This is a genomic window from Bradyrhizobium prioriisuperbiae (assembly GCF_032397745.1).
GTDB lineage: Bacteria > Pseudomonadota > Alphaproteobacteria > Rhizobiales > Xanthobacteraceae > Bradyrhizobium_A > Bradyrhizobium_A prioriisuperbiae.
On record NZ_CP135921.1, the window covers coordinates 6928015 to 7043357 of the forward strand.

General features: G+C 62.9%; 89 protein-coding genes and 1 tRNA gene (2 of these 90 only partly in view). 38 read left to right on the forward strand and 52 right to left on the reverse strand.

The window, feature by feature from the left end; genetic code table 11:
* Nucleotides 1-259, forward strand: partial view of a GGDEF domain-containing protein gene (locus RS897_RS32610; RefSeq protein ID WP_315832791.1) — the final stretch only. It extends 983 nt beyond the left edge of the window; only the last 259 of its 1242 coding nucleotides appear in the window; the start codon falls outside the window, past its left edge; its stop codon occupies nt 257-259.
* A 10-nt stretch (nt 260-269) separates the two neighbouring features.
* Here RS897_RS32610 and mfd read toward each other — a convergent pair whose 3' ends face one another.
* Nucleotides 270-3797, reverse strand: a complete 3528-nt coding sequence (gene mfd, locus RS897_RS32615; RefSeq protein WP_315832792.1) for a transcription-repair coupling factor — start codon at nt 3795-3797, stop codon at nt 270-272.
* Nucleotides 3794-4084, reverse strand: a complete 291-nt coding sequence (locus RS897_RS32620) for an FAD assembly factor SdhE (protein ID WP_315832793.1) — start codon at nt 4082-4084, stop codon at nt 3794-3796. The genes mfd and RS897_RS32620 overlap by 4 nt, the downstream gene beginning before the upstream one ends.
* Nucleotides 4085-4241: 157 nt before the next feature.
* Here RS897_RS32620 and recG point away from each other — a divergent pair, with 157 nt between their 5' ends.
* Nucleotides 4242-6344, forward strand: coding sequence for an ATP-dependent DNA helicase RecG (gene recG / locus RS897_RS32625; protein ID WP_315832794.1), 2103 nt, complete (start codon nt 4242-4244; stop codon nt 6342-6344).
* Between the two features lie 21 nt (nt 6345-6365).
* On the opposite strand, the gene RS897_RS32630 is transcribed toward recG, so the two are convergent.
* The 3 genes from RS897_RS32630 to glmU all read right to left on the reverse strand — a co-directional run bounded on the left by RS897_RS32630 (nt 6366) and on the right by glmU (nt 10695).
* On the reverse strand, nt 6366-7166 hold the full coding sequence (locus RS897_RS32630; RefSeq protein ID WP_315832795.1) for a DUF502 domain-containing protein: 801 nt from the start codon (nt 7164-7166) through the stop codon (nt 6366-6368).
* A gap of 189 nt (nt 7167-7355) precedes the next feature.
* Nucleotides 7356-9182, reverse strand: a complete 1827-nt coding sequence (gene glmS / locus RS897_RS32635) for a glutamine--fructose-6-phosphate transaminase (isomerizing) (RefSeq protein ID WP_315832796.1) — start codon at nt 9180-9182, stop codon at nt 7356-7358.
* Between the two features lie 154 nt (nt 9183-9336).
* Nucleotides 9337-10695 carry a bifunctional UDP-N-acetylglucosamine diphosphorylase/glucosamine-1-phosphate N-acetyltransferase GlmU gene (gene glmU / locus RS897_RS32640; RefSeq protein ID WP_315832797.1) on the reverse strand — a complete coding sequence of 453 codons (1359 nt, stop codon included), beginning with the start codon at nt 10693-10695 and terminating at the stop codon, nt 9337-9339.
* A 259-nt stretch (nt 10696-10954) separates the two neighbouring features.
* On the opposite strand from glmU, the gene RS897_RS32645 reads away from it, so the two are divergent.
* Nucleotides 10955-12160 carry a hypothetical protein gene (locus RS897_RS32645; RefSeq protein ID WP_315832798.1) on the forward strand — a complete coding sequence of 402 codons (1206 nt, stop codon included), beginning with the start codon at nt 10955-10957 and terminating at the stop codon, nt 12158-12160.
* A gap of 69 nt (nt 12161-12229) precedes the next feature.
* On the forward strand, nt 12230-12610 hold the full coding sequence (locus RS897_RS32650; RefSeq protein WP_315832799.1) for a hypothetical protein: 381 nt from the start codon (nt 12230-12232) through the stop codon (nt 12608-12610).
* Here the strand turns inward: RS897_RS32650 and RS897_RS32655 are convergent.
* Nucleotides 12570-14147 carry a glycoside hydrolase family 17 protein gene (locus RS897_RS32655; RefSeq protein WP_315832800.1) on the reverse strand — a complete coding sequence of 526 codons (1578 nt, stop codon included), beginning with the start codon at nt 14145-14147 and terminating at the stop codon, nt 12570-12572. The genes RS897_RS32650 and RS897_RS32655 overlap by 41 nt on opposite strands.
* Before the next feature lie 441 nt (nt 14148-14588).
* Here RS897_RS32655 and RS897_RS32660 point away from each other — a divergent pair, with 441 nt between their 5' ends.
* The 5 genes from RS897_RS32660 (at nt 14589) to RS897_RS32680 (ending at nt 19229) form a co-directional block, all read left to right on the forward strand.
* Entirely contained in the window at nt 14589-15158 is a 570-nt protein-coding gene (locus tag RS897_RS32660; protein WP_315832801.1) for a beta-1-3, beta-1-6-glucan biosynthesis protein, read from the forward strand.
* Between the two features lie 258 nt (nt 15159-15416).
* Entirely contained in the window at nt 15417-18086 is a 2670-nt protein-coding gene (locus tag RS897_RS32665; RefSeq protein ID WP_315832802.1) for a glycosyltransferase, read from the forward strand.
* An 84-nt stretch (nt 18087-18170) separates the two neighbouring features.
* Nucleotides 18171-18246 (forward strand) — tRNA-Lys (locus RS897_RS32670).
* A gap of 150 nt (nt 18247-18396) precedes the next feature.
* A complete protein-coding gene (locus RS897_RS32675) occupies nt 18397-18744 on the forward strand; it encodes a DUF6481 family protein (RefSeq protein ID WP_315832803.1) in 348 nt (115 codons plus the stop codon).
* 284 nt (nt 18745-19028) lie between these two features.
* Nucleotides 19029-19229 (forward strand): hypothetical protein, encoded by a 201-nt coding sequence (locus RS897_RS32680; RefSeq protein WP_315832804.1) that lies wholly within the window; start codon nt 19029-19031, stop codon nt 19227-19229.
* Between the two features lie 524 nt (nt 19230-19753).
* On the opposite strand, the gene RS897_RS32685 is transcribed toward RS897_RS32680, so the two are convergent.
* The 3 genes from RS897_RS32685 to RS897_RS32695 form a co-directional block, all read right to left on the reverse strand.
* Nucleotides 19754-27082 (reverse strand): SpvB/TcaC N-terminal domain-containing protein, encoded by a 7329-nt coding sequence (locus RS897_RS32685; RefSeq protein WP_315832805.1) that lies wholly within the window; start codon nt 27080-27082, stop codon nt 19754-19756.
* 182 nt (nt 27083-27264) lie between these two features.
* A complete protein-coding gene (locus tag RS897_RS32690) occupies nt 27265-32163 on the reverse strand; it encodes a Tc toxin subunit A-related protein (RefSeq protein WP_315832806.1) in 4899 nt (1632 codons plus the stop codon).
* 69 nt (nt 32164-32232) lie between these two features.
* The gene (locus tag RS897_RS32695) at nt 32233-35724 is read right to left on the reverse strand and encodes a Tc toxin subunit A (RefSeq protein WP_315832807.1); all 3492 of its coding nucleotides are present in this window, start codon (nt 35722-35724) and stop codon (nt 32233-32235) included.
* A gap of 282 nt (nt 35725-36006) precedes the next feature.
* Between RS897_RS32695 and RS897_RS32700 the strand changes: the two genes are divergently transcribed.
* Nucleotides 36007-36219 (forward strand): hypothetical protein, encoded by a 213-nt coding sequence (locus tag RS897_RS32700; RefSeq protein WP_315832808.1) that lies wholly within the window; start codon nt 36007-36009, stop codon nt 36217-36219.
* Here RS897_RS32700 and RS897_RS32705 read toward each other — a convergent pair.
* Nucleotides 36216-36422: a hypothetical protein gene (locus RS897_RS32705; RefSeq protein WP_315838819.1), complete on the reverse strand. Its 207-nt coding sequence runs from the start codon at nt 36420-36422 to the stop codon at nt 36216-36218. The two genes, RS897_RS32700 and RS897_RS32705, sit on opposite strands and share 4 nt — an antisense overlap.
* 358 nt (nt 36423-36780) lie before the next feature.
* On the opposite strand from RS897_RS32705, the gene RS897_RS32710 reads away from it, so the two are divergent.
* From RS897_RS32710 to RS897_RS32755, 10 genes are all read left to right on the forward strand, one after another.
* The gene (locus tag RS897_RS32710; protein ID WP_315832809.1) at nt 36781-37569 is read left to right on the forward strand and encodes an IclR family transcriptional regulator; all 789 of its coding nucleotides are present in this window, start codon (nt 36781-36783) and stop codon (nt 37567-37569) included.
* A complete protein-coding gene (locus RS897_RS32715) occupies nt 37566-38438 on the forward strand; it encodes an ABC transporter permease (protein WP_315832810.1) in 873 nt (290 codons plus the stop codon). Before RS897_RS32710 ends, RS897_RS32715 begins: the two co-directional genes overlap by 4 nt.
* 10 nt (nt 38439-38448) lie before the next feature.
* The gene (locus tag RS897_RS32720) at nt 38449-39255 is read left to right on the forward strand and encodes an ABC transporter permease (RefSeq protein WP_315832811.1); all 807 of its coding nucleotides are present in this window, start codon (nt 38449-38451) and stop codon (nt 39253-39255) included.
* An 88-nt stretch (nt 39256-39343) separates the two neighbouring features.
* Nucleotides 39344-40384: an extracellular solute-binding protein gene (locus tag RS897_RS32725; protein WP_315838820.1), complete on the forward strand. Its 1041-nt coding sequence runs from the start codon at nt 39344-39346 to the stop codon at nt 40382-40384.
* Nucleotides 40381-41457: an ABC transporter ATP-binding protein gene (locus RS897_RS32730; protein WP_315832812.1), complete on the forward strand. Its 1077-nt coding sequence runs from the start codon at nt 40381-40383 to the stop codon at nt 41455-41457. The genes RS897_RS32725 and RS897_RS32730 overlap by 4 nt, the downstream gene beginning before the upstream one ends.
* A 5-nt stretch (nt 41458-41462) precedes the next feature.
* Nucleotides 41463-42161, forward strand: coding sequence for an AroM family protein (locus RS897_RS32735; protein WP_315832813.1), 699 nt, complete (start codon nt 41463-41465; stop codon nt 42159-42161).
* Nucleotides 42158-43264, forward strand: a complete 1107-nt coding sequence (locus tag RS897_RS32740; RefSeq protein ID WP_315832814.1) for an S-methyl thiohydantoin desulfurase family protein — start codon at nt 42158-42160, stop codon at nt 43262-43264. Before RS897_RS32735 ends, RS897_RS32740 begins: the two co-directional genes overlap by 4 nt.
* A 3-nt stretch (nt 43265-43267) precedes the next feature.
* The gene (locus tag RS897_RS32745) at nt 43268-44812 is read left to right on the forward strand and encodes a hydantoinase/oxoprolinase family protein (protein ID WP_315832815.1); all 1545 of its coding nucleotides are present in this window, start codon (nt 43268-43270) and stop codon (nt 44810-44812) included.
* A gap of 424 nt (nt 44813-45236) precedes the next feature.
* On the forward strand, nt 45237-45935 hold the full coding sequence (locus tag RS897_RS32750) for a GNAT family N-acetyltransferase (RefSeq protein WP_315832816.1): 699 nt from the start codon (nt 45237-45239) through the stop codon (nt 45933-45935).
* A gap of 174 nt (nt 45936-46109) precedes the next feature.
* The gene (locus tag RS897_RS32755; protein WP_315832817.1) at nt 46110-47519 is read left to right on the forward strand and encodes a cytochrome P450; all 1410 of its coding nucleotides are present in this window, start codon (nt 46110-46112) and stop codon (nt 47517-47519) included.
* A gap of 33 nt (nt 47520-47552) precedes the next feature.
* On the opposite strand, the gene rsgA is transcribed toward RS897_RS32755, so the two are convergent.
* The 3 genes from rsgA to cysK form a co-directional block, all read right to left on the reverse strand.
* Nucleotides 47553-48623: a ribosome small subunit-dependent GTPase A gene (gene rsgA / locus RS897_RS32760; protein WP_315832818.1), complete on the reverse strand. Its 1071-nt coding sequence runs from the start codon at nt 48621-48623 to the stop codon at nt 47553-47555.
* Nucleotides 48624-48888: 265 nt separating this feature from the next.
* Nucleotides 48889-50178 (reverse strand): ArgE/DapE family deacylase, encoded by a 1290-nt coding sequence (locus tag RS897_RS32765; RefSeq protein ID WP_315832819.1) that lies wholly within the window; start codon nt 50176-50178, stop codon nt 48889-48891.
* Nucleotides 50179-50185: 7 nt separating this feature from the next.
* A complete protein-coding gene (gene cysK / locus RS897_RS32770; protein ID WP_315832820.1) occupies nt 50186-51157 on the reverse strand; it encodes a cysteine synthase A in 972 nt (323 codons plus the stop codon).
* 271 nt (nt 51158-51428) lie between these two features.
* Between cysK and RS897_RS32775 the strand changes: the two genes are divergently transcribed.
* Complete coding sequence (locus tag RS897_RS32775; RefSeq protein ID WP_315832821.1) at nt 51429-51659, forward strand: hypothetical protein; 231 nt, start codon at nt 51429-51431, stop codon at nt 51657-51659.
* A gap of 112 nt (nt 51660-51771) precedes the next feature.
* On the opposite strand, the gene tgt is transcribed toward RS897_RS32775, so the two are convergent.
* The 6 genes from tgt to coaD form a co-directional block, all read right to left on the reverse strand.
* Nucleotides 51772-52905: a tRNA guanosine(34) transglycosylase Tgt gene (tgt, locus tag RS897_RS32780; protein WP_315832822.1), complete on the reverse strand. Its 1134-nt coding sequence runs from the start codon at nt 52903-52905 to the stop codon at nt 51772-51774.
* Nucleotides 52902-53996, reverse strand: coding sequence for a tRNA preQ1(34) S-adenosylmethionine ribosyltransferase-isomerase QueA (gene queA / locus RS897_RS32785; RefSeq protein WP_315832823.1), 1095 nt, complete (start codon nt 53994-53996; stop codon nt 52902-52904). The genes tgt and queA overlap by 4 nt, the downstream gene beginning before the upstream one ends.
* Nucleotides 53997-54066: 70 nt before the next feature.
* The gene (locus RS897_RS32790; RefSeq protein WP_315832824.1) at nt 54067-54531 is read right to left on the reverse strand and encodes a peptidylprolyl isomerase; all 465 of its coding nucleotides are present in this window, start codon (nt 54529-54531) and stop codon (nt 54067-54069) included.
* Entirely contained in the window at nt 54507-54947 is a 441-nt protein-coding gene (locus tag RS897_RS32795; RefSeq protein ID WP_315832825.1) for a hypothetical protein, read from the reverse strand. The genes RS897_RS32790 and RS897_RS32795 overlap by 25 nt, the downstream gene beginning before the upstream one ends.
* Before the next feature lie 5 nt (nt 54948-54952).
* The gene (locus RS897_RS32800; RefSeq protein WP_315832826.1) at nt 54953-55495 is read right to left on the reverse strand and encodes a peptidylprolyl isomerase; all 543 of its coding nucleotides are present in this window, start codon (nt 55493-55495) and stop codon (nt 54953-54955) included.
* A 66-nt stretch (nt 55496-55561) separates the two neighbouring features.
* Nucleotides 55562-56059 carry a pantetheine-phosphate adenylyltransferase gene (gene coaD, locus RS897_RS32805; RefSeq protein WP_315832827.1) on the reverse strand — a complete coding sequence of 166 codons (498 nt, stop codon included), beginning with the start codon at nt 56057-56059 and terminating at the stop codon, nt 55562-55564.
* A 320-nt stretch (nt 56060-56379) separates the two neighbouring features.
* Here coaD and RS897_RS32810 point away from each other — a divergent pair, with 320 nt between their 5' ends.
* Complete coding sequence (locus RS897_RS32810) at nt 56380-56646, forward strand: hypothetical protein (protein WP_315832828.1); 267 nt, start codon at nt 56380-56382, stop codon at nt 56644-56646.
* A gap of 152 nt (nt 56647-56798) precedes the next feature.
* Here RS897_RS32810 and gyrA read toward each other — a convergent pair whose 3' ends face one another.
* The 3 genes from gyrA to RS897_RS32825 all read right to left on the reverse strand — a co-directional run bounded on the left by gyrA (nt 56799) and on the right by RS897_RS32825 (nt 60871).
* Nucleotides 56799-59519: a DNA gyrase subunit A gene (gene gyrA / locus RS897_RS32815; protein WP_315832829.1), complete on the reverse strand. Its 2721-nt coding sequence runs from the start codon at nt 59517-59519 to the stop codon at nt 56799-56801.
* Nucleotides 59520-59675: 156 nt separating this feature from the next.
* Nucleotides 59676-60077 (reverse strand): DUF2306 domain-containing protein, encoded by a 402-nt coding sequence (locus RS897_RS32820; protein WP_315832830.1) that lies wholly within the window; start codon nt 60075-60077, stop codon nt 59676-59678.
* A 284-nt stretch (nt 60078-60361) separates the two neighbouring features.
* Nucleotides 60362-60871 (reverse strand): single-stranded DNA-binding protein, encoded by a 510-nt coding sequence (locus RS897_RS32825; protein WP_315832831.1) that lies wholly within the window; start codon nt 60869-60871, stop codon nt 60362-60364.
* Nucleotides 60872-61381: 510 nt separating this feature from the next.
* Between RS897_RS32825 and RS897_RS32830 the strand changes: the two genes are divergently transcribed.
* Complete coding sequence (locus tag RS897_RS32830; protein ID WP_315832832.1) at nt 61382-62095, forward strand: outer membrane protein; 714 nt, start codon at nt 61382-61384, stop codon at nt 62093-62095.
* A gap of 129 nt (nt 62096-62224) precedes the next feature.
* On the opposite strand, the gene RS897_RS32835 is transcribed toward RS897_RS32830, so the two are convergent.
* Nucleotides 62225-63226, reverse strand: coding sequence for an AraC family transcriptional regulator (locus RS897_RS32835; RefSeq protein ID WP_315832833.1), 1002 nt, complete (start codon nt 63224-63226; stop codon nt 62225-62227).
* Between the two features lie 669 nt (nt 63227-63895).
* On the opposite strand from RS897_RS32835, the gene uvrA reads away from it, so the two are divergent.
* Nucleotides 63896-66898, forward strand: a complete 3003-nt coding sequence (gene uvrA, locus RS897_RS32840; RefSeq protein ID WP_315832834.1) for an excinuclease ABC subunit UvrA — start codon at nt 63896-63898, stop codon at nt 66896-66898.
* Nucleotides 66899-66940: 42 nt separating this feature from the next.
* On the opposite strand, the gene RS897_RS32845 is transcribed toward uvrA, so the two are convergent.
* The 3 genes from RS897_RS32845 to RS897_RS32855 form a co-directional block, all read right to left on the reverse strand.
* A complete protein-coding gene (locus RS897_RS32845) occupies nt 66941-67318 on the reverse strand; it encodes a VOC family protein (protein ID WP_315832835.1) in 378 nt (125 codons plus the stop codon).
* Nucleotides 67319-67449: 131 nt separating this feature from the next.
* Nucleotides 67450-67782 carry a DUF6881 domain-containing protein gene (locus RS897_RS32850; RefSeq protein ID WP_315832836.1) on the reverse strand — a complete coding sequence of 111 codons (333 nt, stop codon included), beginning with the start codon at nt 67780-67782 and terminating at the stop codon, nt 67450-67452.
* A gap of 121 nt (nt 67783-67903) precedes the next feature.
* Nucleotides 67904-68788 carry an alpha/beta hydrolase gene (locus RS897_RS32855; RefSeq protein WP_315832837.1) on the reverse strand — a complete coding sequence of 295 codons (885 nt, stop codon included), beginning with the start codon at nt 68786-68788 and terminating at the stop codon, nt 67904-67906.
* Between the two features lie 133 nt (nt 68789-68921).
* Here RS897_RS32855 and RS897_RS32860 point away from each other — a divergent pair, with 133 nt between their 5' ends.
* Nucleotides 68922-70253, forward strand: coding sequence for a hypothetical protein (locus RS897_RS32860; RefSeq protein WP_315832838.1), 1332 nt, complete (start codon nt 68922-68924; stop codon nt 70251-70253).
* Nucleotides 70254-70265: 12 nt separating this feature from the next.
* Here RS897_RS32860 and RS897_RS32865 read toward each other — a convergent pair whose 3' ends face one another.
* Complete coding sequence (locus RS897_RS32865; RefSeq protein WP_315832839.1) at nt 70266-71132, reverse strand: MurR/RpiR family transcriptional regulator; 867 nt, start codon at nt 71130-71132, stop codon at nt 70266-70268.
* A gap of 324 nt (nt 71133-71456) precedes the next feature.
* On the opposite strand from RS897_RS32865, the gene RS897_RS32870 reads away from it, so the two are divergent.
* Nucleotides 71457-73805 carry a phosphocholine-specific phospholipase C gene (locus RS897_RS32870; RefSeq protein ID WP_315832840.1) on the forward strand — a complete coding sequence of 783 codons (2349 nt, stop codon included), beginning with the start codon at nt 71457-71459 and terminating at the stop codon, nt 73803-73805.
* Nucleotides 73806-73887: 82 nt separating this feature from the next.
* On the opposite strand, the gene RS897_RS32875 is transcribed toward RS897_RS32870, so the two are convergent.
* Complete coding sequence (locus RS897_RS32875) at nt 73888-83901, reverse strand: autotransporter-associated beta strand repeat-containing protein (protein WP_315832841.1); 10014 nt, start codon at nt 83899-83901, stop codon at nt 73888-73890.
* A gap of 604 nt (nt 83902-84505) precedes the next feature.
* On the opposite strand from RS897_RS32875, the gene RS897_RS32880 reads away from it, so the two are divergent.
* Nucleotides 84506-85045: a DUF3828 domain-containing protein gene (locus RS897_RS32880; protein ID WP_315832842.1), complete on the forward strand. Its 540-nt coding sequence runs from the start codon at nt 84506-84508 to the stop codon at nt 85043-85045.
* Nucleotides 85046-85062: 17 nt separating this feature from the next.
* On the opposite strand, the gene RS897_RS32885 is transcribed toward RS897_RS32880, so the two are convergent.
* A complete protein-coding gene (locus RS897_RS32885) occupies nt 85063-85446 on the reverse strand; it encodes an SPW repeat protein (protein ID WP_315832843.1) in 384 nt (127 codons plus the stop codon).
* 170 nt (nt 85447-85616) lie between these two features.
* On the opposite strand from RS897_RS32885, the gene RS897_RS32890 reads away from it, so the two are divergent.
* The 3 genes from RS897_RS32890 (at nt 85617) to RS897_RS32900 (ending at nt 86614) form a co-directional block, all read left to right on the forward strand.
* Nucleotides 85617-85898, forward strand: coding sequence for a GNAT family N-acetyltransferase (locus RS897_RS32890; protein ID WP_315832844.1), 282 nt, complete (start codon nt 85617-85619; stop codon nt 85896-85898).
* Nucleotides 85895-86191, forward strand: a complete 297-nt coding sequence (locus tag RS897_RS32895; RefSeq protein WP_315832845.1) for a GNAT family N-acetyltransferase — start codon at nt 85895-85897, stop codon at nt 86189-86191. Before RS897_RS32890 ends, RS897_RS32895 begins: the two co-directional genes overlap by 4 nt.
* 129 nt (nt 86192-86320) lie before the next feature.
* On the forward strand, nt 86321-86614 hold the full coding sequence (locus RS897_RS32900) for a DUF2218 domain-containing protein (RefSeq protein WP_315832846.1): 294 nt from the start codon (nt 86321-86323) through the stop codon (nt 86612-86614).
* A gap of 32 nt (nt 86615-86646) precedes the next feature.
* Here the strand turns inward: RS897_RS32900 and RS897_RS32905 are convergent, their stop codons facing one another.
* The 4 genes from RS897_RS32905 to RS897_RS32920 form a co-directional block, all read right to left on the reverse strand.
* Nucleotides 86647-86775, reverse strand: a complete 129-nt coding sequence (locus RS897_RS32905) for a hypothetical protein (RefSeq protein WP_275944976.1) — start codon at nt 86773-86775, stop codon at nt 86647-86649.
* 85 nt (nt 86776-86860) lie between these two features.
* Entirely contained in the window at nt 86861-87667 is an 807-nt protein-coding gene (locus RS897_RS32910) for a fumarylacetoacetate hydrolase family protein (protein ID WP_315832847.1), read from the reverse strand.
* A gap of 97 nt (nt 87668-87764) precedes the next feature.
* Nucleotides 87765-88532, reverse strand: coding sequence for a molybdate ABC transporter substrate-binding protein (locus tag RS897_RS32915; protein ID WP_315832848.1), 768 nt, complete (start codon nt 88530-88532; stop codon nt 87765-87767).
* Nucleotides 88533-88669: 137 nt separating this feature from the next.
* Nucleotides 88670-89062 (reverse strand): DUF3597 domain-containing protein, encoded by a 393-nt coding sequence (locus RS897_RS32920; protein ID WP_315832849.1) that lies wholly within the window; start codon nt 89060-89062, stop codon nt 88670-88672.
* Between the two features lie 499 nt (nt 89063-89561).
* Here RS897_RS32920 and RS897_RS32925 point away from each other — a divergent pair, with 499 nt between their 5' ends.
* The 3 genes from RS897_RS32925 to RS897_RS32935 all read left to right on the forward strand — a co-directional run bounded on the left by RS897_RS32925 (nt 89562) and on the right by RS897_RS32935 (nt 92346).
* Nucleotides 89562-90479, forward strand: coding sequence for a DUF2189 domain-containing protein (locus RS897_RS32925; protein WP_315832850.1), 918 nt, complete (start codon nt 89562-89564; stop codon nt 90477-90479).
* Between the two features lie 69 nt (nt 90480-90548).
* Complete coding sequence (locus tag RS897_RS32930; RefSeq protein WP_315832851.1) at nt 90549-91385, forward strand: patatin-like phospholipase family protein; 837 nt, start codon at nt 90549-90551, stop codon at nt 91383-91385.
* A gap of 199 nt (nt 91386-91584) precedes the next feature.
* Nucleotides 91585-92346, forward strand: coding sequence for a lytic murein transglycosylase (locus RS897_RS32935; protein WP_315838821.1), 762 nt, complete (start codon nt 91585-91587; stop codon nt 92344-92346).
* Nucleotides 92347-92414: 68 nt separating this feature from the next.
* Here RS897_RS32935 and RS897_RS32940 read toward each other — a convergent pair whose 3' ends face one another.
* Together RS897_RS32940 and RS897_RS32945 are read right to left on the reverse strand one after the other, a co-directional pair.
* Nucleotides 92415-93464 carry a DUF1775 domain-containing protein gene (locus RS897_RS32940; RefSeq protein WP_315832852.1) on the reverse strand — a complete coding sequence of 350 codons (1050 nt, stop codon included), beginning with the start codon at nt 93462-93464 and terminating at the stop codon, nt 92415-92417.
* Nucleotides 93465-93526: 62 nt separating this feature from the next.
* Nucleotides 93527-93925, reverse strand: coding sequence for a hypothetical protein (locus RS897_RS32945; RefSeq protein ID WP_315832853.1), 399 nt, complete (start codon nt 93923-93925; stop codon nt 93527-93529).
* Nucleotides 93926-94402: 477 nt separating this feature from the next.
* Between RS897_RS32945 and RS897_RS32950 the strand changes: the two genes are divergently transcribed.
* From RS897_RS32950 to RS897_RS32960, 3 genes are all read left to right on the forward strand, one after another.
* Nucleotides 94403-94555, forward strand: a complete 153-nt coding sequence (locus tag RS897_RS32950) for a DUF1127 domain-containing protein (protein WP_315832854.1) — start codon at nt 94403-94405, stop codon at nt 94553-94555.
* A 171-nt stretch (nt 94556-94726) separates the two neighbouring features.
* A complete protein-coding gene (gene trmFO, locus RS897_RS32955) occupies nt 94727-96163 on the forward strand; it encodes a methylenetetrahydrofolate--tRNA-(uracil(54)-C(5))-methyltransferase (FADH(2)-oxidizing) TrmFO (RefSeq protein ID WP_315832855.1) in 1437 nt (478 codons plus the stop codon).
* Between the two features lie 41 nt (nt 96164-96204).
* Nucleotides 96205-97281 carry a serine/threonine protein kinase gene (locus RS897_RS32960; RefSeq protein ID WP_315832856.1) on the forward strand — a complete coding sequence of 359 codons (1077 nt, stop codon included), beginning with the start codon at nt 96205-96207 and terminating at the stop codon, nt 97279-97281.
* A 1-nt stretch (nt 97282) separates the two neighbouring features.
* Here RS897_RS32960 and RS897_RS32965 read toward each other — a convergent pair whose 3' ends face one another.
* The 5 genes from RS897_RS32965 to yajC are packed head-to-tail and all read right to left on the reverse strand — an operon-like array spanning nt 97283 to nt 101558.
* Complete coding sequence (locus RS897_RS32965) at nt 97283-98137, reverse strand: phytoene/squalene synthase family protein (RefSeq protein ID WP_315832857.1); 855 nt, start codon at nt 98135-98137, stop codon at nt 97283-97285.
* Nucleotides 98134-98517 carry an Mth938-like domain-containing protein gene (locus RS897_RS32970; RefSeq protein WP_315832858.1) on the reverse strand — a complete coding sequence of 128 codons (384 nt, stop codon included), beginning with the start codon at nt 98515-98517 and terminating at the stop codon, nt 98134-98136. Before RS897_RS32970 ends, RS897_RS32965 begins: the two co-directional genes overlap by 4 nt.
* A 4-nt stretch (nt 98518-98521) precedes the next feature.
* Nucleotides 98522-99538 carry a protein translocase subunit SecF gene (gene secF, locus RS897_RS32975; protein WP_315832859.1) on the reverse strand — a complete coding sequence of 339 codons (1017 nt, stop codon included), beginning with the start codon at nt 99536-99538 and terminating at the stop codon, nt 98522-98524.
* A gap of 16 nt (nt 99539-99554) precedes the next feature.
* Complete coding sequence (gene secD, locus RS897_RS32980; RefSeq protein WP_315832860.1) at nt 99555-101156, reverse strand: protein translocase subunit SecD; 1602 nt, start codon at nt 101154-101156, stop codon at nt 99555-99557.
* 51 nt (nt 101157-101207) lie between these two features.
* On the reverse strand, nt 101208-101558 hold the full coding sequence (yajC, locus tag RS897_RS32985) for a preprotein translocase subunit YajC (RefSeq protein ID WP_315832861.1): 351 nt from the start codon (nt 101556-101558) through the stop codon (nt 101208-101210).
* Nucleotides 101559-101789: 231 nt separating this feature from the next.
* Between yajC and RS897_RS32990 the strand changes: the two genes are divergently transcribed.
* Complete coding sequence (locus RS897_RS32990; RefSeq protein ID WP_315832862.1) at nt 101790-102764, forward strand: ATP-binding protein; 975 nt, start codon at nt 101790-101792, stop codon at nt 102762-102764.
* A 146-nt stretch (nt 102765-102910) separates the two neighbouring features.
* On the opposite strand, the gene RS897_RS32995 is transcribed toward RS897_RS32990, so the two are convergent.
* Nucleotides 102911-104281 carry a peptidoglycan DD-metalloendopeptidase family protein gene (locus RS897_RS32995; RefSeq protein WP_315832863.1) on the reverse strand — a complete coding sequence of 457 codons (1371 nt, stop codon included), beginning with the start codon at nt 104279-104281 and terminating at the stop codon, nt 102911-102913.
* A 269-nt stretch (nt 104282-104550) separates the two neighbouring features.
* The gene (locus RS897_RS33000) at nt 104551-105204 is read right to left on the reverse strand and encodes a protein-L-isoaspartate(D-aspartate) O-methyltransferase (protein ID WP_315832864.1); all 654 of its coding nucleotides are present in this window, start codon (nt 105202-105204) and stop codon (nt 104551-104553) included.
* Between the two features lie 182 nt (nt 105205-105386).
* Between RS897_RS33000 and RS897_RS33005 the strand changes: the two genes are divergently transcribed.
* Nucleotides 105387-105764 carry a response regulator gene (locus tag RS897_RS33005; protein ID WP_315832865.1) on the forward strand — a complete coding sequence of 126 codons (378 nt, stop codon included), beginning with the start codon at nt 105387-105389 and terminating at the stop codon, nt 105762-105764.
* A 23-nt stretch (nt 105765-105787) separates the two neighbouring features.
* Here the strand turns inward: RS897_RS33005 and surE are convergent, their stop codons facing one another.
* The 10 genes from surE to argS all read right to left on the reverse strand — a co-directional run.
* Nucleotides 105788-106555 carry a 5'/3'-nucleotidase SurE gene (gene surE / locus RS897_RS33010; RefSeq protein WP_315832866.1) on the reverse strand — a complete coding sequence of 256 codons (768 nt, stop codon included), beginning with the start codon at nt 106553-106555 and terminating at the stop codon, nt 105788-105790.
* A gap of 4 nt (nt 106556-106559) precedes the next feature.
* Nucleotides 106560-107999, reverse strand: coding sequence for a serine--tRNA ligase (gene serS, locus RS897_RS33015; RefSeq protein ID WP_315832867.1), 1440 nt, complete (start codon nt 107997-107999; stop codon nt 106560-106562).
* 172 nt (nt 108000-108171) lie between these two features.
* Nucleotides 108172-108993 carry a twin-arginine translocase subunit TatC gene (tatC, locus tag RS897_RS33020; protein ID WP_315832868.1) on the reverse strand — a complete coding sequence of 274 codons (822 nt, stop codon included), beginning with the start codon at nt 108991-108993 and terminating at the stop codon, nt 108172-108174.
* On the reverse strand, nt 108990-109460 hold the full coding sequence (tatB, locus tag RS897_RS33025) for a Sec-independent protein translocase protein TatB (RefSeq protein WP_315832869.1): 471 nt from the start codon (nt 109458-109460) through the stop codon (nt 108990-108992). Before tatB ends, tatC begins: the two co-directional genes overlap by 4 nt.
* Nucleotides 109461-109519: 59 nt before the next feature.
* The gene (locus tag RS897_RS33030; protein ID WP_315832870.1) at nt 109520-109753 is read right to left on the reverse strand and encodes a twin-arginine translocase TatA/TatE family subunit; all 234 of its coding nucleotides are present in this window, start codon (nt 109751-109753) and stop codon (nt 109520-109522) included.
* Nucleotides 109754-110034: 281 nt separating this feature from the next.
* Nucleotides 110035-110697: an SMC-Scp complex subunit ScpB gene (scpB, locus tag RS897_RS33035; protein WP_315838822.1), complete on the reverse strand. Its 663-nt coding sequence runs from the start codon at nt 110695-110697 to the stop codon at nt 110035-110037.
* Between the two features lie 543 nt (nt 110698-111240).
* Nucleotides 111241-112077, reverse strand: a complete 837-nt coding sequence (locus RS897_RS33040; protein ID WP_315832871.1) for a segregation and condensation protein A — start codon at nt 112075-112077, stop codon at nt 111241-111243.
* Nucleotides 112074-113102 (reverse strand): beta-N-acetylhexosaminidase, encoded by a 1029-nt coding sequence (nagZ, locus tag RS897_RS33045; RefSeq protein WP_315832872.1) that lies wholly within the window; start codon nt 113100-113102, stop codon nt 112074-112076. Before nagZ ends, RS897_RS33040 begins: the two co-directional genes overlap by 4 nt.
* Nucleotides 113103-113150: 48 nt before the next feature.
* On the reverse strand, nt 113151-114857 hold the full coding sequence (locus RS897_RS33050) for an SPOR domain-containing protein (RefSeq protein WP_315832873.1): 1707 nt from the start codon (nt 114855-114857) through the stop codon (nt 113151-113153).
* A gap of 166 nt (nt 114858-115023) precedes the next feature.
* On the reverse strand, nt 115024-115343 hold the final stretch of the coding sequence (gene argS / locus RS897_RS33055) for an arginine--tRNA ligase (RefSeq protein ID WP_315832874.1). It continues 1477 nt past the right edge of the window; 320 of the gene's 1797 nt are visible here — the last part of the coding sequence; the start codon falls outside the window, past its right edge — the gene reads right to left on this strand; the stop codon is at nt 115024-115026.

A 115343-nucleotide genomic window follows, 5' to 3' on the forward strand; every position in this document is an offset into this window, starting at 1 on the left:
CAGCCGGCTGATGCGCCGCATGGATTTCGCTGCGCTGCAGGACGATGGTTCAATCGTCGTGGCATTTGCGGAAACCGACCTGCGCACCGCGCACATGATCGCACGCCGACTGGCCAGTGTCCTGCGCCACACCATGCACAGCCTCGCGCGCGAGAAACGTATCGATCCGCATGTCACGCTGGTGACGCTGCTTCCAAAGGATTCGGCGGTGACACTGTTCGATCGCCTGTATGGCGAAAGCCAGCGCGCGGCGTCCTGACGGCGCTCTTTCAGGCCGCTTTCTTCGCCTCCGCCAGCGCCGCAAGCTGCTGCAGGATGATGGTGGTTCCTTCGACCCGCTCGTCCGGTGTCTCCCAATCCTGCAAGAACACCACTTTCATGTCGGGGCGCACCTTGGCGGCCGCGCCATGAGTGCGGATGAAGGCGACCAGCCGATCCGGCTGGGCAAACGAATTGTCGCGGAACGCGATCACGGCGCCCTTCGGACCGGCATCGACCTTCTCGATATTGGCGCGGCGGCAATAGGCCTTGATGGCGACCACCTTGAACAGATGGCGCACTTCGTCGGGCAACGGTCCGAAGCGATCGCGCAGCTCGGCGCCGAAATCGGCGATCTCGTCCTCGGTATCGAGATCCGCCAGCCGGCGGTACAGCGACAGCCGCACCGACAGGTCCTTCACATAATCGTCCGGGATCAGCACCGGCATGCCGAGGGTGATCTGCGGCGACCAGCGGTCGGCGACCGGCTCGGTGATGCCGGCCTTCAGGCTGGTGATCGCCTCCTCCAGCAGCGACTGGTAAAGCTCGAAACCGACCTCCTTGATGTGGCCGGATTGCTCTTCGCCGAGCAGATTGCCGGAGCCTCGGATGTCGAGGTCGTGCGACGCCAGCTGGAAGCCGGCGCCGAGGTTTTCCAGCGATTGCAGCACCTTCAGCCGGCGCTCGGCCTGCGGCGTGATCTTCTGCTGCGCCGGCAGCGTGAACAACGCGTAGGCGCGCAGCTTCGAGCGCCCGACACGTCCGCGCAGCTGATAGAGCTGCGCCAGCCCAAACATGTCGGCGCGATGTACGATCAGGGTATTGGCTGACGGGATGTCGAGACCGGATTCCACGATCGTCGTCGACAGCAGCACATCGTATTTGCCGTCATAGAACGCCGACATGATGTCTTCGATCACGGTCGGCGGCATTTGCCCGTGGGCGACCGCGACTTTCATTTCCGGGACATGCTTGTCGAGGAAATCCTTGGCTTCGGCGAGATCGTCGATGCGCGGGCAGACATAGAACGCCTGGCCGCCGCGATAACGTTCGCGCAGCAACGCTTCGCGGACCATCAGCGGATCGAACGGCGCCACGAAGGTGCGCACAGCCAGCCGATCGACCGGTGGCGAGGCGATGATGGAAAGGTCACGGACCCCGGTCAGCGCCAGTTGCAGCGTGCGCGGGATCGGCGTGGCGCTCAACGTGAGCACATGCACCTCGGAGCGCAGCTGCTTGAGCTTTTCCTTGTGACTGACGCCGAAGTGCTGTTCCTCGTCGACGATCACAAGGCCAAGGTCCTTGAACTTGATGGTCTTGCCGAGCAGCGCGTGGGTGCCGACCACGATATCGACCGAGCCGTCGGTGAGGCCCTTCTTGACCAGATTGAGGTCTTTGGTGCTGACCAGGCGCGAGGCTTGCGCCACATTGACCGGGAAGCCGCGAAACCGTTCGGTGAAGTTCCTGGCGTGCTGGCGCGCCAGCAGCGTGGTCGGCACCACGACCGCTACCTGCCTGCCCTCGAGAGCAACCGCAAACGCGGCGCGCAGCGCCACTTCAGTCTTGCCGAAGCCGACGTCACCGCAGACCAGCCGGTCCATCGGACGGCCGATCTCGAGATCGTGCAGCGTCGACTGGATCGCGGTGAGCTGGTCCTCGGTTTCCTCATAGGGAAAGCGCGCGCAGAACTCGTCGTAGGTGCCCTGCTGGATCGGATATTTTGGCGCTTCGTGCAGGAAACGCTCGGCGGCGATCTTGATCAAATCGCCGGCGATCTCACGGATACGGTTCTTGAGCTTGGCCTTGCGGTTCTGCCAGCCGCTGCCGCCGAGACGGTCGAGCTCAACATCGGTCTGCTCCGAGCCGTAGCGCGACAGCAGCTCGATGTTTTCCACCGGCAGAAACAGCTTGGTCTCGTTGGCGTAACGCAGTTCGAGGCAGTCGTGCGGCGCGCCGGCGACATCCAGAGTCTGCAAGCCGATGAAACGGCCGATGCCGTGTTCGACATGGACCACAAGATCGCCGGTCGACAGGCTGGTAACCTCAGAGATGAAGTTTTCCAGCTTGCGGCCGGCGCGGCGCGGCCGCACCAGCCGGTCGCCCAAAATATCCTGCTCGGTAATGACGGCGATGGTGTCGGTTTCGAAACCGGCCTCGAGGCCGACCACGGCCAGCGTGGTCTCGTTGCGCGGGGTCGCTTGCACCGTGCGCCAACTGTTGACACTGGTCAGATTGAGCAGCTTGTGGTCGCGCAGCATGTTGGTCATGCGCTCGCGCGAGCCCTCGGTCCACAGCGCGACGACCACCTTCTTGCGCGCGGCCTGCAGGCTGTTGATGTGGGCCACCACGGCTTCGAACACGTTGACCGCCGTGTCAGCCCGTTCCGGCGCGAAATTGCGCCCCTGGCGCAATCCGGCATCGATGACGCTGTCGCCGTCGTCGGGCACCGCGAACGGCGTGAAGCGCGCCAGCGCCACCTCGCCGAGATACTTGCTCCATTCGCGCTCGGTCAGATACAGCCGGTCCGGCGGCAGCGGCTTGTAGACGGCGCCTCCGCCGCCGGGATGTTCGAGCACCTCGCGGCGGGCGTCGTAATAGTCGTTGATCTGCTTGATGCGCTCCTGCGCGGAATCTTCGGCTTGCGGCTCGATGACGACGGGCGAATTGCCGAGATAATCGAACAGCGTGTCCATCCGCTCCTGGAACAGCGGCAGCCAGTGCTCCATGCCGGGATGCCGACGGCCTTCACTGACCGCTTCGTAAAGCAGATCGTCGCGGGTCGGCGCGCCAAAGGCCGCGACATAACCCATGCGAAAGCGGCGGATGGTTTCAGTGACCAACTGGAATTCCGACACCGGCACCAGGTCGAGTGCGCGCATGTCCAGCAGCGTGCGCTGGGTTTCCGCATCGAAGGTGCGGATCGATTCCAGTGTGTCGCCGAAGAAGTCGAACCGCACCGGCTGGTCGAGGCCGGCGGGAAACAGATCCAGGATGCCGCCGCGCACGGCGTATTCGCCGGATTCGCGCACGGTGGACGAGCGGTTGTAGCCGTTGTGTTCAAGCCAGGCGACGATCGATTCCATCGGCACCGCGTGTCCCGGCGCGACCGACAGCGCCTGCGCCGCGATCACCTCGCGCGGTGGCACCCGCTGCAGGATGGCATTGACCGTGGTCAGCACGATCAGCGGCTTGTCGCTGCCCTTCAGGCGTGACAGCCGCGCCAGTGTGGTGACACGTTGCGCGACCACCCCGCCATGGGGCGATACCCGGTCATAGGGCTGGCAGTCCCAGGCCGGGAACTGCATCACGGCCAGATCCGGCGCAAAAAACTCCAGTGCGCGGGCAAGCTGCGCCATGCGCGGGCCGTCGCGGCAGACCACGGCGAGACTGACGGCCGGCGGCTTCGGCCGCGCGGCGACGGCGCGCGCCAGATCGGACGTGATCAGGCCCTCGGCACCCTCAGCCACATTGGCGAGAGTAAGCTGCTTGCCCGCAGCAAGCCGCTCAGCGGGAGAGCGCGACGCAGACGGCTTGTTCATGCGTCGGAGTCCGTGGCACGGAACCCTTTGATGCGCAGGAAAATGCCCCCGGCGAATTCGGCGGGCAGTTCGCCCGCGCCGCTCAACGCCGCATAGAGGTCAGGATCCGGCAATTCCCCAAGCCGCTCCAGCTCGTCGAGTTCGGCTTCGGACAGGTCGTTGATATGGGCGTCGGCAAAACGACCCAGGATCAGGTCCATCTCGCGCGTGCCGCGATGCCAGCAGCGGTACAAGAGCCGCTTGCGGCGGTCCTCAAGGCCGTCGCTTGATCGTGTCGTTCCCGTCATGTCCCAAGCCCGTCTAACGCCAAAAGCCCGGACGTGCCGGGCGGGTTGATATAGCCTCCGTTCCCGGGGATGTCAGTAACTCTCTTTGCGTTGCATTCAGGCCATGCAAAAGCGAGCATCCAGGCCCACAACGAAGTTCATCCCGAGTCGATTGTCGATGCGCCCAGAACGTCTCAATCCGCTGTTCGCGCTGGCCACGAGCCTTGCGGGGGTCGGTCCGAAACAGGACAAGCTGCTGCGCTACCTGCTCGACCGCAACGAGACGCCTCGCCTGGTCGACCTGCTGCTGCATCTGCCGGCCAGCGTGATCGACCGCCGCGCCCGGCCCAAAATCAGGGATGTCGCCGTGGGAACCGTGGTGACGCTGGAGGTGACCGTCGACCGCCACCGCCCCTCGCCTCCTGGCCGCTCGCGGGCGCCCTATCTGGTCTATGCCAGCGACGACACCGGCGACGTGGTGCTGACGTTCTTCCGCGCGCAGCCGGGTTATGTGGAGAAGCTGCTGCCGGTCGGCGAAACGCGATATGTGTCCGGCACTGCGCAGATGTTCGATGGCACGCTGCAGATCGTGCATCCAGACCGCGTGGTTGACGAAGCCGGTTTCGCCAAGTTGTCGCTGATCGAGCCGGTGTATCCGCTAACCGAAGGTCTTGCTCTGGGGTCGCTACGCCGCGCGATCGCGCAGGCTTTGCAGAAATTGCCGCAACTGCCGGAGTGGATCGCGGCCGACGTGCTGCGCCGTTGCAGCTTTCCGTCTTTTGCCGAGGCCCTGAACCGGGTTCATATTCCGAAGGACCTGACCGACATTCTGCCGGACGCGCCGTTCTGGTCGCGCCTCGCCTATGACGAATTGCTGGCGGGGCAGCTTGCGCTGGCGCTGGTCCGGGCGCAGCTGCGCCGGCCGGCGGGTGCGCGCCATGCTGGCGGCGGCCATTTGCGCCACAAGATCATCGATGCGCTGCCCTACGCATTGACGACCTCGCAGCAGCAGGCCGCCGCCGCCATTGCTGATGACCTCACCCAACCGCTGCGGATGCTTCGGCTGCTGCAAGGCGACGTCGGCTCCGGCAAGACCGTGGTCGCCCTGCTCGCGGCTGCGGCCGTCGCGGAGGTCGGCAAGCAGTCGGCGCTGATGGCGCCGACCGAAATCCTGGCCCGCCAGCATCTGAAAACCATCGCGCCGCTGGCCGAACAGGCCGGCGTTCGCGTGGCGATCCTCACCGGACGGGAGAAAGGTCGGGAGCGCCGCGACATTCTCGCCCGTCTCGCCGACGGTGAGATCGATCTGCTGGTCGGCACCCACGCGTTGATTCAGGATGACGTTGTCTACAAGGCGCTGGCGCTGGCGATCGTCGACGAGCAGCACAGGTTCGGCGTGCGCGAACGGCTGGCGCTGACCGACAAGGGAGACGCCGTCGATGTCCTGGTGCTGAGCGCCACCCCAATCCCGCGCACCCTGGTCCTGACCTATTTCGGCGACATGGACATCTCGGAACTGCGCGAAAAACCTGCAGGCCGCCAGCCGATCGATACCCGTGCGATGCCGGCCAACCGGCTCAGCGAGGTGATGGATGGCATCGGCCGCGCGTTGAAGGACGGCAAGCGCGCCTACTGGATCTGCCCGCTGGTCGAGGAGTCCGAAAATATCGATTTCCTGACCGATGCCGAACAGCGGTTCGCCAGCCTGCAGGAGCGCTTCCGCGACCGCGTTGGCCTTGTGCACGGCAAGATGAAAGGCGCGGACAAGGACCGCGTCATGGGCCAGTTTGCATCAGGCGAGATCAGCCTGTTGGTCGCAACCACCGTGGTCGAAGTCGGCGTCGATGTGCCGCAAGCTACCATCATGGTGATCGAGAACGCGGAACGCTTCGGCCTCGCCCAACTTCATCAGTTGCGCGGCCGCATCGGCCGCGGCTCGGAAGCCTCCACCTGCCTGCTGCTCTACCGTGAACCCTTGGGCGAAATGTCGAAGGCACGACTAAAGGTCATTCGCGAGACCACCGACGGCTTCCAGATCGCGGAAGAAGACCTCAAACTGCGTGGCGAAGGCGACGTGCTCGGCACCCGGCAAAGCGGCCTGCCCGGCTACCGGATCGCGCGCCCGGAGGTGCACGGCCAACTGATCGCCCAAGCCCGCAACGAGGCGCTGCGCATCCTCAAGGACAACCCGAAGCTGAAAGGCGCAGAAGGCGAAGCCCTGCGCTGTCTGCTCTATCTGTTCGAACGCGATGAAGCGATCCCGCTGCTCGGCGCGGGGTAAGCCGATTGAAGCTGAGCCGGCTTAATTCGTCGGCGCCGCCACTTTCGGGGCCGGCTTCGCGGCGGCCTCATCACGGGCTGCGCGCGCGGCGCTGGCCATATCGGCAAGCGCAACCACCTTCTTGTCGGGATCACCGCCGGGCTGCACCACGCCGGCCGACATGATCAAGGTCGCGGCATCCTCGGCGCTCATGTCGATCTCGATCACGCTGGCCTTCAGCACGTAGAAAAAGAAACCGGTGGTCGGGTTCGGCGCGCACGGCAGGAAGACGGAAATATATTCCTGCTGTCCGGGAAGCTTTTTCGCCACGTCGCCGCCAGGCGTCTGCGAGATCAGCACGATCGACCACATGCCCGGCGACGGAAACTCCACCAGGCCCACTTTACGGAAGCTTGATCCGTTGCCGGAAAACAGCGTCTCGAACACCTGCTTGAGGCCGCGATAAATCGCGCGCACCACCGGCATGCGGCCGAGCAGCCGTTCGCCGAGATCGACCAGCGTGCGGCCGATCAAATTGTGCGTGAAGAAACCGAGGATGGTCAGCGCCAGGAAAGCAACGACCAAGCCTGAGCCGGGAATGCCCCACGGCAGATAGGTTTCCGGCCGGTAGTCCGTCGGAATGAACGGACGGACGATGCCGTCGACCCATGTGACGAACCACCAGGTCAGATAGGCTGTGATCGCGACCGGGCCGGCAACGATCAATCCGGTCAGGAAATAGTTCCTGACCCGCGCCATAAAGCCACGCGGAACCTCGGGGGGCGGAGCAAGAGGAGGCAGATCACCCGACGGCAGAACCGGCGGCTTGTCTTGTGAGGTCATTCGTGGCCCAGATCATCCAGAAAACGGCGTCATCCAAAAACGGCTGTCGCAGGATCGACACAATTCGCGACGCCGCATCATAGCAGGTTTTGGCACATTTACCGCAACGAACGTGCGACGCTTTGTCTAGCGCCGCCGATCAGAAGTTCCTGCACCACCCGCCACAGGCTGCCTGTCAATTTGACGCCGTTACTCGACCGTGACGGATTTCGCGAGATTGCGCGGCTGGTCGACATCGGTGCCCATGATGACGGCGGTGTGATAGGCGAGCAATTGCACCGGAATGGCGTAAACCAGAGGCGTCACGGTCGCCGGCATGTCGGGAAGCGTAATGGTGACCAGGGAGTCGACAGTTGCCTCAGCGGCTCCCTTCGCATCGGTCATCAGAATGATCCGCCCGCCACGAGCCGCAACCTCCTGCATGTTCGATACGGTCTTCTCGAACACCCGGTCGTACGGCGCGATCACCACCACCGGCATCTGCTCGTCGATCAGCGCGATCGGGCCGTGCTTCAGCTCCCCGGCGGCATAACCTTCGGCGTGGATATATGAAATTTCTTTCAGCTTCAGCGCACCCTCAAGTGCGAGAGGATAGCTGGTGCCGCGCCCCAGATAGAGCACGTCCTTGCTCTTGGCGATGTCGCGCGCGAGCTTCTCGACCTGCGGTTCAGTGGCCAACGCCGCCGCCATCAGGCGCGGCACTTCGATGAGGCCATGAACGAGCTTGGCTTCGTCGGTGTCGGAGAGAATGCCGCGAGCCTTGCCCGCAGCAATCGCTAGCGCAGCCAGCACTGTGAGCTGGCAGGTAAACGCCTTGGTGGAGGCGACGCCGATTTCGGGGCCAGCCAGGGTCGGCAACACGGTCTCGCTTTCGCGCGCGATGGTCGAGGTCGTCACATTGACCACGGACAGCGTATGAAGCCCCTGCTCCTTCGCGTAGCGCAGCGCGGCCAGCGTATCGGCGGTCTCGCCGGACTGCGAAATGAAGATCGCAAGATCCCCCTTGCGCAAAGGAGCTTCGCGATAGCGGAACTCGGACGCGACATCGACTTCCACCGGCAGCCGCGACAGTCGCTCGAACCAATAGCGCGCGATCGATCCGGCATAACTCGCCGTACCGCACGCGGTGATCGAGATGTGCTGGATGTCGCGGAAATCAAACGGCAACTGCAGCGGCAGTGCGATGCGTTCGGCAGCCATATCGATATAGCGCGCCAGCGTATGCCCGACGACTTCGGGTTGCTCGTGGATTTCCTTCGCCATGAAGTGGCGGTAGTTGGCCTTGTCGACCAGGAAACTCGAGGCCCCCGATTTCAGCACCTCGCGGCGCACGATGCCGTTCTGCTCGTTGCGGATCACCGACGAGTCGCGCGTCAGCACCACCCAGTCGCCATCCTCCAGATAGCTGATCGTGTCGGTCAGCGGCGCCAGCGCGATGGCGTCGGATCCCAGATACATCTCGCCGTCGCCGAAACCGATCGCCAGCGGCGCGCCCTTGCGCGCCCCGATCATCAGGTTGTCATGGCCCTTGAAGACAAAGCCGAGCGCGAATGCGCCGCGCAGCTGCGGCAGCGAGGCTTTCACGGCGTCCTCGGGCGTCAGTCCTTTGGTGAGATACGAATTGACCAGATGCACCGCCACTTCAGTGTCGGTGTCGGTCGCGAATATGGCGCCCTGCTTTTCCAGCATCTGGCGCAGTTCGCGAAAATTCTCGATGATGCCGTTGTGAACGACAGCAACATTCTCGGTTGCGTGTGGATGCGCGTTGTTCTCGGTCGGCTTGCCGTGGGTCGCCCATCGGGTATGGCCGATGCCGATATGCCCTTGCAGCGGCGAGGTCTTCAGCCTGGCTTCGAGATTTTTGAGCTTGCCTTCGGCGCGGCGCCGCTCGAGCTGCGTGCCTTCCAGCGTCGCGACACCAGCGGAATCGTAGCCGCGGTACTCCAGCCGTTTCAACGAATCGACCAGCAGCTCCGCAACCGGACCACGCCCCAGAATTCCGACAATGCCGCACATGCGGTTCAGCTTCCCCAAATCGGCTTAATTTGCACTAAATCTCTACCGAGATTTATGCGGCCCACGGACTCAATAATTGTTGCGGATTACGACAGATTGAATTGTTAACCTAAACAAAGCCTGTCTTGCTGAAGTCCCGCCTTTAGTCCTGCCCTCAAGATTTGGGCTTCTTCTTTCGCGCCAGCTTCGTGTCGCGATACCGCTTGGCCCAACCTTCCCGCAGGCTTTGCTCGTTGCGCTCGACCGCCAGCGCATCATCCGGCACATCGCGCGTGATCACCGATCCCGATCCGATGTAGGCCCCGGCGCCGATCTTGACCGGCGCGACCAGTGACGAGTTCGAGCCGACGAAGGCTCCGGTACCGATCTCGGTGCGATGCTTGTCGAAACCATCATAATTGCAGGTGATGGTGCCGGCGCCGATATTGGCGCCCGCGCCGACATGGGAGTCGCCGATGTAGCTCAGATGATTGGCCTTGGCGCCCGCCTCGATCGTCGCAGCCTTGGTCTCGACGAAATTGCCGATCCGCGCCCCCTCGCCGAGCGAGGTGCCGGGCCGCAAACGGGCATAAGGCCCGACCGACGCGTTGGCCCCAATCGAGGCACCAACCACATGCGAGAAGGCATGGATCACCGCTCCGTCTGCGATACTGACGCCGGGGCCGAACACCACGAACGGCTCCACCGTCACGTCCTTGCCGAACACGGTATCGGCTGCGAGATAGACCGTCTCCGGCGCAACCATGGTGACGCCGGCCTCGAGCGCCGCCTTGCGCAGCCGCGCCTGCATTACCTGTTCGGCTTCGGCTAGTTGGGCCTTGGTGTTGATGCCGCGCACTTCGTCCTCGCCGGTTTCGATCACGGCGGCCTTCAATCCGAGTTCCCGAGCGATGGCCACCGCATCGGTCAGATAATACTCGTTCTTGCTGTTTGCATGGCCGATCTTATCAAGAATGGTCAGCGCCACCCGTCCGTCGAATGCCATGATGCCGGCATTGCACAGCGTGATCTTTTTCTCTTCCGCGCTGGCATCGGCCTGCTCGCGGATGGCGACGAGTTCGCCGCCCTCCCCGACAAGGCGGCCGTAACCGGTCGGATCGGCAGCACGGAACCCGAGCACGACCAGCGCGACGCCGTCCTTCAGCGGCGCGCGCAACCGGGCAAAAGTGTCGGCAGACAATAGCGGCGTATCACCGAACACCACCAGAAGATCGTCCGCCCCCTGTGCAATGGCAGAGCGTGCGGCCAGCACCGCATGGGCCGTGCCGCGGCGATCAGTCTGCACGAACGTCTGAGCATCGGGCCTGGCGCGAGTGACCTCGTCAGCCACCGCCTGGTGGTCGGGGCCGACCACGACAGCCAGCGACGAACCTTCACCGCCTGGCGCGGCAGCAAGCACGTGGCGAAGCAACGGCTGCCCGGCGACCGGATGCAGCACCTTCGGCAACGACGAGCGCATCCGCGTGCCCTCGCCGGCCGCAAGCACGATGGTCAGATTGGTCCTGCCGCTCATAGAATGTCCCGTTATGGCCTGTCCGGCAGGGTCATAGCCGAGCCGGCCAACCGACAAAAGGCTTTTGGACGAAAGAGTCCTCCGCGTGCGTTTGCGGCAAGGCACGGTGCCCGTGTTCCTGTTAACATTTCCCTGTGATTCGCAGGGCTGGCGCGAATCGCGGCTGGAATGACGGCACCACTACTGGTGGCGCCGCGGCAGGCAAGTGGGGGCCGGCGGCACTGATTTGACGCAAAAGTCCCATGATGCAAAAGTCCCAATGACAAAAGAGCGACACCAGCTTGCCGACATGACGGCCGACGACAGTGACGGCCTGCTGAGCAACCTTCTTGCTGAAGAACGCGACTGGAGCTGGCACTCGCTGTGGCAGCTCGGATCATGGGCCGTGGGCGCGATCGGCGCCATCGTCATCGCGTTTTTCGCCGTACACACATCCAACGGGTTGCGTCGCGACCAGATCGCATCTGCCGATCTCACGCGGCAGTCGCAGCAGATCCAGTGGGTCGCCAAGGAAAGCCAGACCGAGACGCGGCGACTGTCATCAGCGATCGACACACTGAATGGTGATCGCGATCGACTCTTCACCCGCGTGACGGTGCTGGAACAGGGGCTGGACTCGGTCACCGGATCGGTCACACGACAGACCACGCCAGCATCGCTGGTGATGTCGTCAGTTGCGCAGCCGATCCGAGGGGTACCGCCGCCCATGATCGCGGGGGCGACAGCCACGCTGCCTCTGCCCTCCGAAGCCGCCCATGCTGCACCAAGCGCGCCGTCCGCTGCACAAGCGACTGCGGCACCGGATCTCAGGGAATCGGATCGCGAAGCGGTCAAGGACAGCGCGAAGGACTCGCTGCCGGCCTCGACGGTTTACGCGCCCCCTGATCCGGCCGCCCCCAAGCTGATCGAAGCCCATCCGATTACGCTGGTGCAGCCAGAAAAAGCGGCAGGCCCCCCTTTGGTGATTGCCGCGCTACCCGATAGCAGAGACACCGATACGGCGGGTGGTGCGGCGGAAATCGCCGTCCAGCGCACCGAGTTCGGTATCGATCTCGGCGGCGCCAATTCGATCGACGGACTGCGCGCACTCTGGCAGGGCATCGTCAAGTCGAAGGGGGAGCAGGTCGCGTCACTACGCCCGATTATCGTCGTCAAGGAGCGGCGTAACGGACTGGGCTTGCAATTGCGGCTGGTGGCAGGCCCGCTCAATAATGCCGCTGCGGCCGCCAGGATCTGCGCCGCCATGGCCGAGGGGAATCGCGCCTGCGAGGCGACCGTATTCGATGGTCAGCGGCTGGCGATCAGGGCGGCGGACGAAACGCCTGTTCCGACGCCACGTCCTGTCCGCAAGCGAAAAGTGCAGCATCTCCCGCGCGAGGAGGCTACCGTTGCGGCTCAGCCCGCGACACCAGCCGCCGATCCCCCGACGTCGACAACGGTTTCCGGCTTGTTCCGCAACCGCTGATCCAGTCCGGGCCTCCTCCACTCCCGGACCGGGTTGCCCGGTGGGTCGTTCCAAACCTATAGTCGGCGCATGAAAAAAGATCCGTTCCGCCTTTCCGCCCTGCAAGTGCAATGGCTCCTGGTCGTTGGCTTTCTCACTGTCGGCTACGCGCTGTACCTGCGCTATCTGGCGATCGAATATTCCCCGGTGGCGCTCGCCTGTGATGGCGGCCTGCAAACCATGCTGTGCAAGACCCGCCTGCTGATGACGGCCCTGTTTCGCAATTCGGTGTTCGGTATCACGGCGCTGGTGATCGCCGCGCTGCATCTGATCCGGCCGTCGATCGTAACGCTGACGGCGGGACTGGTGGTCGCGGGATTCGGGATCGTGCTCTACAATATCGTCCTGTCAGGGATCGCGATCGGCCTGCTTATTCTGGGGTTTGCACGGCCCGCGCCTGCCACAGCGTGAGGCCGAGCAGCAGGTAGGCGCCGCAGGTCCATAACGACTGCCAGTTGTCGATCCCCTCGTTGAAGACGATGTACAGCGTCGAGAGGCCGAGTGTCGCGGCGAAGATCGCCTCCGGCATCGGTCGCCGTCCCTCGCGCGGCCGGTTCAGCAGCATCAGGGCCAGGAACGGCACAACAACCATGGTCAGCGACGCGAACGGGAAATCGCGGTAGCGCGGGTCGAAGACAAAGCCGAGCGCGGTTTCGGCAGCGATCAGAACCGTCACGATCAGGATCACGCCGAGTGTCGCGCAGAGCACGGAATCAGTCCGGCCGCCACGCGGCCCGATGATCTCGAGGAACGTCGGCAGCGAGCGGCCCGACATCAGCGCGGTCGCCGTCAGCGTCGGCGCCAGGATGCCCGCGGCAAGCAGCAGTCCCCACTGGGTCCAGCCGCCGATCCCGAGGCTTTCATAGATCATCTTGTCCACCGCAAGCCCGAGCAGCGCTCCGGCCGTGGTCGCCGAGATCGCGACCGCGATCCAGGACGACAACCGTGGCTGCCAGGGACGCCGCCGGGATTTGAAGAAGGCCGCGCCAAAGACGACGACACACAGCACCAGCCCGCCGGCCATCTGCAGCTTCCAGAGCGGATAGTTGCTGATCGGCTGCCCCGCCGGATACTTCAGCGCGCGCTGATCCTCGTCGATTAATCCCCAGTAGCCGCCGACGGTGCCTTCGAGCCGCCGCTTCCAGGGCTGGTCGTAGGCCTCGATCAGATTGACCCGAAACCCTTCCCGCTTCGACAGATCGAGGATTTCCGACACCACGCGGGCCTGATTGGTGCGCGACGGCAACGCGCCTTCGCGCATCCGCCCCGTGCTCGGCCAGCCGGTTTCCCCGATCAGGATTTCCTTGTCGGGAAACGCTGCCGCCATCCGCTTGCGAATCTGGTCGACATGGGCCGCAGCGTATTTGGCGCGGATCGGGAAATCCTCCCAGTACGGCAGGATGTGAATGGTGACAAAGTCGACCGCGTCATAGACCTCGCGATGGCGCAGCCAGAATTCCCAGACGTCGGCATAGGTCACCGGGACCGACACCCCCACCTGCGCCTTGACCGAACGGATCAGCCCGGCAAGGTCGGAGGCGGTCATTTCGCCGCGGAGCAGAACTTCGTTCCCGACCACCACCGATGAGATCACCCCCGGGTTGGCCTTGACCAGGCTGACCGCGCTCTCGATCTGCAGCCGGTTCTTGACTTTGTTGGAGCCCAGCCAGATCCCCTGGATGACCTTCAGGCCGACCTTGGCCGCCAGTGCCGGGACCTGATCGACGCCGTTGTCGACCGAGTAGGTACGCACGCAGTCGGTGATCTTGGCCAGCTGGGCAAGGTCCTCGGCAATCTGGGCTGCGTCGATATGCAGCGCCAGGTTAAGCGGGTTCTGGGCACCGCGGAACGGCGCATAGGAGACGCATTGGAGCTTCGCGGCCGGGTCGATCGGCGCGCGCGCCAACGTCACCGGTGTGGCCAGCCACCACCAGACAGCAACGATCATGCCGAGGGAAATCAGGAGAAGCGCCAGCGGCGTACGAAATGAAATTGGTCCCCTCCTGCCGAGTTCTAGGGTCGATTAGCCCGTCATCGCACATCTGCCAAGCCCCGAACTGGTCGCGAGCCGGCGGGTCCCCAGCCAACTGGTCTACCGCATTCGCAGCAGAGTGACGACCAAAGCACCCGTCAAAGTTCGTCGGTGGGCGTCGTCTCGTGGGATCCGCCGCCGGCCTGAACGAACATTCATCTTCGCCGCCGTAAACTTCCGAGTTTGCTGGACAAAATCAAAAATGTCGGCCATGGGAATCCGAGGGCGCGGCGGAACAGCGATCCGCCGCATTGGGGGCCAATTTTCGCGGCATCACACGGGCGAACCATCATGGTGCAAACCAGGACATGGCGAACCCAGCGCGGGCCGTGCTGCATTCAAATTGTCGGGGACTTCATGCGTCTGCTGTCTGAGTTTCGTAACGCAGTGTTTCGTGCGATTGCCGTGCCAAGCGCGGCCTTGCTGATCGGCATCGGCGGCGCTATCGCCCAAAGCGGCGATCTGCGCGCCCAGGACCAGGCCCAGAAGCCCGCTGCCGCCAACCCCGCCGACGCGGCCAAGGACAGCCAGCGCAAGACCGACGAATTCGCCGAAGCCGCCCAGGCCATCAACGGCCCCGCCGGCAACCCGGAATGCGTATGGCTCGGCCGCCGCGTGGTCAGCCTGATGTGGCGCGACGACCTCGATACCGCGTTCCGACACCTCGATCTGTACGACCGCTTCGGCTGCCCGGGAGGTCACGTCCAGGCGACGTTCCGCTGTCTGACCCGCTTCGGCGGCTCCATCGATCCGAAGGTCTCCGAAACCCTGACCAGCCGCGTCCATGCCTGCTGGGTCAATCCGAACGCCCAGCCGCAGACGGCTGCAGCGGCGGCTCCGGCGCCCACGACGCCTCCGGCCGCGGCGGTTGCTCCGGCTGCAGCACCGCCGGCCGCGGCAGCAGCACCGGCGGCCCCCGCGAAATAATTCCCGCCGCCGCGGGAACGATCGGGACGTTGTCCGGTTGCGCAACAGCCGTCCAACAATCCCGTTCGCCGCGTGTCGCCCTGAAAATGACATGCCGTCATACGAGTTGTTAAACTGCGTGGCATAGTTAAGCTGCCGTTCATCGTCGCGTCGTTATTGAACGTCACTGGTTGAACGCCTGAGCGGGCCCTTCGAGCTGAAACTGGGGGACGGGTTCGCATCCTGAAAACCACAGTCCCGGTATTGGTTCAGTCGCGAATGCGCGCCGTCGTCGCCGTCCTGTTGTGTGTTACCGCCATCCACGCCGCACTCTGGGGCATCCTTCGCGATAAGAAGGACGCTCCCGACTTCAAGGGCATCCTGCCGAGCGTGTCCTATGCGCCGTTCGAGGGCGCCGGCCATCCCGACGTCGACAATGTTCCGACCGCCGAGAAGATTCGGGCGGATCTGAAGACTCTCTCGACGATGACCAAAGCGATCCGCCTCTATTCGTCCACCGGCGGCGTCGAACTGGTGCCGCCGATCGCCAACGAGTTCGGCCTCAAGGTCACGGTCGGCGCCTGGATCGACAAGAACGCCGACCGCAACGAGCGTGAGATCCGCGCCGCGGTCGATCTCGCCAAGCACAACAGCAACGTTAATGGCATCGTTGTCGGCAATGAAACCATCTATCGCGGCGAGCAGAAGGTCGAGGACCTGATCGAGCTGATCCAGCGGGTCAAGAAGCAGGTGACCGTTCCCGTCACCACCGGCGAGATCTGGAACATCTGGCGTGACAATCCGAGCCTCGCCTCGTCGGTCGACTTCATTGCCGCCCACGTGCTGCCCTATTGGGAGAACTTCACCGACAAGCAGGCGGTGGATCAGGCGATGTACATCTACGGCCTGCTGCGGGAGAACTTCCCCGGCAAGCGGGTGGTGATCGCCGAATTCGGCTGGCCCAGCGCCGGCTACAACCTGCGCAATTCCGTTCCCGGCCCGTTCGAGCAGGCTGTGACCCTGCGGAACTTCGTGACCCGCGCCGAAGCCATCGGCATGGACTACAATATCGTCGAAGCGATCGACCAGCCTTGGAAGTTTTTTGAAGGTGGCGTAGGCCCTTACTGGGGCATTCTGAATGCATCACGTGAACCGAAGTTCGCGTGGACCGGGCCCGTGGTCGACCCCGATTACTGGAAACTCGCGACCATCGCCCTGCTGGTCGGCATCTTGCTGTCGCTGCCGATCCTGCGGCTGTTCCGTCCCACCGCCATGCAGACCGCCGTACTCGCCGCCACCGCCAACGGCGTCGGCGCATGGGTCGCGACAGTGTTCGCCTACTGGAACGGCCATTACTTCGTGTTCGGATCGGCCTTCGCCCTCACCCTCGGCCTGATCCTGCTGGTGCCGCTGATCATCATCGCCATGGCGCGAATTGAAGAAATCGCCACCATCGCGTTCGGTCGCGCGCCCCGCCGCCTGATCACCAACGGCCTGCCCGCGCCCGCGGACGGCGTGTTCCCGAAAGTCTCGATCCACATCCCGGCCTATTTCGAGCCGCCGGAGATGTTGAAGCAGACCCTCGACGCGGTGGCCCGGCTGGACTACCCGAATTTCGAGTGCGTGGTGATCATCAACAACACACCGGATACGGCCTTCACCCAGCCGATCCAGGACCATTGCCGGATGCTGGGCGAGCGGTTCGTGTTCATCAATGCCGAGAAGGTGCAGGGCTTCAAGGCCGGCGCGCTGAAGATCGCGATGGCACGCACCGCGCCCGACGCCGAGATCATCGGCGTGATCGACGCCGACTATGTGGTGACGCCCGACTGGCTGAAGGACCTGGTGCCCGCCTTCGCCGACCCCCGCGTCGGCTTGGTGCAGGCGCCCCAGGATCATCGCGACGGCGGCCAGTCGCTGATGCATTACATCATGAATGGCGAGTACGCCGGCTTCTTCGACATCGGCATGGTCCAGCGCAACGAGCACGACGCCATCATCGTCCATGGCACCATGTGCCTGATCCGCCGCGCCGCCATGGATATGGCCGGCGGCTGGGCCGGCGACACCATTTGCGAGGACACTGATCTGGGTCTCGCCATTGTCGAGAACGGCTGGATCACCCATTACACCAACAAGCGCTACGGCTTCGGCCTGCTGCCGGACACCTATGAGGCGTTCCGCAAGCAGCGCCATCGCTGGGCCTATGGCGGCTTCCAGATCGTCAAGAAGCACTGGCGGCGCTTCCTGCCCGGCGCCAGCCGGCTGACGCGGGACCAGAGGCGCGAGTTCTCGCTGGGATGGCTGAACTGGCTTGGCGCCGAAAGCCTCGGCGTCGTGGTGGCGATCCTGAACCTGATCTGGGTGCCGATCGTCGCCTTCGCCGCGATCGCCATTCCCGACAAGATCCTGACCCTGCCGATCATCGTTTCCTTCGTGGTGTCGGCGCTGCATTTCCTCACGCTGTATCGGCTGCGGGTGAAAGTGAGGATCGGTCAGATGCTGGGCGCCATGATCGCGGCGATGTCGGTGCAATGGACGGTGTCGCGCGCGGTCGCCAACGGCCTGATCACCGAACATTTGCCGTTCGCCCGCACCTCAAAGGGTGGCCTGTCGCGGATGTCGGTGGAATTCCAGGCATTCTGGGAGGCCGTGATCGGCGTGCTGCTCTGGGTCGGCGCTGCGGTGCTCATCATCACCAATGCCTCAAAGCAGATCACGGAGATCTACATCTTCGCTGGCGTGCTGCTCCTGCAGAGCCTTCCGTTCCTCGCCGCGGTGGCCATCGCGACCCTGGAGAATTCGCGGATCAACAATTTCACATTCTGGCGCGAGACCGGCATCAGAACCGCGGAGCTGATCGGCCTGCGCCCGGTGTCGCTGCCGATCCCCGGCTCACTAAATCCGCCGCCTGCGATGGGATCGGAAATCCAAAGCGAGGTGCCGTGATAAAGCATTGATCCACAGGGCCCATTTCTGTTCGCCCTGTGCTATTGACCCGCATCGACCTGCCCCCTACACAGCGCGGCGAGTGAGCGCGTAGCTCAGGTGGTAGAGCACGTGACTTTTAATCATGGGGTCGAGGGTTCGAGTCCCTCCGCGCTCACCAAGTAAAAACAATAGCTTAGAGCGATCCGGCGTTACTCGGATTCCCGGAAAATCGTTCTCGAAGCCTGTAGATGCAGAAGGCGCCCTGGCCGCTGTCGGAATCAGATCCGGGTCCGCCGCGACAAACGAAGAAAGTAACGAGCCGTAACCGATGAGCGGATTCAAGGAAGCCAGTTTTGCCGATCGCCAGAAAGCGGCCCAGGCCGCCAGAAAGGCCATGCTGGAGAAATTTCAAGCCAAGCCAGCAGCCGACGATCCGGCAGTGCTGAAGCGGCAGGCTGAACGCGAGGCGCAGGCCGCCGAGCGCGCCAAGGCGAAAGCGGCCCGTGAGGCCGCGAAGGCTGAGCAGAAGGCCCGCGAAGCAGAAGCCGCTGCCGAGCTGGCAGCCCAGGCCGCTCGTGAAAAGGCCGAGGCGGAAGCCCGCCAAGCCGCGCTCGAGGCCGAGCAAAAGGCTGCGCGTGACGCGCGCTATGCCGCACGCAAGAAGAAGCGAAAATAACCTGATGGTCGGGAGGCCACGCCTCCCGGTGACGGATGCGATTTTATCGCTGCGGAGTCCCCCCGCAGAGGCCCAAAGCGGATTAGGCAGATCCGACGTCAGACGCGCCATCAACTAGGCAAGCCACTGATATTTATTGAATATTTACTGCCATGCGCGTTTGTCGAGAGCGACGCTGGCTCTTCCACGAAACCATTTCACAGGCGCGACGAAGTCGTCCTGAAACGAACCCCGCTTACTCCTGTTGTCAACAGAACGCCGGTACTGACGGCAGGAGACATCCGATGAACCACTCGATCCACTCCGCAGATCGCACGACCCACCTCAAGATCGTGATGGTCGCTCTGGTTGCTGGTATCGCGCTGGCGGGTTTTGGTTTGTCCAAGCGCTCGGACCTGAACACCGGCAACACGCAGACCGCTGGTATCGTCAAGGCTGGAAAGCTGGTGACGGTATCGAGTTCAGGTGCGTCGGTTATTCGGTAAGTGACGGCCAGAAGTTAAGCAGAGACAGGACCGCCCTTTGGCGGTCTTTTTATTTGGCGAGAGGGCGGGACTGAGTTCGAACCCGCCCTCCTACGCTAAAGCTTCGGAGGACATCCCGCTTCGCCCGAAGCAAGGACTGATCCTACGAAGCTCGAAGAGCGGGATGGCGGGGGAGCTACGATTCGAACGCAGGATCGCGGCTTTGGAATCCGCGGCTTTGGACCGGGCTCATTCTTGTTTTGACGCGTTTTCTTAACGCGAACCGGTACCCACGTCGCTCGAAAACGCTATGGGGCTACACCCCAATTGGTCCCGACTGCAGGTGCCGCCCCTGCTTTTCCCAAAGCGACTCGGCTTCGCCGAGTCGCAGAGGTCCACAACCGAGCGCCTTAGCTGATAGACGAAGTCGGAGAACTGCTTGCTGGCACGGACGTTCGGTTCGAACCGAAGTTTCCAGGGTGGAAGCCTGGTCGTACTCGGCCACGTTCAAAACAGCGCCATGTCGGGCGAATGCACAAACGCTTTCATGGCTTCCAGCTCTCGATGTCGTTTTTAGAGTGGTGATGTTTGAAATAGAGCTGAGACACATGTCCTTGGATCTCGCCGAGCATCTGCATGGCATCCTGGTGTTTGCCAAGTAATTTCTCAAAGCGGATGAGATTATGGTGGCCCTGCCGAGTGAGTTTGTTCGTCGTGGTATTCATCCCTCCAATCACTCCTTCAGCGTGTCGAGGTATTTCAATGACGTCCAGCTCATTAAATGCGATTGCGGTCAGATCAAATTCAGATTCCAGCATGCTCTCCAGTGAATCAATCGCCGCATGGAATTTATCCAGCTTTTCCAGCCCCAGACCCGCCATCGCACGCTTGGTCTCTTGGGCGGTGTCGCCAACCTGAAACAATGTTTTGGCCGCAGTTGATGCCCCTGGGAGAGGCACGACCTTGGCCGCGTATCCCAAAGATGTTTCAACGGTATCTTTTTTACTCACATCGATTGGCCGCTTGCCACTCATCAGCAACTTTGCTTGCCTGGTTTTACTGGATGCATCAAAAATAAACTGTTCGGGATTCATTTCAGAGGACTTCGGAATGACGTCCGATGCCCAACCAACTTTTTTCCCGCCTTTTTTCATAGCTTTGTCGATTCCCCAGGATGCGGCCGCGCTTGCACCCGAAACCACCACCTCTGATAAGGCATAGCCCGCCACTGTTCCTAACCCCGGGAGCAGCACGGAGCCCGCCACGGTCAACCCCACCTTGGTACCAACCTTGAGAGCCCCCGTAGTGACCTGATACGCCATATGCCCCGCCGCCTTTTTGCCGATATCACCGGATTCCTGCAGGTTGCCAAACTGCTCTTTCTTCGTCTTCAGCGCCGAAGTGACTTCTCTGATAAGCTCGTCGTAGCGTCGGATCTGATTCTCCAGCGCATCCCTAGCCTCCCGATTTCCACCCAGTCGATCCACATAACGGATGGGATTGCTGCCCACCATCTGATAAAGATTGAGCCCGTCCACCGCTCCGCCTGGATCTGGATTCAGCCAGCGTTGCAGCCAGGGCGCGTAGTAGCGGTAACCGTAGTAATACAAGCCCGTCGCATCGCGCTCCCTGCCGGAATACCGGATCGTTTTATAACTGGCCTCCAGCGTATTTCTTCCTGCCCATAAAGCCGTGCCGCCGTAGGGGTAGTATTCCTCCTGACTCAGCAGCGCCGCGTTTTCATCCAGCTCCAATGTTCCGGACCCCACACGATTACTGAACGTGAAACGGATCTGATCATTTTCGATATCTTCCGGTTTGCCGGTTTCCCAATGCAGCACACGCACGTTACCGGCACCAGCGTGCACATTAATGACATGCAGCAATCTCTCTCCGCTGGCGGTATCGCTGCGAATTTCCAGTCCCGGCAAGTAACGGACTTCCGCCGTGTGCGTTCGATTGGCCGCCCGTGTCGTGCTCACCTTGCGCAGCCGCATGCCGCGTGCGTCATAGACATAAGACTCGCTATCGTCTTCGCCGTCTTCACGCACCACCGGCCTGACTCTCATCAGTTGATTGCGGCTGTTCCAGAACAGACTCTGCCCCGGTTGCAATTGTTTGAGATTGCCATTGGCATCGAAACCGGCGGCGATATCCGGCTCACCTGGCAGTTGCCCGTCCCGCTCCGGCAACGCGCGGTTACTGTGCCGCGCGATGCCAAAACGCCGCGTGAAATTCTGCGCGCCGGCGTGACGCAACTCGATCAGATTGCCGCTGCCATCGTAGCGGTAGGTTTGCACGTAGTTGGAGAGTTGATCCGGATTGAGCGGTTGCAGCTCCGGCAGCGCCGGGCCGTGGCTGGCGTTATTGACTTCGCGCCCCGTCGCCTCGATCAGCTGGTACAGCGTGTCGTAGCGATACGTGCTGACCGGCTCGACACGCTGATTTTTAAAATATTGCACCGACTGCGCTTGATCCTCGCAGCGCAGCATATTGCCCACACGGTCGTACTCGTACAAACAATCCTGCAAGGCGTCGCCATTCGCGCGGCGCACGCTGCCACGGATCAACACGCCATCTTCGGGACGATATTCAGCGACGCTGATCACACCATTACCCGCCGTTTCACTTTCCACCTGACCGAAAGCGTTATAGCGAATATCGTCAAGCAACCGTTTCGGTGCCGCCTGCCCCCGTAATTGTAGAGAAACAGCCTTGAGCTGCCCCGCCACCGTGTGCGCGAATAGCTGCTGGTTGTCCTTGGCATCGATCTGCGCCAGCGTTTCGCCCAACGCGTTGTAGCGGTATTGCGTAGTGGCAGCGCTGTCCTCTTCCCACAATGCATCCCGTTCCGGGATCGCGTCCGGCCAGTCGGGTGTATCCATCGATGCAAGGAAGTAGAGGGATTCCCGCAACAGGCCGCCAGTCAGGCTGATGCGTTCGACAAATCGCGTACCCGCCGCATGATCGTGCCGTATCAGCTGTCCGCAAATATTGCGCGCCTGCGCTTCCGTGTCAGTGCCGGCGTAGGTAAAATACTCGACCGCACGCGCGGGAAATCCATCTCCCGTCTGTTCAAACACGGCGACCGGGCGCAATGCAGCATCGTATTGCTTATGCCGATGCATGCCTCGGCTATCCCAGCTTTCCAGGCCCAGCCCCGATGCACCGACCAGTGTCACGCTCCATCCCGAATCCACATTGCGCGTCAGCAGTGGCAAGCCGCTCAGGCTGAACACCACGGACTGGTTTACGGGTGTTGTATCATCCTCTTCTGCCAGCGCGAACAGACGCGCATCACGACTCGCGACCGGCAGCCCGGCGACATCGTGGATTTGCTGCGCCACGCGTTGTTCCACGGCGTCTCTCTGCTTCCGCCGATGAAACGCCACACCGCGCGCACTCAAACCGCGAGGATCGCTCACATTCAGCGTCGGCGTCCGGTAGTGCAGCGGATCGTCGGCGGCCATATCGTTCGCATCCTCGCTGACAACATGCCACGGCAAATACGTGGTGCGCCAGAGGGCTCCGCGCGCGCTCAGCACCGAAACACACCGGCCCAGCGCATCGTAAAACTGCTTGTCGCAATGGCCGAATTCGCGGAAAGCCTGATCGCGAATATAACGATGGCTGTTGGAAAAATAAGGTGGGTAGCTGCGCACCGGCAGACCCTTATGGTTGTATTCGACACGGCCGCTTATGCACCAGCGCGGATCGGCTTCGACGGAAACCGGCGCGCCTTCCTCCAGCTCCAGCGTATCGTCCACGCTCACACGATAAGCCAGCCCCGGCTCGACTTTCTGTTTGCTTTGCAGAATCCGGCCGAATCCATCCGACGACGACAATGCCATGCGAATCTGCCGTTCGGGATCGTCCGGATAACGATCCGCCCGCAACACCAAGTTATGCACGGGGTGGCGTGGTGTCGCCAGTAATTGTCTGGCGACGGCGGCGGATACCAGCGTTTGATCAGCCTGAGATAAGCGAGCCCGCGCCACACCACGCAAATGACCATCCGGCAAAACGAGCCGTTTAGCGATCCAATCGTTATCTCGCGCCGTTTTCTGCAAACGGCTGTCGATTTTTCCCATCCAGCTGAACGGATCGGTGAAACACGCCGTGGCCGCGCCTTGCAAAGCCGTCTCCGGATCGTTCAAAGCCGCCTCCGGCTCGGTAATTTCCCGTCGGTAGTCATCGATGGGGGCAAACCCCACGGTCTCCTCACCCTCGGTGCCGTAGAAGCTGGCGGCGAGCAAACATCCGAAGCCATCGCACAAGACTTCCGCGCGGTTGTTGTTCGGATCGGTGATGCGCAATGGTTGCAGAGTCCGATAGTCATACAGCGCTTCAGTAACGCAGCCCACGGCGTCCGTCACCTGACTCACCGCGCACCAGTGCGCATCGAATTGAATCCGTGTTTCGCCCGCGGCGGCGTTTTCCTTGTACTGGACCACACGATAAAAACCGTCGAGATCGCTGTAGGTCGCGAAGCCCCGGCGAACGGACCACAACACCTTGTTGGCCGGATCAGAGCCGGAAGACAAAATCTCCTCCATGAGGTGAAAACCCGCTTCGCTCAAGCGTGCTTCCAGTTCCGCCTCGCTCAAGACATCGTCGTAAGCGGCCAGCGCCTTGTCGTCGAGTTCGGCCAGCTCCGTATAGTGGGTCAAGGCTTCAAAGGTCGCTTCGCCATCGCCGCACAACTGATAACGCACCACACTCTGTCCCGTGAGTACGCGCGGATGGGCATCGAGCGGCGATGACGAGCCGGCAAACGATTCATAGGAAATTTCGTCGGGTGCCAGCGCGTCGGCGGGAATGACCAGCGCGTTGCTGCGAGCCTGCCAGGGTAAATGCAGACGCCAGCCCTGCGGATCCTCCAGATGAATGGCCCGCTGTAAACTCTCCGCAATGTAGTAATGCGCCTGCGACGCATCGTGCGAAGCTGCCCAGCAAGACGTGGCGTAATCATCGTCGGGAAACGGCGTGGCGCCGTCACGACGCGCGTAACTCACCTGCGCGCTTTGGGTGGGTACCCCATAACGGTCCCAACGCAGATTAACGCTGTGCTGACACTTCGGATCGGTGAGTGTACTTTCGTAGGTGTAATGAACCGCCTCGACGGGCAGCATCTGCATCACCGAATACCGATCGTGCGTACGACGCGCCCGCAGACGGCGCACCAGAAAACGCGCCTCGATCGTCGCGTAGGGCGTGGTCTGATCGGCGCCGAACAGTTCTGACCTCAATACCGAACCGCACAACGCGTAAGCCGCGTCATGCAGAGTGTCCGTATCCCATTGTGTTTCCTGACCGAATTCATCGGTTTCGCTGGTACTGTCGAAATTCGAATACAGCACGTCGCCCAGCGCATTCGCCTCGGGATCGCTGGTATCGAAGCCTTCGCGCCAGCGGTAGTCGGTGGCTCCCGTATGGAACCAGGTTTTGGTCAGCAGCGGCGTTACGAAATCCTCATCCGCTGACGCGGCCGCTGTCGCCGCGTCGGTATCGCGCTGCAGCAGCAGACCGAAACCGCGAAACTCGCGTGCACGACCATCGTAATAACCGTTGCGATAACTGAACGTCTGCGTGAAAGTTCTTTCCGCGATCTGATCATGCTGGCTTTGCTCCGCGACCACGTGCACCGGAAACGGCAGTTGGGATACAACGGCAGGCTGTCCGCCCTCGATGCGCTCCCGCTTTTCATCCAGCCACTCCTGCGCCGAACTGCGATAACGAACACGCCCCTCCGCGCCCATGTTGTTGTCGGATTTATGCAGCAAATACGGTTTGCCGCCCGTGGAAAAATCACAGTGCCAATGTTGCGGCGTCATATGCGGCGCGGTGAAAACGAGACTGGAACATCCCAGCCCCTGCAAATCCGCCGTGCTGACCCGGCAGAGCCGGTCATAACGCACACCCTCGGGCCAGGGCAGCTCGAACGGATCCGCAAAGCCGTGCCCGCTCTGATTCATGAAAATAAGCGCGTGTTCGCTGTTCAGATAAATGAGATCGACCGCGCCGGAGCCATCCAGATCGGCAAGCAATACGCGTGACGCATCGAACTTTTCATAGCTGAAAGGCAAGGTCGCCAGCGTAAACCTCGCGCCGAACGCTCCGTTGCCCAGATTCGGCCAGCAACTCACTTCGTTATGGCGGATGCGGATCAAATGCTGCTGGCCGCTGCCGAGCGGATCGCTGAAGGCCACCAGTTCGGTCCGGCTGTTGTTCGGTACCGGCAGATTGTCGTCGGTGGAATTGCGCGGCACATCGATCGGCGCGGCGAAACCCGATTCGCGCCGATTCGCATAAAGCCGCACGCTGCGGGTGCCGATCAACGCCAGATCGGCCAGACCATCGCCCACCAGATCGGCCAATTGCCCGTATGGTGAAAAAAACTCGGTTGGAAAGGCGGCGAAGGGCGCGAACTCCGACCAGGAGCGATCGGGATGCAAGGTGAAAAATCCCGCCAAACCCGGCTGCGCCACGATCCAGTCGAGGCGTCCATCGCCGGTCAAATCCATCAGCGCTTGCGCAGCGGGGGCGCCGGCATTGGCCACTGGAATCTGCGGCAAAAGCCGCCACTCGCCATAAGCAATGTCGTCAGCGCCGGTTTGCGCGCGTATCGGCTCGCGGTACATCCAGCCGCGCTCGGACTGATACAACACCCCGGGCACACCTTCGCCGAATAGATCGACCAGCTGATAGCGGCCATCGTTCAGCCCCGGCATTGCATCGAAGGGCTTAAACTGCGCCTGTGCCGACACGGGCAAGGCCGTGTAGTCAAACTCCAGCGGCGGCAAATACGCTATCTCGCCATCGGAGCCATAGGCCATCCGATGCGCCGCCACCAGATGCGACACCACGGGACTTTGCTCATACTCCAACAGCAGGCGCTGCACCAGTACAGGTTCACTGCCCAGCTCGGGAAAACGGTGAAACATCAAAACTTGATGGCACAGACGCAGCGTGCGAATTTCAAAACCCGTATCGAAGCGCGAAAAAGGATCTTGCCGCACTGGCCAATCCCGCGAGGCGGCATACGTGGGCGTTGCCGTCAAATCGATATCGCGCTCGCCATAATCGAAGATCAGCTCGAAATGCCACTGCTGAGAATCGACCTGCTCGGATTGCAGTAAAAACGGCACCTGATCCGCCTTGCGATTGCCGTAACGCACACAGCGCAGATAGGCATAGTGCGAAACATCGCGCGCACGCCAGGGAACCGGCACGTTGCGATCATCTTCGCCAACATACTCATACAGAATGTGTTCGCCGTGCGCGGTCACCGACTCGTCGATGGACCATTCCGCGGTACGCGTGCCCTCCGGCACCACCTGCTCCGTGCGCGAACGCCGGCCATACACCTGCACATCGCCATCCACCGCATGAATCAACCAGAACCAGCGCGCACCGTCGCGCCAGCATTCGATCAGATCACCCCTGCCTTCCAGCCGGGGAAAATAACGCACCACCTGATAGGTTTTATCGAGCTGCACGCCGCGATAGGTGCTAACCGCGCGCGCGATCGTCTCGCCATGCTCATCCAGCTCCGGCAACAGCGCTTCACCACCCGGACCGACGATTTCATCGTTATCCCGATACACGGGAACGCCTTTGCTGGTGCGGCGCGCAATCATCGGCACCGGTACTGACCAGCCCTGCCCATATTCACTTTTACCGGCGCCACTTTGATAAACGAGACCCAGGGCCGGCGCAAAACCCCGGCCGGCACTGATCGGCAGATCGATATCGAGTGACGCTGTGCCGCGTGGCCCCACCGCGCCCCAACCCTTGCCGATACTTTTGATGGCACCTCCGCCGCTGGGTAGAGAAGGAGGAGCCATCGACAGGCCTTGCGCTTCGTTGTCCATAACGCACCCTTTTCAAATTGGGGTGTTCTTTGAAATCCGGAAAACTGTGATTTGTGGCTGACACGATGCCCGTTGCGAACGCATTTTGTGAGAGCGCGTCGAAAAACGACTGGCTCGCTGTGTTTGTCGAAGCCGCGCTTGGAGAGCCATAAAGGGAAAAGTCCGCATAAAAAACAGCCGCGTTACGAAGGATCACCCAGCAGCCCACTCACACCTTTCTTGAACTCATCGCCACCATAACGCGCGGTGTAACGCACATGCACGATCACATCGTTGAGGCTGGCGAGCATGGCCTGCTGCGCCTCGTCGAAAACGCGCGGGAATTCCAGCTCCCAGGAGGACACCGCGCCGGTGTATTCGAACGGCAGAAAACGCTCGTCGGAGAAATTCAGCACGAACATGCCGTTGTCGTCGATACCGGTGGACAGCGCGATTTGCTGCCCCGGCCTGAGACTGAGCTTGACCTGCTCGGTGGGTGTCGCGTCCGGGGTCATCATTGATTCCACCGCTTCGAGACTGGGACCGATGATCAGGTAACTGGAAGTTTGCGTCAGCATCGCACGCACATCCTGATACGGCCCGACCAGCGCCGGCAGAGAAATGCTCATCGATTTGATCCGGCGCAGGTAGTGGCCGGGATAATCCTCGTTGAACAGACGTTCATTCAGCGAAAAAATAATCTTGCCGTCCTTGCCGTTATCCGCGGATTTACCGCGCCGGCGCATGGCGCTGGTTTTCTGGAGATTGTCCAGCACCGTCTGCCACTCGGTTTCGCCCAGCAGGCGTTTCAGCGAAACCGTTTTGGTGATCTCCAGTTCGCGTTCCGAGTTGGCGATATAAGCCGCTTCCATTTTCATCAGATTCAGCTTGAGGTTTTCGCCCACCAGCATGCCGCGCCAGGTGTCGTTCCAACCGCCGGGCTGCACGAAGCGGCTGGCGTAATCGCCCGTTTCATACTGCCAGGCCGCATCCGCAGAGAGACACAGGCTGAGCACACAGTCATAGGCCTGGAAATACAGCGCGGACATCTGACTCAACATCCACTGATACAGGGACACGCCGGCAAAACGTGAGGTGAGAAACGTCAGCATCGCCTTTTGTCGAATTTGCTCCTGTTCCACCTGCACGCGATTTTGCTTCGCGCTTTGCTCCGCCAATTGCAAATCGATCATTTGCTCATCCAGCTGCGCCAGTTCCAGCGTGGCCAGATTGCGCTGCAACTCCCACTCCTGCCGGCGCCGCCGGTAATCCTCAGTGACCAGCGACGAGCTCGCGGAAATTTCCGCGACTTGGCCCAGGGTGGTCAAGGTGATGCCGATACCAGCGGGAATGCCGCCCCAATCGCTGCCGCCGGCTCCACCGGACGCCTCCGCACCACACGCCATGCCGCCGATGGCGCCCGCGCCAAAGGCATAAGCGTTGGGCACCATACGCAGCGCGGGCGCGAGCGCGCTGCTGACCGAGCCCGCGGTTTGCAGCACTTTCGCCTCCGTCAGCAGGCTTTGCGCCGCGTTTTCCGTGGCCGAGATATTCTCGTTGTACAACCTCGTGTAATGCTGCTGACGCTCGACAATCAACTCGCGACTTTTTTTCAGCACCTCGATGCTGTGCCTGGCCGCTTCGATATTGAGATCGTGCGCTTTCAGAATAAAGTCGGACATTTCCCACAGCTGGGTCTGCTGCAGCTCCGTTTGTTCGGCCTGCTCCTTGCGCTCGATATAACTCAGCACGCTGCTGCCGAATTGAATCAAGGTATCCACGCCACGATTGGCCAGACTCAACACCACGGCGAAACGCACCGGGGGCACCGCCGTGACACCGCCGCCCCCGGCCGCCCTGCCGCCGGCGCCGGATTGGTTGCGACTCGCCAACAAAGCCTTCGGGTCCATGGGCGGCGCGAACAATGGCAGCACCATCGGTTTGCCGTCGATGGTCAGGCTATGACGCAGGTTGTACAGGCGTGTGGCGACTCGGCCCCAGGATTCGGTCAGCGCCTCGTTCAAGGCCGGGCGGAAATGCGGATTCGGTTCGCGCGGAATGACGGTGCGCTGCCCCGCCACGCCATGACGCTGATTGAAAACCCGACTGTTGGACCGGCCCCGGTAATGGGAGTGAACTTCACTGCTTCTGGCGCGCATGCGCGCGGAGGTTTCATGGGGAATCCGCGCCGGTGTGGACAGCGGCACGCTGACGATAGACTGCCCGAGTTGCTCAGACCAACTGCGTAACTCGCTGTTCGTTGCCGAAGCCAGATCGGACAGTGCAATCGGCGTCCAGTCGCTGACTTGCGTGGTTTCCGGCGTTGGACCCAGCGCATCGGAGGCGCGGATATACCACTGGCGGGCTTCGTTGACACTGTCCGGCGTCAGCTGCCGATAGGCCAGGTCGCCGCGATCGATCATATTGCGCACGAACAGCAGAAAAATCGCCTTGCGATAATGAATTGGATACGCCGCCGCGACAGTATCCGGATCATCCGCCGCCAGAACCAGATCGACCAGACGGCCTTCGCTGGCGGCAACCCCCTCAGCCGCGCCTTCTTCGGTGTCCGCCAACAGTGGACGCACATTCCAAAATGGCGGCTTGGTGCCTTTTCTGTCTTTTTGAGCGGGGTCGAAAACAAACTTCAGCCAACGTTCCGAAGCGGCGTGGTTCTGTTCCAGATTCAGGCGATAGCTGGCCAGAAACGGGAGATGGAAAAACAATTCCCAGAAATACAGGCCGTTGGCACCGTTGAAATCCATTTTTCCGATGGCGGTTTCCGAACCCATCGGCGGCTCGGGCAATTCCTGCACGCTCCATTGCAGCAAATGCTCCAGGCCTTGATTGCCTTTGTTGATCAGTGCCGGCACGAACAGCGTGTTCATGCGAATAGGTTTGCGGTCAGCGGTGTCGAATTTTTCGATCTGCGACCCGATGAACTCCAGGTATTCCGCGGTTCCGATGTTGGAATCGGGTTTACTGGCGACATGGGGAGGAATGCCGTAGTTTCCGCCGAGATTCTTGATTTTTACTCCACCAGGTTTCACCGTGATGCGTTTTGCAGCGCTGCCCTCCTGCACGTCATCATTACGGTAAACTCTCAACTCTACGACGTAATACGATTCGAGCAGCTCATCAGAAAGATTTTTCCTCATGGGAAGGGAGTTTTCAAAGGTAACAATGTCGGCAGGTAGTTTTACTTCATCGCTATACAGCGTTTGGCCATTGGCTTCGTTCCTTATGGAAACTTGCGCATATTTAGAAATCTCGGGGAAGCTCGTCGGTGGATTTCCAAGCCACCCCGTTGTCGTCACTCTTGGTGACGAGGAAAAGAACCCAAAATCATTCATCTCTCCTTGCGAAGACTTTAAATAACCGTCGATATCGCCACGCACAGTTTTTCCCGGTTCGATGCTCTTGATGAACTGAGAGCCGTCCCTGTTCACCAACATCGCACTTTCCCAGGTCGCCTCAACGTAAAAGCTTATTTCCCCACGCATTACCGAGGTGTATTTATTCTGAAACATATAACTACCAGCCACTGACAATTTGTTGCCCGCCACTTGCAAAATCACCAGTTCCACCTCCACGGAGCACATGGAACTTTCTAGTTTCAATGAAGCCGTGCGCAACCTAAGCACTTCCAACCCGCCCAAGGCTACACGTGTGCGCATTTTGACTTTGCCGTCGACGCCGATATCACTGACCTCGGTAATAATCTGATCGCGAACATTCTGATAATTTTCGCTCCCGTGGGCCTTCTCGCTAGATTCCCCTTCCGTATGCTCATACAAACTGGTCTGCGCCACCAACTGTTTGCGCTCAGGATGTTCGAATTTTCCACTGCCCACCAAAGTAAAGTGATAAACCGCGCGAATATATTTTTCCCTCAACCCCATATTGGCGTCGGTGGTTTCGGCCTTCATGCTGTCGGCTTCCGTGGGAAAAAGACGCTCAACCGCGAAGTTCTGATCGATCTCGACATTACGCATGAAGGCACAGCTGTTTTTGGTGCCTGGGCTTAACTGTCCCTCTCCCGAACCCGCTCTGAACCCGCTATACATGCCGATAATCAATCGCTCAGGAACAGTGCTCACATCATAAAACGCAATCGTATGCAGCGGCCCCGGCAACGCATTCCGATCCACCGGCAGCCAATGTTCCGCATAGGTAAACGGCGTACTCCACGTACCGTCATAACGACGGTAAATCATCTTCAGCGATAACAGTGTCTCGCCGAGCCGCCCATACTCAACCTCGGAAGGAAAGTCTGTCTGTGGCGGCACCTTCAGTGAATCCTGCGTGTCTTCAGTCACCTCCAACTGCTCCGCCCACACCACATACAGACGGTTGTTGAAGAACACCGGGCGAATACTGTCCTCCTCCACCCGCGCGCCGTCGACCACCGGCAGCTCCACTTCCTCCCAATCGCTCCAGGCGCCGGGTGCCAGCGTTTGCGAACCATCGGCATGGCGCCGCATATCCACCGAACGCCAGTAATACTGGCTCATTTCCGTGCGCGGCTTGCCGATGAAATACCACACGCACTCGCCCATATCGTGGCTGGTGATATAGCCGTTGATGATCTTGAGATTGGCCACGCTTTCGAAACGCGACAGATAATTGAGCACCGCGTCGCCCACGGTGTCCGCGTTGATCTTGGTTTGATTAATGGTCTGCTCCAGCTCGCGGAAGTAGCCGGACTTGCCCCAGCGCAGGGTCGGGTCGATATAGGCCTCAGGGTAGGATTCCAGCATCTTGTTCGCCGCCCACAGCGGATACCGGTAATTCATTTCATCCCAGTCCTGCAGCTGTTGCGGCTGAATGGGAATGTTGTAACCGGGCTCGACGCCCATGATGATGCCGTTGATGTACTGCTGCAGGCTGCTGACCGCCTGCGCGCCCCGACTGGTTTCCACCGCCGGCTCCACCAGCGGGTCGATCAGGAAAAACGCGTACAAATCCTCGGGTGTTTTCAGCTGCCCGGTGAGCCCAAGCTCGGCGAGGGTCGGGTCATTGGTCACGACCTCGTCGAGATACATCGCCAGACAGGCATCGCGAAGCGTCGTGTTCAGAGTGTCCTGGATGGATGCGGTCATCGCCTCTGCTCCTTGCGAAAACGATCACGGAGAACGACCCGAGAGTCGTTCGCGAAAAATTGAAGCCGGTTAGTGCGCCAGCGACGCCATCACGGATTCGCCGGCCCGCTGCCAATCGGCAAAGTCACTTTCCGGCGACAAGTGCATCAGCAGATTCAGATCGCCGGCGGGCAACCCGGTTTGTATCGATAGCGCCTGCATGCGCATCACCCGGTCGATCTGCGCCATCGTGCGCGGCACACTGTCTTCGATGTCCAGTGCCGCGCCGGCCGCTTTCACCGCTTCCGTCGTCCAGCCGAGCAGACGCGCCAGGGTTTTCCACGCAGATTCGGCATCTTCGTTCTTTGTGGGATTGAATGTTTCGAGGTAGGACAGCAATTCCTCTTCCGGCACGTTGGCCGCATCGCGCCAGGCGACATAACGAGTCAGCAGATAGAGGCTGTGCATGTTGAGCCGGGGGGATTCGAGGCCGAAGCAGCCGCTGCGGCTCAGGAACAGACGCAGCATCGGCGCGCTGAATTTGTAGGTGATCGCCAGGCTGGTGTGACGAGCGACACTGTAAAGGCCGGCGTTATACTCATCGGGAATGTCGTCCGGCGTAGCGTCGGCAATGTTCAGCGTTTGATGCAACCACTCACTGATGGGCCTGCCCGCCCATGGCACCACCAGCCTCGCCAGATCGAGCGGCAAGCGGAACGCCTGATTCAAACTGGCGGCAAACTGATTTTCCTGGGCCAGCAGCGCGGTGTGCAGCAGCGAAACCAGAATCGATACGGCGCGCTCCCGGTCCTGCTCCGGCAGGGATAATTCCTCCACCTTCTCTTTCAGTTGCTCCGTGATGGTTTCTTCCGAGGACAACGGCAGGGAAATCACCAGACCATAATGATCGAGGATCGGCTCCCCGCCGGTGCTCAATAATTCCATCCAATCAATGTCTGTAGGAAGACCGGAATGCTGGAAAGTTTGCTTGGTCACGAGTGTCGGCTTGATGTTCTGTGCCAACGTCTGAATGAACTGTGCCGTGCCGGCAGGGTCAATCAGTCCACCGCCATCGAGGCCCAGCACTTCGCGCAATGCGGCCACCGACAACTTGCTCTCTTTCAACCAGCGCACCGCGGTGTCAATTTCCAGCAGGATGTAGAGCGTGTCCTGCACGTCTTCCGATGCGACGAGCCGAGGTTTGACGATCCCGTCGACATAATCAGGGCCGCCCAGCAGATTCAGCAAATCGAGCAGCTCTCCAACTTTCAATCCAAACAGCTTGGCCAGACGCGCCTGTCGATACAGGGAAGAAACCACATCCAGATTCAACTCCAGCTTTTTATAGAGTCTCTGGGTTTCCGCGGCGACCCGGCCGTAGGATTCCGCCGTCGCCTGCAAGCCCAGGCCGTGACACAACTGCTTGACGATCCTCTGTGCGGCGGCGGCGCGCTGCTCGGGGCTTTTGCCGATACCGTCGGCTTTGCTTTTCGATTTTTTGGCCGTCCCTGCTTCGCTTGCGGCCCAGGTCTGCATGTCGACCAGAACCGCCGGCGGCTCGACACTGCCACTGAAGGGCGAGTTATCCAGAATGAGGGGCTGGTCGAACAGTTGAGGTGTATTGAAAATTCGGTCAAACAGCGGCGTTTTATTGCCGACCCCATGGATGGCGATGTGGTTCAGCAACGCGCAAAAGTCGCCGATTTCGATACCATACTTTTGCTGGAATTCGCGGAACACACCGAAACTGCGTAGTGTGTTGCGTGTGATCTTATACGCGCCCTGGGGAATTTCCTCGGCGTGAAAACTGGCGGCGATCAAACTGTCGATGTCAGAAAATGGCAGGTCCAGCCAACGCTGCAAACGAACCATACGCTGGAGGCAATCGAAGCGATCAGGGGAATGGTGAACAAGCTGCCACGCCGGCCGGTCGCTATCGAAGGATACGTTTTCAATATCCATGGCCTCGGGAAACCCGCCATTGAGATAGACCGCCCCGTACTGATAGGGAGCGGACAAGGCATCCGGAAAATCCGTAAGCAGTGCGTCTCCAGGAAGGAAATTGGGGGAAATCACCGGCGCAAACTTGCCACGAGCGAGCAATTGGTCCAACTGCTCGCTGTTCAACCCGGTTCGTTTCAGCAGCTCGGGGATAGGCGCCAAGGCCGCATCGCGCCCGCTCTGAAGCGCAACACCATAGTGCTGCCGCATGAATTCCGACTGCTCCTCGGTCAGCGCGAAATTATCGCGATTGTTCTCATCAATATGCACCGTCACGTCCAAAGCCCACGCTGGCATTGGGATAGCGGGCTCCGCTTGGACGGGCCAGCGCCAAGGCAATATCGTAAAACGAGCGGAACAAGGCTCGGCCGGAATGTCCTCGTCAGCTTTGCAGGTCAAGAAAAACTGTTGACCACCCTGCGACCGTCTCATGACTCTTTTAAGCCCTCCGGTCAGGACGCTTTGGCCGCGCAGCGTAAGTTCGTTTGATCGTAGCTTGAAGAGGGTCGGACCATGGGCTGTATCGCTATAGTGCGGCTGGGTAGGGCCTTCCGCCTGCTCGGCCAGTACCGTGAAGCCAATATTGGCCGCGCTGTGATGAGGAATAAATAATGTTTGTTTTGATGTCACCGGCGCATACCAGCCGCCGGTATCATTGATTTCTCCCAGTGTGACATTGAACATCGCAAAGGCATGTGGCTGTGTCAGCGACGCCTGTTGCTCCGCACTCAACGCAGTCATCATCAGCATGAGGTTGAATACTTCCGTACTGGGACGTTGTGGCTTGGGCAGGAGATCGATCGCCGGCAGCGTATTGAGCATCAGACTGCCCAACAGCACCTGTTTCCGCCCCAGCCCCAGGACCACCTGATGATGGTAAAAGTTATACGGAAAATTCAGGGGATAGGCTTTTTCGGCAAATACCTGATACAGGGATTTGGAGGTGCCCTGCTCCGTCCGCTCGCGGTAATCCTGAATGGCGTTGATCAGAATTTCATTGACCAGTGTCAGCATCGACAGACGCTGGTTCATGCTGGCTTCGTCGACGATCAGTTTGGCCAGATCCGCCCGACGCTTCTCCAGCAGAATACGGGGTCGCTCCGAAGCCCCCTGCGATTCCAGCTTCTCGAAAACCTCCGTGGCTTCCCGATACAGATCGGCCAGATACGCGGCAGGACCGGAGCGCGATTCGAAAGCGCCAGCCTTGCAAAAGCGATCCCAGTTTTCATTGAACAGGCTCGGGTAATCCGGCGCGTTGTCCACCAGCCCCCGCAAACCGCTGCGCGGCCGGGCCCGCACCGGCGTCGGGCTGCGCAGTTCTTTTTCCAGAAACTCGCGATGCAGCTGAAGCGCGTAACAGACGGCGTTGTCGTACACCACATCCCACGCCACACCATCGGTTTTGGCGTGCGCGCGCGCCTGCGACACGAACCGATTCTTGGGGCCGCGAATGATATCGAACACGGAGTGGTAATCGAGGGCTGAGAAAGTTGCGGCGATATTCTTGGACGCTGCAGAGGATTTAGCAGCGCCTGTGCTGGCAGTGATCAGTCGGTTCATGAAATCAGAGTTTTTTTTCATTTTGTGAATCTCACGGCTTGAAGAAACGCGCGAACAATCCACGTGGGCCTGTTTGCGCCGCGGCTGCTCTAACTCCAAACTTTTTGGGCGTTCACAAACAAAGAAAGAAAGGAAGAGTTTTTATTCCTTCGCCAGATGGGGACAGGAGCAATTGCCGCGCTTGGCCGGACACCAACCGGCGAGTGGTATCCAGCGGCCGATTGAGATTTCACCGCAGGAGTTATCGTTTACAAAACCTCAAACAGGCACTCAACTATTAGTTGTTTTTTGGAGGATTTGAAAATGAATTTTTTTGCTATCGCCGCTGGCGCCTCTCCCGCCTTTGCACAAGGTTGCCCCCTTAATCCGTCAAACGTCATCGCCAGATTATGCGCGACCGACCTCATCGATCGCAAATGCAGCGTTCGCGAATCTCGAATGTTCAATTTTCAAAATAGTTTAGCGTTAAACGCAGGCGCGCGCGGCAACCAGAAAATCAAGACGCAAAATTCTTAAAGCGTCGTCTGCTTGTGTCCGCATTCCTTGCAGGTGAAGGTCACGCGTGTCTCGCCTTTGGCTGCGGAGACTCGGTTGGGCGCGCCGCATTTGCCGCACTTGGTCTCGATGCGCGTGTTGCCCTGCTTCACGACAACAGACTTGCGTTCCATCGCCTCGCGCATCAGCCGCTCGGCTTCTTCACGCATCGCTTGCTTGGACATCCGGACTTCCTGCTGCTGCGGCGAACCGTCGGTGGATTCGCCCGCTCCCTTGTAGCCTGCCATCGGCATCAGAAAAACGAACAAACCCCGGCTGAACGAAGATTTCCGCGGAAACCGGCAATGCCGCGCGCCGCACTGTTGGCGATGGCGACTGCTTTCAGGACGCGACGCGTAAGCGCAACAGCGACCTGGGCGGACTCCAATCTGCAGGCCGTCACTTCATCCCGCCAGCCCACGAACTGGGCAATTGCTGATTTGCTTATCATTGAGGCAAATCCGATTGACGCCCCTGATGGGCAGGCTCATAATTAAGAACATAGTTCCAAATTTTGGAACTTGGCACGGCAACGATCTTCCCATGAGCGCCTTGACCAACGCGATCGACATCCTGCGCTGCTTCTCGGCCGCACGCCCCGATCTGTCGTTCGCGGACGTGATGGCGCTGACCGGCAAACCGAAGAGTTCGACGTCGCGACTGCTTCGTTCGCTGCGCGATTGCGGCCTGCTCGAACAAGATCCGCATACGCGCCGCTATCGGCCGGGCCTCCTGACCTTCGAACTCGGGCGGCTCCACCGCGCCCATGACGATCTGCTTGAGCTTGCGGAACGCGAATTGCGCGACGTCTGCGCGCGCACCGGACACACGGGTTACATTGCCGTGCTGGACGGCTTCGAGCAGGTCGTGCTGCGCATCGCACCGGGATCGAACCCGCTGCGCGTGGTCAATCCGCCGGGACAGCGGACGCCGGCGCTCATGACATCGAACGGGCGGGCGATGCTCGCGCGGCTGAGCGACACAGACATTCGCGCCCGCGTGCCGACGCCCTATCCGAAGCTGCCGCACAACTCGCCACAGACCTTCGCTGAGCTGATGGCGCGGCTGAACGAAATCCGGCGCACCGGCGTGTCCGACGCCGCCGATGAATCCATCGAAGGCGTCGGCTCGCAAGGCTTTGCGCTCGCCAGCGGTGAAACCGGTGAACTGATCGGCATCGCCATTTCTTATTCGGTGCAAGCGACGACGGCCAATGAGCGGGCCCAGGTGCGCAAGGAACTGGCCGCGATGGCGGCGAAGCTCGGCCGCCTCACCGGCGATCCGTTGCTTGGATATGACGGACCGCCCCGCAGCGGAGCGATCGGACGATGAACACAGCCGCGTCCCGCCCCAACGGCATGGCCCTCTTCGTCCTGCCCAGCGCGCTGTTGTTCGCGGTCTTCTTCGTCCTGCCGATCGGATTGATGGCGGTGATGAGTTGCCTCACCGGCAATCCGGTTGTGGCTCCCAACGTCACCTTCACACTGCGCCACTATCAGCGCATTCTCGATGATCCCTACCATTTCGAGGTGATCTGGACCACGATTCGCATCGGGCTCTGGACCACGGCGGCGGCGCTTCTGATCGGCTATCCGCTCGCGCACTGGATGGCGCGCATCAAGAGCCGGACCGGCCACGCACTGCTGCTGATGGCGGTGCTGGCGCCGATGCTGACCGGCATCGTGGTGCGCACCTTCGCCTGGATGACGCTGCTGTCGGACAAAGGCGTGATCAACCAGACGCTCTTGTCGATCGGGCTGACCTCGCAGCCGCTGCATCTGATGTACAACGAGACCGGCATCATCATAGGTCTGGTCCACATCTACGTGCCGTTCATGGTGCTGACCTTGACCGGCGTGATCGGGCGCATCGACGAGCGCCTGGAGCAGGCTGCCGAGAACCTCGGCGCCAGCCCGTTGCGCGCTTTCTGGGAAGTCACTCTGCCGCTCAGCCTGCCCGGTATCCTGGCCGGCTCGCTGCTGGTGTTTGCGCTCGCGATCAGCGCCTACGTCACCCCGATCCTGATGGGCGGCTTCCAGATCATGACTCTGCCGATCCTGATCTACCAGCAGATTTCGGCGAACTTCAACATCGGCTTCGCCGCAGCACTGGGCATGGTGCTGCTGGTGATCTCGCTCGCCCTGGTCGTCGCCTACAACCACATCCTCGGCCTGGTTTCGGGCCAGGGCGACCTACAATAGGAGCGACGTCTTGACACCCTCCGCTCCGCCCCGCCTCGGTCGTCCGCTCTACCTTGCTGCGAATATCGCGGTGCTCACCTTCCTGCTGGCGCCGATCGCCATCATCTTCGTATTCGCGCTCAATCCTACACCCTTCATCCAGTTTCCTCCGGTCGGCATCTCACTTCGCTGGTTCGAAAAATTCTTCGCCTCGCGCGAATTCATGCATGCGCTGCGGCTAAGCCTCGAGGTCGCAGGGATCACCACCGTCTGCGCCACCGTGCTCGGTGCTTCGGCAGCGCTTGCGATCGCGCGCGGCAACTTGCCGGGTGCGCGCTTTATCGTGGCGACCATGCTTTCGCCCTTGATGCTGCCGGCGATCCTCACCGGCCTTGCGCTGTTTCAATCCTACGTGCTGCTCGATGTCGGCCGCCCGCTATGGGGGCTGGTCGCCGGCCACACCCTGGTGACGATTCCCTACGTGGTGCGCACGACGCTGGCGGTGCTGCACAACTTCGACATGCGGCTGGAAGAAGCGGCACGCAATCTCGGGGCCGGCCCGGTGCGTACGTTCTTCGAGGTAACACTGCCGCTGGTGAAGCCCGGCGTGCTGGCCGGCGCCATCTTCGCCTTCATCGTCTCATTCGACCAGTTTCCGGTCTCGCTCTTCCTGGTCAGCCCCGGCGATGAGACCTTGCCAATCACGCTGTTCAACTACCTGAAATATGACCTGGACGGGACGATCGGCGCCGCGTCGGTGGTCTCCATCCTGCTCGCCTTCGTGGTCGTGGTCGGGCTCGACCGCACCGTCGGCCTGCGCACCTACGTCAAGCTCTAACGACAGCCCAACAGGGAGATCTCGAGACATGACAAAGCCTTCGACACCGATCTCATCACAATCTGCGTCACCGACGTCTGCCCCGTCGATGTTGAGCCGCCGCCACGTCCTCGCCGCCGGCGCTTCGCTGGGCGTCGGTTTGATCGCCGCGCCTTACGTGGCGCGCGCCCAGGAAACCACCCTGCGCATCACCGGCTGGGGCGGCAAATGGGGACAGATCATGGCCTCCGAGGTCGGCCCGGCATTCGAGAAGGAATTCAAGTGCAAGCTACAGATCGATACGGCATTCCCGTTCATGCCGAAGCTGCAAGCAAGCTCGCGCTCAGCGCCAGTCTACGACGTGCTGCACACCAATTCGAACGAACAATGGGCGGCGGCCGAGATGGGCATCGTCGAACCCAGGATCGACGCCAGGCTCGTGCCAAATCTTGCCGATGTCTATCCCTACGCCATCAGTGACAAGATCGTCGGCGTCTCGATCTTCACCAGCGCCATCGGCCTCGGCATCCGCACCGACAAGGGCTATTCCGGCATCAGTTCCTGGAAAGAGCTGTGGGAGACCAAGTACAACGGCGTGCGCGGCGGCTATGTCATCCCGGTCAACAGCCTGGGTCAGGCCTTCCTGATGATGTGCGGCACGCTCTACGGCAAGGGCCAGATGGACCTCGACGCAGCCTATGCGGCCCTGGAGAAGCTCAAGCCGATCAAGCTCGTCGACTTCACCGGCGCGATGGAAAAGATGTTCCTGTCCGGCGAAGTCGGGATGGGCGTCATCCACGATTCCGGAATCTACCGCTATGACGGCGACAACCAGCCTATCGATTTCATCACACCGGCCGAGGGTGTGCTCTCGCTCGAACAAGTGCTGACCATCACGCCCGGCAGCAAGATGAAAGAGCTCGCCAACGCTTATGTGAATTACATGCTCAGCGCGCCGGTGCAGAAGAGACTCGCCGAGACGGTCTGGTATTCGCCGGCCAACAAGACCGTCAAGCTTGATGCCAGGTATGACGCCAAGCTGCTGACCACGCCCGAGAAGGTCGCCAAGCTGATTCAGGTCGACTGGAAATGGTACAATGCCCGCAAGGACGAGATTGACGCCCGCGTGAACCGGATCTTTCGGGCATGAGCGCCTCGATCGAGATCGCCGGCGTCAGCAAGGTCTATGACGGCGGCGTGCGCGCGGTGGATGCCGTCGCGATGAAGATCCGGCAGGGCGAATTCTTCTCCCTGCTCGGCCCGTCCGGCTGCGGCAAGACGACCACGCTGCGGATGATCGCCGGCTTCGAGACGCCGAGCGAAGGTTCGATCCATGTCGGCGGCGCCGACATCACCCACGTTCCGGCGCACAAGCGCGACATGGCCATGGTGTTCCAGAACTACGCGTTGTTCCCGCATCGCACCGTGGCGGAGAATGTCGCCTTCGGCCTGCGCATGCGCGGGGTCGACAAGGCGGAGATCGCAACAAAGGTCAGAGACGCGCTCGCCATGGTCGAGCTGATCGGTCTGGAGGACCGCCGTCCCGGCCAGCTCTCCGGCGGGCAGCAGCAGCGCGTGGCGCTGGCGCGCGCCATCGTCATCGAACCGCGGGTACTGCTGTGCGACGAACCGCTCGGCGCGCTCGACAAGAAATTACGCCAGCAGATGCAGTTCGAACTGAAGCAATTGCAGAAACGACTCGGCGTCACTCTGGTGTTCGTCACCCACGACCAGGAAGAGGCGCTGGCGATGTCCGATCGCATCGCCGTCATGAACGGCGGCAAAGTCGAGCAGGTCGGCACGCCCATCGAGATCTACGATCGGCCCGCCACCCGCTTTGTCGCCGACTTCATCGGCGACACCAATCTTTTTCGTGGCGAGCGCGTTGCGACCGCCACCGGGACCGCGCTCGCAGTTGGCGACGGTCTCACTTTGAAGCTGCCGGCAGCCCACGACGAGGCTGTCACCGGCCTACTCTCCGTGGCGCTGCGGCCCGAAAAGATCCGGCTTGCGGCCCGCAGCGAGATCACGGAGCCCTGCGCGCAAGGATCCATCGAGAGCACCAATTTTCTCGGCGGCGCGGTGCTCTATCGGATCGAACTCGCTGGCGGACGGCAAATCCTGGCGCAGCAGCCCAACAGTGGCGCCGGCCAAATGTTCAACCCCGGGGATGCCGTCGCGCTCGCCTGGGACGCAACCGATCTCGTGATCCTGAAGGACTGACGACAATGACACAGCAAACTCCGCAGGGCCGAATTCCGGGGCGCATGGGCGTAGTCGTGATCGGCCAAAGCCCAAGACCCTCCGTCGCGGCCGAAATCTCCGCCGTGCTGTCGTCCGGCATGGACATCGACCTGCGCGGCGCGCTCGACGGCATGACCCGCGCTGAAATCGATGCCATCCCGCCGGCGGATGGTTATGACGCGCTGTTCACCCTGCTGCCGAACGGAGACGGCGTCGTCATCAGCAAGAAGGAGGTCGAGAAGCGCGCCGATGTGCAACTCGCCCGCTTCCGCAGCGAGGGCGTCGGCGTCGCGCTGCTCGCCTGCACCGGAAAGTTTCCGAACCTCTCGCCCGAAGGCTTGGTGATCCTGCCCTCCGCGGTGCTGCACAACATGGTCGAGGCCGTGCTGCCGAAGGGGCGGCTCGGCGTGTTCTCGCCACTGCCGGAGCAGACGGCGCTGATCGCGAAAAAATGGCAGCGCGCGGGTGTCGAGGTCCTGGGCGTCACGCTGCGACCGGGCTCGTCTGACGCCAAGGTCGATGAGGCGGCGAAGGCGATGGCGGCGCTCGCGCCGGACCTCCTGGTGATGGATTGCATGGGCTACACCAGCACCAACAAGGCACGGGTGCGGCTGAGCTACGGCGGACCTGTGATCCTGGCGATCGCCGCGGCCGCTCGCGTGGTCGAGGAGCTGGTGTCGTGAGCGAACGCCAGTTGAAGGACATCAGCCTTGAGGAGATCGAGGCGCTGGCGGTCGGGGCCTGGATCCTGGGCACCGGCGGCGGCGGCAGTCCCTATCTGGGCCTGCTCAATCTGCGCCGGCTCTATGCCGACGGCCATCGCGTGCAACTGATGTCGCCACTCGATCTCGACGACGACGATTGGGTCGCCGTGGTCTCCAACATGGGCGCGCCGCTGGTCGGCCAGGAACGCCTGGCCGACAGCCGCAGCATCGCGCGTGCGGTGCGCATGCAGGAAGAGCTCAACAATATCAAATTCAGAGCCGTGATGTCGGTGGAAATCGGCGGCGGCAACGGCATGCAAGCGCTGATGGCAGCCGCCCATCTCGGCATACCAGTGGTCGATGCCGACTGCATGGGCCGCGCTTTCCCCGAGGCGCAGATGACCTCGGTGGCGATCGGCGGCCTGCGCCCCTATCCCTGCACGCTCTATGATCCGCGCGGCATCGAGGCCGTGGTGACCAAGGTCCCGAGCTGGAAATGGATGGAGCGGGCAAGCCGCAAGATCTGCGTCGAGATGGGCTCCATCGCTTCGACCAGCAAGGCGCCTCGCACCGGCCGCGAGGTCAAGGACTGGGGCATCCACTTCACCACCACCGCCGCCATCCGCATCGGGCGCGTGGTCGAGGGCGCGAACCGCCGGCACGAGGATCCGATTGCCGCCATGCTCGCTAGCGAAGGCGGCAAGCAGCTGTTCACCGGCAAGATCGTCGACGTCGAGCGGCGGACGACGGAAGGATTTTTGCGCGGCTCGGCGACCATCGAGGGCAGCGACGGCGATCGCGGCGACAGGCTCAAGCTCTCGTTCCAGAACGAATGGGTGGTGGCCTGGCGCAATGGCGAAGCGATTGCGATGTGCCCCGATCTGATCTGCGTGCTGGACAGCGTCAACGGCCATGCGGTGGGCACCGAGACCGTGCGCTACGGCCAGCGCGTCACCGTTGTGGCGCTGCCTGCGCCGACGGTGCTCACCAGCGCCCGCGGTCTCGAATTCGTCGGTCCCCGCGCCTTCGGCTACGACCTCGATTTTCGTTCGCTGTTCTCCCCGACTGAGGCAGGAGCCTGATTGATGAAGCGCATCGGCATCGACGTCGGCGGCACCAACACGGATGCCGTCCTGCTTGTCGACGAAAAAGTCGTCCACTCGGTCAAGCGGCCGACCACGGCCGACATCACCTCCGGCATTCTCGACGCACTGAAGGCTCTGCGCGCCAATCCGGCAGCAGCGATCCCGGTCGAGGCCGTGGTCATCGGCACCACGCATTTCATCAATGCCGTGGTGCAGCGCCGCCATCTGCAGAAAGTCGCCGCCATCCGCATCGGCTTGCCGGCCAGCGCGTCGCTGCCGCCGTTCTGCGACTGGCCTGCGGACCTGGCAGCCATGGTCAGCGGCGACATCTTCATGCTCGAAGGCGGTCACGATTACGACGGGCGTCCGTTCATGCCGCTCGACACCGCCGGGCTGAAAGCTGCGGCGCGCCGGATCAAGGACAAGGGTCTTCACTCCGTCGCGGTCTGTTCCAGCTTCTCGCCGCTCGATCCCAGCTGCGAAACCACTGCGCGCGAAATTCTCGCCGACATCTGTCCGGATGCGGCGGTGACGCTGTCGCATGATCTCGGCCGCATCGGCCTGCTGGAGCGCGAGAACGCGGCGCTGCTCAACGCTGCGCTCAACGACCTTGCCGTCACCACAGTGGCCGCCTTTCGCAAGGCGATCGCCGACAGCGGCCTCGACGCGCCGCTGTTTCTCACCCAGAACGACGGCACGGTGATGCAGGCGGAGATCGCGACTGCGTTCCCGGTGATGAGCTTTGCGTCCGGCGCCACCAACTCGATGCGCGGCGCCGCGCACCTCTCCGGCCTCGCTGATGCCATGGTGGTGGATGTCGGCGGCACCACCAGTGATATCGGCCAGCTCCGTCACGGTTTCCCGCGTGAAGCCAATGCGGTGGTCGAGGTCGGCGGCGTGCGCACGCTGTTCCGCATGCCCGACCTGCTCTCCATCGGCCTCGGCGGCGGCAGCCATGTCGAGGGCACGCCGATCCGCGTCGGTCCGCTCAGTGTCGGCTACCGGCTGACATCCGAGGCGCTGGTGTTCGGTGGCACGCGCGTCACCGCAACCGACATCGCGGTGGCCGCCGGCCTTGTCGATGTCGGTGACCGGTCACGCGTGGCTTCCCTGCCCGGCACACTGATCGACGCGGCGCTCGCCGACGCCAAGCGCAAGCTCGAGGAGACCATCGACCGCATGAAGACGGAGGCCGGAGACGTGCCGCTGCTCGCGGTCGGCGGCGGCGCCTTCCTGGTGCCCGAGCGCCTGCCTGGCGTGTCCGAGATCGTGCGCGTGCCGCACGGCGACTGCGCCAATGCGGTCGGGGCCGCCATCGCCCAGGTCAGCGGCGAAGCCGACCAGGTGTTCCGCGAGCTCTCCCGCAACGAGGCGATCGCCGCAGCGCGCAGCATTGCCGAGGATCGCGCGGTTCAGGCCGGTGCCGCGCGTGTCAGCCTCAAGACCATCGATGTCGAAGACATGCCGATCGCCTACCTGCCCGGCAACGCGCTGCGGGTGCGGGTCAGGGTCGCCGGCGCCATCGCCGAACCGGCGCTGGTTTGAGCGCCGCCTTGTTTTCGTCGTTCAACTGCGCGACACAGCGAGCATGAGCAAAGCCCGCTTCGCGCTCCCTCTTGTCCTGCTCGCGTCGTCGTCGCTGGCTTATGCCGGTGACAGCGCCATCGGCAATGCGCGCCCCGCCACCCAGGCACAGCCGGCACGGTCAGCCCCTCTCAAGGCGACATCAAAAGCGAATCCCTGTTCGGAGTTTGGTCCCGGCTTCGCTGCAGTCGAAGGCTCATCCAGCTGCGTACGCGTCGGCGGCGGCCTTCAGATCGGCACCTCATCAAGCATAAATAATTGATTTTATTTAAGTAAAAAATACTTAAAACTCGACATTCATCCCTTGAATTAATTGGTGCGGTGCACCATATACCAGACCTAGGGATTCGAGACGTCCTCACGGGCAACCATGAGGAGAATTGTTATGAGCGATGTTGCAACACTCCGATCGACGTCGGGGACGGGCTTCATCCGGACGTTGAAGGCCAATGAACAGCACCTGTTGCGCGACCACCTGTTGCGCCTGGAGCCGGCCAGCCGCCGCGACCGTTTCAACGGCGGCATCAGCGAAGAATTTCTGAAGACCTACGCCGCACGCTGCTTCGAGGACGGCACGATCGTGATCGCCTACATCCAGGATGGTGTGGTGCGAGGCGCGGCAGAACTGCATGCGCCCGAGCGTTCGGCCGATGCGGTTCCCGAAATCGCCTTCAGCGTCGAAAGCCGCGTCCGCCGCCAAGGCGTCGGTAGCGCGCTGTTCGAACAGTTGCTGCAGGAGGCCGAGCGCAAGGGTTATGCAAGCCTGCGGATCACCACCGGCGGCCAGAACGAGCCGATGAAGGCGCTGGCGCAGAAGTTCGGCGCCCACCTAACGTTCCGCCGCGGCGAAGCGACCGGCACGATCGACCTGAAGCGCAGCAACCCGAAGGCCACGAATGTTGTTCCGTTCAAGCCTGCTGCACCGAAGCTGCCGGCGGCTTGGCGCGGCAGCGCCGGCACCAATGTGTTCCTCGCTACCGACCTGATGCGGGAGATGTTCCGCAGCAGCCAGGCGATGTGGGGCGCGGTGTTCAAGTACTACAGCGATCTGCTGAGCGGACGCCAACGGCTCGGGATGCGTTGATCGCGCCCCTCCCGGCGATTTCCGGAAATTCTCAGGATGATCGGCCGGCCCTGAGGGCCGGCCGTTCTTTTATTGACGGCCCAAACGTCTTTGAAAAGCCGCCCTTGGCTCCGATCCTCCGCCCGATATGATCCCGAATGGTGGGCCAGCGCCTGCCAGGATCCGGAGCCCTCCATGAGCCTTGTCGACGATCCTGCCGACGTGCTTGCCGAAATTCAGAAGACGCCGGCTGCGCGGACGCCGCTGGTCCCGCCGCGCCCGCCTCTCGCGCCGCAGACCATGTCGACCTTGCGCCGCCTGACCACGATGCGCACCAATGGCATCGCCACCTGGAGCGAGCGCGCCTACCAGGAGGATATGCTGCAGGGCAGCTTTTTTGGCCGCAGCAGCTTCACCCTCAACAGTCCCGCCTGGATCCGCCACGTCCTGATCGACAACTACGAGAACTACCGCAGAACTCCGGCCGGCATTCGGGTGCTGCAGCCAATGCTCGGCGAAGGGCTGCTGCTGGCGGAAGGCAAGACCTGGAAGCACCAAAGGCGCACGCTGGCGCCGGCGTTCACGCCGCGCGCGGTCAACACGCTGGTGCCGCACATGCTCGACGTCACCAATGAAACGATCCAGGAATTGGCCGGCCAGCAGGGCCAGCCGATCGACCTGCGCGAAGCGATGCAGCGCATGACGCTGGAGATCGCCGGGCGCACCATGTTCTCATTCGGCATGACCGAGCACGGCACCGCGCTGCGCAATTTCGTGATCGAATATTCCGCCAATCTCGCCCGCCCACGTCTGTTCGACCTGCTGCTGCCGTTGGGCTGGCCGACCTTCCAGGACATTCAGCGCCGGTTCTTCCGTCGCCGCTGGACGTCCTTCGTACGCAAGCTGATCGTCGAGCGCCGCGCCACGGCCAAACCAGACGCCGCCCCGCGCGATCTGTTCGACCTGATGGTCGGGGCAAGCGACCCGGAAACCGGCCAGGCATTCTCCGACGATAACCTGATCGATCAGGTCGCAACCATGATTCTCGCCGGCCACGAAACCACGGCCACCGCGCTGTTCTGGTCGCTGTATCTGCTGGCGCAGGATCCCGCGTCACAGGACGAGGTGGCGCGCGAAGCCCGCGCCGCACGTACGGCCGGCGGCGAGCCTGAGATCGAACAGCTCAAATTCACCCGCGCCGTGCTGGACGAAACCATGCGGCTCTATCCTCCGGCCTACCTGATCGCGCGGTCCGCGTCTGGACCGGACGTGATCGACGGCAAGGCGGTGAAGAAAGGCGACGCCATTTTTATCGCGCCATGGCTGCTGCATCGTCATCAAAAGCTGTGGGACAATCCCGACGCATTCATCCCGCAGCGCTTTCTGTCCGGCACGGCACCGGATCGCTTTGCCTACCTGCCGTTCGGCGTCGGTCCGCGGGTGTGCATCGGAGCGCATTTTGCGCTGGTGGAATCCACGCTGGCGCTGGCCAAGATCGTCGGCCAGTTCCGCATTGAACTGCTGAGCACGCAACCGGTGATGCCGGTCGGCGTGGTGACCACGCAGCCCGACTACTCACCGATGTTCAGCACCACCCAACGCTGACTTCGCGATCCGGCGCGCTCGGTCGAAGCCGGATCACTCCGGCTTCTCCTTGATTTTCTTGGCGACGCGCAGCGCCTTGTTGAGAGCTATCACGCGCTTGCGCTCGGCCTGGCGGGCGACGCGATCATCCTTGCGATCAACGTGCGCCAGTTCTCGCTGCAGTTTCTGGAAACTTTGCCAGCGGTCGACCGCTAGGGCGCCGGATTCCAGGGCTTCGCGGACGGCACATCCCGGTTCGTTGCCGTGACCGCAGTCGCGGAAGCGGCAGCCCTGCGCCAGGGTCTCGATATCGTCAAAGGCGGCGTCGAGCCCCTCGTCAGCATCCAGCAGGCCCAGTTCGCGCATGCCCGGCGTATCGAGGATCAGCGTGCCGCCCGGCAGCAGCACGAGTTCGCGATGACTGGTGGTGTGGCGGCCGCGCGCATCACCCTCGCGGATTGCTGACGTCGCCATGCGATCGACACCGGCCAGCGCATTCACCAGTGTGGATTTGCCGGCCCCTGACGAACCGACCAGTACACAGGTTTCGCCCGGTCTCAGATAGGTGGCCAGAACCGACATCCCCTCCCCGGTTTTCGCTGACACCGCGAGTACTGGTGAGCCGAAGGCGACAGCATCAGCCTGGGCGACGAACACGGCGGCGTCCTCGGACAGATCTGCCTTGGTCAGGACGACAACCGGCTGCGCCCCACTCTGCCAGGCAGCGGCGAGATAGCGTTCGAGCCGGCGCACGTTGAAGTCCGCATTCATCGACGCAACCAGGAACGCGATGTCGATGTTGGCGGCGATGACCTGGACGGTCTGGACCCTGTCCGCGGCCTTGCGCATGAAGGTCGAACGTCGTGGCAGAACCGCATGGATGGTCGCCGCAGCCTCGGCGAAGCGCGGCGCGACAGCCACCCAGTCGCCGACCACCGGGTAGTCACCATCCTGCGCCTCGCGAACGAAGTGCCCAGAGAGCTGGGCGCGAAGTTCGCCCTGGTCGGTGACGATGGTGTACAGGCCACGCTGCTGGACAGTCACACGTCCAGGCACGTAGCCCTGCGCCGCGTGCGGCGCGAAGGTCTGATTGAGCTGGTCGGACCAGCCATATTGTTTGATCAAGGGAGTGATCCTTCAGGTCGGAATTGGCGTGTTCCGCCGCCGACATGAAGGCCGCGCCATCAAACGCGCACAAGCCTAGTCGGCGACGCCTCGAAGGGCGGCGCGAGCAAGATCTGTCATTTTGCGGCCCTCCTGGGTTGCCGATCCGCTGGGATCAGTGGGGAAGCGATGACGTCGTATCTGCCCGGCAATCATGTCAAAGCCGTGGCACATGGACCGTCGACGCGTTGCACCATTTGAACGCACGCGCCGCCGGGTTCGATCGTTAGGCCTTCTCCACCCCGCACCAGTCGGCCACGAACAGCGCAATCGCCCGCGTCGTCTTCTTCAGCGACTCCAGTTCGACGCATTCGTCAAAGCCGTGCATGCGCTGCGCCTTCGCGCCGAAGCACAGGCAGGGAATGCCCTGGTGCGCGTAATAGCGGGTGTCGGTGATGGCGGTGAAGCTCCATTCCTCCAGCCGTCCGCCATACACCGTCTCATAGGACTGGCGCAGCACGCTTTCCGCGTCCGCCGCGTCGGTGAGTTCGAACCCCTCCGACATGAAACCGGACCATTCGACCTGCGGCGGGTTGTTAGCGAGGAACGGATGCTGGCGCGCCGCCGCCTCGACACAGGCGACGATCTCCTTCTGGCAATCGGCGAGCTTCCAACCGGGAAGGATCGCGATCCGGCAGTCCACGTCGCACCAGGCCGGCACGCTGGAGGCCCAATCACCGCCTTTGATGATACCGGGGTTGAAATTGAGCGGATGGTGGACATCCTTGAAATGGCGGTGGCCGACGGCCCGCGCGTTCCACTCCGCCTCGAGGCCTTCCAGCGCCGCGATCAGGTAGGTCGCCGCCTTGATGGCGTTTGCCCCCACACCCGCCTCGAACACATGAGCTGGGCGCCCCCTCACCTTGATGCGAAACCAGATCACCCCGACCTGCGCCCGCACCAGATGACCGTCGGTCGGCTCCGGAATCAGGCAGGCGTCGGCGCGATAGCCGCGCTGGACGGTCGAGAGCGCACCAAGCCCGGTGCTCTCCTCCTCGATCACCGACTGCAGATGGATGCGCGCCGTGGGCTTGAGGCCGGCATGGCGGATCGCATCCAGCGCGTACAGCGCGGCGATGGTGCCGGACTTCATGTCGCCGGCTCCACGGCCATACAGCCAGCCGTCCCTGATCTCGGGCGTGAATGGCGGCGAGGTCCACATGTCGAGCGGGCCGGCCGGCACCACGTCGCAATGTCCCTGCAGAATCAGCGAGTGGCCCGCTTTCTGTCCCTGGGCCGCCTGCGGCCGATAGGTCCCGACCACGGTGCGGGCCCTGGAGAAATCGGTCTCGACCGGACCATAGTCGCGCAAATCCTTGAGGTCGTTGATGTCGATTTGCCAGTCGTCGACCTCGTAGCCACGTGTCCGCAGCAGGTCGCCGAACATATCCTGGCACGGCGCCTCGGCGCCACGCGTGCTGGGGATGGACGAGAATTTGATCGTGGTTGCGATCTGGTCGTCGAAATGGGCCTCGACAGCGTCGAGGATCCGACGCTGCTCATCTGCGGTGGTCATGGCGGGATCAGATTCCTTCAAACAGTGCCGTCGACAGATAGCGCTCCGCGAACGACGGCACGATCGCCAGGATCACCTTGCCGGCGGCTTCTGGCCGTTTGCCGATTTCGATCGCAGCGGCAATCGCCGCCCCCGACGAGATACCGCCGGGAATGCCCTCGTTGCGCGCCAGCGCCCGCGACGTCTCCAGCGCAGTGGCGCTGTTGACCTTGACGATCTCGTCGATCACGGAGCGATCAAGGATGTCGGGCACGAAGCCGGCGCCGATGCCCTGGATCTTGTGCGGGGTGTGCTGGCCACCGGATAGCACCGGGCTTTCCTCCGGCTCCACCGCCACGATCCGCAGCGACGGCTTGCGCGGCTTGAGGACTTGGCCAACGCCGGTGATGGTGCCGCCGGTGCCAACGCCGGCAACGAAGTAGTCGATGTTGCCACCGGTGTCGTTCCAGATCTCCTCCGCCGTGGTGCGGCGATGCACCTCGGGATTGGCCAGGTTCTTGAACTGCTGCGGCATCACCGCATTCGGCGTGGTCTGCAGCAGCTCCTCGGCCTTGGCGATAGCCCCCTTCATGCCCTGGGCCGGCGGCGTCAGCACGATTTCCGCGCCCAGGAAGGCCAGCATCTTGCGCCGTTCGATCGACATCGATTCCGGCATCACCAGCTTCAGCCGGTAGCCCTTCGCCGCTGCAACGAAAGCCAGCGCGATCCCGGTGTTGCCCGAGGTCGGCTCGATCAGCACGGTGTCCGGCTTGATGATTCCGGACTTTTCCATCGCCGTGATCATGGCGGAGCCGATGCGGTCCTTTACGCTGGCGGCCGGATTGAAATATTCCAGCTTGGCGAGAATGGTCGCTTTCACCCCATGCTGCTGCGGCAATTTATTCAGCCGCACCGCCGGTGTGTCGCCAAATGCATCGCTGATGCTGTCATAGACACGGCCCCGGCCCGGGGTATGCGAGGTTTTCGGGGTCGTTTCCATGAGCATGTCTCCGAAGTCTTTTGAATTGCAGAGGTCTTTGAGGACGGCTGACTTGCATCAGTTAGAGCATCTTTTTTGACAAAGTGGAATCCGGCTGGCTCACCGAAACCTCACGGAGCGATGAAAACCAGCCCCGTTCGGCGCGCGACAAAGTGCAGCAAGCTATTGCAGCGCAAAACAGATTTCTTGAAACCTACGTATTTGTGTTGCGACATCGTCAAGGATTTCTGTGTAAGATGATCCCAAGCTCAGATCATGAGGGAGACCCACGATGCCAGCGATTGCTGAGATCATGTCGTCTAGCTCGCCGCGCCCTGCTTCAAATACCCCAGCGCCGCGCGGGCGCGATCTGCCGACTTGCGCGGTCTGCTCGGATTCCATGATCGCCGCTGAGGCCTCGGCCTTCCTTTCGGAAGATACCGTCAGTTATCTCTGGACCTGCGAGACCTGCGGTTATGGCTTTGTGACAAAGCACGCGCTGTCACAGTTCGTTTGCAACTAAGCGACCGAAACCAGTAACGAAAAATTTGCCGAATTATTTCGCCCGTGTGCTCTCTGGCCACGGACTGATGCGCTTTACGCATCTTGTTTTGATCGCTCGGCGCAAAAACACCTCAGCGCGGAGCGATATCCCCCCGGGCCCAATCAGCGCTCGTGCGTTCGGCAAACGCCGCAAAACGCCCCTGCGCGATCGCATCCCTCATGCCGGCGATGAGACTCTGGTAGTAAGCAATATTGATTTCCGAGAGCAGCATTGCCCCCAGCGTCTCGCCCGACTTCACCAGATGATGCAGGTACGCGCGCGAGTAAGTGCGCGCAGGCGCCCAGGGGCTTTCCTCGTCCAGCGGGCGCGGATCGTCGGCATGCCGTGCATTGCGCAGGTTGACGCTGCCGAACCGCGTGAACGCCACGCCATGGCGGCCGTTGCGGGTCGGCATCACGCAGTCGAACATGTCGATGCCGCGGGCCACGGCCTGCAGGATATCGTCGGGAGTACCGACCCCCATCAGATAGCGCGGGCGATCATCGGGCAGCAGAGGCACCGTCGCCTCGATCATAGCCAGCATCACCTCCTGCGGCTCGCCGACTGCGAGGCCGCCGATCGCGTAGCCATGGAAATCCATCCCGACCAGCGCCTGGGCACTGATCCGGCGCAGCTCCGGCACATCGCCGCCCTGCACGATACCGAACAGCATGCGGCCGGCCGGCGAGCCCTCGAACGCCCGCTTGCAGCGCTCCGCCCAACGGATCGACAGCTGCATGGCCCGGTCGATGTCGCTGCGCTCGGCCGGCAGCCGCACGCATTCATCAAGCTGCATGGCGATGTCGGAGCCGAACAGTCCCTGCACCTCGATGGCCCGTTCCGGCGTGAGCTCGATCTTGGCGCCATCGATGTGAGAGCGGAACGTGACGCCGCGCTCGTCGATCTTGCGCAACTGCGCCAACGACATCACCTGGAAGCCACCGGAATCGGTCAGCATCGGGCCACCCCAGCCGGTGAATTTTTGCAGGCCCCCCAGTGCGGCGATGCGCTCGGCGCTCGGCCGCAGCATCAAATGGTAGGTGTTGCCGAGCACGATGTCGGCGCCGGCGTCGCGCACGTCGCGCCAGTGCACGCCTTTCATCGCCCCTTGAGTGCCGACCGGCATGAAAGCGGGCGTGCGCACGTCGCCATGCGGCGTGGCAAGTATCCCGGTGCGCGCCGCGCCGTCGCGACCCAGCAGCGTGAAATGATTGGGGACTGTCATGGGTTGCGCTTATCGTCGATTGCAGGCCGAAACAACAGCGACGCGTCGCCGTAGGAATAGAACCGGTAGCCTTCCGCGATGGCGTGGGCATACGCCTGCTTCATGGTGTCGAGGCCGCAGAACGCCGACACCAGCATGAAAAGGGTCGAGCGCGGCAGGTGGAAATTCGTCATCAAGACGTCGACTGCCCGAAAGCGGTAGCCGGGAGTGATGAAGATCGCGGTGTCGTCCGCGAACGGCGCAATGCGACCGTCTTCGGTCGCGGCACTCTCCAGCAGCCGCAGCGACGTGGTGCCAACAGCCACAACGCGTCCGCCGGCGGCACGCGCCGCATTGAGCGCATCGGCGGTGTCGCGCGAAATCGTGCCCCACTCCGCATGCATGCGGTGTTCGGCGGTGTCGTCCACCTTCACCGGCAGGAAGGTGCCGGCGCCGACATGCAGCGTGATCCGGTGCAGCCCGACGCCGCGCACGCGCAACGCCGCCTCGAGCGCGGGCGTGAAATGCAGACCCGCGGTCGGAGCCGCGACGGCGCCTTCGTTCGCGGCAAACATGGTCTGGTAGTCGGCGGCATCGCGATCATCGGGCGTGCGTTTGGAGGCAATATAGGGCGGCAGCGGCGGCGCGCCGAGGTCCGCGATGGCCTGGTCCAGGGTCGGCCCATGGAAGGCGAACGACAGCGTGATCTCGCCGGCGTCGCCCTTGTGTTCGACGGTGGCATCGAGATTGCCGAGCAGGCACACCCGCCCCTCATTGCCGAACCGGACGAGATCGCCCTGCTGCAGCTTCTTGGCGGGCTTGACCAGTGCCTGCCAGCGCGAACCGTCGAGACGCTTGATCAGTGTGGCGTCGATCCGGGCCTCGGCGTCGCGGCCGACGCGGCGGCCGGTGAGCTGGGCGGCGATGACCTTGGTATCGTTGACCACGAGCTGGTCGCCCGGACGCAGATTATCCGGCAAATCGCGAACGATACGATCCGCGAGGGCTCCATCGGCGCCGACCACCAGCAAACGCGCGGCATCGCGCGGGCTTGCTGGCCGCAGCGCGATATTGTCAGCCGGGAGGTCGAAATCGAACAGCTCAGTACGCATGGTGCTCAAAGCTCGATGGCCGGGACATGAATATGCCCGGCCATCAGGTCTTCACAGACTATCGCCTGGATCAGGCGGCGTCAGCCGCCATGTGCGCCTTGACGATCTTGTCCGGGTTCTGCACCGGCTCGCCGCGCTTGATCTTGTCGACGTTTTCCATGCCGGACGTGACCTTGCCCCAGACGGTGTACTGGTTGTCGAGGAAACGCGCATCGTCGAAGCAGATGAAGAACTGGCTGTCGCCGGAGTCCGGATTGGCCGCGCGGGCCATCGATGTGGTGCCGCGCACATGCGGCTCCTTGTTGAACTCGGCCTTCAGCTTCTTGCCCGAGCCGCCGGTGCCGGTGCCCTGCGGACAACCGGTCTGCGCCATGAAGCCCTCGATGACACGATGGAACACGATGCCGTCGTAGAAGCCTTCCCGCACCAGTTCCTTGATGCGCGCGACATGGCCGGGCGCAAGGTCGGGACGCATCTCGATGGTCACGGGGCCCTGGGTGGTCTCCAAAATCAAAGTGTTCTCGTTGTCTGCCATGATCTCTTCTCTGTTGATTTGGTTCGTCTTGCGTCAAATCTGAACCGTACCGGGCGACCGGCAACGGCATTTCCAAGTCCATCGGTAAATGGCATCGGCGTGCAACGTTGCAATGCCTCGGCCACCGCAGTGCGGTAAAGGAGCCGGTCCTCGTCCGAGGCGTATTCCGACTCGTAGGTGATCTTGGGTTGTCCCAGGATTTCGCCGTTCCGCTTGAAGGTCACCAGCACCGCGATCTGCATGCCGGGGTTATTCAGTTGCAGCTCAGGCGACCTCCAGCAAGCTCCCAGCCGCGCAAACAGTTCCTGCAGCGTGTTGATCTTTGCATCATCCGCAACGGCCGGGGCGTCCCATAACACCGTCGCGGCGATGAGTGACACGGCAAAGAGAAACATCAGTCTCTGTTGCCGCGCCATGGTCGTCACTTGATGTCGGAGGCGACCTGAACCTTCACCATCTTGTCCGGATCCGGCACCGGCTCGCCGCGCTTCAGTTTGTCCACGACCTCCATGCCGGACACGACTTCACCGGCCACGGTGTACTTGCCGTTCAGGAACGAGCCGTCCGCGTACATGATGAAGAACTGCGAGTTTGCGGAATCCGGCGAACTCGCGCGAGCCATGCCGACAATGCCCCGCTTGAACGGCACATTGGAAAACTCGGCCTTGAGGTCCGGGTACTTCGAGCCGCCGGTGCCGTTGAAATTCTTGCCGTCGCCGGTCTGTGCCATGAAGCCGTCGATCACGCGATGGAACGGCACGTTGTTGTAGTAGCCCTCGCGCGCCAGGGTCTTGATGCGCTCGGCGTGCTGCGGCGCGAGGTCGGTCCGCAGCTTGATCACGATGCGGCCCTTGGTGGTGTCGATCACGATCGCATTCGCCTTGTCGAGATTGGCGGGCAGCGATTGGGCGAGCGCGGGCGCCGCACAGACCAGCGCGGCGAGAACGGCAAGAATTCGGATCATAAGAACTCCAATTGACGGAACAGGTGTGGATCGTGTCCGGACAGAAAGGCCGGCCCGACTCGTTCGTTAGTGGCCGAATTTGGCCTTCAGGCGTGACGCGACGATGGCTGGAACGAAATGGGATACGTCCCCGCCCATCCCGGCGATCTGACGCACCAGTGTGGCGGTGATCGGGCGCACCATGGGAGAAGCCGGAAGAAACACGGTCTGGACGTCCGGGGCCATGGTTTCGTTCATGCCCGCGATCTGCATTTCGAAATCCATATCCGTGCCGTCCCGGAGCCCTCGAATCAGGATCGTCGCCCCAACCCGCCTAGCAGCCGTGATGGTCAGGTCATCGAAGGTGATGCAATCCATCGTACAGCCGGCCTTGGCGGCGATCGGGGCAAACACCTCCTGGATCATCTCCAGGCGCTCCTCGGTCGTAAACAGCGGCTTTTTGCCGGGGTTGATGCCGATCGCGACCACAATGCGGTCGACCAGGCTGACGGTTTGTCGGACCACGTCGAGGTGGCCGTTGGTGACAGGGTCGAAAGACCCGGCATAAAGGGCAATACGCGGCATTCCCCCCTCTACCCCGCCCCGGCAGGACCCGCAAGCGGCCCTGGTTCCATCGACCGGGGTCTTTTATTTCCGGCCCGGGATCGAACCCGTTCGGCTCTCAAGGCGTCTTATCTGCAAGGCGGGCGGCACGGGGCAACAACGGCGAAATCACTGCTTTTTCGGGCGTTTGTTTCATCCCATCAGGCGCCACGAAACAATTCCGCGTTGCGACGAAACCATTTTCCGCAGCGACGCAGACCGGCTGAAACGGTGGCCGGCTACAACGCTACCAACGACGAACCGGGCCGGATGGGGCCTCGGCAGCATAACAGGGGACTTCCATGATCAAGGCGCTCTCGGCGATCACCATCGCGGCTTTCATCGCGGCCGCTCTCACCGTTCTGCCGGGCTTCGCACCCCAGGTGGAAGCAAGTGTCCCTGTGGCCATGGCCAAGGGCGACCGGCTCGACATCCGCCCGGTGGGTCGTGGGTGCTCCGAGCAGGCCTGGCCGAATTTCGAGAATTCCTGCCTGCGCAAGGCCGGCTCCAAGGCCACCGTGAAGGTCGAGGCCCGCGTCGTCACCGCCGAGCGGATCGTCGCTCGCTAAACGACCGCAAGCCTCCAGTTTCGTAGACCACCGCCAAGTTTATCCACCTCCGAAATTTTGTAGACCCCCCCCCCCAAGTAAAAAGCCGCTCGTGTGCCCGCGAGCGGCTTTTTGATTCTAATAAATATTTGTTTCAGCAAGCCCGATAAGTATCAGGCTCCGTTTCCATTTTCCTCATCGGTCTCAGTCAGATGTTCGACCGAGACGACGTGTTCATCCTCGGCGGTGTCGAACACGATCACCCCCTGGGTGGAGCGGCCGGCGACGCGGATGCCCTCGACCGGGCAGCGGATCAGCTGGCCGGCGTCGGTCACCAGCATGATCTGGTCGCTGTGCTCCACCGGGAATGAGGCCACCAGCTTGCCATTGCGGTTGTTGACCGACATGGCGACGATGCCTTTGCCGCCCCGCCCGGTGGTCCGGTACTCGTAGGACGAGGTGCGCTTGCCGTAGCCGTTGACCGACACCGTCAGCACCACCTGCTCCTGCGCCGACATCTCGACATAACGCTCGGAACTCAGCTGGATTGCTCCCGAGGCCTCCTCACCGTCGGCCTCCACCGGCTCCTCGGCGCCGGCATCGCCTGAGACCGCGCGCCGCATCTTCAGATACGCCGAACGCTCCTCGGACGTCGCCTCGACATGGCGCAGAATCGACAGCGAAATCACCGTGTCGCCGTCCGCCAGCGCGATGCCGCGCACCCCCATCGAGGTGCGCCCCGTGAACACGCGCACGTCGGTCACCGGGAACCGGATGCACTGGCCGCCGGCGCCTGTCAGCAGCACGTCGTCGTGCTCGGTGCAAATCTGCACGTCGACGATGGCCTCGCCCTCGTCCAGCTTCATGGCAATGATGCCGGAACGGCGGACGTCGACGAAGTCCGAGAGCTTGTTGCGCCGGACGTTGCCGCCGGTGGTCGCGAACATCACGTCCAGATTGGCCCAGGAGGATTCATCCTCCGGCAGCGGCATGATGGTGGTGATGCGCTCGCCCTGCTCCAGCGGCAGGATGTTGATCAGCGCCTTGCCGCGGGCGTTGGGTGCCGCCATCGGCAGCCGCCAGACCTTCTCCTTGTAGACTTGGCCGCGCGAGGAGAAGAATAGCACCGGGGTGTGGGTCGAAGCGACGAACAGCCGGCTGACGAAATCCTCGTCGCGGGTCTGCATGCCCGAACGGCCCTTGCCGCCGCGCTTCTGCGCCCGATAGGCCGAGAGCGGCACCCGCTTGACATAACCGTGGTGCGACACCGTCACCACCATGTCTTCGCGCTGGATCAGGTCTTCGTCCTCGACCTCGCCTTCCTGATCGACGATCACGGTGCGGCGCGGCGTTGCGAACTCGGTTTTGACCGCGATCAGTTCGTCCTTGACGATGGTCTGGACCCGGGCGCGCGAGCGCAGGATCTCCAGGTAATCGGCAATCTCGAGCGCAAGCTTGTCGAGCTCTTCGGAAATCTCGTCACGGCCCAGCGCAGTCAGGCGCTGCAGGCGCAGATCGAGGATCGCCTTGGCCTGCTCCATTGACAGCCGCGCGGTGCCGTCTTCGGCAAGGCGATGGCGCGGATCGTCGATCAGCGTGATCATGGCCGCGACGTCCTTGGCCGGCCAGTCGCGCGACATCAGGATCTCGCGCGCGGTCGCCGGATCGGGCGACGTGCGGATGACACGGATCATTTCGTCGATGTTGGCGACCGCGATGGCGAGGCCGACCAGGATATGGGCGCGATCGCGCGCCTTGGTGAGCAGGAATTTGGTCCGCCGGGTAACGACCTGTTCGCGAAACGCGACAAACAGGGTCAGCAGATCCTTCAAATTCATCAGTTGCGGACGGCCGGCATCGAGCGCCACCATATTGGCGCCGAAACTGGTTTGCAGTGGCGTGAACCGGTAGAGCTGGTTCAACACCACGTCGGGCACGGCGTCGCGCTTCAACTCGATCACCACGCGATAGCCGTCGCGATCGGACTCGTCGCGCAGATCGGAAATGCCCTCGATCTTCTTTTCGCGCACCAGTTCGGCGATGCGCTCGACCATGGTGGCCTTGTTCACCTGGTAGGGAATTTCCGAGACGATGATCGCTTCACGATCCTTGCGGATGGTGTCGATCGTCACCTTGCCGCGCATCATGATCGAGCCGCGGCCGAGATGGTACGCGGCGCGGATGCCCTGGCGGCCGAGAATGATGCCGCCGGTGGGGAAATCAGGCCCGGGAACGATGTTGATGAGATCGTCGATGCTGAGCGCCGGATCTTCTATCAGCGCGATACAGGCATCGATCACCTCGCCGAGATTGTGCGGCGGGATGTTGGTGGCCATGCCGACCGCGATGCCGCCGGAGCCGTTGACCAGCAGGTTCGGAAAGCGCGCCGGGAGGACCGACGGCTCCCTTTCGCTGCCGTCATAGTTCGGCTGGAAATCGACAGTGTCCTTGTCGATATCATCGAGCAGCGTGTGCGCCACCTTCGCGAGCCGGGACTCGGTGTAACGCATCGCGGCTGCGGTATCGCCGTCAACCGAGCCGAAGTTGCCCTGGCCGTCGATCAGCGGCAGGCGCATGGAAAAATCCTGCGCCATGCGCACCAGCGCATCGTAAATCGACTGGTCGCCGTGCGGATGGTATTTACCCATCACGTCGCCGACGGTGCGGGCCGACTTGCGGAACGTCTTGTTCCAGTCGAAACCGTTCTCGTGCATGGTGTAGAGAATGCGCCGGTGCACCGGCTTCAGGCCGTCGCGCGCATCGGGAAGCGCGCGCGCCACGATCACGCTCATGGCGTAATCGAGGTAGGACCGCTTCATCTCATCGGTGATTGAAACCGGACGAATGTCGACAGGCTCGGACGAGCCCGAATCCGGATGGTCTTGGTCAGCCAAACGAAAAAATCCCCGAACAGAATCTGATCAAAATATATAGGCGATTCAACGCCTCGAACCAACCCCTTTCGGAGCTTTCCAAGCTCTGAAAAATGCAATTATTTCAGCTATTTATAATTTGATTTGGGCGCATGATCCGCGCGTTGCGCAAAGCGCTCAATTTGCCCCGAAAACCACCGCGTGCATGACCCGTCCCGGCAGCAGCGTGAACAGGCCGGCGATCAGCAGTGCGCCGGCAAAGACCGAGATCATCGTGATCTTGTGAGCACGCACGCGATGGCGCCGCGCCGCCCACACGCCCATGAGCAACGCGATCGGCGCGAAGATCGACAGCAGATGAATCGGACTCCAGGGCCCCCAGAGCCTGATGCCATGGATATAGAACGACGACCCGGCGACCGTCAGCATCAACACGACCCAGATCCAGCCGATGGTCCGATGCGGCAGCGTGCCCTTGGGCGCGGCGAATTGCACAACGCCGAGAGCGAACGCCGCCATCGCCGCAAATGCATGAATTTGTGTGTAGGAGGGTTCCTGCAGCAGCGGGGTCAATGACATGCCAACATCCAGCCTGATGTAAACAACATTAACATCCAGCTGGACGCAAGCAAGTTCTCAATCTGCGGCCGTTTGCCCTGCTCTGCCTGCCGCGGCCCGGGCTCGTTTGTTGAAGCCCGAATGACGTCGACCGCGATCCCGAAACCGAAAGCATCGCCCCGCCGCCTCCGCGATCGAGACCACATGCCCCTTCGCCGCAGACTCCGAAATGAAAACGGGCCACTCCCTTGCCTCACCCGGCAAAGGAGCCGCCCGTATCCTCCACGGACCTGTCGGTCCGATCTTTAGAACGGAATCTCGTCGTCCATGTCGCTGTTGCTGCGGCTCGAACCGCCGCCGCCGCCACTTGCCACAGCGCGGCGCGGTGCGCCCCCCGACGGTCCGCTGGAGCCGAAGTCGCCGCCGGCGTCGTCTCCGAAGCCACCGCCGCCAGTCCCGCCGCTACGGCCGTCCAGCATGGTCAGGGTCGAATTGAAGCCCTGCAGCACCACTTCAGTCGAAAACTTCTCGACGCCGCTCTGGTCGGTCCACTTGCGGGTCTGCAGCGCGCCTTCGATGTAAACTTTGGCGCCCTTTTTGAGATACTGCTCCGCGACCTTGCACAGACCTTCATTGAAGATCACGACACGGTGCCACTCGGTCTTTTCCTTGCGCTCGCCGGTGCCCTTGTCACGCCAGGTTTCCGAGGTGGCGATCCGCAGATTGGCGATCGGACGCCCGTCCTGGGTTTTCCGAATCTCCGGATCCGCCCCGAGATTTCCAATCAGAATGACCTTGTTCACACTTCCCGCCATTGCCGCTCTCCACTCGCTTGTCTCGGACCCACACCATCAACCGGCAGGCTCGCGTTCCAAATGCTCTCGTTCTGAAGCCTCTCGATCCAGAGGCTCTCGTTCCGACCGACCCTATACCCGCTCGCGGGACCGCAGGCTGGCCCATCGGCGGACCCATGCGGGTTATCCACATCGGATCGATCGACATAATATGTTCTCATTATGTTCTCAACAAGATCGAATGGCAAAATAAATCCCCAGTGAACCCGTTTTGACGGGAACGAGATGGCTTCGGCGGCGTTGAAATGTGACGCAAATACGTCGAAATCTTGGGGTCTTTGGGCAAGCCTTCGGGGCGAAATAAGCTAAACAAATCCTTAACTTAGACCGAAGCATTTCACTTGTGACTGTTGCATTCGGGTGACGGCATTTTGCGGCGGACGCTGTATAAGTCTCTGCAACGGTCGGGCGCTCGCGACGGCTAGAACAATCGATCCGCCTTCGGGTGGTGGGGATCAAGTGGAGAGTACAATGAAGAAGATTTTGCTGGGTAGCGTGGCACTGATCGCGTTGGGCACTGCATCGGCTTTCGCAGCCGACCTGCCGGCACGCAGCTACACGAAGGCTCCGGCCTACGTGCCTGCCCCGATCTACAACTGGACCGGTTTCTATATCGGTGGCCACGTCGGCGGCGCGTTCGACGGCAACTCGATTTTCGGTGACAATGACGGTCGCTTCCTCGGCGGTGTGCAGGTCGGCGCCGACTACCAGTTCGCCCCGAACTGGGTGCTGGGTATCGAAGGCCAGTACTCCTGGACCAACCGCGACACCCGCTCGGCCGCATTCGTTCCGCAGGGCTTCACGATCTCCGATCGTAACAGCAACCTCGGTTCGGTCACCGGTCGTCTCGGCTACACTTGGGGCCCGGCCCTGCTGTACGCCAAGGGCGGTGTCGCGTTCCGCGAGAGCAACAATGTCTTCGTGACCGCCACCGGAAACGGTGCGCCCATTCCGTTCACCTCCTCCAGCGACAACGTCGGCTACACCGTCGGTGCAGGCCTGGAATATCTGTTCGCTCCGAACTGGTCGGCCAAGGTCGAGTACCAGTACTACAACTTCGGCAAGACCGACGTGACCGTGCCGGCGACCAGCACCCTCGTCAGCTACGACCACGACATCCACACCGTGAAGGCCGGTATCAACTACCGCTTCAACTGGGGTGGCCCGGTCGTCGCCAAGTACTGAGATTACAAGTACCGATCTGGACTAATCCCGTCCTGATCCGTCAGGATGACAGAAGCCCGGCCTCACGGCCGGGCTTTTCGTTTGGGTTCTCGCCGTTCGTCGAACGCGCGTATCTCGGACTGCAGCTTATCAGCGCAACGCGGCGCGCGCCTCGGTCGGCGTCATCGCGAAACGGCGGCGAAAGCAGCGGTTGAAATGCGAGACTTCGTTGAAGCCGGCCTCATACGCCACTTCGCTGATCCTGAGCAGCGCCCGATCGATATCGCGTAGCGTGGCGAAGGCCGCCTGCAGCCTGAACTCGAGCACACGCTCGGAAAATCCGGTTCCGCTCTCCCGCAGCAGTGCGAAGACATAACGCCTCGACAGCCCGAGTTTCGCGGCAATGGCTTCCACCGACAGCGCCGGATTGCGATAACTGACGGCGATTTCCGCCAGCACCGCCTCGCGCCGCGCGGCCCGCACGCCTGATCCCGAAGGGACCACGGACGATGCCCCCGCCGTTTCATGGCGCTCGCCCAGCACCGACAGCACCAGGCGAAAAACCTGATCATCAAGGCACGCCGCCATCTGATCCGTCAGCATCGCCGCGCCGGAATCCAGCTGCACCGATATGCAGCTCTTGAGCTGTCCGAGCGCGTCGTTGCCGGCCGGCACCAGTTCGCCGACCAGATCGTCCGCATGCGCCACGGCGCCGAGCAATCGCTCGCGCGGAATGACCACGCATCGCCACTCATTATCCGGTGACGGCTGCCGGCGCGCTTTCAGCGATTGATCGAACCTGAGCAGCGTCGCCTCACCGCGATTGAGGCAGACCTCGCGGTCCCCGTTCCGATAGGTGATGGGAAGCGACGCGTGATTGTACACCAGCGCGTAGACGGCCTTGGCTTCATCTGTCGCCTCGCTTCCCCCGACCGGCGCCCTCATCCGGACGATATCCAGCGAGGTCAGGCGCAACACATCGAACACGCCGGCAAACGGGTAGACGTGGGACCAGGCCAGATCCGAGGCCGTCACGTATTCGCAAAGCAGGTTCCGCCACTGCGAAAGTTCCGAAGCTTCGTGATCGCCGGCGCTTCGAGCCGCAAAAGAGATCCGTCGCAATATTCTCGCCCCTTGGATGGTTGCTACCAAGTGTGTGTCACGGGTGAGCGGGCAAGGTTCATCTCATTGCTCTTCATGACCTTAAGTCCCGCGATCGGATGAGCGCCGGCCATGACACGTGTCCAAATTTCTACGGGCTCAACGGATCGGTGCCGAGGTGCTGTCGTGCGCGCCGCGATGCGACGGCAAAGAACCCGGATAAAGACCAGCGATCGCGCGCGCGGGCCAGAACGACAAGATGGGCCGCCCTGGGCTGAGCTCGTGCCAAGCGACTCCTGTTCCATATCTGATGAGAAAGCCCGGGCTCTCAGCCGGGCTTGGTGCTCTTAAACGCTATCGTAGGCCCCGAACCCTTGCTCCGTGGTGCAGGCAAACCACATAAGCCTGATCGCAATACACTCGATCATCCCGGCCCGTTCCACAGGGAAAAAACTCCCACTGGAAATCAGTCATTGTTCTTGATATGTTCCGTGGACAATTCGATCAGCCTGAGTCCCCGGCCTTCCGGCAATCAGCGCCCGGTGTACGATGACGGGAAAGCCTCGAGCCTCCCGGAACGGATACGTGCGCGGCCGATGGATATGAGATAAACCGCGCGTTCTCTGACGCCAGCGGCCGTGAAAAGACGGCCGGCGTCCGGCAATTCGCAAACGAAACCAACGTTACAATCGCGCGTCCAACGCGCTGGGAATGCCCGTGATGGATGAAATTCTCAAGGCGAACCGCAGCAAGCAGGCCGCCAACAGCCGTGCGATCACCATCCGCGGCGCGCGCGAGCACAACCTCAAGAACGTCAATCTCGAGATCCCGCGCGACCGCCTGGTGGTGCTGACCGGATTGTCGGGCTCGGGCAAGTCCTCCCTCGCGTTCGACACCATCTATGCCGAGGGACAGCGGCGTTATGTGGAGTCGCTCTCGGCTTACGCCCGGCAGTTCCTGGAAATGATGCAGAAGCCGGACGTCGACCAGATCGACGGCCTGTCGCCGGCCATTTCCATCGAACAGAAAACGACCTCGAAGAACCCGCGCTCGACCGTCGGCACGGTGACCGAGATCTACGACTACATGCGGCTGCTGTGGGCCCGCGTCGGCGTGCCCTACTCGCCGGCCACGGGTCTTCCGATCGAGAGCCAGACCGTGTCGCAGATGGTGGACCGGGTGCTGGCGCTGCCCGAGGGCACGCGGCTTTATCTGCTGGCGCCGGTGGTGCGCGGCCGCAAGGGCGAGTATCGCAAGGAGCTCGCCGAATATCTCAAGAAGGGGTTCCAGCGGGTCAAGATCGACGGCGCGTTCCATGAGCTGTCTGAGGCGCCGACGCTGGACAAGAAATTCCCCCACGACATCGATGTGGTGGTGGATCGCATCGTGGTCCGCCCCGACATCGCGCAGCGGCTGGCGGAATCCTTCGAAACCGCGCTGAAGCTCGCTGAAGGACTGGCCGTGGTGGAGTTCGCCGATGCGCCCGCAACCGCCGAAGGCGAGAAAAAGACCGACAAGAAGACCGCAAAAATCCACGACAAGAGCGGCCCGGAGCGGCTGCTGTTTTCGGAAAAATTCGCCTGCCCGGTGTCCGGCTTCACCATTCCGGAAATCGAACCCAGACTCTTCTCCTTCAACAACCCCTATGGCGCCTGCCCCGCGTGCGGCGGCCTCGGTGTCGAGCAGCATATCGATGCCGATCTCGTCATCGCCGACAAGGAACTGACGCTGCGCAAAGGCGCGATCGCGCCGTGGGCGAAGTCGTCCTCGCCCTATTACGTGCAGACCCTGCAGGCGCTCGGCAAGTTCTACAAATTCACCCTCGATACCAAGTGGAAGGACCTGCCGAAAAAGACGCAGAATGCCCTGCTCTATGGCTCCGGCGACGACGAGATCAAGTTCTCCTACGAAGACGGCGTGCGCTCCTACGACACCAAGAAGCCGTTCGAGGGCGTGGTCACCAACATCGAGCGCCGCTTCCGCGAGACCGAAAGCGAGTGGGCGCGCGAAGAGCTCGGCAAATACTTCAGCGACGTGCCGTGCAAGGGCTGCGCCGGCCATCGGCTGAAGCCGGAGGCGCTGTGCGTCAAGATCGGCGGCAAGCACATCGGCGAGATTTCCGAACTGTCGGTCAAGAAGGCCGGCGAATGGTTCGAGAGCGTTCCCGGTTTACTCAGCACCCAGCAGAACGAGATCGCGATCCGCGTACTCAAGGAGATCCGCGAACGGCTGTCGTTCCTGCTCGACGTCGGCCTTAACTATCTGACCCTGGCCCGCGCGTCCGGAACACTGTCCGGCGGCGAAAGCCAGCGCATCCGTCTGGCATCGCAGATCGGTTCCGGCCTCACCGGCGTGCTCTATGTGCTGGACGAACCGTCGATCGGCCTGCACCAGCGCGACAATGCGCGGCTGCTCGATACGCTGAAGCGGCTGCGCGACCTCGGCAACACCGTGATCGTGGTCGAGCACGATGAAGACGCCATCCGGCTGGCGGACTACGTGGTCGATGTCGGGCCCGGCGCCGGCATCCATGGCGGCAACATTGTCGCCAAGGGCACGCCCGCCGAAGTGATGGCCAACCCGGCGTCGCTGACCGGCAAGTATCTCACCGGCGAGATGTCCGTTGAAATCCCCGAGCGCAAGCCGCCGAACCATCGCCGCACCATCAAGGTGGTGAACGCCTCCGGCAACAATCTGAAGAACGTTTCGGCGGAAATTCCGCTGGGGCTGTTCACTTGCGTCACCGGCGTGTCCGGCGGCGGCAAGTCGACGCTGCTGATCGATACGCTCTACAAGGCGATCGCGCGCAAGCTCAACAATGCCAGCGAAGGCCCGGCCCCGCACGACCGCATCGAGGGGCTGGAGCACATCGACAAGATCATCGAGATCGACCAGTCACCGATCGGCCGCACCCCGCGCTCGAACCCCGCGACCTATACCGGCGCGTTCACCCCGATCCGCGAATGGTTTGCCGGCCTGCCGGAAGCCAAGGCGCGCGGCTACGAGCCGGGACGTTTTTCGTTCAACGTCAAGGGCGGCCGCTGCGAGGCCTGCCAGGGCGACGGCGTGATCAAGATCGAGATGCACTTCCTGCCTGATGTCTACGTCACCTGCGATACCTGCAAGGGCAAGCGCTACAACCGCGAAACCCTTGAAGTGCTGTTCAAGGGCAAGTCGATCGCCGACGTCCTCGACATGACGGTGGAAGAAGCCGCCGAGTTCTTCAAGGCGGTACCGCGGGTGCGCGAAACCTTCAAGACCCTGCACCGCGTCGGTCTCGACTACATCCATGTCGGCCAGCAGGCCACCACGCTCTCCGGCGGCGAGGCGCAGCGCGTCAAGCTCGCCAAGGAGCTGTCGAAACGCGCCACCGGCCGCACGCTCTACATCCTGGACGAGCCGACCACTGGGCTACATTTCCACGACGTGGCCAAGCTGCTCGAGGTGCTGCACGAACTGGTCAACCAGGGCAACACCGTGGTGGTGATCGAGCACAATCTCGAAGTCATCAAGACAGCGGACTGGGTGATCGATCTGGGTCCTGAAGGCGGCGACGGCGGCGGCGAGATCGTGGCCTGGGGTCCGCCGGAAGACATCGTCAAGGCGCCGCGCAGCTACACCGGCAAATTCCTAGCGCCGGTGCTGGCGAAAGCCAACAAGCCACGCAAGCGGCGGGTGGTGAGCAATAAGGACGATGGCGTATCCGGAGAAGCGGCGGAGTAGCCAGTCTTCGCCATGCAGCGGATGCTGTGCAGCAACCGGCGATCAAAGCTGGTTGCTGACCTCGACAAGGTTGCCGTCGGGATCCCTGACATACACCGACAGGATCGGTCCCGCTGCCCCCGCGCGTTCGCCGGGACCGGCGACGATGTCCACGCCGTGCTGCCTGAGATGCAGCACGACCGCATCGATCGGCGTATCGGTGAGAACACAGAAATTGCCGCTGCCCGGCACGGTCTCCCGCGCGATCTCGGGTGACGTGCGCACGTCCTGCAAGCTGATCTTGTTGGCCCCGAAGTGCAGCGACCACTTTCCTGGCCGCTCTTCCCGCGACGTCATCCCCAACACGCGCTCATAGAACCGACGTGCCGCCGCGACGTCGTTCACGCAAAGCACAATGTGATCGAGGGATCCCACCTGCATGGGCGGGCAGTCTACACCTCATGCTCATCGAGAGCGACGTCCACCTTGCCCGTAACGCGACGCGGTTGCTGCGCAGCAGCAAGACGAATCGATAGACCACAAACTGATATTCGGCGTTGTGGTCCGGGTAACTACCCAGCGGCGGAGCCGTTCGCCTGATTCCAGACAGTCTCGAACTCGGCCTTCGAAATCTCTTTCGCAAAAAACTGCGAATCCCGGTTGATCATCGCAAGCGGCGGGACTGGAGCTTCAGGCATCTCAGCCCGCCAATTTTCGCTGGCATAGCTGCATGCTTCAAGCCGGCCGTCGCGATACTTCCTCACGCATCGAATTGACCAGCGTAATGCGTCCAGTTCGTCGAACCATTCGACTGGTTCGTCTTCCGCCGCATCAATCCAGACACAATGAAAGTAACTCTGAGGAGGACCCAGCTGAGGCGGTCCGGGCAGTTCAATCGAAGACATGGCCAAGTCCTGAGCTTGCCGATTTGAAACATGACGGCGTTTGCGGCGGAGACACACTCGTCCACGGCTTCGGCGTGATGGCCGGGTCGGGCCACCGGACACGGGACCGCGAACCGCGACATCAAAAATGCTCCCGCATGAATGCACCCGCGCTTGCAAGCGCTCGCCGACCGGGCTCCAGGTGAGCATTCCACAAAGGCCATGCGTGGATCATGTGCGGCCATATCTGCAGGGTGACGGCGACATCGGCCGAGCCGGCCGCAGCCGCAAACCGCGTGGCATCTTCGAGCAACGTCTCTGACGATCCGACCTGGATCAGCGTTGGCGGAAAGCCCTTCAAATCCGCATAGAGCGGCGATATCAGCGGATCCTTCCGATCCATGCCGGCCGGCACAACGGCCGAGGCCAATTCCTCGAGGTAGACCTTGTGAATGATCGGATCGACGGCATCTTTCGTCGTCAATGAGGACCCGGACATGGAGAGATCAGTCCATGGCGACACCAGCCACGTGCAGGCGGGCAAGTCCTCCTCGAGTTCGCGCAGCCGATTGACCAACGCAACCGTCAGTCCGCCGCCTGCGCTGTCGCCACCGACGGCGATGTGCGCAGCCGCGATCCCTTGCCGCCGCAAATATCGCCACGCCGTCAGGCCATCGTCGAACGCGGCCGGAAACGGATGCTCCGGCGCCAGCCGATAACCGACCGCCAAGGTCCGCACCCGCGCCGCCCGGCCTGCTTCGGTCACCAAACGGCGATGGCTGCGGATGGAGCCCGAACAGTAGCCGCCGCCATGGAAAAACAGCAGCACACGCGACGCATCGCTGCCGGGAACGATCGACCATTCCCCGGCCACGCCATCCAGATCGACCGCGGACAGCTCGACGTCGTCGGCCACAGGCCAAACGGAGCCGACATCGTCCAGGCGCTGGCGTCGCTCCGTCCATCCGACGGGCCGTGGTTTCGAACCGAGCAGCGTGCGGATGGTATCGATCTCGCTCTGAACCATAGCTGCCTCCCGCCTTCTGACCGCGTCAACCGTCGGGGCTGAGCAGCCGAATGAGCGGTCGTCATCGCAACGATGTCATCGAGGGCGCATCAAATCCTGGAATTTTTCCACGCCAAAATGGTTTAATCGGAACATGATGCGGCCTGTTCAAAACCATCGTACCACAGCCCTCGCGGGAATTTTCACTGCCGGGGCAATCCTGGCCGCCAGTCTCGCGATATCGGCACCTGCCCGGGCCGAAGACTGCGGCTTCAAGACGCCGCCGGATATCGTCCTCAACAAGGAGTTGATGATCACCGACTTGTCGGTGGTCAACGACGCGCGCGCCTCGGGTCCGAACGGCGCCTGGTCGTTCGCGCACCTGATGGCCACGTTGACGCCGAACCGCGATACAGGCGACACCGTCAAGGATTGGCTTCGCACCTGGAACACTCCGTCTCACATCAACGGCTTTCCGCTCGACGCGCGACCGGCGATTTCCGAGACAATCGTCCGGCCCTGGATGGCCAGGGACGGCGCCACCGCGTTCGAGAGCTGGCGTCCCAATCTCGCCAATGCCCCGTTCCGTTTGCTCGCGATTGTCTATCGGCCTGATCTCGGCATCGTCACCAGGGACAATGTGATCGCCAATGCCGGCGAAGCGCGGCTGGTGTTCACGGCGCTCGACCTCAAGGGACGCGGCGATCTCGACACGGCGCCGCCGCTGCCGTTCACCCTGATCTTCGAGTACGCCCTGCCCGCATCCAGCCGCGAACAGGTCAAGGCCTGGGCCGAACGCTGGCACGCGCTGGGGCGGCTGCCGTTCGGCGTATCTTATAACGAGGCGCTGCAAGCCATTATCGGTACGTTCGACGGCTCTACCGGAACCAACACCTTGGCGCGGTTGCGCACCAACGAAGGGCTTGGCTTCCCCTGGCAGCTGCGCGAATTCCATCTGGACACGCAGGAACAGCGCTTGATCGCAGTACCGGTCAGCAACACGCCGCATCTCAGCCAAATCGATCAGCCCGACGCCCTGTCGGCAGCTATCAACAGCGATCGCGGTGGCGATATTCCCCTGCGCTTCATCGGCGGCAACGCCGACATGCCCAGCAGAGATTTCCGCTGGCCACAGATGGCCATCACCAACAATGTGTTGCGCCACAACTTCGCGATGCTGACCTGCAATGGCTGCCATACGGCGGAAACCGGCCGCAAGGCGGACGAAGCCGACGTCGCCAGCCATGCCGGCTTCCGGCACATCAGCGGCCGCCTGCATGACGCCGAGGCCACGCTGTCCGACTTCCTGACCGGCAATCCAGCCGTGGTGACCGACCCGACCGGAAAACTGCAGACCTTCTGTGACCTCAAGATGCGGCAGCGCGCAATGTTCGAGGCGCTCAACCCGCTGCCGGCATCGACGACATCAGCCCCGCATCCGGACGATCTCTCGGTAGCGCGCTCGCGCAAGGATCGCACTGACTGAGCGGGCTCTCGGTCAAAAGCGCTTCTCGGACAGAATGCGCGTGGCGTGCTGAAGTCTGTCGACCGAGCGCTCGGTGTCGGTCAGAGCACAACAGCTCACCAACGTATCGATAATCGCGAGCTGAGCGACGCGGCTGCTCATCGCCTCGGGCCGATATCGGGTTTCATTCGCGACGGTATAGAGCAGCACGTCACAGTGCGCCGCGAGAGGCGACTTGCCGAGCCGCGTGATACCGATTGTCCTGGCGCCGGATTCCCGCGCCAATCGGGTCGCAAGCACCGTCTCGACCGTGCTGCCGGAGTGAGACACCGTGACGGTCGCGACGGTTGGACCGGTCATGCCGGCGCTGACGGCCTGGACATGGGAATCGACGACCGCGCTTGCCGCGAGCCCCAGTTGCAGCAAGCGATAGGACAGGTCCTGCGCAATGGGCGCCGAACTTCCGATACCATAGATCTCAATGCGCTGCGCGTCCCTCAACAGGCTTGCCGCCTTCGCCAGCGATTCCATCGAGAGCAGGCGTCGCGTCTCGTGAAGCGAAGCGGCATGGGCGGCAAAGATGTGATCCGTGACGGTCGCCGGATCATCGCCCCGATGCAGGTCCTCCTGAATCAGACGAACCGGCTCGATCAAATCCCGCGCCAGAAGAATTTTGAGCTCCTGAAACCCGCGAACATCCACCCGGCGGCAAAAGGCAACGATCGTGCCTTCGCTGACGTCACAGGTCTCCGCCACTTCGGTGATCGACATGTGAATGAAGGGCTCGGGCTTTGCGAGTATCAGCTCGGCAATCTGCCTGGCTTTCGGCGGAAGCTCGGACTGCAACTCCCTGATGCGGGAGAGGATGCCGTTCACCGACGGTCCTGGATTGACGTTCATGCCTGTCACCCGCGCCTTCGCAAACACCGTGGGAGTTGATCCGATACTCCGATTCGCCTTGCGCAAAACTTCAACTCCCGGTGGCCCGCCAGGATGCTCCGGCAACGCTGGCTCATGGGTCATTCCCGCCTGCTTTCGCATCGACATTTCGTCGACTGAGAAAAGCTCATAAAATAATATCTACAAAATAAAATATTCACACTCACGTCAAGTGGGGTTGGTACCCCTCGTCAGGTGATCTCGCGCAGGGCCCAAGAGCTTCCCAAGGCCTGCGCCGCAAACCGAGATCGGTCTGCTCAACCCAATTCAACCTCAGGTAGAAAAATGACAACACGTCGTGATTTTCTGGTGGGCACCGCGGCAGCGGCTGCCTTTACCAGCATCGACCGGGCACTGGCCATTCCGGCGAGGCGCCGGACCGGCACCATCCAGGACGTGAAGCACGTTGTGATCCTGATGCAGGAGAACCGTTCGTTCGACCACTATTTCGGCACCCTGCGCGGCGTGCGTGGCTTCGGCGATCGTTTCCCGATCCCGCTCGAAAGTGGCAAGCCGGTCTGGTTCCAGTCTGACGGCACCCATGAGATACCGCCTTATCACCGCGACTCCGCGACCTCCAACGCGCTGGTCGGGTATGGCACGCCACACTCATTCGGCGACAGTCAGGCCGCGTGGAACCAGGGCAAACTGGGCTTCTGGCCCAAGTACAAGACCCAGTACGCGATGGGCCACTTCGACCGCACCGACATCCCGTTCCAGTTCGCGCTGGCCGAGGCCTTCACGCTCTGCGACGCCTATCACTGCTCGATCACCACCGGCACGGATCCCAACCGGATCACGTTCTGGTCGGGCTCCAACTTCAATCCGGCGCTGCGTGCACAGGGCATCAACTGCACGACCAACGATTCCGAGCCCAACAACAACCGCTGCTGGCCCAACCCGTCGAAGTGGGTGGCGGGTCAACCTCAGCCGCAGCCGACCTATCGTTATGTCGGCAGCGACTTCACCTGGGACACCCTGCCCGACCTGCTGCAGAAAGCCGGTGTCAGCTGGCACATCTACCAGGACATGAACGACAACTGGACCGGCGCGATGCACGGCTGCCCGGCATTCTCAAGCTTCCGCCACGCCCAGCCGGGTGATGCCAACTACACGCACGGCCTGACCGGTGGTCCGGACTATCTGGACACGTTGAAAGCCGATGTGAAGAACGACACTCTGCCCCAGGTCTCGTGGATCCTGCCGACGCAGGCCAACTCCGAACATCCCGGCGGCGGCAGCCCGACCCGCGCCGGCAATTTCACCGACCAGGTGCTGGAAATCCTGACTTCCAATCCCGAAGTCTGGAGCCAGACCGTCTTCCTGCTGACCTTCGACGAAAACGACGGCTTCTTCGATCACCTGCCGGCGCCGGCGGTGCCGTCGTATGACATCAACGGCAACCTGATGGGCAAGGCCACGATGCCGCTCGCGGGTGAGTATTTCTCCAACACCGTCGGCAATGTCCTGACCGGCACCGACACCATCAGCGGCAACGTTCGTCCCTGGGGTCTCAGTGCACGCGTACCGATGTATGTGGTGTCGCCGTGGAGCAAGGGTGGCTGGGTCAATTCGCAGGTCTTCGACCACACCTCGGTGGGACGTTTCCTCGAGAAACGCTTCGGCATCAAGGTGGCCGCGATCAGCCCTTGGCATCGCGCCATTTCGGGTGATCTGACCACGGCCTTCGACTTCGCGAGCCCCAACGATCCCCGCTTCCCGGACTTGCCCGACCAGAGCAACTGGTCTGCATCGGATGCGCATCAGCGCACACTGCCGGCTCCCACTGCGCCGGCGACACCGCAGCCGCTGTTTCAGGAGACCGGCGTGCGCTTCTCGCGGCCGCTTCCCTACATCCTGCATGCCAGCGCACACGTCGACGCCGGCAAAAACAAAGTCAGGCTCCTGTTCGCCAACACCGGCTTTGCCGGCGCTGTGTTCCATGTCTACGACAAGCTGCACCTGGATCGCATTCCCAAGCGCTACACCGTCGAGGCGGGTCATATGCTGGACGACGAATGGGTGGTCGGCGACGATGGCCTCTATGATCTGTGGGTGCTCGCTCCCAATGGATTCCACCGCCAATTCAAGGGCAACCTCAACAAGGTCCGGGACAGACACGCGCCCAATCCCGAGATCTTCGTGGGCTACAATGTCTTCGACGGCGGCTTGCACGTGCAATTGCGCAATGACGGCAACAGCCACCTGCGTTTCACGGTGAAGTCGAACAAGATCTATGGGCCGCTGCTGGCCGTCGGCGCTTCGATATCAGCCGCGTTACAGCCGGAGTTTCCGGGCTTCGGTCCGCTTCCCGGCCTGCAGCCTGTCGGCCTTGGCCAGGTACCTGGCTTCCGATCGGCTCCGGACGCCTTCGCCCCCGGCTTCGGCTTCAACCCGTCGAGCTTCTTCCCGGGCCCCGGCTTCGGCGGCCCCGGCACGTCGTGGGATGTCAAAGTGCCCGCGTCCGGCCGTCCCAGTGAACTCTACTGGAATCTGCGCACGACCGGCCACTGGTACGACTTCGTCGTCACCTGCGACTCGGACGACGGCTTCTCCCGGCGCTTCGCCGGCCATGTGGAAACCGGCCGCTCGTCGGTGAGCGATCCCGGCATGGGCGTGGCCGACCGGTTCTGAAGCTGCGTTTTCACCACAGCAAATGGAAGGCACCTTCGGGCGCCTTCCATTTTCGTTCGCACCTGAGTTCGCCGCGCGGGCCTTAGAACTTGACGACGAAGCTGCCCTGGACGGCGTGGTTTTGCGCCTTGTCGGCCACGGCACCGCTGTAGGTCACGCCCAGCAACATGTTGCGCGTGACCTTCCAGTCGAGACCGGCTTCTGCAACAGCGCTCTGGCGCGCGACCGGAACACCGGTCACCGCGAACGGCGAACTGCCGCTGGCGAAAGCGAAACCGGTGACCGGCGTCACATCGCCGAACGCGGAGCGCCAGCCGAGCGTGCCACGGGCCACCAGCACCGTCGAGTCGCTCATCAGGAAGCTGCTTGCGGCATGCAGGCCCAGCGTGCTGTAGCCGACGTCGCGACGTTCCCGGCCGCCGGTAAGCGCGGCCGCGCCGCCACCCTCGGTGAAGGAGCCGGTGTCAAAGTGGACATAAGCCAGCCCGGCGAACGGCTCCAGGACAACGGGGCCTGCCATGATGCTGTAGCCGACTTCGCCAAACACCTGCGTGGTCTGCGCGCCGTAGCTTGCCTTTGCCGTCCCGGCAAAACCGGGGAACACAATCGCGCGGCTGGTGTCGATGTCGTGCCAGGTGTAGGCGACGCCAGCCCGCAAGCCCCACGGCCCGATCTGGCCGCCGCCATAAGCGGCAACGTGATAGTTATCGCTGCCACCCGACGACGCGCGATCGCCAACACTGAAGGACGTGCGCGAATAACCCGCCGCAACACCTGCGCGCCACATCCCGTTGAAGGTGGCATCGATGCCCGAGATGAAACCACCGCTCGAACGACTGATCCGCGCGAGACCGTCGCGGCCATCGATTTGGCCCCACGAGCCAAACCCGTGGGCCCAGGTTGCGTAGACCAGACTTTCCGGCCCGACCGCAGGGATCGGCTTCGCCTTGGTGTAGAGCGGCCGCTTCTCGCCGCTCGCGCCCTGACTTGATGGCACCACGGGATCGTTCGGTCCAAGCGTCGCAAGCCGCAAATCCGACGTGGTCGGCGTCAACTGGCGGACACGGTCGATCACAGCGTCGCGGACCTGATAGGACTCGTCGATCAGGACGCTCGATGCACTGGGATGAATCTCTCCCGAGAGCAGATCGAAGGCCTGCCGCGCCTGGGCTGCCGAGCTGGAGAGGACGGCGGCCGCGACCGGATTGCCGAAGCCGAGCGACTGGACCGCAGCGGCGACCGACGTCTGGTTCGGCGTCTGGGCGACACTCGCAAACGGCACGCCGTTGAAGTTGAGCGTCACGAACGCACTGGTCGGATTGAAGGACAATTGCGGAGTGAGGAAGACCGAAGCCGTCAGCCCGTTCAGAGCTCCAAAGGTTCCGCTTACGCCGCCTGTCGCGGTCAGGATCGTGTACGGCACATTCGGCGTCAGAGGCGCCACCGTCTGCACACTCACGGTGCCGCCGGACAGCGTGGCGGTCCCCGTGGCCGCAAGCGCGGTGGTCTGGCCATTGCTGCCGAATTGAACCGCGAGGGTCGATCCCGAGGCCAGGGACACATTGCCCGCAACGTTGAGGGTGCCGGTGCTTCCGGTGCCTGTCGAACTGCCGGGCGCCACGATGCTGCCGCTCGCCGCGGTCAGTGTGCCGACCGTGCCGATGCCTGCCAGCGTGCCACCCGCGTTCACGGTCACCGGCGAGCTTGCGATGGAGCCGCCGACATCGAGTGTTCCGGCGTTGATGGTGGTCGGCCCCGTGAAGGTGCTTGTACCGGTCAAAACAAGTGTGCCGGCGCCGTCCTTTTGCAGCGCCGTGGTGCCGGTGCCGTTCTGGATGACACCAGCGAAGTTACCAGCGTCGGCGATAAGCGTCGCCGCCGCGGCACCGTCGTTGGTGATCGTGCCGCTGCCCGTGAGATTGGCAGTGGTGGTGCCGATGCCGTTCAAATTGAGCGTGCCCGCGGCTCCAACATTCAGGGTGCTGCCAGTGCCGGCGGTCAGCGTCGCGGCCGCGGGATCGAGTGGCTGGAAGGTGCCGGCATCCACCGACACCGTCAGTCCCGCAACCACCGTCCCGCCTGTCCCGGTCAATCCCAGTGTGCCGGTGTTGCCGGCCGAACCGATATGCAGGGTGCCGACCGGCGTGGTGCCGGTGCCGAGCGCCAGTCCGCCCGTCAGCGCTGCCGTCTGGCCTGCACCGGCCGCAATGGTGACGTCGAGGCCGCCGCCGACCGTGAGCGCATTGGCGAAGGTGCCGCTGGCGTTGAGGGTCAGCGCAGTGCCGCTGGCGGCCAAGTTGACCGCACCGGTGCCGAGCGCCGTCGTGGTGCCGGCAACAACGGTGCCGGCTGTGATGGTGGTGCCGCCGGAATAGGTGTTGGTGCTGTTGAGGGCGAGTGTGCCCGTTCCGGTCTTATCCAGACCGCCTGCACCCGAAACGACGCCGTTCACCGCGCCGCTGATCCCTGCACCTGTGTTGAGCGAGGCCGCACCGTTGAGCACGATGGCGTTGCCGAGGGCCAGACCGTTAGCAGCAAGATCAAGCGTAGTTCCCGCCCCCATGGTCAGCGCACCGCTGCCGAGCGCCGCGTTGTTGCCGGCGCTCAGCGCGCCGCCGGTCAGACTGACCCCGCCGGTGAAGGTGTTCGCGCCGGTCAGCGCGAGCGCACCGGTGCCATCCTTCTGCACCGCAGTCGTGCTGGTGCCGTCCTGGATGACGCCGGCGAAGTTGCCGGTGCCGATGACAAGCGTTGCCGCGGCAGCGCCGTCGTTGGTGATCGTGCCGTTGCCGGTGAGGTTGGCAGTGGTGGTGCCGATGCCGTTCAGGTTCAGTGTGCCGGCCGCACCAACATTCAGTGTGCTGCCGGTGCCGGCTGTGAGTGCCGCGGCTGCGGCATCGAGTGGCCGGAAGGTGCCAGCATCCACCGACACCGTCAGGCCCGCAACCACCGTACCGCCTGCCCCGGTCAATCCCAATGTGCCGGTGTTGCCGGCGGAGCCAAGATGCAGAGTGCCGACCGGCGTAACACCGGTGCCGAGTGTCAGCCCGCCTGTCAGGTCCGCCGTCTGACCGGTGCCGGCGGCAACGGTGACGTCAAGGCCGCCACCGATAGTGAGCGCATTGGTGAAAGTGCCGCTGGCGTTGAGTGTCAGTCCGGTGCCACTGGCTGCAAGCGTCACGGCACCGGTGCCGAGTGCCGTCGTGGTGCCAGCGACAACGGTGCCACCACTGATGGTGGTCCCGCCCGAATAAGTATTGGTGCCATTGAGTGTGAGCGTACCCGTTCCGGTCTTGCCGAGATTGCCCGCCCCCGAGATAACGCCGTTCACGGCGCCGCTGATGCCGCCGGTCGTGTTGAGCGAGGCCGCGCCGTTGAGTGCGATGGCGTTGCCGAGCGCAAGGCCGGTCGCGGCGAAGTCGAGCGTGGTGCCCGCTGCCATGCCCAGGGCACCGGCGCCGAGCGCCGTGTTGTTGCCGACACTCAACGTGCCGCCGGTCAGGTTGACCCCGCCGGTAAAGGTGTTCGCACCGGTGAGTGCGAGTGTGCCGGTACCGTCCTTCTGCAGCGCCGTCGTCCCGGTGCCGTCCTGGATGATGCCGGCGAAGGTGCCCATGCCGGCGACAAGCGTTGCCGCCGCGGCACCATTGTTTGTGATGGTGCCGTTACCCGTGAGATTGGCGGTGGTGGTGCCGATACCGTTCAGGTTCAGCGTGCCGGCCGCTCCGATGTTCAGCCTGCTGCCGGTGCCGGCGGTGATCGCTGCGGCCGCGGCATCGAGCGGTTGGAAGGTGCCGGCATCCACCGAGACCGTCAGACCTGCAACCACGGTCCCGCCTGCCCCGGTCAAGCCCAGAGTGCCGGTGTTGCCGGCCGAGCCGATATGCAGGGTGGCGACCGGCGCGGCGCCGGTGCCGAGCGTCAGGCCGCCCGTCAGCGCGGCGGTCAGGCCGGCGCCGGCGGCGATGGTGACGTCGAGGCCGCCGCCGACATTGAGTGCATTGGCGAAAGTACCGCTGGCATTCAGGATCAGCGCCGTACCGCTGGCCGCAAGGGTCACCGCACCGGTGCCGAGCGCCGCCGTGTTGCCGGCGACAACGGTGCCGCCATTGATGGTGGTGCCGCCCGAATAGGTGTTGGCGCCATTGAGAACGAGCGTGCCGAGGTCCGTCTTCACCAGAGTAGCGGCTCCGGTGAGCGACGAGCCGATAGTCGCCGTCATGCCCGCACCGGCGGCGGTGCCGTCGCCGACACGGATGATGCTCTGCGCAGCCGCCAGCGTGATCGGATCGCCCTGCACCTGATAGCCATTCACCGCGAACTGCATCCCGGTGACGCTGATAGTGCCGGAGGTGTTGTCGACCGTCACGGTGCCGGGCGAGCCCTGGAAGATGGCAAAGGCGGGAGCTGGGCTGAGCGGGGTATTCAGCGTTCCGTTCTGATTGGTCCAGTTGTCGTTGGTCGCGTTCCACAGACCGTTGCCGCCATTGACGACGCCGTTGTTGTGATCGGCGACATTGCCGCCGTCCCAGAAATTCAGGGTCTGGCCGCCGGTATTGACGAGATTGACCTGGTTGGTGACGGCGGTCTGCACCGAAAGGTTGGCAGCCACGGTGCCGCTCGGCACTGTCCCGACGGCCATGCCGTTGTTGGTAAGGGCCCCACCATAATCCATCAAGCGGTAGATGCCGGCGCCGAGTCCGCCCAGGTCGGTGACATTGAGCGTGCCGCCGAGGGTGAGATTGCCCGTCACATTGAACAGCGGTGTTGCGCCGGGCGCACCGAGTGCGGCGTTTACGTTCGATCCTGCGTTCAGTGTGAGCGCGCCCATGGTCAGGGTCTGGCCCTGGATGCCGGCCAGGTTGCCGCCGCTTGCGACGGTAACGGCTCCGCCGATCGAGCCGGACCCACCCAGCGTCCCGCCGGCGGCGACTGTCGTCGCAGTGTTGCCGAGCGAGCCATTGACCTGGAGCGTGCCGGCGCCGACGATGGTTGCGCCGGTGTAGGTGCTGGCGCCATTGAGCGCGAGTGTCCCCCCGCCTGTCTTGGTCAAGCCCCCGGCGCCGGAGATGGCGCCGTTCACGGCGCCCGTGATTCCGGCCCCCGCATTCAGCGAGGCGGCTCCGTTCAGGGTGATTGCGTTGCCCAAAACAAGACCGGTCGTGCCGAGGTCGAGCGTGGTGCCGCCGCCCACGGTCAGCGCGCCGGTGCCCAGCGACGCATTGTTGCCGATGCTGAGTGTGCCGCCGGTCAGGTTGACGCCGCCGGTGAAGGTGTTTGCGCTGTTGAGCGCGAGCGTGCCGGCGCCGGTCTTCCCCAGGCTTCCGCCCCCGGAGATGACGCCGTTCACGGCGCCGCTGATCCCGGCCCCTGCGTTCAGCGACGCTGCACCGTTGAGTGTGATGTTGTTACCGAGCGCAAGCCCGGTGACGCCGAGATCGAGCGTGGTGCCGGCATCCATGGCGAGCACGCCGGTGCCAAGCGAGGCGCTATTGCCGATGCTGAGTGTGCCGCCAGTCAGATTGACGCCGCCCGTGAAGGTGTTCGCGTTGTTGAGCGCAAGCGTGCCGGCGCCTGTCTTGCCGAGCGACGCCGCCCCGGAGATGACGCCATTGAGCGCACCGCTGATGCCTGCTCCCGCGTTGAGCGAGGCAGCGCCGTTGAGCGCGATATTGTTGCCGAGTGCGAGACCGGTGACGCCGAGATCGAGGGTGGTGCCGGCATCCATGGCAAGCGCGCCGGTACCGAGCGACGCATTGTTGCCGACACTGAGCGTGCCGCCGGTCAGATTGACTCCGCCCGTGAACGTGTTCGCGGCATTGAGCGCGAGCGTGCCGGCGCCGGTCTTGCCAAGCGAGGCCGCCCCGGAGATGACGCCGTTCACGGCGCCGGTGATGCCCGCCCCCGCATTCAGCGAGGCCGCGCCGTTGAGCGCGATGCCATTGCCCAGCGCAAGACCGGTAACGCCGAGGTCGAGGGTGGTGCCGGCATCAAGGGCAAGAGTGCCTGTGCCGAGCGCCGCATTGTTACCGACACTGAGGGTGCCGCTGGTCACATTGACACCGCCGCTGAAGGTATTCGCCGCGTTGAGCGCAAGCGTCCCGAGACCGGTCTTGCCAAGCGAGCCTGCGCCCGACATCACGCCGTTCAACGCGCCGCTGATCCCTGCGCCCGCGTTGAGCGAGGCCGCACCATTGAGCGTCACATCATTGCCGAGCGCGAGGCCGGTGATGCCGAGGTCGAGCGCGGTGCCGGCCCCCATGACCAGGGCGCCGGTACCGAGCGCGGCACTGTTGCCGAGGCTCAGGGTGCCGCCGGTCAGATTGACTCCGCCCGTGAACGTGTTCGCGGCATTGAGCGCGAGCGTGCCGGCGCCGGTCTTGCCGAGCGAGGCCGCCCCGGAGATGACGCCGTTCAGCGCACCGCTGATACCGACGCCGGCATTGAGCGAGGCTGCCCCATTAAGTGTGACGTTGTTGCCGAGTCCAAGGCCACTGATGCCGAAGTCGAGTGTGGTACCGCCCCCCATCGCCAGCGCGCCGGTGCCGAGCGCGGCGCCGTTGCCGAGGCTCAGCGTACCGCCGGTCAGATTGACCCCGCCGGTAAACGTGTTCGCGGCATTGAGTGCGAGGGTTCCCGCGCCCGTCTTGGCCAAAGAGGCCGCGCCGGAAATCACACCGTTCAAGGCGCCGCTGATGCCTGCACCTGCATTGAGCGAGGCCGCCCCATTGAGTGCGATGTTGGTGTTGAGTCCAAGACCGGCGACGCCGAAGTCGAGCGTGGTGCCGGCACCCATGGCAAGATTACCAGTACCGAGTGCGGCGCTGTTGCCGATGCTCAGCGTGCCGCCGGTCAGGTTGACGCCACCGCTGAAGGTGTTCGCCGCATTGAGCGCCAGTGTGCCGGCGCCGGTCTTGCCAAGCACAGCCGCGCCGGAGATGACGCCATTCACTGCACCGCTGATTCCGACGCCGGCATTGAGCGAGGCTGCGCCGTTGAGCGCGATGCCGTTGCCAAGCCCGAGGCCGGTGATGCCGAAGTCCAGCGTGGTGCCGGCGCCCATGGCCAAGTTGCCGGTTCCGAGTGCCGCGCTGTTGCCGAGGCTCAGGGTGCCGCCGGTCAAGCTGACCCCGCCGCTGAAGCTGTTCGCGCCATTGAGCGCCAGCGTGCCGCCGCCGGTCTTGCTCAGCGCGAGCGTGCCGGCACCGTCCGCAATCAGACCGCCGAAAATGCCGGCGCCGATATCGACGTTGGCGAGACCAGCGACACCGGTGCTGAGTGAGCCGGTGCCGGTCAGATTGGCCACCGTCAACCCAATGCCGTTGAGGTCGACATGACCGGCCGCTCCGATATTGAGCGTGCCGCCCGCACCGGCGAGAAGCGTCCCGGCTGCCGCATCGCCCAGGGCCAATGTGCCGAAATTGGCCGACAGGGTGACATTGCCGCCAATCGTCGAGCCGGCACCGTTCAGCGTCAGCGTTCCAGTGTTCGCCGCCGAACCGATGTTGAGTGTGCCGCCCGCACCGAGGTTCAAACCGCCTCCGAAGGCCGCATTGACGCTGGCGCCAGCCGATAGCGTGGCTGCGGCGCCGGCGCCGAGGCTCAGCCCGTTGTTGAAACTGCCATTGACACCGAGCGCAAGCTCTGCGCCCGCGCCGAGTGTCACGAGCCCGCTGCCGAGCGCGCCCAGACTTCCGGCCACCAGTGCGCCGCCATTGACGGACAAACCGCCCGAGAAGGTGTTCGCACCGGTGAGGGTCAATGATCCGGCGCCGGTCTTGGACAAGCCGAACGCACCGGAAATCACGCCACTGGCGATCGCAGAGCCTGTCGCGACATCGAGGCCGGCCGCACCGGTGAGTGCGATGTCGTTGCCGAGCGTCATGCCCGCGCCCAAACCGAGCGACGTGCCGGCCCCAAGCCCGATCGCTCCCAGGCCCAGCGCCCCCGCGCTGCCTGCGACCAGCGAGCCACCGGTGACGGTGAGACCGCCGCTAAAGGTGTTGTTACCCGACAGGGTCAGCGCGCCAGCACCGATCTTGGTCAAGCCAAGCGCGGTCGTGCCATCGGCCAGGATGCCGGAAAAATTGCCGGCGCCAACCGACAGGGTCGCAGCCGCACCACCGTTGTTGCTCACGAGACCGCTGCCGGTGAGATTGGCCGCGGTGGCGGCCAGGCCGTTGAGATCGAATGTCCCGGCGGCACCAATATTGAGCGTGCCGCCGACGCCGGCGGCGAGCGTTCCCGCGGCCGCGTCTCCCAGCTTCAGGGTGCCGACATTTGCCGACAGCGTCACGTTGGCGCCGACCACCGAGCCTGCGCCGTTCAAGGTGAGCGTGCCGGAGTTTCCGGCCGATCCAAGATTGAGCGTGCTGCCTGCCGCGAGATTGAGTCCGCCTCCCAGGGTGGCTCCGACCCCGGCACCAACCGAGATGGTACCGGACGCGCCGGCTCCAAGATTGATAGCGTTGTTGAAGGCGCCGTTGACGCCCAGCGACAATTCCGAGCCGCCGCCGAGGGTGACGGCACCGGTACCAAGAGCGCCCAGGCTGCCCGCCACCAGCGTGCCTGCACCAAGATTCAGGCTGGCAAAGCTGTTGTTGCCTGACAGCGTCAATGCGCTCGCACCGGTCTTGGTCAAGGCGAACGCACCGCCGATATTGCCGGTGATGCTGGCCGCACCAAGGGACGCATCGAGCGAGGCGACGCCAGTGAGGTTGATCGTATTGCCAAGGCTGACGCCGGCGCCAAGCCCCAGCGTCGTTCCCAGACCAAGCGATGCCGTGCCGGTGCCGAGCGCCGTACTGCTGCCGGCAATGAGCGTGCCCGCGCCAAGCGTCAGGCCACCGCTGAAGGTGTTGTTGCCCGACAGTGTCAGTGCATTTGCGCCGGTCTTGGTCAGAGCGAACGCGCCGCCGATGTTGCCGGTGAGACTGGCCGCGCCGAGGGAGGCGTCGAGCGAGGCCGAGCCCGTCAGGTTGATCGCGTTGCCGAGGCTGATGCCGGCGCCAAGCCCGAGCGTCGTCCCCACACCAAGCGTTGCGATGCCGGTGCCGAACGCTGTGTTGCTCCCGGCGACCAGTGTGCCCGCACCGAGTGTCAGGCCACCGCTGAACGTGTTGTTGCCCGACAGCGTCAGTGCGCCCGCTCCGGTCTTGGTCAGGGCAAACGCGCCGCCGATATCGCCGGTGAGACTGGCCGCGCCGAGGGAGGCGTCGAGCGATGCCGAACCGGTCAGGTTGATCGCATTGCCGAGGCTGATGCCGGCGCCAAGCCCCAGCGTCGTCCCTGCCCCAAGCGTTGCAATGCCGGTGCCGAGCGCCGTGTTGCTGCCGGCGATGAGCGTTCCACCTCCAAGCGTGACGCCGCTTGTGAACGTATTGTTGCCCGACAGCGTCAAGATGCCGGAGCCGTTCTTGATCAACGCCCCGCCGGCTCCATCGATCGCGCCGCCAAAGCTGGTGCTGAGATTGCCGTTGAGGGTGAGAGCATTCGCGCCGAGATGAAGCGCACCGCCCGCGGTTCCCGAGATCGCGCCGGCGGTCATGCCGCCGGAGGTCAGGCCGGAGATGTCGAGGACACCGCCGGCATTGACGGCCAATTGCGCGCTGCCACCGGTGCTGGTGCCCGTGAACGAGATGCTGCCGCCGGCGTTGGCGGTGATGGTCGACGTACCGGCGGTGCTTGACCCGGTAAACTGCGTGATGCCGTTCGCATTGTTGGTGATGTTGACACCCGCCGCGGTGCTGGTGCCTTGAAAGACAAGGCTGCCCGTACCGCCCACGACACCCGAGGTGACGAAATTCTGCGGAATGGACGATACGTCCTGAATGCCGGTGCCAGTCAGCGTGAGCGAGGTGTTGAGCCCGAGGCCGCCGATGATACTGAATACATAGGGATTGGCCCCTCCGATGAACGAGATCGTCCCCACCGTGCTTGCCGTGCCAGCCGTGAACGCCACCGCAGGGACCAGGGACGCACCGAAGGTCGCCGTGCCGGTCGGCACGGTCGCGGGCGTCCAGCTCAACACGTTGTTCCAGACGCCGAGACCTGCACCGGTCCATGTGGCGTTTTGCGCGCGCGTCGTCGTCGGCATCATCGCCATCCACAATGCAAGGCTGGACACGCTGAGCAGCAGCGCGGAGCGATCGATGCGGCGCCTCGGAGCAAACTCGGCGATCGAGGGCCGCCGTTGAGGGGCCGGACGTTTTGCAAACGAGAAATTTGCAATCGACGAACCAGGGATCGAACGCATCGCCAGAGCCCTCCGCGCACGGGTTTCCAAGCGGCCACGACCGTCTGGCCGCTGACCTTCCGAAGAATTCAACGTTGGCTTCCGAGTGGATTTTGCTGGCCTGTCCTGGGCCGATGACCTACGGCGCGCACGCCGCAGCGTGCACCGGCAGGATCATGCTCGGTCATCGGCAAGAGGTCGGCCAATGACTCAGACACAGACCGAAGCTACACCTAAAAGTTGCATCGCTCGCCCGGAGATTGGGCTCTCTGCTACTTTAGTCGGCAGTTGTTGCTGAAATAACGCAACCTATACGTGCACACCTTCTGCATCCGGAGAAGTACGGGGATTGTGGCTTGCCAAGACGGATATCGTTCTGTTCATGGTCGGATGCAGCAACGCTCGACCCGAAGGCGCGGATCACACGACCAAAGCCCGCGACCAAGAGACAATGCCCGACAGGACTATGTCATTCGACCGCCGCGCCATCCTCAGCGGCTTGCTCATCGTTTTGGCCGCACTCTGCACAACGTCGGTGGCGCAATCAGCGACGGCAACCGACCGGCGCGACCCCGCCGCGATCGTGACCTGGATCTATCGAGACGCCGGAAAGCCGTCTGCGCCGGCAGACGATGCGAAGAACATCATCCTGTGGGACAGCAACCGCAAGCGCATGAAGATTTTCTCACAGTCGCTGATGGCGCAGTGGGCGAAAGCCGATAAGCGCGCCAGCGGCGATGCGGTGATCGACTTCGATCCCGTCAGCAACTCGCAGGATCCCGACATCAAGTCGGTCGCGATCGCCGCGAAGTCGTCATCCAGCAATCGCGCGACCATCGCCGCGACACTGACACCGACCGGCCGGCGCGTGAATGCGACCACCGATGTGGTGCGCTGTGACTTCGTGCGCGACGGTGATGAATGGAAGATCGACAACATGCGCGGGCACGCTGGATCGCAATCGTGGGCGATCAGAGACATGCTCGCGCACGCACTCCGCAACTAGACACTCGACGCCCGAGCCTACTGCCCGTGACGGGCCAGATCGTCGTCGCTCAGCTCCCAGTCCTGCCAGAGCTTCAACGCCGCCAGCAGGATCACTACGCCACCAAGACTGGAGTGCCAGTAGCGCAGCAATCCCTCGCCGGCATAGCCGAACACGTAAGGCGAGATGGTGAGCCAGATGCCGAGACCGGCTTCCGCCACCTCTTCCCAGCGCTGCAGCACGACGTATTCGAGCTGCGCCAGGAAGAACACCAGGACGCCGACAATGAAGGCATTGGCGACGATTACACGATGGTCGATCTGGCTGGCGAACCAGGGCGACAACGCGATCAGAAGGCCAGCCAGCATGCCCAGCCAGTCTTCCCACGGACGATGAGTACTGAAGAAACGCAGGTTCAACATCGCTGCCTCCTCCTCGGGAAGCGGCATACGTCGATCAGAGCCTGCCCAGCACACAGAACGGCCGCCTGAGCATGGCCGAAACGTATGTCTCCCATGCACGTAGGACACCTCCAAAACTTTGCAAGATGGGACCGCCATGATTTGATGCGTCTTGTAACGAAGGAGGCCTGATGAGCGTCGACGTGGTTAACAACGAAGCCCGACACCGTTTCGAACTGGAGGTGGAAGGCCACATCGCCGCTGCCTATTACGACCTCAAGCCTGGCGTCATCATCTTCACCCACACCGAGGTGCCCAAGGAGCTGGGCGGCAAGGGCATCGGCTCGAAGCTGGTGAAGGGCGCGCTGGAGCAGGTGCGGCACGACGGACTGAAAGTGGTGCCGGACTGCCCGTTCGTGAAAGCCTATATCGCCAAGCATCCCGAATCCGCCGACCTGCTGAGCCCGGCATGACCAGCACCTCGGACCAGGCGACCTCCGCGGTTCGCGACAACGCTGCGCTGCAGCGTTTCGAGATGAACGTCGGCGGGGCGACGGCTTTCGCCAACTACAGGCGAAGTGCCGGCGCCGTCATCATCACCCACACCGAGACACCGCGGGCCCTGCGCGGCCGAGGCATCGCCTCCCAACTGGTCGAAGGCGCCCTGCAGCTGATCCAGGCCAATGGCGAGACGGTCGTCGCCGGCTGCAGTTTCGTGGTGGACTATCTGGCCAAGAATCCGGAGTGGCAGCCGCTGGAACGCTGAAACCCCGGCGAGGTTTCGCCCGCAAAACTGCGGATGGAATTGCTCAAAACCACCCGTGCTCCGTCTTGAAGCGGAGCGGCGCGATACACAGCTAGGCGGTTTCAGGGAATACCGACCAGGGATGCTTGCATGCTCGCCACCGAAACACACGTCGCCACCACTTCCGCCAGCCGCTATCTGCAGCAGCTCTGCAAGCACTGGAGCCATAAATTCGCGGTTGAGTTTACTCCGGAAAAGGGCCTGATCCCCTTCGCTGACGATCGCACCGCGAAACTGGAGGCGACCGCGGACACCCTGACCATGCGGATCGAAGCCGCCGATGCAGAGGTTCTGGCCCGCATGGAAGGCGTGGTGGTGGAACACCTCAAGCGGTTTTCGTTCCGCGAAGATCTCGGCGAGATTCGTTGGACCCGCGCGCAGTAACCGACGCAATGTCTTAGGTCGCAACCGGTCCCTTACCGCAGCCCGGTGCCGCCGCAGCGCTGACACTTCACGACCTTGTCGCCCTTCTTCAGCAAGCCCTTGCCCTCGCAGTTCTTGCACTTCTGCTTCTTCTTGACGTTCGGGCCTTTTTCATTGGCCATGATGGTCTCCAAATTAAACGCGCCGGCGGATCAAGCGCCGGCGCCAGTGTTGCACGTCACATCCGCGCAGGCAAAATAGCAGGCGTCATGCAATCCGGATCGACATATCCGGCAGGCCCTCGAGCTTGCAGAGCAGCACGTCGCCCTTGACCACCGGACCGACGTTCTCCGGCGTTCCCGAATAGATGATGTCGCCGGCCTTGAGCTCGAACGCTTCCGACAGCTTCGCGATCTGTTCGGCGACACTCCAGATCATCTTGGTGAGATCGGAATTCTGCCGCACCGTGCCGTTGACCGCGAGCGAGATCGCGCCCTTGGTGAAATGGCCAGTCTTGCCGACCGGATGGATCGGCCCCAGCACGGCCGCTTGATCGAAGCTCTTGCCGATTTCCCACGGCTTCTTTTCGGCCGCCATGCCGTTCTGCAGATCGCGCCGCGTCATGTCGAGACCCAGCGCATAGCCATAAACATGGTCGAGCGCCTTATCGACGGGAATATTGGTGCCGCCGGATTTCAGCGCGGCCACCAGTTCGACCTCGTGATGATAATTCTTGGTCAGTGACGGATACGGGTGATCGGCCACCGCGCCGATCGCGACGTTCTGGATCGCATCGGTCGGCTTTTGAAAGAAGAATGGCGGCTCACGGTTGGGGTCCGAGCCTCGCTCGATGGCATGGGCCGCATAATTGCGTCCGATGCAGTAGATGCGGCGCACCGGAAAGACGTCGCTTTCACCGACAATCGGAATGGTGATCGCCGGCACGGCAAACAGTGGTTTTGCACCGGCCTGCGCAGCCGCCGGTGCGCTTGCGGCCGTCGCACTGGCAAGAGCAACCGCGCCGGTTGCAAGAACGGCTCTGCGATCGATTCCCGTCGTGTCTTTTCGTGTCATGGAGTTTTCTCCCTCTTGTTGATGGCTCTTGGTGACGACTCTTGGATAGCGATAGCGCCTTCAACACCCCTTCAGAAACGGCTGTCGCGGCGCGGCGCTATGGCGCCGGCTCCATGCCCTTGGCTTTGATGACATCGGCGCCCGGCTTGCTTTGCACCAGGCGGATCAGTGCCTCCGCCGCAGCCGCCCGCTCGGTTCGCGACGCCACCGCAGCGGCATAGGTCGTGTAGTTCTGGATCTCCGCCGGCAGCGGTCCGACCAGAACGACGCCTTTGACCGGAAGGATTTCGCTGATCTGCTGGACCGCGATATCGGCTTCGCCGCTAACGATGCGATCGGCGGAACTGCCGCCCTTGACCAGCACGGACTTCGCCCGGACCTGCGGACCGATGCCAAGCCGGTCGATCAGCTGCGACACATAAATCCCGCTGGTGCCGCCCGCCACGGGATCGACATAGGTCACGGCCCTGGCCTTGAGCAGCGCCTGCTTGAACGCGTCGACCGAACCGATGTCAGGCCGCTCAGTGCCCTCCTTCACACCAACCCCGACGCCAACCCGCGCGAGGTTGACCACTTGGTCGGCGACCTTGCCGGCCTTCTTCAGGGTGTCCAGCGCCGCCGGCGAGGCGACCAGCAGGTCGAAGCTTTCCCCCGCCTCGATCCGCTTGACCAGCCCTCCGACCGTATCGCTGTCGAGTTGGACGGGCGTGCCGTCCTTTTCGAATTGTGGAATGACGCCCAACAGAACCTGTTTGAAGGCGCCCGCGCTCAGGACCTTCAGCGGCTCGGCGACGGCGGCAACGGGCATGGTCACGGCGAGCACGCTTGCGATCGCTGCAGCAGCGGCATAACGCCATTTCGACATCGACGATCCTCACAGCTGACAGCGCAACCTAATGATCAGTTGATATCATGAATGCAGTATACCAGCAGCGAAAAAAGACCCGCCGAAGCGGGTCTTTGGTCACAAAGTTCGGAAGAGGCTGATCGAGTCTTGACCGATCAGTTCTTGAGATCGTCCGGCACCTTGCCGCCGTTTTCGGCAAGCTTGGTGATGACCTGCTTGTGCAGCCAGATGTTCATCTTGGCGGAGTCGGCGGTGTCGCCGTCATAGTGCAGCTCTTTGGCGAGCTCCTTGCGCGCCGTAAGGCTCGAATCCAGATTGAGAGCCTTCATCAGGTCCACGATCGAGGTGCGCCATTCAAGCTTTTCCTTCTGCGCAGCCACGGCCTTGTCGAGGATCGCCGCAACATCCACCGTCTGGCTCGGAGCCGCGGCACCGCCTGCCGCCGAGGTCGACGCCGGCGCTGCGCCGGGCGCCGCATCCGGTGCGGCTGGCGCGGCTTCGGCCTTGGTGCCGAAAATTGCGCCCATAATCTTTCCAAAGATGCTCATGAAGTCGCTCCCAATAACTTGAACATGGATCGCATGATCATGGTCGCGACGCCGCCTCAATCCCAGCGAGCGCCCAACCAGATACCACGACTGTAGACGCGCGATTTACTCTTGCCAATGTGCGAAAATACGCAGGCCGCGAAGTTTCCGCGATCTGGGACAGAATGACGCCACAATGGCGTTGTTGGCGGCACTCGCGAATGTTGTCGCGTAACGTTCATAAACGTCTCTCGCGCGACAATTTGAACACTATGGTTTCGTTTTCGATGCTGCAACTGCACACCATTCAGCGAGCGTGGGAACCATTTGGCTCCCTGCGCGTTTACTCCCTCCAACAGGTTGCGACAGATCTTGCCCGGCAAAGCTTCTTCTCGTTGAACTTGATTTCGTTGCTTGGTTCGCCCCGCCCTGATCGCGACCGTTGCGGCGACAGCGCGCCCGGTCACAGCACACGCGGTGACTGCATGGACGTGCTGCCCGATCAAGGGAGACGACACGCATGGGCATTCCGTATCCGGACAACGCAGCTCCACATCTGACGCACGGCGCAGACGACGCGGCGCGACCGGCCGTCCTCAAGGTTGGGGTGTCCGATCTCATCGACGCGCTACGACGTGGATGGGACGATTTCGCAGCGGTGCCGAGCCACGCCATCATGCTCTGCCTGATCTATCCGGTGCTGGGCCTGGTGCTGGCGCGCCTGGTGTTGGGCTATTCGGTGCTACCGCTGCTGTTTCCGCTGGCCGCCGGCTTCGCCCTGCTCGGCCCGTTCGCCGCCATCGGCCTCTACGAACTCAGTCGCCGGCGCGAACGCGGCGAAGAGGTCTCCGCGTCGCATGCACTGGGCGTGCTTCGCTCCCCCTCCTTCGGCGCCATGCTCGGGCTCGGCACCATCCTGTTCACGCTGTTCGTGGTGTGGGTCGCGACCGCGCAGGCGATCTATGTCGCGACCTTCGGTTATGCGCCCGCCGCCGGCATTCCGGATTTCATCTCGCGCATCCTGACCACACCTGAGGGGTGGATGCTGATCGTTGTCGGCTGCGGCATCGGCTTCCTGTTTGCACTGGTCGCACTCTGCATCAGCGTGGTGTCGTTCCCGATGATGCTGGATCGGCATTCCAGCGCGACCGATGCCATCCTGACCTCGCTGCGGGTGACGGCGGCCAATCCCGTCGCCATGGCGACGTGGGGACTGATCGTGGCCGCACTGCTGGTGATCGGCTCGATCCCCGCATTTCTCGGGCTCGCGGTGATCGTCCCGGTTCTCGGCCATGCCACCTGGCACCTGTATCGCAAGGTTGTGGAGCCGAATCCAACGCCCTATCAGGATCCGCCGCGGTCGCGGCAGGGACGACGCTATGCCGCGGACTTCCCGGCCAATCTCATTCCATGGAGCCGCGAAAAAGATCGGACATAAACCCGCTGTTGATCCCTGCGTCCCAGTTTGGCAATAAGTTTGTCATGATGGGTCAGCAGCACGGTTTCGATGTTTGACGGCATTGCGTTCGCCGGCGGCGGCAATCGATGCTACTGGCAAGGCGGCTTCTATGAAGCCGTCGCCGACCGGATAGCGCTTGCGCCCCAATTGGTGGTCGGCGCCAGTGCGGGGGCGTATGCCGCAACCTACAGCCTGCTCGGCATCGGCCCCGAGGTCCGGCGCAGCGTGATCGACGCCTGCGGTCCGCACCTGAAGAATTTCGATCTGGCCGCATGGCGACGCGGCGAGCCGCTGTGCCCGGTCGGCCCGATGTATGACGACCTGCTGGCGCAGACCATCGACGCAGCCGCCCTCGCCCGCATCAACGCCCTGACGGATTTCCGGATCGCGGTGGCACGGCTGCCGCGCGGGCTGTCGCCGGCGTTTGGCGCCGCGATCGGCATCGGTGCCTACCAGATCGAAAAGCACCTGTTTCATCCGGTGCACCCGCGCTTTGGCCGCGCACTGGGATTTCGCGGCGAGTTCGTCGCCGTACGCTCCCTCAGCGATCCGCAACTGATGCGCGACGCCCTGATCGCAAGCGGCGGCGTGCCGCCATTCATGCCGGTCACGCTGGTCGGCGGCCTCCCCGCGTTCGACGGCGGCCTGGTCGACAACGTGCCGATCGAGCCGCTGACCACAATCGAAGCCGAAGGCGGCCGTACGCTGGTGCTGCTAACGCGCCGCTACAAAAACATTCCGAAGGTCCGCAATCGTACGTACGTGCAGCCGTCGGAGGTGATCAAGGTCAAGCAGTTCGACATTACCAACCCCGACGGCATCCGACGAGCCTTCGAGCTGGGCCGTGCGGATGGTGAAAAGTTCGCCAGATCGATCCGGCGTTAAGTCTGTTCACCGAGAAGTCGATTCGACTTTGCTCCGGGGGCCGGAACGCGCCTTGTTTTGGCCGCCGTTGCCATCAAATTTAAAACAATCCGGGGCATTATTTCGTTCGCTGATCCATCGCGGTCAGCGATCAGCTGTGAGACATCCAATGGCCCGTCGACACTATCTTCCACTTGCAATCCTCGCCGCAGCGCTGGTCATGCCGCATGCGGGCCTCGCTGCCGCAACTTGCGACACCGGCAACTTCGACAGTTGGCTCGACAACATCAAGCGTGACGCCGCCGCGCAAGGCATTTCCGAGCGCGCCATCACCGCAGGCCTCAGCGGCATCACTCTCGATCAGAGCGTGATTTCACACGACCGGGGGCAAAAGGTATTCAAGCAAAGTTTCGAGGAGTTTTCCGGGCGCATGGTGCCGCCACGCCTGACGCGCGGGCGAAACCTGATGAAACAGTACGGCTCGGTGCTGTCGCGTATCGAACAGAAATACGGCGTGCCCGGCTCGGTGCTGGTGGCGATCTGGGGGCTGGAAACCGACTTCGGCGTCAATATCGGGAAGTTTCCGACCATCCGTTCAATCGCCACACTGGCCTATGACTGCCGGCGATCCGAGATGTTCCGCGCTGAACTGCTGGACGCGCTGCGCATTGTCGACCGCGGCGATCTCACACCCTCCGACATGCGTGGCGCCTGGGCCGGCGAAATCGGCCAGACCCAGTTCATGCCGTCATCCTACATCAAGTTTGCGGTCGACTTCGACGACAACGGCCGCCGCGACCTGCTGCGCAGCGCGCCGGATGTGCTGGCCTCGACCGCCAACTACCTCGCCGGCTATGGCTGGCAACGCGGCAAACCTTGGGATCCCGGCGCGGCGAATTTCGACGTGATCAAGCAGTGGAACAAGAGCGAGGTCTATTCAAAGACGATCGCTTATTTCGCCAGCCAGCTGGAAGTACCTTAAAGGACAGGACAACTCTTGACAGCGCGCGGCATGGCAACAGCATCCGCGCGCTGCTCTTTGAAGAGACTTTAGTGCTGGTGCTGTGTACCACCGGTCGCGCCCAGCGCATTGACGCTGAAATTCACATCCAGCGCCCCCGCCTTCTCGAATTTTAGCGTCACCTTGAGCGTGTCGCCCTGCTTCAGCGGCTGCTTCAGATCCATGAACATCATGTGGAAGCCGCCCGGCTTCAATTCGACCGTCTCGCCGGGCTTGATTTCCAACCCGTTGTCGAGCGGGCGCATCTTCATGACGCCGTTGGTCATCGACATCTCGTGGATCTCGACATGGTCGGCGAAGCCAGCGGTCGCACTGGTCAGCCGGTCCGCGGCCGTACCGTTGTTGGTGACTTTCAGATAACCGCCGCCGATCTTGGCGCCGCCCGGCGTCGCGCGACTCCAGGGCGAAGTCACCACCAAATCACCGATTTTGTAAGTGTCACTGCCCGACGCCGGCTTTGCCATCGGCGTTGAACTCGCGCTGCCGTGTGCTCCGTGATCGGTCTGGGCCTGCGCGAGCGTGGTCGCGTCCGCAACGATCCGCAGTTGCGGCGCCGGTGTCTTCAGATCGTGGGCAGTCTGCTGTTCGCCTGGAATGTCGACCCAGCGCGCCTCGCCCTTGGCGCATTGCTGGATAGTCGGGAAATAGACGGTCTGCCCCGGCTTGAAATCGCCGCCAACGAATCCAGCGAAAACGAACTCGTCGTAATTGTCATTCGACAGACTACCGCCCGACCAGACGATCTCCTTGACGCCCTCCGTCACGGTCTGGCCGTGACTCTGGTAGCTCTTGGCGTAATCGCCGCGCGTCGTGGCGAGTGTCCAACCCGCTTTCGGCATCGGCTTAACGCCGATGACGCCTTCCGGGATCTGCAGACGAATAGCCTGCGTCGGCTCGCCGGCACAGCCGTGCGGCACCTGCAGCACGCCCTTGTACGATGCATTGGCCCGCGCCTCGGGGGTCGCGAGCGTCACATGAGCGAACGCCTGGGTTTGCGACAGGCCGAAGCCCAGGGTTGAGATGGCGGTTGCGACGGCGACGCCGAGCATAGGCCGGACGCCCTGTGAAAAGATGGTCATGATGGTCCTCAAACGAAAATGGATCTGTGGATGTCGTGCGATTGCGTGGGGCGCGATGCGGCTCAGACCACGCGCGGCGGGGCGCGCGCTGCGAAGGCGACAAACGCCAGGCCGGGATGCTGGAACGCCGCCCCGTCCACAGCTCGCATAACGACGACGGGCGCATCGCGTCTCGCAAGCGGGCTCGCATCCGCCGTGGTGAACGCACCGCCCTGGGCGTTGAGACAGGCCAGAGCGCAGTCGTGATGAGCTGACGGTGTCGACGGACGATCAGGCGCAGGATCTGTCGAAGCCAGTCCAACATCGCCGGACATAAAGCGCGGCGAACTGCAGATCGCATCAACCAGGGCATTCGCAGGGCCGTGGATCGTTCCGCTCCAGCCCGCAACGATCACCTGCAGCGCGAACGCGTAAGCCAGGATCAGGATCGGCAGTCGTCGCAAGGTGACTCGCCACAGCATGGCGTTGGCTATGCCACGCAGACGCAGCCGCGTCCATCGCACCCACTCAATGGCAGATCAGGTCGGAACTAAAATCCGATTCCTGCGGTTAGCTGAAATCCGCGATTCTCAAAGAAATGAATTTAAAAATCGATCTTAAAGAGTTCCATGCATAATGAACATGGTATTCGGGGAGGGGTTCCCGCGGCCTGTTTGTCGAGCATCGCGCTGCCGAAGCTTCGTCAGCGGCGGCCCCGCGCATAAATCAAGATATTGATTTATAACACACAATACAAAGATGGAGAGTTCCGTGGAACGCTTGATTGAACCTTCTTAGTCGCCTCGAACAGTTAATCAGTTCTTGCCTAAGGCATGCAAATTACGACTAGCTGCATCGCAACATACGCTATGTTGCACTGCAGATTCGGCGCCTATATTGGTCTTACCGGAGCGGCATTCCTCCAAGAGCTGAATCCGGATACGAAGGAGACTACTGCTATGTTGATGTCACTGATCCGCATGATCCAGGCGTTTAGGGATTATCAGCGCAACCTCAGCGAGCTGTCCCGCTTGAGCGATCGTGAACTGGCCGATATCGGCCTCGATCGTTCGGACATCCCGCGCGTTGCTGCTGGCTCCTACAACGGCTAACCGTTTCGACTTGATTGACGAACGGACAACGCCCGCTGCAGAGCGGGCGTTCTCGTTTCCGGGCCTCCCGGCAAGCCTCTAACGGCATGCGCGGCGGTCCCCGGAAAGCTTGGCTTTGAAGGTTGGCTTTGAAGGTTGCCTTGCCCCCGGTCAGGTTCTAGGTGTGAGCCCATGACCATCGGATCGCAAAGCGCCACCAGCCCCATTCACATCATCGGCGCCGGCCTCGCAGGCTCGGAAGCCGCCTGGCAGGCCGCCAGTGCCGGCCATCGCGTGGTGCTGCACGAAATGCGGCCAACGCGGATGACCGACGCCCATCGCACCGATGGGCTGGCTGAGTTGGTCTGTTCGAACTCGTTCCGCTCCGACGATGCCCAGAATAACGCAGTGGGCCTGCTGCACGCTGAAATGCGCCGGCTGGGCTCACTGATCATGCGTGCGGCCGATGCCAACCAGGTGCCGGCGGGCGGCGCACTGGCCGTCGACCGCGACGGCTTTTCGGCTGCCGTCACCCGCGCCCTTGAAACCCACCCCCTTATCGAGATCAGCCGCGCGGAGATCGCCGGCCTGCCGCCGCCCGACTGGGACCACGTCATTGTCGCAACCGGCCCTCTCACCTCCGCACCGCTGGCCGACGCCATCCGCAGCCTGACCGACGAAAGCGCGCTCGCATTTTTTGACGCGATTGCGCCGATCGTGCATCGCGACTCCATCGACATGTCGGTGGCCTGGTTCCAGTCGCGCTACGACAAGGTCGGGCCTGGCGGCACCGGCGCCGACTACATCAATTGCCCGCTGACGCGCGAGCAGTACGACGCCTTCGTCGATGCGCTGATCGCCGGCGACAAGACCGATTTCAAGGAATGGGAAGCCAACACGCCCTATTTCGACGGCTGCCTGCCGATCGAGGTGATGGCGGAGCGTGGCCGCGAAACCCTGCGCCACGGACCGATGAAGCCGGTCGGGCTGACCGACCCGAACAACCCGACGGTGAAGCCCTACGCCATCATCCAGCTGCGCCAGGACAACAAGCTGGGCACGCTCTACAACATCGTCGGATTCCAGACCAAACTGAAGCACGGCGAACAGACCCGAATCTTCCGCACCATTCCCGGCCTCACGCAGGCGGAATTCGCGCGGCTCGGTGGGCTGCATCGCAACACCTTCCTGAATTCACCCAAATTGCTCGACGACCAGTTGCGCTTGAAGGCGCAGCCACGGCTACGTTTCGCCGGACAGATGACCGGCTGCGAGGGCTATGTGGAGTCCGCCAGCATTGGACTGCTGGCCGGCCTGTTCGCCGCCGCGCAGCTCCGCAATGAGGTCATCGCCCCGCCGCCGCCGACCACTGCGCTCGGCGCCCTGCTCGGCCATATCACTGGCGGCCATCTCGAGACCATCGACGCCGGTCCCCGCTCGTTTCAGCCGATGAACATCAATTTCGGACTGTTTCCGCCGCTCGCTGCGCCGCCGACACGAAAGCCCGACGGCAGCAGGCTGCGCGGCAACGAGAAGACCGTCGCCAAGAAGCAGGCCCTGAGCGCCCGCGCGCTGTCGGATCTGGATCGCTGGATCGCTGACACACTGCCCACCTTGGCCGCGGCATAGCCGCAGCCCTTTTCAAACTCCCTGTCATTTTCAGAACGCGCATGAACTTATCGAAACACGACGCTGCGGCCCTGTCGGGCACCTGGATCGAAGGTGTCCTGCTGAAGCGTGACGTCTTCTCCACCATCGAGCGCGGGCGATTCCAGACCGCCAACGGCGAAGTCGGCGCCATCCTGCGGCGCCTCGATCAGGTGCCGTGGTGGTCCTATCCGCTGGCGCGTCACTTGTTCAACCGCGAGCGCAAGGCGCTGGGCCTTGCCCGTGACATCGACATCGGGCCGCCGCTGCTGTGGGCCGGAGACAAGGCGTTGGTCCGCGGCTTCATCAATGGTGTTGCCCTGCATCTGGCGCGTCCGTTCGGCGACCACGCCTATTTTGCATCCGCCAAAGCGGCGCTGCGCCGGATGCATCGTGCCGGCATCTGCCACAACGATCTCGCCAAGGAGCAAAACTGGCTGCGCGGCACCGATGGCCGCGCCTACGTGACCGATTTCCAGCTGGCGGTCTGCTTCAAGAGGCGCAGCCGGCTGTTTCGTATCGCCGCCTATGAAGACCTGCGCCATCTGCTCAAACACAAGCGGCGCTACACACCCGACGCCCTGACACCGAAGGAGCGCACCATCCTGGCGCGCAAATCCGCCTTCGCAACGGTCTGGCTGATGACGGGCAAACGCGTCTACCGCGCCATCACCCGCGGCGTGTTCAATTTCACCGACCGCGAAGGCGGCGGCCGGCGCCTGGTCAACGACGCGCCGGTTCTGGTCGAACGGATCAAGACCCATCCCGATGTGCGCGACGCCGCGATCGTCGCCTTCGCCGACCGTCGCGCCGGCGTCGGCCTCTACGCGTTTGTCGAAGCCAACGCCGCGACCACCGAAACCGAGTTGCAATCCTCGCTGACCGGCGCACGCAATGGGCCGAAGCCGCCGGAACATCTGCAGGTGGTGCCGGCACTACCGCGGGACGCGCAAGGTGACGTCCGCACCGAAATCCTGCAGCTCGTGGCCATGAACCAGATCGACCTGATCGAGCCGATGCTGACCAGCGCCGCCGATCGCGCATTCATGAAAAGCATTCTGGATCAGCGCAAGAACTTGCGCGACCGGTTTACGTTCTAGGTCAGCCTCGGAAAGGCGCGCTGCGCGACTCGCGCCACAGCGTCCAGAGCACAGCAAGGCGCGACGCCGGCCGCGGCCGAAAGGGGTCGAACTCTCCCTGCTCGATCCGTTGCAAGCTCTTGCGGACAAGCGCGAGCGGCAGAAACGCCGGGCGCAGTGCCGGCGGCGCTGACGCGAGCACAGCCAAGGCCGCGTCGAGATGGGTGCGCGCCTCGCGGCCGAGATAAGCCAGCACCGTGCGCAATTGCGGCGTCGCCGTTCCGGAAAAGATGTCCTCGATACCCGCGCCATTCAGGTCCAGCACCTGCTGCGGCAAATAGAGCTGGCGACGCGACGCGTGCAGCGGCAACAGGCCGATGATGCGAACGAGGCCCTGCGCCAGGCCCGCATGGCGCGACAGCTCGCCTGGTGCAGCGGCCTGCGGCGCACAGATCCGAGCCCCGAGCGCAAACACCCGCCCAGCCGTCGCCCCGAGATAGGCTTCCAGCGCGTCCATGTCCGGCATCGGATCATCATACAGATCGAAGCGATGTGCCTCGATCAGCCCGACCAAATCATCCACCGGCAACCCGAAGGTCGCGACCGCTTGCAACAGTTCGGCGGCGATCGGATGGCCTTCGACGCCACCATGCGCGGTGCCGGTCAGCGTATCGATCCACCATTGCAGGCGGATCTCTCCCGGCAGCGGCTGGCTGATATGATCGCGGACACGGGCGATCTCACCACTGAAGGCTTCAAGCGCAAGCAGAGCGCGCCGTTGTGCCGGGCCGACGAACAAGGTCGCGGCATAACGTTCGAAATCGTGGGCCCGCACTTCGTCGGCGCAGAACGCCGCGGCGGAAGGCTCCGTGCTCATGGCACCGCAATCAGCGCCGCCGCCACGCGGCGGCGTTCACCAATCATGATGTTGTAGGTGCGGATCGCAGGTCCCGTCATCATGGCATCGACGCCGATATGCACCGCGCGCAGCGCCTCACGCAGCCGGTTCGGCGGCAGCCAGATCTCGGTGCCGGTCCCGATCAGCAGGGTATCGATGCCGCTCGCCTGATCGAACACCCGCTTGAGCGCAGTGCGATCAATCTCACCCGGCGTCGCGACCGGCCACGCCCAGATCGAATCCGGCAGGCACAGCAACGAGCCGCGGTGCGACATCGCATCGAAGCGAAACCCACCATTTCCGTAGGCCTCGATCGGCGCGGACCTTGGCAGATGCGGCGTGTCCGAAGAGCCGGTCATATGCTCAACGCTTCGACGGCTTTTCCGGCGTATCCTCGGCGCCACCATGACGATGTTCACCGACGCCCAGATAGATCAGGATCGGGGCCGCGATGAAGATCGAGGTGTAAGTGCCGACCAGCACCACGCCAAACATCATGGTCGCCGCGAAGGAGTGGATCGCCTTGCCGCCGAACAGCAGCAGCGCCAGCAACGCCAGCGTCACCGTGACGTGGGTGATGATGGAGCGCGACAGCGTCGAATTGATCGACTCGTTGAGTAGCTCCGGCATCGGCAATTTCTTGTAGCGCCGCAGCATTTCGCGGATACGGTCGTAGATGACCACGGTGTCGTTCAGCGAATAGCCGAGAATAGTCAGAAGCGCCGCGATGCTGGTGAGGTCGAAGTCGATCTGCGTCACCGACATGAAACCGAGCGTCAGCACGATGTCGTGCACGTTGGCGATCATGGCGCCGAGCGCGAACTGCCATTCAAAGCGGAACCAGAGGTAGACCAGGATGCCGACGATCGCCAGCATCAGGCCGACCACGCCTTTGGCCAGCAATTCGCCCGACACGCGTGGGCCGACGACTTCGACACGGCGATAGTCGACGGAATCGCCAAGCGTCTGCCGTACCTTCTGCACCGCCGCCTGCTGCGCCTGGTCGCCACCTGGCTGCTCGGCAATCCGGATCAGGACATCGGTCGGAGCACCGAACTGCTGCAACTGGACATCGCCAAGGCCCAGCGTGCCGAGTTGCGAACGCAGCGCCGATATATCGGCCGGCCCCGACTTGCTCTGGATTTCGAGCAGCGTGCCGCCGCGGAAGTCGATGCCGAAATTCAGCCCGTGAGTGAAGTAGAGGGTAATGGCGAGAATCGAGAGCAGCGCGGAAGTCGGAAAGCTGATGCGCCGGAACCGGATGAAGTCGAACTTGGTGTCATCGGGCACGACACGAAGCGAGGGAATGAAGCCATAAACGCTGAGCACCGTCAGAATGACGATGAACACAGCAAGTGCGATGATAATCCAATGGGTCACAGCCGGAACTCTCTTCTCAAATCGGCACGGACTGCGGCCGCTTCCACCGGACCCACGTCGCCACGATCAGCCGGGTGACGGTAAAGGCGGTGAACACCGTGGTCAGGATGCCGATGCCCAGCGTCACGGCAAAGCCGCGCACCGGGCCGGTGCCGATATAGAACAGCACGGCTGCGGCGATGAAAGTGGTGATGTTGGAATCCATGATGGTCGCCAGCGCCCGGGTAAAGCCGGCGTCGATCGCCGAAATGGCGTTGCGTCCGCCACGGATTTCCTCGCGGATACGTTCATAGATCAGCACGTTGGAGTCGACCGCGATGCCGACGGTCAGCACGATGCCGGCGATGCCGGGCAGTGTCAGCGTGGCATTGAGCAGCGACAGCACGCCGAAGATCATCGCCACGTTGATGGCGACCGCGATGTTGGCGAACAGCCCGAACAGCCGGTAAGTCAGGGTCATGAACACGATGACCAGGATCGAGCCGACATAGGAGGCGAGTTCGCCCGCCGCGATCGAATCCTGGCCGAGGCCGGGACCGACGGTACGTTCCTCGATGATGGTCAGCGGCGCCGGCAGCGCACCCGCCCGCAGCAGGATCGCCAGATCGTTGGCCTGCTGCACGGTGAAGCCGCCGGAAATCTGCCCGGAGCCGCCGGTGATCGGCTCGCGAATGACCGGCGCGGAAATCACTTCATTGTCGAGAATGATGGCGAACCGCTGTCCGACATTATCCAGCGTCGCCTGCGCAAACTTGCGGGCGCCCGAGGTATTGAACCGGAAGCTGACAATCGGCTCACCCGAGCGCTGGTCGAAACCGGGTTGCGCGTCGGTCAGGTCGCCACCCGAAACCAGCACCTGCTTCTTGATGACCTCAGGCACCTTGGGTGACTGCGCACTCATCAGAACTTCGGATTCCGGCGGCACGCGGCCCTGCGCGGCCTGATCCGGCGGCACCGAGCTGTCGACCATGCGGAAATCCATCTTGGCGGTCTTGCCGAGAATTTCCTTGAGCCGGCTCGGATCCTGCAGGCCGGGCACTTGAACCAGAATGCGATCGATGCCCTGGCGCTGGATCAGTGGCTCGACCGTGCCCAGTTCATTAACGCGCTTTTCGATGATCTGGATCGACTGCTCGACCGCCTGGCGCATCCGCTCGATCACGGCGGCCTGCGGCACACTGAGCCGGATCAGTCCGTTGCCGGCATCGCTGACGTCGACGGAACGCTGGCCGCTGGTGCCGAGAATGCCGCCCAGCGGCTGCGAGAGCTCGCGCAGCTTGGTCAGTGCCGCTTGAGTGTCGGCTTCGGCGACACGGACTTCGACATTGTCGCCGCGGACATTGATGCCGCCGACAAAACGGATACGCGCCTCGCGCATGGTACGACGCGCGTCGTCGGCCACCTGGTTCAGCTTGTCCTTGCGAACCGCGTTGCCGTCGACCTCGAGCAGGATGTGCGAGCCGCCCTGCAAGTCGAGGCCGAGCACCAGGTGGCGCTGCGCCCATGTCGGCCAGGTCTTGACGGTGTGTTCAGGGAAGAAGTTCGGAACCGCGCAGAGGCACACCACGAGTGCCGTGAGCACGATCGCCAGCGCCTTCCACCGCGTGAAATACAACATCGTCTTAACCTGTCAGATTGGAGCGGGTCGTGGGAAAAGCAGTCGGCTTGCTCAGCTCGAGGCAGCCTCGTCCTTGTCCTTGGCAGGTTCGCCCTTGGTGCGCACGCCCGAAACCATGCTGCGCATCTGGCGCACCCGCACGCCATCCGAAATCTCGACCTCGATCTGGTCGTCGTCGACCACCTTGGTCACCTTGCCGACCAGGCCGCCACTGGTCACGACCGTGTCGCCGCGGCGCAGGTTCTTCACCAGTTCGTTATGATCCTTCACCTTCTTCTGCTGCGGCCGCAGGATCAGGAAATACATGATCACGAAGATCAGGGCGAAGGGCAGCAGCGACATCAGCATGCTGTTGGCATCGCCACCGGCAGCGGCCTGAGCATAGGCAGGAGAGATCAGCATTCGAACGATCCTTGAAATGGTCGGAAAGACGCGCCGCGGGCTGTGACGATGGACCCCCGCAAGGCCTTGGATAAAGACCTGGGAAAGCCCAACAAAGAGCCCCGTCCCGGGCAAATTCGCGCGGACTATAGCGGCCATCGGCCCAATTGCAACGCTGCTCCGCCCGGCCTGGAACACGGCTTGCGGGAGGCTGCCGGGCTCGACTAGTGTCCGCGCCGAGAAAGGCGAAAGATGTCAAAAAAACCCAATAAATCAGCCCCTAAGAAGGCCTCGAAAGCGAATCCAGCCCCTGCCCGCCGCGCCGCGACAAAACGTCCGCCAGCGCCCGCGAAGGAGAGCTTCGAACAGCGCATCGTAACGGCCCTGGAAGCCATTGCCGCGAACCTGTCAGCCGCCGCCGCCAAGCCGCAAAAGACCGATTCTCTGGCCGACGCCGACGCCTTCGTCTGGTCCCCGGAAGGCCGCCTGATTCCGGTCCCGAAAGTCAGCCGTGTCGACCTCGGCCTGCTCAAGGGGATCGAGCGGATGCGGGACATCCTGATCGAGAACACCGAGCGCTTCGCCACCGGCCTGCCAGCCAACAACGCCCTGTTGTGGGGCGCGCGCGGTATGGGCAAATCGTCACTGGTCAAGGCGGCACACGCCAGCGTCAATGCGCGGCCCGATGTCAACGGCCGGCTCAAGCTGATCGAAATCCACCGCGAGGACATCGAAAGCCTGCCCATGCTGATGACCCAGCTGCGGGCATCCGATCTGCACTTTATCGTGTTCTGCGACGACCTGTCGTTCGACGGCAACGACGCGTCCTACAAATCGCTGAAGGCGGTGCTCGAAGGCGGCATCGAGGGCCGTCCCGACAACGTCATCCTCTACGCCACCTCGAACCGGCGGCACCTGCTCGCCCGCGACATGATCGAAAACGAGCGATCGACTTCGATCAATCCCGGCGAAGCGGTCGAGGAGAAGGTCTCGCTGTCGGATCGCTTTGGCTTGTGGCTCGGCTTCCACAAATGCAGCCAGGACGAATATCTGGCGATGGTGCGCGGCTACTGCGCGCACTTCAAGATCAAGATCGACGATCAGGAGCTCGAGCGCGAAGCACTGGAATGGGCGACGACGCGCGGGTCGCGGTCAGGCCGCGTGGCGTGGCAGTTCGTGCAGGAAGTGGCCGGGCGCAAAGGCGTGCGGCTGTCGGTGAGCTCTTAAAAAACTTTCTAGTGTCCCGAATCCGACAGCCACCGAGGGGGGCATCTTCGTTGACGACCGCCGGATTCGAGGGACACTAGAATTCAGAAACCCGTTGGGTCCGCGCCGCTTTGGGTCCGCGCCGCTTTGCAGCGACGCTCCCAGCATCAGGCACCATTCAGGAATTGCAGCGGATCGACCGGCGACGAGCCCTTGCGGATCTCGAAGTGCAACTGCGGTGACCCGACCTCGCCGGACTGTCCCGACTTGGCAATGGTCTGGCCACGCTTGATGGTGTCGCCGCGCTTCACCATCAGTTCGCTGGCGTGGGCGTAGGCGGTGACATAGCCGTTGGAATGGCGCACCAGGACCAGGTTGCCATAACCCTTCAGCTCGTTGCCGGAATAGGCCACGACGCCGTCTTCGGCTGCCTTCACCGGCGTGCCTTCAGGCACCGCGACATTGATGCCGTCGTTCTGCTTGCCGTTGGTCTTCGCACCATAACTCGTGATCACGCGGCCGCGCACGGGCCAGCGAAATGACGGCAAGCCACTGGTGGTCTCGGCGGCCTTCGCGGGCTCGACCTCGGCAACCGTCGGAGTCGGGCTCGCCAGCATCGCCTTTTGCGTTGGCTCGACCGACGCGACCTTGGTACCAGGCTTCACAGAAGTAGCAGCGACCGGAGCCGGCGCCGGCTTGGTTTCGGTGGCCGCGAGCGCCGGACCCGCCGGCTGTGCGAGAGCCGGTTCAGCGGACGCGGTGCGGCCGGGCACGGTGATCTTGCTGCCGAGCTTGAGCTGGGCAGTCGGCGGCAGGTTGTTGGCTTTGGCGAGCTGCGACAGCGGGATGTTGTTGCGCCGCGAAATGCTCATCAGCGTGTCGCCACGGTTGACGACATGAACACTGGCAGGAACGTTTACAATCTTGGCGGCCGGTGCCGGCGCCACCACAGGCGGACGCGCCGATGCGGTCATGGTCGGATGCGGAATGATCAGCCGCTGGCCCGGCTGCAGAGCGCGGGGCCCCGACATCCGGTTCGCCTGCATGATGGCGGCGGCGGAGACGTTGTAGCGGCGCGCCAACCCATCCATCGTATCGCTGGTGCCGACAATGATCGCGGTGCCGGCTGTCGGTGCAGCGGCCACCGAGCGCGGCGCGACGGTTGCGGTGGTCTCGATCGGCTTGGACGGCGGCGTATAGGACGCCATGCCGCGCCCGCCTCCACCCGACACACCGCCGCTCGGATAGGACTGCGGCGCCGAGATCGGCGGCAGCTGAGACGATGAGTATTGTGGCCGGTTATATTGCGGAAGCGGCCGGCTCTCGACCGGAGGCGTCGGCGCAGCATATTGCGACTGCACGGAGCCCGTGGTTTCCTGGCGCGAATTGAAGGGATTGGAAAATCCGTTGGAGAACCCGTCTTGCGAGAAGCGCGTCGACGTATCCGCGCTGCATCCGGCAAATCCAACTGAAACCAGCGCCAGTACCGCGATTTGCGGCATGCGGCGCGAGCGAAGCAACTCGGTTACGCGGGACATGGTTACTCACTCAATACGCTACTCACACAAAATTGAGTAAACACATTCCCAGTAAACAACCGCTTAACCCCACTCCCCAACATCGAAATTCGCCAGATTTGGCGGCATCTTCACGATGAACGCCATGCGTTCAGCAGCAAGCGAAACGCCCGATTTACGCAGCGGCTCGGGCTCAGAAGCCGCCGACACCGAAAACCTGCAATGATGGGGCAACGATGATCTGAAAGCACTTACGAGGTCAGATCTGCGACCGCCTGGAGGCCGTGCCGCTACATCTCCCGGGCAATCCCGGCCAGCGCCGGAACAAAACGCACGCCGATCAGGTCAGTCCGCTCCACCCCATCGGGGGTCTTGCGGAGGCGGACCAGCGTCTGGCTGCCGGTCTGAGGGCCGACCGGCGCGATCAGCACACCTTCGGGTTCCAGCAACCGGACCAGATCGTCGGGAATGCTCTCCATCGCCGCCGTCACCATGATGCGGTCAAAATGCCCGGCCTCATCCGGGACGGAGAAGCCGTCGCCGACCAAAACCTCGACATTGCCGTATCCAAGCCGGGTGAGACGCGCTTGTGCCCGCTTGGCCAAGGAGCGAAACCGCTCCAGCGTCACCACCTCGCGCACAAGACGCGACAGGACGGCGGCCTGATAGCCGGAGCCGGTGCCGATCTCCAGCACGCGGTGAACGTTCCGCAACTGCAACTGCTCTGTCATATAGGCGACCACGAACGGCTGGCTGATGGTCTGCCCGCACGCGATCGGCAGCGGGACATCGAGATAAGCGTCCTCCCGAAAGCCCTCCTCGACGAAATTTTCCCTCGGGACCTCTTCCATCGCGCGCAAAACCGCCTGGTCGCTGATGCCGCGGCGACGCAAGGTCAGTTGGAACTGCATTTTTTCGTGCGGAGCACGTTTGGCCGAACTCATCCCCACTCCTTGAGCGGAACCACGAAAACCGAATGCCGTTCATCTTGCAAGGTCGAACCGCGCCGATCTGTTGGTCGATTTCAGACCGCAATCCCGGCACTTGCCGCAATATTGGTTGTTGCCAAGGTGCTGACGCGTCGACATATTCACATTCACTCTATGGCAGCGGGAACATTTCTGAAATGACGGCACCGGCGGCTTCGCGCGGCTCGGTTCTCCTGGTCGAAGACGAGACCATGATCCGAATGCTTGTGTCCGACATGCTGTCGGACCTGGGCTACGTCATTGCTGCCGAGGCCGGCGACATCGACCAGGCCATCAAGCTTGCGCAATCGGCGAAATTCGACCTCGCCATTTTGGACGTCAACGTCAACGGCAAGATCATTTCGCCGGTCGCCGAAGCCGTGGCGCTGCGCAATCTTCCCTTCGTGTTCGCCACCGGCTATGGCGCCGAAGGCCTGCCGGAAAAATATCGCAATTATCCGGCGCTGCAAAAGCCGTTCAAGATCGAAACGCTGCAGCAGGCCATCGAGACCGCGCTCCACGGCAAGACGATTTAGCCCGCGCACGTTGCGCAGATACGCTACTTCAGGGTTTCAGCCAGCTTGGCGGAGAACGCGTCCGCAGTGAGATCGAGAAGCAGCGGCGTCACCGACACGTGATGGGTGCCCAGCACCGCAAGATCCGTGCCCTCGCCCGGCGGATCAATGTTAGCCAGGCGCTCAAAGCCGATCCAGTAATACGGATTGCCGCGGCCATCACGGCGCTCGTCGATGCGCAGGAAGCCTTGGTTACGCTTGCCCTGCCGGGCCACAGTGACGCCATTGACGTCATCGGCCGCGCAATTCGGGAAGTTGATGTTGATCACGGTGTCTTTCGGGATGCCGGCGGCCAGCACCTTCTTGATGATATCGGGGCCGAGCTTGCGCCCCGTATCCCAGTGCGGATTATGGCGGCTGTCGATACCGAATTCCTGCGACAGCGCGAATGACGGAATGCCGAGGATGACGCCTTCCATCGCCCCCGCAATGGTGCCGGAATAGATCACATCTTCGGCGACGTTGCGGCCCTTGTTGACGCCGGACAGGATCAGATCCGGCTTCTTGTCGCCAAGGATATGGCGCGCGCCCATGATCACGCAGTCGGTCGGCGTGCCGCGCACGGCGAAATGACGCGGGCCGACTTCGCGCAGCCGCAACGGATCGTTCAGTGATAGCGAGTGCGACACTCCGGATTGATCGAGTTCTGGCGCCACCACCCAGACGTCGTCGGACAATTCGCGCGCGATCTCCTCGACGATCTTGAGGCCGTAGGCATGGATGCCGTCGTCGTTGGTGCAAAGAATTCGCATCGGCTCACATGCCCTTTTCGATGGTTTTGAGGCCGCCCATGTAGGGCTGCAACACGTCCGGCACGGCGATCGAGCCGCCCGCCTGCTGATAGGTTTCCATCACCGCGATCAGCGCGCGGCCGACCGCAGTGCCCGAGCCGTTCAGTGTGTGCACGAAGCGCGGCTTGCCGTCGGGGCCGCGATAGCGCGCATCCATACGCCGCGCCTGGAAATCACCGCACACCGAACACGACGAAATCTCGCGGTACATGCCGCTTTCGCCCTGCCCCGGCATCCAGACTTCGATGTCGTAGGTCTTCTGGGACGTGAAGCCCATGTCACCGGTGCACAGTGTCATCACGCGGTAGTGCAGATCGAGCTTGCGCAGCACTTCCTCGGCGCACGACAGCATGCGCTCGTGCTCGTCGCGGCTCGCGTCCGGCGTGGTGATCGAGACCAGTTCGACCTTGGTAAACTGATGCTGGCGGATCATGCCGCGGGTGTCGCGCCCTGCCGCACCGGCCTCGGCGCGGAAGCACGGCGTCAGCGCGGTCAACCGCAACGGCAGTTCTTTCTCGTCGAGGATGGATTCGCGCACCAGATTGGTGAGCGGCACCTCGGCGGTGGGAATGAGCCAATGACTCACGTCCGGTGGCAGATCATCGATCACCCGCATCTCGAACACGAACAAATCGTCGAGCTGTAGTTCGGCGGCGGGCTTGTTCAGCTCCCTGACCGCCATGTCCACAGCCTTGACCCGGATCTGCTGATAGATCTCCGCCTTGCTGACCGGCGGCGCGGTGCCGAACTGGTCGTCGCGAAACTTCGGCAATTGTCCGGTGCCGAACATGGCAGCATCTTTGACCAGCAGCGGCGGGTTGATTTCGGTGTAGCCGTGCTCGTTGGTGTGCAGGTCGAGCATGAACTGCCCGATCGCCCGTTCCAGCCGTGCCAGTCCCTTCTTGAGCACGACAAAGCGTGCCCCCGACAATTTGGCGGCGGCCGCGAAATCCATGAAGCCCAGCGTTTCACCGAGATCGACATGCTCCTTCGGCGCGAACGCATAGTTACGCTTCGCCCCGAAATGATGATGCGCGACATTGCCATGCTCGTCGGCGCCATCCGGCACCTCGTCGAACGGCAAATTCGGGATCGCAGCCAGCGTCTCGAACAGCTCGGCTTCGGCGGCTTTCGCAACGGCCTCGAGCTCCGGCAGCCTGGTCTTGAGTTCACCGACTTCCGCCATCAGCGCGCCAGCGCGAGCCTCGTCCTTCGCCTTCTTGGCGTCGCCGATCTCTTTCGAGGCGGCATTGCGCCGCGCCTGGGCGCGCTCGGATTCTGTGATCGCCGCGCGACGCCGGTCGTCGACCGCCAGCAGTGACGACGACAACGGCTCCAGTCCCCGCCGCTTCAAGGCGGCGTCGAAAGCCCCGGGATTGTCGCGGATCGATTTGATGTCGTGCATGGCTGAACTTGTCCTAACGAACGCATCTTACGGCAGGCGGGCATCCAGTACCCTGAACCGGCCCGGTTATAAACATGAAACACAACACAACGCCCCCGCGTTTGCCTCGCCGCGTTACCGGGGCCAGAATCAACGCAATTCTAGCAATTTAAGGGACTTCGGGTGCAGGCCGTCAGGCGGCCGGCGTCGTTCCGGACACATCCGCGGGCGGACTAGTGCCGTCGGCCGCCTTCTGCGCAGCTGCCTTTTTCTCGACGATGGCCACGGCGAAGATCGAGCCCTCGTAAAGAATCATCAGGGGAATGGCGAGCGACATCTGGCTGATGACATCCGGCGGGGTCAGCACCGCCGCAATCACGAAGGCCGCCACGATAAAATACCGGCGCTTCTCCCTGAGTTGCTTGGCCGTGAGGATGCCGATCCGGCCGAGCAGCGTCAGCACCACCGGCAGCTGGAAGGCGATGCCGAATGCGAAGATCAGCGACATCATCAGCGACAGGTATTCGCCGACCTTGGGCAACAGCGCGATCTGCGCGGTCTCTGCTCCGGCGGCCTGCTGCATGCCGAGCGAGAACCGCACCAGCATCGGCAGCACCACGAAATACACCAGCAGCGATCCCAGCACGAAAAAGAACGGGGTCGCGATCAGGTACGGCAGGAACGCCTGCTTCTCGTTGCGGTAAAGGCCGGGCGCGACGAACTTATAGATCTGGGTGGCGACGATCGGGAACGAGATGAAGCCTGCGCCGAACATCGCGAGCTTCAGCTGTGTGATGAAATACTCGAGCAGCGCGGTGTAGATGAATTTGGAATTCTCGGGACCCGCGATCCAAACAAACGGCCAGACCAGGATGTTGTAAATCTGCTTGGCAAAAAAGAAGCAGAACAGGAACGCAATACCGAACGCCAGCAGCGCCTTGATCAAGCGCGAGCGCAGCTCGATCAGATGCTCCATCAGTGGCGCCTTGGTGGCGTCGATATCATCCTGGCTCATGACGCTTTGCCGCTCTCGGGCAGATCGTGCGGCACCACCGGCGGGGCGATTTCGGAGGTCACTTCAGACGTGATCTGGGAGCTGATCTCGGACGGCTTGACCTCGGGCGCATGGGTCTCGGCTTCGATGAAGGTCTGCGGCGTCGGCGGCTCGGGGGTGGTCGGCGTCATCACCGGCTGGTCGATCTTGAGCGCGTCCTCGACGTCCTTGGTCACCGACGACAGGATGTTGCCGCTGGAAAAGCCCTTGGCGGCGTCGGCGACATCGTCGAAGGATTTCTTGAGGTCGGCCATTTCGGCCTCGCGCATGGCCTCGTTGAACTGGCCCTGGAAATCGGACGCCATCCGGCGCGCCTTGCCGATCCACTGACCGACCATGCGCAGCACACCGGGCAATTCCTTCGGGCCAATGGCGATCAGCGCGACAACGCCGATCACGACCATTTCACTCCACCCGATGTCGAACATGAAAAAATCCGCTCGCGCGGGCAAACCCGCGCCTTAAGCCACGAACGGCTGTGGTTTCGTCAAATCGCCTTGCTGCCAACGTCGGAACGTTGCGCGGGCTGCGACGACGCACTGTCGATGGTCTTGACCGGCTCGGACTTGGTGTCCACCACGTCGTCGTCCTTCATGCCCTTCTTGAAGGCCTTGATGCCCTGCGCGACGTCACCCATCAGGTCCGAAATCTTGCCACGGCCGAACAGCAGCAGGACCACTCCGATCACTACGATCCAGTGCCAGATACCAAACGAACCCATCCTGCTAACCTCCACAGAATGAGCATTTCCTCGCGGAAACACCCACCTTGATAATGATCTGCGCGCACTTTCAATCGCAGAGCCGGGTACCGGCCGCTGCTGACTGCGCGTGGCCGGCATAGCCGGCCCGTCCTTCCCGGAAACTAGGCGCGGGAGTTGTCAAAAACAAGGACTTAACGCACGTGCGCGACGCCGTGAAGCGACGCATTGCGTGCAGCGTTAATCCATGTCAGCCACCCGGCCCGTCCACGATGGGACCGTTCCGGCCGGGGAACACGACCTCACTCCTCGCCGGGCTTCTCGGGCTCGACCGCCGGCGCCAGCGACAAATCGAGATCGCCGGGCTCCAGCGGATCCTCGTCCTCGCGCAATGCCGGGTCGTCCGAGGGTGCCGGGACGCTAAATCCGGACGGAAGCCGGGAATCCAAGAGCCCCGTGCCCTTCAATTCCTCCAGGCCCGGCAGATCGCCCAGCGCTTCCAGGCTGAACTGCGACAGGAAGGTTTCCGTGGTGCCGAAGGTCAGCGGGCGGCCCGGCGTCTTGCGACGGCCGCGCGGACGGATCCAGCCGGTCTCCAGCAGCACGTCCAGCGTGCCCTTGGAGGTGACCACGCCGCGAATGTCTTCGATTTCGGCCCGGGTCACAGGTTGGTGATAGGCGATGATCGCCAGCACCTCGATGGCCGCGCGCGACAGGCGGCGGGTCTCGGTGCTCTCGCGGGTCATCAGCCACGACAGGTCGTTGGCGGTGCGGAAGCTCCATTTGGTGCCGATGCGGACCAGATTGACGCCGCGCAGCGCGTAGTCGGCCTGCAGCTGCGCCAGCGCCTCCTTGACATTGACCCCGTCGGGCATGCGCTTGCCCAGCGCCGCCTGGTCCAGCGGTTCGTTTGAAGCAAACAGCAGCGCTTCGAGCAGCCGCAGTTCTTCGGGGCGCGCAGCCACCTTTTCCGATGCTTCAGCCGATGCATCCTCGGCCTGCGGGGCTTCCGCAGTCGAGTCCTCCGGAGATGACGATTTGTTCGCCGCAGCCTCCGTCTCGGGCGCCTCGGCGTCGAATGCAACCGGCTCCAGAACTTCGGACACGGAGACGTCAGCCTCGGAGACCTCGACCTCGCCCTCAGCTGCCTCAGGTTCGGGGACCTCAAGCTCGGAAGCCTCGAGCTCCGACGCCTCGACAAGCTCTGCAGCCGGCTCTTCCAAGGAGGCCTCTTCCGACGCCTCTACGGACGACAGCTCGATGAGTTCGGCGCTGACCATCTCTTCGGACGCAGCCTCTTCGGCCGCCGCCTCTTCGGTCACGGTTTCGGCTTCGAAGGAGGCCGTCTGTTCGGACGCTTCGGACAATTCAGATTCGGAATTCGGAACCTCGGCGAGCGCGACCTCGACGGAGGACGTCTCGACGGCGGCGATTTCGGAAGACTCCTCGTCGATCTCGACGACGCGCTTTCGTGCCAGACGTGGCATGGCTCGGTCTCCTTCTTCCACTTAGTCTGCCGGCATGTCCGGCGCCGACATTGCTTCGGCGGCCGGCTGAGCCTGGCGCTTGCGAAAATAAATCGGGGCGAATGCGGCTTTCTGGTTCAATTCGACCTCGCCCTCGCGCACCAGTTCGAGCGCCGCCGCAAAGCTGGACGCGAACACCGTGGCGCGCTGCGAGGGATCGAGGACGTAATTCATCAGATACTCGTCGAGCGAGCTCCACTCCTCGGCGATGCCGACCAGGCGCTCCAGCGAGGCCCGCGCCTCGGCCAGCGACCACACCGTGCGTTTGGCGAGATGGACCGAGGCCAGCACCCGTTGCTGACGCTGGGTTGAATAGGCGCTGAGCAGGTCGAACAGGGTGGCGGTGAATTTCGGATGTTTGATTTCGGCGATCTGCTCGGGCGCACCGCGCGGGAAGATGTCGCGCATCAACTGCGGCCGGGTCATCAGCTGGTTCGACGCCTCGCGGATCGCCTCCAGCCGACGCAGCCGGTTGGCGAGCGCGGTGGCCATTTCCTCGGCGGACGGGCCGTCGGCGGTGGCGGGCTCGGGCAGCAGCAGGCGCGATTTGAGGAACGCCAGCCACGCCGCCATCACCAGATAGTCGGCGGCAAGTTCCAGCCGGATCTTTCGCGCAGCCTCGATGAAAACCAGATACTGGTCGGCAAGCGCCAGGATCGAGATCTTGCCGAGGTCGACCTTCTGCTGCCGCGCGAGCGCCAGCAGCAGGTCGAGCGGGCCTTCATAACCCTCGACGTCGACCACCAGGGCCGGTTCGTCGTCGACCGGCGGCGCCGGGGCCGGCAGGCCGGTTTCGAATGAAAGGATCTCTGCGCTCATACGGTCAAACTTCCGGCACGTGCCACGAGGTCGTCCAATTCCTTGCGCCCGGCGATGCGGTCGAACGGCTGCGCCGGCTTGCGTGCCGCCTTGGCCTGGGCGGCCTTAGCCGCCGCGGTCTGCACCAGAAGTGGGGTCTCGGAGACCACCGCGCGCATCTCGTTCATATCGCCGTTGCAGTGCAGGACCATGTCGCACCCCGCGGCAAACGCAGCGCGCGTGCGCTCGGCAATGGTCCCCGCCAGCGCGTTCATGGAAACGTCATCACTCATCAACAAACCCTGGAACCCGATCGCGCCGCGAATCACCTGCTTGATCATTGTCGCAGAAGTCGTTGCCGGTTGGGCGGAATCGAGATCGCTAAACACAACATGTGCAGTCATGGCCATGGGCAGATCGGCGAGCGGCCGGAACGCGGCGAAGTCGGTCCGCTCCAGCTCGGCCGCAGCCGTATCCACCACCGGCAGCCGGTGATGGGAGTCCGCCGTGGCCCGGCCATGCCCGGGAATATGCTTGAGCACCGGCAGCACGCCGCCATGGGCCAGGCCCTCGGTCACGGCGCGGCCGATGGCGGCGACCTTGTCCGGCGTGGTTCCATAGGCGCGGTTGCCGATCACGGCGTCCGCCCCCTCCACCGGCACATCGGCCAGCGGCAGGCAGTCGACGGTAATGCCGAGATCCGCCAGATCGGCGGCAATGAGCCGGCTGGAAAGCCAGGCCGCGCGCAGGCCAGCCTGCGAATCACTGTCGTAGAGCGCGCTGAACACGGCGCCTGGCGGGTACACCGGCCAGTGCGGCGGGCCCAGCCGCTGCACCCGGCCGCCCTCCTGATCGATCAGCACCGGGGCGTCGGGATCGCCGACGCTATCGCGCAGTTGCCGCACCAATTCAGAGACTTGCGGGGGATTATCAACGTTGCGCTTGAACAGAATGAAGCCCCAGGGCTTCTGTTCACGCAAAAAAGCGCACTCGTCCTCAGTGAGGACGAGCCCGGAAACACCCGTGATGAAAGCGCGCGTGGTCATGCATTGGGCGATAGCCCGCACCACCGCGGAGCGTCAAGGAAACGGCGATTAATTCCTTTGGACGACGCACTGTCCGCCGGCGGTTTTCAGGCTGCCGCAGAACTGGGAGGCCTCGTCCGGTGAGGTGAACGGCCCCACCATGGCGCGGTAGTAGATGCCCTTGTCGCCGAGATCAGCCCGCTTGATCAGCGGTGTGCGCGACCCCAGCACACTCGGGAACTTGCCTTGCAAGGCGCGATAGGACGCCTGGGCATCCGCCTCGCTGCGCTGGGACGAAATCTGCACGACATAACCACCGCCGGTCGAGGCCAGCGCCGCGGCGGCCGGCGCATTGGATGCGGTGCGGGTCTGCGCCGGCGACCCCTGGGGTGACAACGACATCGGCGCATTGGCCGGTGGCGTGGTCGCGGTGGTGACGGGCGCCGGGGCACGGGCAGCGGGCGGTGGAGCCGCCGCCGCGGGCGCGCGCGCCGTCGGTGCCGCATTGGCCTCGTCGGGCCGGATCCTGAGGGTGGAGACCCGGCGCGGCTCGTCGCCACCGAGGTTGCCGCTGGCGGCGCCGTTGGTGACCTGGCGGGTGGCGGGCATCACCGGAGTGGCGACACCGCCGGGGTTCGGGCTCGGATTCTGGGTCAGCGGCGGAAACACCACGCGCGGGCTCGTCTTCACGGTGTTCGGGTCAACCGGCTGCTCCTCGCGCGACACGATCCGTTCGGCACCCGGGCCGGTCGCGACACGATCCTGGATCGGTTTGCTTGAACTGTCGGCGGTCTGCGGCACCACTTTGTTGGGTCCCGGATCGGCCTTGATGATCGGCGCCTCGCCGCTGCGCGGCGATCCAGTCCAGCTGCGATAGCCGTAGGCCGCCGCGGTGCCGACCACCGCGAGCGCCGCGACCACGACCACCGTCATCATGCCGCCGCGCTTCGGCTTGGCCCGTTCGGCGGCCTCTTCCTCATAGCCCTGCTGCGCATAGGCATCTTCGGGATAGACCGCGTGCTGATCATAGGGCTGCCCGTCATCGGCGACGCCATAAAGCGCATCGTCATAACGCGACGGATCGGCCTGCTGGCCATGCCCTGCATGCGGCTGGGCGTACGCGGCCTCGTGCTGCGGCTCATCGTACTGCGGTTCTTGGTAACGAGGGTCCTGGTAGTGCGGATCGTGCGGCGCCGTCGGATAGGCATCGACGGGCGATGGCGCACTGAATGACGGCTCACGGTAGGATTGATCGCGGGACAACTGATCGCGAGACGCCGGCTCACGTTGGGCGGGTTCACGGAATGACGGCTCGCGATAGCTCTGCGCGCCGGATGTGCGTTCACTGTAGGATTTGGTCGCTTGCACTGGGTCCTCGTAACTCTGCGGCGCGTCGCGTTGCGCGACACGCTGCATCCATGATGGCCGGGTCGGTGTGACGTCGAGCGGCGCGTCGTCATCCGATGTTTCGTGGTCCGACCTATCCTGGGCCGAGGTGGTGTCGTCCGGCTCGTCGTGGCCGGCCGCATATTGATCCGACGCATACGGGTCGGATGCATGTTGATCTGAGTCGTATTGATTTTGCGTATCGCTGATGTCGGCACGACGCGACGCTGGTACAGCCGGCGCCTCGCGCCCGGCACGCCCGAGATTGGCAAATGGATCGGTCTGCCCGATCAGCCGCGCGAGCTCCGCCAGCGGATCGCTGTCACCCTGCGATGCATTGGGCGCGCGGTCATCCTCCGCGCGATAAGGTCGCCCCAAATTACGATCCAAGTTACGATCTGAGTATCGATCCGCCATTGTGACGCTGCGTTCCCTTCGGGAAAACCACCGATCGCCCTCCGGGCATCGGATCCTGGATCCCAAGCTCCCGAAACCTAGAGGCGGCGGCCGCTGACCGCCATCACAGTCCCCGTGTGACCGGCGTATCCCCCTTCGCTTATCGCATCTCGTTTGGAGCATGGACGCCGAGTACGGCGAGACCGGATGCCAGAACCGAGACGACTCCCTGAACCAGGGTCAATCGTGCGAGTGTGATTTCTGCATCATTAGTTATAATGAAGCGTAAATGAGGCATATCGCGCCCCTTGGTCCAAAGCGCGTGAAATTCGCTCGCCAGATCATACAGGTAAAATGCGATTCGGTGTGGCTCATGGGCCAGCGCCGCCCCCTCCACGATGCGCGGGAAGAGCGCCAGCCGCCGCATCAGGCTGAGTTCGGCAGCATCATCCAACCGCCCGAGATTGGCCCCGCGCAACA

What these genes read in the sequence shown, in the direction of transcription:
- mfd (WP_315832792.1), bottom strand. Translation starts at nt 3,797, where the DNA reads ATGAACAAGCCGTCTGCGTCGCGCTCTCCCGCTGAGCGGCTTGCTGCG.
- RS897_RS32620 (WP_315832793.1), bottom strand. Translation starts at nt 4,084, where the DNA reads ATGACGGGAACGACACGATCAAGCGACGGCCTTGAGGACCGCCGCAAG.
- recG (WP_315832794.1), top strand. Translation starts at nt 4,242, where the DNA reads ATGCGCCCAGAACGTCTCAATCCGCTGTTCGCGCTGGCCACGAGCCTT.
- RS897_RS32630 (WP_315832795.1), bottom strand. Translation starts at nt 7,166, where the DNA reads ATGACCTCACAAGACAAGCCGCCGGTTCTGCCGTCGGGTGATCTGCCT.
- glmS (WP_315832796.1), bottom strand. Translation starts at nt 9,182, where the DNA reads ATGTGCGGCATTGTCGGAATTCTGGGGCGTGGTCCGGTTGCGGAGCTG.
- glmU (WP_315832797.1), bottom strand. Translation starts at nt 10,695, where the DNA reads ATGAGCGGCAGGACCAATCTGACCATCGTGCTTGCGGCCGGCGAGGGC.
- RS897_RS32645 (WP_315832798.1), top strand. Translation starts at nt 10,955, where the DNA reads ATGACAAAAGAGCGACACCAGCTTGCCGACATGACGGCCGACGACAGT.
- RS897_RS32650 (WP_315832799.1), top strand. Translation starts at nt 12,230, where the DNA reads ATGAAAAAAGATCCGTTCCGCCTTTCCGCCCTGCAAGTGCAATGGCTC.
- RS897_RS32655 (WP_315832800.1), bottom strand. Translation starts at nt 14,147, where the DNA reads ATGATCGTTGCTGTCTGGTGGTGGCTGGCCACACCGGTGACGTTGGCG.
- RS897_RS32660 (WP_315832801.1), top strand. Translation starts at nt 14,589, where the DNA reads ATGCGTCTGCTGTCTGAGTTTCGTAACGCAGTGTTTCGTGCGATTGCC.
- RS897_RS32665 (WP_315832802.1), top strand. Translation starts at nt 15,417, where the DNA reads ATGCGCGCCGTCGTCGCCGTCCTGTTGTGTGTTACCGCCATCCACGCC.
- RS897_RS32675 (WP_315832803.1), top strand. Translation starts at nt 18,397, where the DNA reads ATGAGCGGATTCAAGGAAGCCAGTTTTGCCGATCGCCAGAAAGCGGCC.
- RS897_RS32680 (WP_315832804.1), top strand. Translation starts at nt 19,029, where the DNA reads ATGAACCACTCGATCCACTCCGCAGATCGCACGACCCACCTCAAGATC.
- RS897_RS32685 (WP_315832805.1), bottom strand. Translation starts at nt 27,082, where the DNA reads ATGGACAACGAAGCGCAAGGCCTGTCGATGGCTCCTCCTTCTCTACCC.
- RS897_RS32690 (WP_315832806.1), bottom strand. Translation starts at nt 32,163, where the DNA reads ATGACCGCATCCATCCAGGACACTCTGAACACGACGCTTCGCGATGCC.
- RS897_RS32695 (WP_315832807.1), bottom strand. Translation starts at nt 35,724, where the DNA reads ATGAAAAAAAACTCTGATTTCATGAACCGACTGATCACTGCCAGCACA.
- RS897_RS32700 (WP_315832808.1), top strand. Translation starts at nt 36,007, where the DNA reads ATGAATTTTTTTGCTATCGCCGCTGGCGCCTCTCCCGCCTTTGCACAA.
- RS897_RS32705 (WP_315838819.1), bottom strand. Translation starts at nt 36,422, where the DNA reads ATGTCCAAGCAAGCGATGCGTGAAGAAGCCGAGCGGCTGATGCGCGAG.
- RS897_RS32710 (WP_315832809.1), top strand. Translation starts at nt 36,781, where the DNA reads ATGAGCGCCTTGACCAACGCGATCGACATCCTGCGCTGCTTCTCGGCC.
- RS897_RS32715 (WP_315832810.1), top strand. Translation starts at nt 37,566, where the DNA reads ATGAACACAGCCGCGTCCCGCCCCAACGGCATGGCCCTCTTCGTCCTG.
- RS897_RS32725 (WP_315838820.1), top strand. Translation starts at nt 39,344, where the DNA reads ATGTTGAGCCGCCGCCACGTCCTCGCCGCCGGCGCTTCGCTGGGCGTC.
- RS897_RS32730 (WP_315832812.1), top strand. Translation starts at nt 40,381, where the DNA reads ATGAGCGCCTCGATCGAGATCGCCGGCGTCAGCAAGGTCTATGACGGC.
- RS897_RS32735 (WP_315832813.1), top strand. Translation starts at nt 41,463, where the DNA reads ATGACACAGCAAACTCCGCAGGGCCGAATTCCGGGGCGCATGGGCGTA.
- RS897_RS32745 (WP_315832815.1), top strand. Translation starts at nt 43,268, where the DNA reads ATGAAGCGCATCGGCATCGACGTCGGCGGCACCAACACGGATGCCGTC.
- RS897_RS32750 (WP_315832816.1), top strand. Translation starts at nt 45,237, where the DNA reads ATGAGCGATGTTGCAACACTCCGATCGACGTCGGGGACGGGCTTCATC.
- RS897_RS32755 (WP_315832817.1), top strand. Translation starts at nt 46,110, where the DNA reads ATGAGCCTTGTCGACGATCCTGCCGACGTGCTTGCCGAAATTCAGAAG.
- RS897_RS32765 (WP_315832819.1), bottom strand. Translation starts at nt 50,178, where the DNA reads ATGACCACCGCAGATGAGCAGCGTCGGATCCTCGACGCTGTCGAGGCC.
- cysK (WP_315832820.1), bottom strand. Translation starts at nt 51,157, where the DNA reads ATGGAAACGACCCCGAAAACCTCGCATACCCCGGGCCGGGGCCGTGTC.
- RS897_RS32775 (WP_315832821.1), top strand. Translation starts at nt 51,429, where the DNA reads ATGCCAGCGATTGCTGAGATCATGTCGTCTAGCTCGCCGCGCCCTGCT.
- tgt (WP_315832822.1), bottom strand. Translation starts at nt 52,905, where the DNA reads ATGACAGTCCCCAATCATTTCACGCTGCTGGGTCGCGACGGCGCGGCG.
- queA (WP_315832823.1), bottom strand. Translation starts at nt 53,996, where the DNA reads ATGCGTACTGAGCTGTTCGATTTCGACCTCCCGGCTGACAATATCGCG.
- RS897_RS32790 (WP_315832824.1), bottom strand. Translation starts at nt 54,531, where the DNA reads ATGGCAGACAACGAGAACACTTTGATTTTGGAGACCACCCAGGGCCCC.
- RS897_RS32795 (WP_315832825.1), bottom strand. Translation starts at nt 54,947, where the DNA reads ATGGCGCGGCAACAGAGACTGATGTTTCTCTTTGCCGTGTCACTCATC.
- RS897_RS32800 (WP_315832826.1), bottom strand. Translation starts at nt 55,495, where the DNA reads ATGATCCGAATTCTTGCCGTTCTCGCCGCGCTGGTCTGTGCGGCGCCC.
- coaD (WP_315832827.1), bottom strand. Translation starts at nt 56,059, where the DNA reads ATGCCGCGTATTGCCCTTTATGCCGGGTCTTTCGACCCTGTCACCAAC.
- RS897_RS32810 (WP_315832828.1), top strand. Translation starts at nt 56,380, where the DNA reads ATGATCAAGGCGCTCTCGGCGATCACCATCGCGGCTTTCATCGCGGCC.
- RS897_RS32820 (WP_315832830.1), bottom strand. Translation starts at nt 60,077, where the DNA reads ATGTCATTGACCCCGCTGCTGCAGGAACCCTCCTACACACAAATTCAT.
- RS897_RS32825 (WP_315832831.1), bottom strand. Translation starts at nt 60,871, where the DNA reads ATGGCGGGAAGTGTGAACAAGGTCATTCTGATTGGAAATCTCGGGGCG.
- RS897_RS32830 (WP_315832832.1), top strand. Translation starts at nt 61,382, where the DNA reads ATGAAGAAGATTTTGCTGGGTAGCGTGGCACTGATCGCGTTGGGCACT.
- uvrA (WP_315832834.1), top strand. Translation starts at nt 63,896, where the DNA reads ATGGATGAAATTCTCAAGGCGAACCGCAGCAAGCAGGCCGCCAACAGC.
- RS897_RS32845 (WP_315832835.1), bottom strand. Translation starts at nt 67,318, where the DNA reads ATGCAGGTGGGATCCCTCGATCACATTGTGCTTTGCGTGAACGACGTC.
- RS897_RS32850 (WP_315832836.1), bottom strand. Translation starts at nt 67,782, where the DNA reads ATGTCTTCGATTGAACTGCCCGGACCGCCTCAGCTGGGTCCTCCTCAG.
- RS897_RS32855 (WP_315832837.1), bottom strand. Translation starts at nt 68,788, where the DNA reads ATGGTTCAGAGCGAGATCGATACCATCCGCACGCTGCTCGGTTCGAAA.
- RS897_RS32860 (WP_315832838.1), top strand. Translation starts at nt 68,922, where the DNA reads ATGATGCGGCCTGTTCAAAACCATCGTACCACAGCCCTCGCGGGAATT.
- RS897_RS32865 (WP_315832839.1), bottom strand. Translation starts at nt 71,132, where the DNA reads ATGAACGTCAATCCAGGACCGTCGGTGAACGGCATCCTCTCCCGCATC.
- RS897_RS32870 (WP_315832840.1), top strand. Translation starts at nt 71,457, where the DNA reads ATGACAACACGTCGTGATTTTCTGGTGGGCACCGCGGCAGCGGCTGCC.
- RS897_RS32875 (WP_315832841.1), bottom strand. Translation starts at nt 83,901, where the DNA reads ATGCCGACGACGACGCGCGCGCAAAACGCCACATGGACCGGTGCAGGT.
- RS897_RS32880 (WP_315832842.1), top strand. Translation starts at nt 84,506, where the DNA reads ATGTCATTCGACCGCCGCGCCATCCTCAGCGGCTTGCTCATCGTTTTG.
- RS897_RS32885 (WP_315832843.1), bottom strand. Translation starts at nt 85,446, where the DNA reads ATGTTGAACCTGCGTTTCTTCAGTACTCATCGTCCGTGGGAAGACTGG.
- RS897_RS32890 (WP_315832844.1), top strand. Translation starts at nt 85,617, where the DNA reads ATGAGCGTCGACGTGGTTAACAACGAAGCCCGACACCGTTTCGAACTG.
- RS897_RS32895 (WP_315832845.1), top strand. Translation starts at nt 85,895, where the DNA reads ATGACCAGCACCTCGGACCAGGCGACCTCCGCGGTTCGCGACAACGCT.
- RS897_RS32900 (WP_315832846.1), top strand. Translation starts at nt 86,321, where the DNA reads ATGCTCGCCACCGAAACACACGTCGCCACCACTTCCGCCAGCCGCTAT.
- RS897_RS32905 (WP_275944976.1), bottom strand. Translation starts at nt 86,775, where the DNA reads ATGGCCAATGAAAAAGGCCCGAACGTCAAGAAGAAGCAGAAGTGCAAG.
- RS897_RS32910 (WP_315832847.1), bottom strand. Translation starts at nt 87,667, where the DNA reads ATGACACGAAAAGACACGACGGGAATCGATCGCAGAGCCGTTCTTGCA.
- RS897_RS32915 (WP_315832848.1), bottom strand. Translation starts at nt 88,532, where the DNA reads ATGTCGAAATGGCGTTATGCCGCTGCTGCAGCGATCGCAAGCGTGCTC.
- RS897_RS32920 (WP_315832849.1), bottom strand. Translation starts at nt 89,062, where the DNA reads ATGAGCATCTTTGGAAAGATTATGGGCGCAATTTTCGGCACCAAGGCC.
- RS897_RS32925 (WP_315832850.1), top strand. Translation starts at nt 89,562, where the DNA reads ATGGGCATTCCGTATCCGGACAACGCAGCTCCACATCTGACGCACGGC.
- RS897_RS32930 (WP_315832851.1), top strand. Translation starts at nt 90,549, where the DNA reads ATGTTTGACGGCATTGCGTTCGCCGGCGGCGGCAATCGATGCTACTGG.
- RS897_RS32935 (WP_315838821.1), top strand. Translation starts at nt 91,585, where the DNA reads ATGCCGCATGCGGGCCTCGCTGCCGCAACTTGCGACACCGGCAACTTC.
- RS897_RS32940 (WP_315832852.1), bottom strand. Translation starts at nt 93,464, where the DNA reads ATGACCATCTTTTCACAGGGCGTCCGGCCTATGCTCGGCGTCGCCGTC.
- RS897_RS32945 (WP_315832853.1), bottom strand. Translation starts at nt 93,925, where the DNA reads ATGCTGTGGCGAGTCACCTTGCGACGACTGCCGATCCTGATCCTGGCT.
- RS897_RS32950 (WP_315832854.1), top strand. Translation starts at nt 94,403, where the DNA reads ATGTTGATGTCACTGATCCGCATGATCCAGGCGTTTAGGGATTATCAG.
- trmFO (WP_315832855.1), top strand. Translation starts at nt 94,727, where the DNA reads ATGACCATCGGATCGCAAAGCGCCACCAGCCCCATTCACATCATCGGC.
- RS897_RS32960 (WP_315832856.1), top strand. Translation starts at nt 96,205, where the DNA reads ATGAACTTATCGAAACACGACGCTGCGGCCCTGTCGGGCACCTGGATC.
- RS897_RS32965 (WP_315832857.1), bottom strand. Translation starts at nt 98,137, where the DNA reads ATGAGCACGGAGCCTTCCGCCGCGGCGTTCTGCGCCGACGAAGTGCGG.
- RS897_RS32970 (WP_315832858.1), bottom strand. Translation starts at nt 98,517, where the DNA reads ATGACCGGCTCTTCGGACACGCCGCATCTGCCAAGGTCCGCGCCGATC.
- secD (WP_315832860.1), bottom strand. Translation starts at nt 101,156, where the DNA reads ATGTTGTATTTCACGCGGTGGAAGGCGCTGGCGATCGTGCTCACGGCA.
- yajC (WP_315832861.1), bottom strand. Translation starts at nt 101,558, where the DNA reads ATGCTGATCTCTCCTGCCTATGCTCAGGCCGCTGCCGGTGGCGATGCC.
- RS897_RS32990 (WP_315832862.1), top strand. Translation starts at nt 101,790, where the DNA reads ATGTCAAAAAAACCCAATAAATCAGCCCCTAAGAAGGCCTCGAAAGCG.
- RS897_RS32995 (WP_315832863.1), bottom strand. Translation starts at nt 104,281, where the DNA reads ATGTCCCGCGTAACCGAGTTGCTTCGCTCGCGCCGCATGCCGCAAATC.
- RS897_RS33000 (WP_315832864.1), bottom strand. Translation starts at nt 105,204, where the DNA reads ATGAGTTCGGCCAAACGTGCTCCGCACGAAAAAATGCAGTTCCAACTG.
- RS897_RS33005 (WP_315832865.1), top strand. Translation starts at nt 105,387, where the DNA reads ATGACGGCACCGGCGGCTTCGCGCGGCTCGGTTCTCCTGGTCGAAGAC.
- surE (WP_315832866.1), bottom strand. Translation starts at nt 106,555, where the DNA reads ATGCGAATTCTTTGCACCAACGACGACGGCATCCATGCCTACGGCCTC.
- serS (WP_315832867.1), bottom strand. Translation starts at nt 107,999, where the DNA reads ATGCACGACATCAAATCGATCCGCGACAATCCCGGGGCTTTCGACGCC.
- tatC (WP_315832868.1), bottom strand. Translation starts at nt 108,993, where the DNA reads ATGAGCCAGGATGATATCGACGCCACCAAGGCGCCACTGATGGAGCAT.
- tatB (WP_315832869.1), bottom strand. Translation starts at nt 109,460, where the DNA reads ATGTTCGACATCGGGTGGAGTGAAATGGTCGTGATCGGCGTTGTCGCG.
- RS897_RS33030 (WP_315832870.1), bottom strand. Translation starts at nt 109,753, where the DNA reads ATGGGTTCGTTTGGTATCTGGCACTGGATCGTAGTGATCGGAGTGGTC.
- RS897_RS33040 (WP_315832871.1), bottom strand. Translation starts at nt 112,077, where the DNA reads ATGAGCGCAGAGATCCTTTCATTCGAAACCGGCCTGCCGGCCCCGGCG.
- nagZ (WP_315832872.1), bottom strand. Translation starts at nt 113,102, where the DNA reads ATGACCACGCGCGCTTTCATCACGGGTGTTTCCGGGCTCGTCCTCACT.